This window comes from Paludifilum halophilum, assembly GCF_002245355.1.
GTDB classification, from domain to species: Bacteria; Bacillota; Bacilli; order Thermoactinomycetales; family DSM-45169; genus Paludifilum; species Paludifilum halophilum.
Window position 1 is genome coordinate 285,948 of record NZ_NOWF01000002.1, and the last position, 115,343, is coordinate 401,290.

Annotated in this window: 89 protein-coding genes and 3 pseudogenes (1 of these 92 only partly in view); 34 read left to right on the plus strand and 58 right to left on the minus strand. The window is 52.1% G+C overall.

Translation table 11 applies throughout. The features are described 5' to 3' along the window. Positions 1 to 134: 134 nt before the first annotated feature. Entirely contained in the window at positions 135 to 1,895 is a 1,761-nt protein-coding gene (gene nagZ / locus CHM34_RS04345; RefSeq protein WP_094263358.1) for a beta-N-acetylhexosaminidase, read from the minus strand. Positions 1,896 to 2,079: 184 nt separating this feature from the next. Between nagZ and CHM34_RS04350 the strand changes: the two genes are divergently transcribed. Both CHM34_RS04350 and CHM34_RS04355 read left to right on the plus strand, forming a co-directional pair. Further along, entirely contained in the window at positions 2,080 to 3,162 is a 1,083-nt protein-coding gene (locus tag CHM34_RS04350; RefSeq protein WP_094263359.1) for an isocitrate/isopropylmalate family dehydrogenase, read from the plus strand. A gap of 174 nt (positions 3,163 to 3,336) precedes the next feature. Next, positions 3,337 to 4,026: a hypothetical protein gene (locus CHM34_RS04355; protein ID WP_094263360.1), complete on the plus strand. Its 690-nt coding sequence runs from the start codon at positions 3,337 to 3,339 to the stop codon at positions 4,024 to 4,026. An 85-nt stretch (positions 4,027 to 4,111) separates the two neighbouring features. Here CHM34_RS04355 and CHM34_RS04360 read toward each other — a convergent pair whose 3' ends face one another. Beyond that, positions 4,112 to 5,134, minus strand: a complete 1,023-nt coding sequence (locus CHM34_RS04360; protein ID WP_094263528.1) for a YeiH family protein — start codon at positions 5,132 to 5,134, stop codon at positions 4,112 to 4,114. A gap of 115 nt (positions 5,135 to 5,249) precedes the next feature. Between CHM34_RS04360 and CHM34_RS04365 the strand changes: the two genes are divergently transcribed. Further along, positions 5,250 to 6,140, plus strand: coding sequence for a LysR family transcriptional regulator (locus CHM34_RS04365; protein WP_094263361.1), 891 nt, complete (start codon positions 5,250 to 5,252; stop codon positions 6,138 to 6,140). A gap of 169 nt (positions 6,141 to 6,309) precedes the next feature. After that, positions 6,310 to 6,666, plus strand: a complete 357-nt coding sequence (locus CHM34_RS04370) for a hypothetical protein (RefSeq protein WP_094263362.1) — start codon at positions 6,310 to 6,312, stop codon at positions 6,664 to 6,666. Between the two features lie 109 nt (positions 6,667 to 6,775). On the opposite strand, the gene CHM34_RS04375 is transcribed toward CHM34_RS04370, so the two are convergent. After that, the gene (locus tag CHM34_RS04375; RefSeq protein ID WP_094263363.1) at positions 6,776 to 7,066 is read right to left on the minus strand and encodes a hypothetical protein; all 291 of its coding nucleotides are present in this window, start codon (positions 7,064 to 7,066) and stop codon (positions 6,776 to 6,778) included. A 233-nt stretch (positions 7,067 to 7,299) separates the two neighbouring features. Here CHM34_RS04375 and CHM34_RS04380 point away from each other — a divergent pair, with 233 nt between their 5' ends. Together CHM34_RS04380 and sugE are read left to right on the plus strand one after the other, a co-directional pair. Continuing rightward, positions 7,300 to 7,839: a TetR/AcrR family transcriptional regulator gene (locus CHM34_RS04380; RefSeq protein WP_094263364.1), complete on the plus strand. Its 540-nt coding sequence runs from the start codon at positions 7,300 to 7,302 to the stop codon at positions 7,837 to 7,839. A 16-nt stretch (positions 7,840 to 7,855) separates the two neighbouring features. Beyond that, positions 7,856 to 8,179, plus strand: coding sequence for a quaternary ammonium compound efflux SMR transporter SugE (sugE, locus tag CHM34_RS04385; protein ID WP_094263365.1), 324 nt, complete (start codon positions 7,856 to 7,858; stop codon positions 8,177 to 8,179). Between the two features lie 86 nt (positions 8,180 to 8,265). Here the strand turns inward: sugE and CHM34_RS04390 are convergent, their stop codons facing one another. Next, positions 8,266 to 8,562 (minus strand): hypothetical protein, encoded by a 297-nt coding sequence (locus CHM34_RS04390; protein WP_094263366.1) that lies wholly within the window; start codon positions 8,560 to 8,562, stop codon positions 8,266 to 8,268. Between the two features lie 225 nt (positions 8,563 to 8,787). On the opposite strand from CHM34_RS04390, the gene CHM34_RS19225 reads away from it, so the two are divergent. After that, the gene (locus CHM34_RS19225) at positions 8,788 to 8,925 is read left to right on the plus strand and encodes a hypothetical protein (protein ID WP_169713585.1); all 138 of its coding nucleotides are present in this window, start codon (positions 8,788 to 8,790) and stop codon (positions 8,923 to 8,925) included. Positions 8,926 to 9,213: 288 nt separating this feature from the next. Here CHM34_RS19225 and CHM34_RS04395 read toward each other — a convergent pair whose 3' ends face one another. From CHM34_RS04395 to CHM34_RS19945, 4 genes are all read right to left on the minus strand, one after another. Beyond that, a complete protein-coding gene (locus CHM34_RS04395; protein WP_094263367.1) occupies positions 9,214 to 10,638 on the minus strand; it encodes a dihydrolipoyl dehydrogenase family protein in 1,425 nt (474 codons plus the stop codon). Between the two features lie 79 nt (positions 10,639 to 10,717). After that, the gene (ytxJ, locus tag CHM34_RS04400) at positions 10,718 to 11,095 is read right to left on the minus strand and encodes a bacillithiol system redox-active protein YtxJ (protein WP_240511864.1); all 378 of its coding nucleotides are present in this window, start codon (positions 11,093 to 11,095) and stop codon (positions 10,718 to 10,720) included. A 70-nt stretch (positions 11,096 to 11,165) separates the two neighbouring features. Beyond that, positions 11,166 to 11,618: a hypothetical protein gene (locus CHM34_RS04405; protein ID WP_094263368.1), complete on the minus strand. Its 453-nt coding sequence runs from the start codon at positions 11,616 to 11,618 to the stop codon at positions 11,166 to 11,168. Positions 11,619 to 11,665: 47 nt separating this feature from the next. Further along, entirely contained in the window at positions 11,666 to 12,265 is a 600-nt protein-coding gene (locus tag CHM34_RS19945) for a hypothetical protein (RefSeq protein WP_094263369.1), read from the minus strand. A gap of 223 nt (positions 12,266 to 12,488) precedes the next feature. On the opposite strand from CHM34_RS19945, the gene CHM34_RS04415 reads away from it, so the two are divergent. Beyond that, positions 12,489 to 13,511, plus strand: coding sequence for an acyltransferase family protein (locus tag CHM34_RS04415; RefSeq protein WP_094263370.1), 1,023 nt, complete (start codon positions 12,489 to 12,491; stop codon positions 13,509 to 13,511). Positions 13,512 to 14,163: 652 nt separating this feature from the next. Here the strand turns inward: CHM34_RS04415 and CHM34_RS04425 are convergent. The 19 genes and pseudogenes from CHM34_RS04425 to CHM34_RS20115 all read right to left on the minus strand — a co-directional run bounded on the left by CHM34_RS04425 (position 14,164) and on the right by CHM34_RS20115 (position 32,481). Next, positions 14,164 to 14,871: a tetratricopeptide repeat protein gene (locus CHM34_RS04425; protein ID WP_094263372.1), complete on the minus strand. Its 708-nt coding sequence runs from the start codon at positions 14,869 to 14,871 to the stop codon at positions 14,164 to 14,166. A gap of 174 nt (positions 14,872 to 15,045) precedes the next feature. Further along, positions 15,046 to 15,558, minus strand: coding sequence for a DUF3907 family protein (locus CHM34_RS04430; protein ID WP_094263373.1), 513 nt, complete (start codon positions 15,556 to 15,558; stop codon positions 15,046 to 15,048). Between the two features lie 234 nt (positions 15,559 to 15,792). Then, complete coding sequence (locus CHM34_RS04435; RefSeq protein WP_094263374.1) at positions 15,793 to 17,421, minus strand: hypothetical protein; 1,629 nt, start codon at positions 17,419 to 17,421, stop codon at positions 15,793 to 15,795. A gap of 222 nt (positions 17,422 to 17,643) precedes the next feature. After that, positions 17,644 to 17,826 carry a hypothetical protein gene (locus CHM34_RS04440; protein WP_094263375.1) on the minus strand — a complete coding sequence of 61 codons (183 nt, stop codon included), beginning with the start codon at positions 17,824 to 17,826 and terminating at the stop codon, positions 17,644 to 17,646. A gap of 150 nt (positions 17,827 to 17,976) precedes the next feature. Further along, positions 17,977 to 18,426, minus strand: coding sequence for a CoA-binding protein (locus CHM34_RS04445; RefSeq protein WP_094263376.1), 450 nt, complete (start codon positions 18,424 to 18,426; stop codon positions 17,977 to 17,979). Positions 18,427 to 18,711: 285 nt separating this feature from the next. Beyond that, positions 18,712 to 20,316 carry an FMN-binding glutamate synthase family protein gene (locus CHM34_RS04450; protein ID WP_240511865.1) on the minus strand — a complete coding sequence of 535 codons (1,605 nt, stop codon included), beginning with the start codon at positions 20,314 to 20,316 and terminating at the stop codon, positions 18,712 to 18,714. Positions 20,317 to 20,442: 126 nt separating this feature from the next. Next, positions 20,443 to 21,465, minus strand: a complete 1,023-nt coding sequence (locus tag CHM34_RS04455; RefSeq protein ID WP_094263378.1) for an NADH:flavin oxidoreductase/NADH oxidase — start codon at positions 21,463 to 21,465, stop codon at positions 20,443 to 20,445. Between the two features lie 209 nt (positions 21,466 to 21,674). Next, the gene (locus tag CHM34_RS04460; protein ID WP_094263379.1) at positions 21,675 to 22,568 is read right to left on the minus strand and encodes an ROK family protein; all 894 of its coding nucleotides are present in this window, start codon (positions 22,566 to 22,568) and stop codon (positions 21,675 to 21,677) included. A gap of 29 nt (positions 22,569 to 22,597) precedes the next feature. Further along, positions 22,598 to 23,311, minus strand: a complete 714-nt coding sequence (locus tag CHM34_RS04465) for a GntR family transcriptional regulator (RefSeq protein ID WP_094263530.1) — start codon at positions 23,309 to 23,311, stop codon at positions 22,598 to 22,600. Between the two features lie 284 nt (positions 23,312 to 23,595). After that, positions 23,596 to 24,999 carry a glycoside hydrolase family 1 protein gene (locus CHM34_RS04470; RefSeq protein WP_094263380.1) on the minus strand — a complete coding sequence of 468 codons (1,404 nt, stop codon included), beginning with the start codon at positions 24,997 to 24,999 and terminating at the stop codon, positions 23,596 to 23,598. 13 nt (positions 25,000 to 25,012) lie between these two features. Further along, positions 25,013 to 26,347, minus strand: a complete 1,335-nt coding sequence (celB, locus tag CHM34_RS04475; RefSeq protein WP_094263531.1) for a PTS cellobiose transporter subunit IIC — start codon at positions 26,345 to 26,347, stop codon at positions 25,013 to 25,015. A 14-nt stretch (positions 26,348 to 26,361) separates the two neighbouring features. Continuing rightward, the gene (locus CHM34_RS04480) at positions 26,362 to 26,694 is read right to left on the minus strand and encodes a PTS sugar transporter subunit IIA (protein ID WP_094263381.1); all 333 of its coding nucleotides are present in this window, start codon (positions 26,692 to 26,694) and stop codon (positions 26,362 to 26,364) included. After that, entirely contained in the window at positions 26,694 to 27,005 is a 312-nt protein-coding gene (locus CHM34_RS04485; RefSeq protein ID WP_094263382.1) for a PTS sugar transporter subunit IIB, read from the minus strand. The genes CHM34_RS04480 and CHM34_RS04485 overlap by 1 nt, the downstream gene beginning before the upstream one ends. A gap of 240 nt (positions 27,006 to 27,245) precedes the next feature. Then, the gene (locus CHM34_RS04490) at positions 27,246 to 27,920 is read right to left on the minus strand and encodes a serine/threonine-protein kinase (RefSeq protein ID WP_094263383.1); all 675 of its coding nucleotides are present in this window, start codon (positions 27,918 to 27,920) and stop codon (positions 27,246 to 27,248) included. A 430-nt stretch (positions 27,921 to 28,350) separates the two neighbouring features. Then, positions 28,351 to 28,856: pseudogene (locus CHM34_RS04495) on the minus strand (RNA-guided endonuclease TnpB family protein); the annotation flags it as partial. A gap of 206 nt (positions 28,857 to 29,062) precedes the next feature. After that, on the minus strand, positions 29,063 to 29,707 hold the full coding sequence (locus CHM34_RS04500) for an ABC transporter ATP-binding protein (protein ID WP_094263384.1): 645 nt from the start codon (positions 29,705 to 29,707) through the stop codon (positions 29,063 to 29,065). Positions 29,708 to 29,710: 3 nt separating this feature from the next. Continuing rightward, complete coding sequence (locus tag CHM34_RS04505) at positions 29,711 to 30,355, minus strand: DUF1430 domain-containing protein (RefSeq protein ID WP_094263385.1); 645 nt, start codon at positions 30,353 to 30,355, stop codon at positions 29,711 to 29,713. Between the two features lie 12 nt (positions 30,356 to 30,367). Next, positions 30,368 to 31,978 carry a bacteriocin-associated integral membrane family protein gene (locus CHM34_RS04510; protein ID WP_094263386.1) on the minus strand — a complete coding sequence of 537 codons (1,611 nt, stop codon included), beginning with the start codon at positions 31,976 to 31,978 and terminating at the stop codon, positions 30,368 to 30,370. Between the two features lie 140 nt (positions 31,979 to 32,118). Then, positions 32,119 to 32,481 carry a lactococcin 972 family bacteriocin gene (locus CHM34_RS20115; protein ID WP_369126361.1) on the minus strand — a complete coding sequence of 121 codons (363 nt, stop codon included), beginning with the start codon at positions 32,479 to 32,481 and terminating at the stop codon, positions 32,119 to 32,121. A 559-nt stretch (positions 32,482 to 33,040) separates the two neighbouring features. Between CHM34_RS20115 and CHM34_RS04520 the strand changes: the two genes are divergently transcribed. The 3 genes from CHM34_RS04520 to CHM34_RS04530 all read left to right on the plus strand — a co-directional run bounded on the left by CHM34_RS04520 (position 33,041) and on the right by CHM34_RS04530 (position 37,596). Then, entirely contained in the window at positions 33,041 to 33,367 is a 327-nt protein-coding gene (locus CHM34_RS04520) for a phasin family protein (RefSeq protein ID WP_240511885.1), read from the plus strand. A gap of 43 nt (positions 33,368 to 33,410) precedes the next feature. Beyond that, positions 33,411 to 35,081: an ABC1 kinase family protein gene (locus CHM34_RS04525; RefSeq protein WP_094263389.1), complete on the plus strand. Its 1,671-nt coding sequence runs from the start codon at positions 33,411 to 33,413 to the stop codon at positions 35,079 to 35,081. Positions 35,082 to 35,496: 415 nt separating this feature from the next. Beyond that, positions 35,497 to 37,596 (plus strand): endolytic transglycosylase MltG, encoded by a 2,100-nt coding sequence (locus tag CHM34_RS04530; protein ID WP_276207680.1) that lies wholly within the window; start codon positions 35,497 to 35,499, stop codon positions 37,594 to 37,596. 67 nt (positions 37,597 to 37,663) lie between these two features. Here the strand turns inward: CHM34_RS04530 and phnC are convergent, their stop codons facing one another. The 4 genes from phnC to CHM34_RS04550 form a co-directional block, all read right to left on the minus strand. Further along, positions 37,664 to 38,407 carry a phosphonate ABC transporter ATP-binding protein gene (gene phnC / locus CHM34_RS04535; protein WP_094263391.1) on the minus strand — a complete coding sequence of 248 codons (744 nt, stop codon included), beginning with the start codon at positions 38,405 to 38,407 and terminating at the stop codon, positions 37,664 to 37,666. Positions 38,408 to 38,421: 14 nt separating this feature from the next. Continuing rightward, entirely contained in the window at positions 38,422 to 39,153 is a 732-nt protein-coding gene (phnE, locus tag CHM34_RS04540) for a phosphonate ABC transporter, permease protein PhnE (protein WP_206093746.1), read from the minus strand. Positions 39,154 to 39,200: 47 nt separating this feature from the next. Beyond that, a complete protein-coding gene (phnD, locus tag CHM34_RS04545) occupies positions 39,201 to 40,103 on the minus strand; it encodes a phosphate/phosphite/phosphonate ABC transporter substrate-binding protein (RefSeq protein ID WP_240511866.1) in 903 nt (300 codons plus the stop codon). Between the two features lie 133 nt (positions 40,104 to 40,236). Further along, a complete protein-coding gene (locus CHM34_RS04550; protein WP_169713586.1) occupies positions 40,237 to 41,217 on the minus strand; it encodes an alpha/beta hydrolase family protein in 981 nt (326 codons plus the stop codon). A 459-nt stretch (positions 41,218 to 41,676) separates the two neighbouring features. Between CHM34_RS04550 and CHM34_RS04555 the strand changes: the two genes are divergently transcribed. The 3 genes from CHM34_RS04555 to CHM34_RS04565 all read left to right on the plus strand — a co-directional run bounded on the left by CHM34_RS04555 (position 41,677) and on the right by CHM34_RS04565 (position 44,006). Next, positions 41,677 to 41,871: a hypothetical protein gene (locus tag CHM34_RS04555; protein WP_094263393.1), complete on the plus strand. Its 195-nt coding sequence runs from the start codon at positions 41,677 to 41,679 to the stop codon at positions 41,869 to 41,871. A 135-nt stretch (positions 41,872 to 42,006) separates the two neighbouring features. Beyond that, positions 42,007 to 42,726: a DUF3153 domain-containing protein gene (locus tag CHM34_RS04560; protein ID WP_094263394.1), complete on the plus strand. Its 720-nt coding sequence runs from the start codon at positions 42,007 to 42,009 to the stop codon at positions 42,724 to 42,726. A gap of 266 nt (positions 42,727 to 42,992) precedes the next feature. Then, complete coding sequence (locus CHM34_RS04565; protein ID WP_169713587.1) at positions 42,993 to 44,006, plus strand: LCP family protein; 1,014 nt, start codon at positions 42,993 to 42,995, stop codon at positions 44,004 to 44,006. Positions 44,007 to 44,073: 67 nt separating this feature from the next. On the opposite strand, the gene CHM34_RS04570 is transcribed toward CHM34_RS04565, so the two are convergent. After that, the gene (locus CHM34_RS04570) at positions 44,074 to 45,000 is read right to left on the minus strand and encodes an SPL family radical SAM protein (protein WP_094263396.1); all 927 of its coding nucleotides are present in this window, start codon (positions 44,998 to 45,000) and stop codon (positions 44,074 to 44,076) included. A gap of 148 nt (positions 45,001 to 45,148) precedes the next feature. Between CHM34_RS04570 and CHM34_RS04575 the strand changes: the two genes are divergently transcribed. From CHM34_RS04575 to CHM34_RS04590, 4 genes are all read left to right on the plus strand, one after another. Next, positions 45,149 to 46,471 carry an MFS transporter gene (locus tag CHM34_RS04575; protein WP_094263397.1) on the plus strand — a complete coding sequence of 441 codons (1,323 nt, stop codon included), beginning with the start codon at positions 45,149 to 45,151 and terminating at the stop codon, positions 46,469 to 46,471. 167 nt (positions 46,472 to 46,638) lie between these two features. Continuing rightward, entirely contained in the window at positions 46,639 to 48,051 is a 1,413-nt protein-coding gene (gene leuC, locus CHM34_RS04580; protein WP_094263398.1) for a 3-isopropylmalate dehydratase large subunit, read from the plus strand. A gap of 13 nt (positions 48,052 to 48,064) precedes the next feature. Continuing rightward, positions 48,065 to 48,679, plus strand: coding sequence for a 3-isopropylmalate dehydratase small subunit (leuD, locus tag CHM34_RS04585; RefSeq protein WP_094263399.1), 615 nt, complete (start codon positions 48,065 to 48,067; stop codon positions 48,677 to 48,679). A gap of 208 nt (positions 48,680 to 48,887) precedes the next feature. Then, positions 48,888 to 49,748 (plus strand): dimethylarginine dimethylaminohydrolase family protein, encoded by an 861-nt coding sequence (locus tag CHM34_RS04590; RefSeq protein WP_094263534.1) that lies wholly within the window; start codon positions 48,888 to 48,890, stop codon positions 49,746 to 49,748. Positions 49,749 to 49,909: 161 nt separating this feature from the next. Here the strand turns inward: CHM34_RS04590 and putP are convergent, their stop codons facing one another. After that, positions 49,910 to 51,409, minus strand: coding sequence for a sodium/proline symporter PutP (gene putP, locus CHM34_RS04595; protein WP_094263400.1), 1,500 nt, complete (start codon positions 51,407 to 51,409; stop codon positions 49,910 to 49,912). A 127-nt stretch (positions 51,410 to 51,536) separates the two neighbouring features. Further along, complete coding sequence (locus tag CHM34_RS04600) at positions 51,537 to 51,740, minus strand: YqgQ family protein (RefSeq protein WP_094263535.1); 204 nt, start codon at positions 51,738 to 51,740, stop codon at positions 51,537 to 51,539. Between the two features lie 87 nt (positions 51,741 to 51,827). Between CHM34_RS04600 and CHM34_RS04605 the strand changes: the two genes are divergently transcribed. Further along, entirely contained in the window at positions 51,828 to 52,217 is a 390-nt protein-coding gene (locus tag CHM34_RS04605; protein WP_094263401.1) for a hypothetical protein, read from the plus strand. Between the two features lie 44 nt (positions 52,218 to 52,261). On the opposite strand, the gene CHM34_RS04610 is transcribed toward CHM34_RS04605, so the two are convergent. Beyond that, on the minus strand, positions 52,262 to 52,831 hold the full coding sequence (locus CHM34_RS04610) for a biotin transporter BioY (protein WP_094263402.1): 570 nt from the start codon (positions 52,829 to 52,831) through the stop codon (positions 52,262 to 52,264). Between the two features lie 102 nt (positions 52,832 to 52,933). Then, positions 52,934 to 53,815 carry a polyamine aminopropyltransferase gene (gene speE, locus CHM34_RS04615; RefSeq protein WP_094263403.1) on the minus strand — a complete coding sequence of 294 codons (882 nt, stop codon included), beginning with the start codon at positions 53,813 to 53,815 and terminating at the stop codon, positions 52,934 to 52,936. Positions 53,816 to 53,953: 138 nt separating this feature from the next. On the opposite strand from speE, the gene CHM34_RS04620 reads away from it, so the two are divergent. The 6 genes and pseudogenes from CHM34_RS04620 to CHM34_RS04645 all read left to right on the plus strand — a co-directional run bounded on the left by CHM34_RS04620 (position 53,954) and on the right by CHM34_RS04645 (position 61,319). Continuing rightward, positions 53,954 to 54,673, plus strand: coding sequence for a S1C family serine protease (locus tag CHM34_RS04620; protein ID WP_094263404.1), 720 nt, complete (start codon positions 53,954 to 53,956; stop codon positions 54,671 to 54,673). A gap of 461 nt (positions 54,674 to 55,134) precedes the next feature. Next, on the plus strand, positions 55,135 to 56,022 hold the full coding sequence (locus tag CHM34_RS04625) for a DUF1002 domain-containing protein (RefSeq protein WP_094263405.1): 888 nt from the start codon (positions 55,135 to 55,137) through the stop codon (positions 56,020 to 56,022). 184 nt (positions 56,023 to 56,206) lie between these two features. After that, positions 56,207 to 57,577, plus strand: a complete 1,371-nt coding sequence (locus CHM34_RS04630; protein ID WP_094263406.1) for an APC family permease — start codon at positions 56,207 to 56,209, stop codon at positions 57,575 to 57,577. A 341-nt stretch (positions 57,578 to 57,918) separates the two neighbouring features. Then, a complete protein-coding gene (aguA, locus tag CHM34_RS04635; RefSeq protein WP_094263536.1) occupies positions 57,919 to 59,016 on the plus strand; it encodes an agmatine deiminase in 1,098 nt (365 codons plus the stop codon). An 88-nt stretch (positions 59,017 to 59,104) separates the two neighbouring features. Then, positions 59,105 to 59,910, plus strand: a pseudogene (locus CHM34_RS04640) (carbon-nitrogen hydrolase). A gap of 65 nt (positions 59,911 to 59,975) precedes the next feature. Then, complete coding sequence (locus tag CHM34_RS04645; protein ID WP_240511867.1) at positions 59,976 to 61,319, plus strand: APC family permease; 1,344 nt, start codon at positions 59,976 to 59,978, stop codon at positions 61,317 to 61,319. Between the two features lie 100 nt (positions 61,320 to 61,419). Here CHM34_RS04645 and CHM34_RS04650 read toward each other — a convergent pair whose 3' ends face one another. From CHM34_RS04650 to CHM34_RS04675, 6 genes are all read right to left on the minus strand, one after another. Continuing rightward, on the minus strand, positions 61,420 to 63,543 hold the full coding sequence (locus CHM34_RS04650; RefSeq protein ID WP_094263537.1) for a sigma 54-interacting transcriptional regulator: 2,124 nt from the start codon (positions 63,541 to 63,543) through the stop codon (positions 61,420 to 61,422). A 146-nt stretch (positions 63,544 to 63,689) separates the two neighbouring features. After that, positions 63,690 to 63,938 (minus strand): biotin/lipoyl attachment domain-containing protein, encoded by a 249-nt coding sequence (locus CHM34_RS04655; RefSeq protein WP_094263408.1) that lies wholly within the window; start codon positions 63,936 to 63,938, stop codon positions 63,690 to 63,692. A gap of 18 nt (positions 63,939 to 63,956) precedes the next feature. Next, entirely contained in the window at positions 63,957 to 65,327 is a 1,371-nt protein-coding gene (locus tag CHM34_RS04660) for a putrescine aminotransferase (RefSeq protein ID WP_094263409.1), read from the minus strand. A 34-nt stretch (positions 65,328 to 65,361) separates the two neighbouring features. Next, positions 65,362 to 66,837 carry an aldehyde dehydrogenase family protein gene (locus tag CHM34_RS04665; RefSeq protein WP_094263410.1) on the minus strand — a complete coding sequence of 492 codons (1,476 nt, stop codon included), beginning with the start codon at positions 66,835 to 66,837 and terminating at the stop codon, positions 65,362 to 65,364. A gap of 528 nt (positions 66,838 to 67,365) precedes the next feature. Beyond that, positions 67,366 to 67,650 carry an SAV0927 family protein gene (locus CHM34_RS04670; RefSeq protein ID WP_169713588.1) on the minus strand — a complete coding sequence of 95 codons (285 nt, stop codon included), beginning with the start codon at positions 67,648 to 67,650 and terminating at the stop codon, positions 67,366 to 67,368. A gap of 217 nt (positions 67,651 to 67,867) precedes the next feature. Then, positions 67,868 to 69,112: a Glu/Leu/Phe/Val family dehydrogenase gene (locus CHM34_RS04675; protein WP_240511887.1), complete on the minus strand. Its 1,245-nt coding sequence runs from the start codon at positions 69,110 to 69,112 to the stop codon at positions 67,868 to 67,870. Positions 69,113 to 69,328: 216 nt separating this feature from the next. On the opposite strand from CHM34_RS04675, the gene CHM34_RS04680 reads away from it, so the two are divergent. The 6 genes from CHM34_RS04680 (at position 69,329) to nfi (ending at position 76,424) form a co-directional block, all read left to right on the plus strand. Further along, positions 69,329 to 70,090, plus strand: coding sequence for a DeoR/GlpR family DNA-binding transcription regulator (locus tag CHM34_RS04680; RefSeq protein WP_094263412.1), 762 nt, complete (start codon positions 69,329 to 69,331; stop codon positions 70,088 to 70,090). 15 nt (positions 70,091 to 70,105) lie between these two features. Continuing rightward, entirely contained in the window at positions 70,106 to 71,080 is a 975-nt protein-coding gene (gene pfkB / locus CHM34_RS04685) for a 1-phosphofructokinase (protein ID WP_094263413.1), read from the plus strand. Next, on the plus strand, positions 71,077 to 72,477 hold the full coding sequence (locus CHM34_RS04690; protein ID WP_094263414.1) for a PTS fructose transporter subunit IIC: 1,401 nt from the start codon (positions 71,077 to 71,079) through the stop codon (positions 72,475 to 72,477). The genes pfkB and CHM34_RS04690 overlap by 4 nt, the downstream gene beginning before the upstream one ends. Before the next feature lie 287 nt (positions 72,478 to 72,764). Further along, positions 72,765 to 74,201, plus strand: a complete 1,437-nt coding sequence (locus CHM34_RS04695; protein ID WP_094263415.1) for an NAD-dependent succinate-semialdehyde dehydrogenase — start codon at positions 72,765 to 72,767, stop codon at positions 74,199 to 74,201. Positions 74,202 to 74,243: 42 nt separating this feature from the next. Continuing rightward, positions 74,244 to 75,596, plus strand: coding sequence for a 4-aminobutyrate--2-oxoglutarate transaminase (gabT, locus tag CHM34_RS04700; protein WP_094263416.1), 1,353 nt, complete (start codon positions 74,244 to 74,246; stop codon positions 75,594 to 75,596). A 144-nt stretch (positions 75,597 to 75,740) separates the two neighbouring features. Continuing rightward, positions 75,741 to 76,424, plus strand: a complete 684-nt coding sequence (gene nfi / locus CHM34_RS04705) for a deoxyribonuclease V (RefSeq protein ID WP_094263417.1) — start codon at positions 75,741 to 75,743, stop codon at positions 76,422 to 76,424. Between the two features lie 111 nt (positions 76,425 to 76,535). Here the strand turns inward: nfi and CHM34_RS04710 are convergent, their stop codons facing one another. The 4 genes and pseudogenes from CHM34_RS04710 to CHM34_RS20330 form a co-directional block, all read right to left on the minus strand. Then, positions 76,536 to 77,621 carry an NAD(P)H-dependent flavin oxidoreductase gene (locus CHM34_RS04710; protein ID WP_094263418.1) on the minus strand — a complete coding sequence of 362 codons (1,086 nt, stop codon included), beginning with the start codon at positions 77,619 to 77,621 and terminating at the stop codon, positions 76,536 to 76,538. A 216-nt stretch (positions 77,622 to 77,837) separates the two neighbouring features. Further along, positions 77,838 to 78,071, minus strand: a pseudogene (tnpA, locus tag CHM34_RS04715) (IS200/IS605 family transposase); the annotation flags it as partial. A gap of 226 nt (positions 78,072 to 78,297) precedes the next feature. Then, the gene (locus tag CHM34_RS04720; RefSeq protein ID WP_094263419.1) at positions 78,298 to 78,747 is read right to left on the minus strand and encodes an SMI1/KNR4 family protein; all 450 of its coding nucleotides are present in this window, start codon (positions 78,745 to 78,747) and stop codon (positions 78,298 to 78,300) included. A gap of 142 nt (positions 78,748 to 78,889) precedes the next feature. Continuing rightward, positions 78,890 to 80,578, minus strand: coding sequence for a golvesin C-terminal-like domain-containing protein (locus tag CHM34_RS20330; RefSeq protein WP_240511869.1), 1,689 nt, complete (start codon positions 80,576 to 80,578; stop codon positions 78,890 to 78,892). Positions 80,579 to 80,611: 33 nt separating this feature from the next. On the opposite strand from CHM34_RS20330, the gene CHM34_RS20335 reads away from it, so the two are divergent. Further along, on the plus strand, positions 80,612 to 80,881 hold the full coding sequence (locus tag CHM34_RS20335) for a hypothetical protein (RefSeq protein WP_240511870.1): 270 nt from the start codon (positions 80,612 to 80,614) through the stop codon (positions 80,879 to 80,881). 88 nt (positions 80,882 to 80,969) lie between these two features. Here CHM34_RS20335 and CHM34_RS04735 read toward each other — a convergent pair whose 3' ends face one another. The 4 genes from CHM34_RS04735 to CHM34_RS04745 all read right to left on the minus strand — a co-directional run bounded on the left by CHM34_RS04735 (position 80,970) and on the right by CHM34_RS04745 (position 85,526). Further along, positions 80,970 to 82,103: a hypothetical protein gene (locus tag CHM34_RS04735; protein WP_169713589.1), complete on the minus strand. Its 1,134-nt coding sequence runs from the start codon at positions 82,101 to 82,103 to the stop codon at positions 80,970 to 80,972. Continuing rightward, on the minus strand, positions 82,072 to 84,330 hold the full coding sequence (locus CHM34_RS04740) for a DNRLRE domain-containing protein (protein ID WP_094263423.1): 2,259 nt from the start codon (positions 84,328 to 84,330) through the stop codon (positions 82,072 to 82,074). The genes CHM34_RS04735 and CHM34_RS04740 overlap by 32 nt, the downstream gene beginning before the upstream one ends. After that, positions 84,320 to 84,481 (minus strand): hypothetical protein, encoded by a 162-nt coding sequence (locus CHM34_RS19230; RefSeq protein ID WP_169713590.1) that lies wholly within the window; start codon positions 84,479 to 84,481, stop codon positions 84,320 to 84,322. The genes CHM34_RS04740 and CHM34_RS19230 overlap by 11 nt, the downstream gene beginning before the upstream one ends. Before the next feature lie 139 nt (positions 84,482 to 84,620). After that, on the minus strand, positions 84,621 to 85,526 hold the full coding sequence (locus tag CHM34_RS04745; protein WP_094263424.1) for a hypothetical protein: 906 nt from the start codon (positions 85,524 to 85,526) through the stop codon (positions 84,621 to 84,623). A 501-nt stretch (positions 85,527 to 86,027) separates the two neighbouring features. On the opposite strand from CHM34_RS04745, the gene CHM34_RS04750 reads away from it, so the two are divergent. Then, a complete protein-coding gene (locus CHM34_RS04750; RefSeq protein ID WP_240511871.1) occupies positions 86,028 to 87,146 on the plus strand; it encodes a mandelate racemase/muconate lactonizing enzyme family protein in 1,119 nt (372 codons plus the stop codon). Between the two features lie 35 nt (positions 87,147 to 87,181). Here the strand turns inward: CHM34_RS04750 and CHM34_RS04755 are convergent, their stop codons facing one another. Continuing rightward, positions 87,182 to 88,813: a thiamine pyrophosphate-binding protein gene (locus CHM34_RS04755; RefSeq protein ID WP_169713591.1), complete on the minus strand. Its 1,632-nt coding sequence runs from the start codon at positions 88,811 to 88,813 to the stop codon at positions 87,182 to 87,184. A 119-nt stretch (positions 88,814 to 88,932) separates the two neighbouring features. After that, positions 88,933 to 89,802, minus strand: a complete 870-nt coding sequence (gene purU, locus CHM34_RS04760) for a formyltetrahydrofolate deformylase (protein WP_094263427.1) — start codon at positions 89,800 to 89,802, stop codon at positions 88,933 to 88,935. 720 nt (positions 89,803 to 90,522) lie between these two features. Here purU and CHM34_RS04770 point away from each other — a divergent pair. Continuing rightward, entirely contained in the window at positions 90,523 to 91,887 is a 1,365-nt protein-coding gene (locus CHM34_RS04770; RefSeq protein WP_094263429.1) for an NCS2 family permease, read from the plus strand. Here CHM34_RS04770 and CHM34_RS04775 read toward each other — a convergent pair. The 6 genes from CHM34_RS04775 to CHM34_RS04800 all read right to left on the minus strand — a co-directional run. Next, the gene (locus CHM34_RS04775; RefSeq protein WP_094263430.1) at positions 91,865 to 92,866 is read right to left on the minus strand and encodes a phosphotransferase enzyme family protein; all 1,002 of its coding nucleotides are present in this window, start codon (positions 92,864 to 92,866) and stop codon (positions 91,865 to 91,867) included. The two genes, CHM34_RS04770 and CHM34_RS04775, sit on opposite strands and share 23 nt — an antisense overlap. 213 nt (positions 92,867 to 93,079) lie before the next feature. Further along, the gene (locus tag CHM34_RS04780; RefSeq protein WP_439116312.1) at positions 93,080 to 99,553 is read right to left on the minus strand and encodes an HAD-IIIC family phosphatase; all 6,474 of its coding nucleotides are present in this window, start codon (positions 99,551 to 99,553) and stop codon (positions 93,080 to 93,082) included. Further along, a complete protein-coding gene (locus CHM34_RS04785) occupies positions 99,550 to 107,211 on the minus strand; it encodes a type I polyketide synthase (RefSeq protein WP_094263431.1) in 7,662 nt (2,553 codons plus the stop codon). The genes CHM34_RS04780 and CHM34_RS04785 overlap by 4 nt, the downstream gene beginning before the upstream one ends. A 21-nt stretch (positions 107,212 to 107,232) precedes the next feature. Continuing rightward, entirely contained in the window at positions 107,233 to 111,882 is a 4,650-nt protein-coding gene (locus tag CHM34_RS04790) for a type I polyketide synthase (protein ID WP_094263432.1), read from the minus strand. After that, positions 111,872 to 114,619 carry a non-ribosomal peptide synthetase gene (locus tag CHM34_RS04795; RefSeq protein WP_094263433.1) on the minus strand — a complete coding sequence of 916 codons (2,748 nt, stop codon included), beginning with the start codon at positions 114,617 to 114,619 and terminating at the stop codon, positions 111,872 to 111,874. The genes CHM34_RS04790 and CHM34_RS04795 overlap by 11 nt, the downstream gene beginning before the upstream one ends. 26 nt (positions 114,620 to 114,645) lie before the next feature. Continuing rightward, positions 114,646 to 115,343, minus strand: partial view of a hybrid non-ribosomal peptide synthetase/type I polyketide synthase gene (locus CHM34_RS04800; protein ID WP_094263434.1) — the end only. It continues 8,449 nt past the right edge of the window; only the last 698 of its 9,147 coding nucleotides appear in the window; its start codon lies off the right edge, out of view — the gene reads right to left on this strand; its stop codon occupies positions 114,646 to 114,648.

Here is a 115,343-nt window from a genome sequence, read left to right on the forward strand (position 1 = left end):
CAAAGGCACTCCGTGTGAAACCCCACCCTCCCGAACAGGGGACTTTTTCACCATGCTTCTAGCTCTTTCTATACAAAAAAACCGGAACCTTTTTTTATTACCCGATCAAATACCATCCAATCGCTGAAGGGGGATCACGGTTGCGTCCTCCCGTGACCCGCGGGGTACATTCCGGGGATTTCCACCGGGAGCTTCCCTGTGATCGGAATCTCGCCTGTGATCCCTTTCACGGCGGCCCGAAGAGCAACAGGGTTGGAACTGTATAGGGCCAGATACGTACTCACTCGGGGAAAGGATAAAAGATCATAGGGGGTATCCAACCCGAGGACAATCACGGGTTTTCCCGTCGCCTCCAGCTCTTGAACCAAGTCAGCCTGGGACGGATGTTTCCCGGCTTGGCTCGTCCCAATCACGATCGCATCCGCCCGGGCCGCCTCCCTGGACAGTCGGCGAATCACAGATGAGTCGGGATCCGGATCGATCGACCGGGTAACCGGACGGAACCCCCGGGAGGCGAAAGCTTTTCCTAAAACATCCGCGTGGTTAGGGGAGAGGGCCAGCACCCGGGGGGTCTTTTTCGGGTTCAGCGGCAGATGATCGGAGTGATCCCGGACCTGTGTCAACGCGGCCTCCGCAATTCGGAGCGCCTGTCGCTGATGTTCTTCGGTACCTACCCCATCATCCACCTGTGATATCTCTACCTTTGGCTGGTGCAAAACAGCACGCTCCCCCAGCTTTTCTGTCTTTAATTTTAAAATGCGGCGCAGGGATCGGTCAATCCGATCTTCAGAAATATCTCCTTTTTTCACCGCTTTTTTCACGGATCGAATCGACTGTCGTTGACGAGTGAGGTCGTGGGAGACCAAAATCATGTCTGCTCCCGCTTTGACAGCGCGGACAGCGGCTTCATCCGCCCCGAAGTTCTCCACAATCGCCCCCATCTCCATATCGTCGGTGATAATCACACCGTGATAACCCATTTTTTCCCGCAATAACCCCGTTAATACCTTCTTCGACAGGGTTCCGGGAAGGCCCGGCGTGTCATCGATCGCCGGAAATGTGATGTGGGCGGACATGACGGCATCCACCCCCTGTTCGATGGCCTTTTGAAAAGGCACCAGTTCTACCTTTTCCAACCGCTTCAAAGAGTGGGGGACCGTCGGTACATCGATATGAGAATCCGTCGTCGTGTCCCCGTGGCCCGGAAAATGCTTTACCGCCGTTAAGACGCCCCCTTGTCGGTACCCCTTCAGGTTGGCGGTCGCCATCCTGGCGGCCAGAACGGGATCCCCGGCAAAGGAGCGTACTCCGATAATGGGGTTTTTCGCGTTGTTGTTCACGTCCAACACCGGTGCCAGATTCATGTTAATGCCCATCGCCCGCAGTTCCTCTCCGGTTATGCGGCCTGCCCGATAGGCTAAAGAAGAATCCCTGGTCGCCCCGATCGCCATGTTTCCGGGGAAAACCGTCACCCCTTCCCTCATCCGGACAATCTTTCCCCCTTCCTGATCCATGGAGATCAATAAAGGGATTCCCGGGGAGGAAGTCAGGGATAACTGCTGCAATCTCCGGGTCAACCCCGCTACTTGCCAAGGATTTTCCACATTGCGGTCGAATAGGATGATGCCTCCGACATGTTCTTCCAAAATCAGTTTTTGAACTTGCTCGTTCACTTCCCTCGCCGGTTGATCTCCATTTTGAAAACCGACCATAAACATCTGACCTATTTTTTCATCCAGTGTCATTTGGGCGATTTTTTTCTCCACCCAGCCGCTTTTGTCGGGATCAGGTTGGTTCCAGACAGCAGCGGTCATCGGGATGGAGGAGGGCAACAAAAGCAAAAGAGAGCATATCAGAGCAAAAAAAATACCGCTTCTGACGGGATAGCCCTGCAAAAACAACACTCCTTTTCCGCTTCGGAAGGGAAGTCATTGTTCTATTATATCCCTCCGGCTCCCCGAGAAAAAGAAGAGAGTGAGAGATTATCATTCCGATCGGTTTTCCGAATCTTCAGCGGTGTGGTAGAAGCCCGGAACTCCCGGTATAATGATGTAGGAATCGACTTGCGAGGTGATCATCTTGGATGATAAAAAAAGTATCGTCGTGTTGGAAGGCGACCAAACCGGCCAAGAGTTGCTGGAAGAAGCGCTTCGCGTGCTCGCGGCGGATGTGATCGGTTTTGACATTGAACTTCGATCCTTTGATCTCAGCCTTGAAAACCGGCGGAAAACGAATAACGAGGTGGTCTTTGAGGCCGCCCGGGCGATGAAAGAATCGGGATACGGGCTGAAGGCGGCCACCATCACTCCCGAAGAAAAAGGGGATGTGGGCAGCCCCAACGCCATTCTGCGGAAGGAGATTGACGGAAAGGTGATCGTCCGTACCGGCCGGCGCATCCCGGGAGTCAACCCCATCGCCGGAGCCTTCGCCCCGATCTCCGTGATCCGGATGGCGGTGGGTGATGCCTATGGCGCCAAAGAATGGCGGGAAGGAGACGGTGTGGAAGAAGTAGCATACCGGACGGAAACCATCGACCGGAAAACCTGCCGCGCTGTAGCCGAGTACGCCTTCCGCCACGCCAAGCGGACCAAAGGAAAAGTCTTCGGCGGACCCAAGTATACGGTCAGCCCCATCTATGAAGGGATGCTGAAGGAAGAAATGGATGCAGCCAGTCAACGTCACCCGGAAGTCCCCTACGATCCGCAACTGATCGACGCCACTTACGCCCTGCTGTTGAATAACCCCGGTGACCCCATGGTCATCCCCGCCCTCAACCGGGACGGAGATTGCCTGAGCGATATGGTCTTGCAATTGTTCGGTTCCATCGCCGGTGCCGAATCCATCCTGATGGGTGTGGACAACGAATTCAACCCGCAAGTGGTGATGGCGGAAGCCCCCCACGGTACGGCCCCCACCCTCCGCGGCAAAAATATCGCCAACCCGATGGCGATGATCCTGGCCACCGCTTCCCTGTTGACCCACTTGGATGATGAACGGGCGTCCGCGGCCTCCCGGGCGATTTATGAAGCGACAATTGAAACGGTTCGGGAAGGGCACCGTACGGCTGATTTGGGCGGAAGTGCGACAACATCGGAGTTTACCGATGAAGTGATCAACAAGGTGAAAACAAAGTTGGAAGTATGGACCAGTCTCCGGATGTAATCCCGCTGAAAGAATGCATCCATAGGGTCTGAAACGTTTTCCTCCCGGACACATCATGCCCGTGGAGACGCCCGTCGTTTTTTTGCGGCGGGCTCTTTATTTCAAGGGGAAATCGGGTGAGGTATAATCGATTTATTGTCACCTTTCATAGAATAGGAGGTTGAACCAAACACCGTGAGGATACCGATCCGAAAAATCATCTACCGGGCTCCCGAAGGGATACTGCTCGCCGGGATCACCGGTCTGGGCTATTTTTCCTCGTATTTGAGCGACCTCGGCTACAAATTACACTTTCAAATTCCGTCCATGTTCGTGGAAGTCCACACCAATTCCGTCATTCTGTCCGCCTGTATCATCATCCTGACTCTGTTGATCGCCTATCTGTCCGAGGTCATCAATGGACTGAACCGATACGGGAGGATTTTGTTTTCCTTGTTGATCCCCGCCTCCATCGCCGTCATCATCGGGATGAAGGTGGGTTTCCGGATCGAAGGAGATCTTTGGAAATGGATTCTTCTCTATCTATTACACTGTGTGGTGTTCTATCTCTTTTTTTATTCCGCCGAGAAACGCCATCCGGCTATGCTGATCACCTCTGTATCCATCCTGATTGCATTGATTATTTCGATCGCCACTTGGAGCGGATTCATTATTGCCAAATCTCAAAACTATTTTCTGGTATCGGAAACCCCTTCTCCCATGGTGGTTGTCGATGTCTACGATGATTCACTGATCGTAGCCCCGCTGGACATGGAAAAGAACCGGATTGAGCCGGAATACCGGTTTATCCACTTGGAATCGGATATCAACGAAAAGATGAAGTTCAAAATGAGAGACGTCGGACCGCTTACAGTAGCTGACTAGCAACACTGTTTGATTTTTGACGGAAAGGACCCTAAAGAAGCCCTATCGATCGGGATCATCGATGGGGCTTTTTATAGGCAGAGCTTCACCAATCAACCAGCCAACCCGATACCAGTGACAGAAATACGGAAGCGATCAACATGGCGATCAGAGGCTTCAGCGCTTTCTGTTTCAGACTCCGAAAATGAATGTTCAAGCCTAATCCCACCATGGCACTGGCGAGGAGGAAAGAACCCAACGCGCTCAATCCCTCTGTCACTTCCTGAGGAACAGGAAGATAAGAACCGATGAGACAAGTACCGACAAAACCGGCCAGGAACCAGGGAAAAGGGACTTTCCCCCCTCGATCGCCTCCTCTCTTCCGCTTGATCCAGAAGATCAGAACCAAACACAATGGAATGAGTAGGAAAACCCGTCCCAGTTTGGTCAACAGAGACACCGCCAGGGCATCTGTCCCCGCCGGAGCGGCAGCAGCGGCCACATGGGCCATCTCGTGCAGACTCAACCCCGACCAGATCCCGTACTGAGATGCACTGAAGGGTAAAAACGGGCGCAGCAATGTATAAAGAAGAGTAAACACCGTACCCGCCAGAGCGATGATTCCCACCCCGGTTGCCGTATCCTCCTCCTTGGACCCGATGATCGGGGAAACGGCGGCAATCGCCGCCGCTCCGCACACTCCGGTTCCCACCCCCAGTAAAAAGGAAAGATCCCGATCCGCGCCCATCAGGCGAGCGAGAACAAGAACCGCCATCAGGGCCAGAAGAATGGAAACGGCATCTTTCCACAACAAGGTAAAACCCTCACCCAAAATCTGTTCCATATTCAACTGGAACCCGAACAAGATGATCGCCAGGCGGAGAATCTTTTGAGAAGAAAACTGAATTCCTTCCCGGATGCGTTCGGGATAACCCGACCAATGCCGATAAACAACTGCCAGGAGGATCGCCGGGATCATCGTTCCCAACCGATTCACCACCGGCAGCATCGAAAGCAGATAACCCGCCCCTGCCACGACCATCGTAAATAGAATCCCTCCCGCAAAAGAGAGGGTCCGACGCAGACGCCTCTCCGGAAGTGGACCTTTCAACATACCGGGCTCTTTCATTTTCCACTCAACTCCCTCTCCCCCCACCTTACCCCTTTTCCTTTCATAAGTGAAATTAATTCTTATTATGATTATAATAAGAAGAAGCTATCATAAAGGGTTAGGGTGAGGAAAGATGGACCGTTCGTTATCGGTCTTCATGACCGTAGTCAAAACCCGGAATTTTTCCCGAGCGGCGGAAGAATTGCACCTGACGCAACCCGGAGTCAGTCTTCATATTCAGTCCCTAGAGAAAAAATACGAAACCCGGCTGTTGGATCGAAGCAGTAAGTCCGTCCGTCTGACTCCCTCCGGGGAAATTCTCTATCGACACGGCAAGGAGATTTTAAACCAATACGCCAGGGTGAAACGACTGATCGCCGATTTAACCCAATCCGCCAGCGGTACACTGTCCATCGGAGCCAGCTTCACTTTCGGGGAATATGTCCTTCCCCGGATCATCGCCGGTTTCTGGGCCACGTATCCCCGGATCACCCCGACCATTACCATCGAGAATACCAAGGAAGTAGGGGAACAGGTCGTCCGCCGGGAACTGGACCTGGGAGTCGTTGAAGGGCGATTGACCCACCCCGACCTGGTCATTCAACCGGTCGCCACCGATGAACTGGTTTTAGTCCTCCCATCCGGCCACCGACTGGCGAACGCCGAAGAAGTGAGTATGGAGCAACTGCGAAAGGAACACTGGATCCTGCGGGAGATCGGCTCTGGTACCCGCTCTGCCGCCGACCGCCTGTTTCAATCCCTGCACTTCACCCCCGCCTCTGTCATGGAGTTTGGCAGTACACAAGTGATCAAAGAATCGGTAGAAACAGGGTTAGGCATCACTCTGTTATCGAAGTGGGCCATCCGCAAAGAAGTATCCTTGGGGACCCTGCGCCCCCTCCGGGTGCAGAATTACCCGATCCGGCGGAAGTTTTATTCTTTGACTCATGCCTCGTCCTTTCATACGAAGGCCATGGATCTTTTTTCTACTTATCTCGAGCAACAATTGAACCGGCATTCATGAAAAAAGCAAAAGGGCCGCTAAACCCTCAATCCTCCGAAAACTCGCTGCAAAGTCATTTTTGGTGGACAGACCGTCCCGGTTTTGAAAAGATAGTTTTAAACAAGCGACGATCCGGTCGGGGGTGTGGGTTCATCCATACACCTGATCGGTATAGGAAAGGAGGAAATCCATGACTGACCGGGATGATCCCTGGATGACCCTGGAACTCCAGGGGGACTACGGCCACTTAGTGTACATTCATCGCGAAACGAAACGAAATGATCACCCCTTGCGGGCCAAGATAAAAAGGGAGTCCCTATTTCACTGGAAAATCTATATCGAAGGGGAGTTGTACATCAACGGCAGTCAAGTGCGGGGCTGGATCCTGCAAGAGGTTCAGTATCTCAAGTCCCGGGCCATCCAAAAAGCGAAAGCCTTACTCGAAGCGAGTCGAAATCAGGAAGCTACACTGTCCCATCCCAAACCCCCGAACGGCAGCTATCCTTTGGTGAAAAACAGACTTTGGGGGGAAGAGGGGGAACCATAAAACACGAGTGACTGTGGAGGTCCCGGCCGCAGGTAAAGAACGGACCGAGAAGGGGACCGCGTAAAAAAAGCCGGGGGATTTCTCCCCGGCCTATGTAATTACGGATCATTTAGGTTTGTACGGCGGCCTGCTCTTCCTCCAGACCGTTTTCAATCCCGATCACCACTTCATCGACAGTCATCTGATCTTCCAGATAAAGCTGAATCAGTTCATAGACCACATCGGTCTGTTTTTCCGGATATTCCACAGCTTCCAGCATCTCGTTCAGCGGATCAAAGGTGCGGGATAAAATCTGTACACTTCCGGAGTTAAGCACCTCTTCCAGCTGGGTCGTTTTCTGGTAAACTTCTTTGATCATGGTAAGAATAATGGCCATCATCTTTTTTTTCTGAGCATCCATGTTCCTTCCCACCTTCTTTGATGATTTTCAGAGGCCCGAGGGCCTCTCCAAAAAACGCCAGCGGATGGATCATAAAATATATACCAAGCAGGCGTATACAGGAAACTCAAATGTAATTATTATTTTATACGACTCATCCCAAAATTGCAGGGGTGTTTTTTATTTTTGTTGATAATTGTACCGTCCAGACGGTATAGTCAGGGGAGAATGTTTCTTGAATAAGGAGGAAATCTATGACTCCGTCACCTTTATCCACTCGAGAAAAGCTGGTCCAATCAGCCAACCGGCTGGTACTGGAACAAGGAGTTGAGCAACTGACTCTGGATGCGGTTGCCCGCAATGCCGGCGTCAGTAAAGGGGGGCTCCTCTATCACTTTCCGTCCAAAGAAGCCCTGATCTCAGGGATGATGGACCACTTGTTAGAGCGATACACGGAGTATCTGCATCAAGGATCCAAAGAGGATCCGGAACCGGGAAGCTGGCTTAGGGCCTTTATCCGAGCGTCGGATCTCGACGAACGGCAACGAGAAAAAAGCGCCGGCCTGTTGGCTGCCGTTACCACCAATCCCGAACTGCTCACCCCTCTTCGCACCCGTTACCGGGAATGGCAACAGATGATCGAAGATGACGGAGTGGACCCGGCCCTGGCCAATCTGGTCCGATTAGCCGCCGACGGACTTTTTTTCTGCGACCTCCTCGGACTGGCTCCTTTGGAAGGAGAACTCCGAGAACAAGTGGTGGAGAAGATGATCGACCTCACTCAAACACCCTAGAAAGGAGAGTCTTCACATGGCTTGGATTTTCCTGATCATCGGCGCCTTTTTTGAAACAGGATGGGCTGTCGGACTTAAATACACCGAAGGATTTTCACGGCTTTGGCCCAGTGTATTCACAGTGATCGCCATGGCCCTCAGCTTTCACTTCCTGTCCCAAGCGATGAAAACACTGCCTGTCGGAACAGCTTATGCCGTTTGGACCGGATTGGGAGCCGTGGGTACGGCGGTGCTCGGGATGGTTCTCTTCGGCGAGTCGCGGGAATGGCTCCGCATCCTGTGTCTGTTGCTTATTTTCACCGGCGTCATCGGATTAAAATTCATTACTCCCCAAACGTAACCGACGAAAATAAGCGCCCATCCATCCGCAGTTACCGGAAAGAAGGGCGCTTGTTTTTCCAACCCGGTAAACCGGGCTTTGATTTTTTACCTCTTCCTTCTCTTGCCTCGGGGCTGTACGGGTTTCTTGCCCTGCAGCATATCCATTCCCATCTGCGGATTGCGCTGAACGGAATCGGCAAAGTCTTTCAATTCCTGCTTGCCCACATCAGCTTGGGTCACTTTCATTAAATATTCCAGGACAGCGCCCATTCCTCCCCGTTCGTTGGCTTTTGTGGCACCGGACAGAATTTGGTTGAGCTGTTGTTCCGATAATACCCGTTGTCCCAGGACATTGTTGATCAGTTGCGTCATTTCCTTTGTTGAAAGGCCTTTCCCCGCCATGCTTATCCCCCCATGTTTGGACTTTCCCTTCACCTTATGAAGGGAACGACCGGAGGGGGCAGGCCGATGCCCCGATCACCGCGTAATTTGGGCGTGATATTCGCTCGATCCGTTCCTGGACTGGGCTCTTCTCTCAGTCAATGGAACAGGCCACCGAATATCTTAAATCATGAACCGATTGCGGGTTCATCAGGTTCCCGCCGGTTCGGGAGGGGGAACACCATCATGTACAGCCCGTACTACAGGCGGAATCGCAAGGGTTATCCGTGGCCCGGTGAAAAGGAAGCCCTGCATCGACTTCTGCTGTTTCTATTGATTATCCCCACTATTTTTTGGTTTGCCGGAGCGCTGGACGATTATTAGGGTCTTCCGGCTTCCTCCTGTTTTCCCGCCAGACACGCACTCCACCAGTGACCATTTTCCCCGGATGGGATATCCGCCTGTACACATTCACCCCCCGGCGCATATTTTATAGCATCAACAAGAGGAAGGAGGAGTTGGAATGACCGGCTCTTACTACGGATTCGGCTTGCGCCGTCTTTTAATCTTCCTGTTGGTGATCGCCACGATCTTCGCTGTCCTCGGTATCTGGTATTAAACGAAACACTTTCCTCCCCCCGTCCAGGGGGATCTTTTGTATGATCGTCCCTTTTACCGTAACCGACGGATCAGCCATCGCGAAAGTCTGGACAACCCCTTCGACGAGGATAAAGTTTCCCTCCGATGCAAATCCGCCAACCTCTGTAACGCTCCAGCGCGAGTCGGATAGGGGTGAACCGTCCGGGAGATATCCCCGAATTTGTGGCCGTGGCGTTTGGCGAAAACCGCTTCCTGCATCCAATCTCCAGCGTCAGGTCCCACAGCATGGGCTCCCAGGATTTTTCCCCGGCGATCCGTGATGACTTTCACCAATCCCTCCGTCTCCCGGTCCGTAACAAACCGGTCCACCTGATTCAGACGAGTCTTGAAAACACGGATCTCCCCCGCCTTTTCCCGGGCTTCTTCTTCCGTCCAACCCAGGTGAAACACTTCCGGGTCGGTAAATAGAACCCGGGGCAGATCGGTATCATCCACTTGACCCCGCAATCCGAGCAAAGCGTTATAAACAGCGGCTTTCCCCTCCGTTTGCGCCGCGTGAGTAAAGGGGGCCCCACCGTTAACATCTCCGATAGCAAATATGTGGGGAACAGAAGTTTGTAAACGGGGATTGACGGAAATAACCCCGTCTTCTGTACGGAGACCGGCACGATCCAATTGCAGGCGATCCGTATTGGGTTTTCTCTCCGCCGCCGCTAAAATTCCATCCACAGTAAGGGAAAAGGTTTTTTCTCCCTGTTTTACCACCGCACGCTTTTTTTCTTCCTCCGCCTGTACTTCAACAACCCGGGCACCGGTGATCATCCGAATCCCTTCCCGTTTTAGCGCCCGTCGAATAAAGGGGATCAGTTCCGAATCTTCCTGGCTCAAAATCTCCGGTTCCGTCTCCACCACAGTCACCCGGCTGCCCAACCGGGCAAAGGCCTGAGCCAATTCCAAATCGATCGGACTCCCGCCAATCACCAGCAGGGAATCCGGCAACTCCTCCAACTGCCATGCCGTCTCGACGGTGAGAAAGTTCTCCTCGGTTAAACCGGTAACCGGGGGAACGACAGGATAGGAGCCTGTCGCGATGACGATCCGTTTACCATGGATCACTTCAATCCCCCCGACACGAATCTCATGAGGGGATTGAAAATGCCCCGCCCCGTGATACACATCCACTCCCAGCTCCCGAAATCGGTCCGGATCATTCTGCAGAGACATTCCCCGGATGGACCGGTTGATCCGGTTTTGAACGGATTCCCACCGCAACTTCCCGGTTGTCTTATTACCCAATTCCTCAGCTTTTCGGGAAGCGTCAAGGATTTTGGCAGATCGCATCAACGATTTGGAAGGCAGACACCCCGACCAAAGACCATCCCCGCCCAATTTTCCTTTTTCGATCAAAGCGGTTTTCGCTCCCAGCCCGGCCGCTTCCGCCGCGGCGACTAAGCCGCCAGAACCGCCGCCGATCACGATCATATCGTATTTTCTCATGATGGACTCCTCCCAATCTCCTATTTACGGCTCCATCACGGATCAACCAAAAAAAGCAACCCTGCGGGAATCGGGTTGCTCAACGAAGGTGACTGGCGAGAACCTCCTCCAAGGCTTCCTTCTTGATATGCCAGTGAGAAGTGTGCCAAACCGGCTTTCCATTCTTCAGCAGGATCGTTTGAGGGGATTGATGTTTTACTCCGAGATCTTCCGCGATCCGGTCAGACACCTCCCTGGATTCCAACACTTTGACAATCACATAATCCATGTCGGAGCGGGGTTGATCCTCTGTGTATTTTTTACATTCCTCCCAGGCATCGGCACTCACCGGACAGCGCGTACTGTGTTTCATCACCAGCACCGGTCGCTCCTCTGATTGTTGAAACGCCTGATTCCACTCGTTGAAGGTCGTTATTTCATTCCACTGGGCCAAACGAACTCCCACTCCTTTATCCAAAACTCTTTTCTTCTCATCATACCTTATTTCATAAAAGGTTTCACCCGGTGAACATAAAAAGAAAACCCGTTCAGGCTTCTCCTGAGTTTCGGGATTCCAATTGATGAATTCGCGCGTTTCGGTTTTTATTACTTAATAAATGGACCAGAAGCTGATATTCCTCCATCAGCAGTTGTTCAAAAAATTTCATTTCCTCCCGCAGTTTTCGATTCTCTTTAAGGAGACGATCCAACTGATCATGGTTGGTGCGGGTAATCTGCTCCAGTTCATCCATCCGGTTTCTGATCGATTGCGGCTCCTTCTCCATCTCCGCCCCTTTTTTATGTCGAGGGGATCCAGACGATTCCACATCCCGCACCCGCTTCACTATTTTCTTCCACCTCGCATAGCAGGCGTTTTCACTGCGGTTCAACTTTTCCGCCACCATTTCAAAGGTCTGCTTTCGCGTCATCCCGATTTTTCTGCAATTCGTCACCCATTGCAACAGAGACCGGTCTTCGTCGGCACTCCAGGAACGGGGCAAACGAGTGCACCTCTTTTCTGTTTACATTCCCATCCGTATTCCATACATTATGACCCCGTTTCCCAATCCGTATCCACGCTTGACCCGCGCACCTCTTCCTCGGGCGGATGATTCACCTCGATCTCCACTTCGGTTGGTCCGTTGGCTTCTGGTTCTTCTTGACGGATAAGTGCCCCGGCGGACTGCAATAATTTCAACAAATGGGCGTACCGGTCTTTAATATCATTCTGAAAGCTATGATAAGCCTCCCACTCCTCCTTGAGTCTCCGATTCTCCTCGGCTACCCCTCGCAACTGACGCTCTTTCTTTTTCAACTGCCTTTCCAACCGTTGAATCGCTTCCCGGTCCGCCCGGTATTCACGATCGAAGGCCCGGAGTTGCCGAATCAGATTTTTTAAGGAAAAAGCAGTAGCTTTCTTTTTTTTAAGATGGCTGGCCACCCGTTGCTTCTTCGCCTGATTGAAAGCCTCAGCCTGCTTTTTTCTTACGACGGCATTCCAGCGAAATCCGCAGGCACCGGGCGTTCGCCCGATTTTTCGGGCCACTCGTTCAAAAGCGTCCAGCTGATTTCCGCCTTCGCGAATCGATTGTAAAACCTGTTCTGCCAAAAAACGGTCCTCTTCTTCCGTCCAACTGCGCCCTTTCATTTTAAACCCTCCTTCTCCATCGATTCTATGGGTATATTATGCGGTGCCCAAAAATCAGTGTTTCCTTCGTTTGCTTCCGTTCAATGAAAGGTATTTTCTCAAAAGATGTAGAATTTTTCACGATAAACACAACCTGTTTTACCGGCGGGAAAAACGTGTTGTAATATGGAATAAGAACAAGAGGCGTTTAAAACGTATCCTCGCTGTGACAGGAGGTTGATTGATGAAAGACGGAATGAAGCAGAGAGATTATTATTTTGATAATGTCAAATTTATTCTTATTCTTTTAGTGGTAGTCAGTCATGCTATCCGACCCATGCTCAATGAAAGCGACTTACTGAAAACGCTTTATTTAACGATGTTTTCATTTCATATGCCCTTGTTCATCTTGATTGCGGGGTACTTTGCAAAGAACTTCCGCAAACCGGAGCAAAACAAAAAAATCCTTGTCACGATTTTTATTCCCTACGTCATCTTTCAAACGCTCTACCTGGTCTTCGACTACGTACTCTACCGACCGTCCGAATGGAACGGGTCCATCTTTGACCCCTACTGGATTATGTGGTTTTTACTCAGCCTCTTTTTGTGGCGACTGATATTACCGTATTTTATTCAGTTGAAACACCCGCTCATCCTTTCTGTCATTTTAGCGATCCTGATCGGGTATGTCAGTGATGCCGACGATTTCCTCAGCTTATCCAGGACTGTTGCTTTTTTCCCCTTCTTTCTGGCCGGATTTTATTTGAAACGACATCATTTCGAGAAGCTGTTTTCCCCATGGAAGCGGGTGACGGCCGTCTTGGGATTGATCGGGATCACCGCTTTTCTCTATTATCTGGAATTTCATTCTCCTCTCGGTCTGAGTATCCGTAAATGGTTGTACTTCGTATTTCCTTACGAAGAAGTGGGGCACGGGGAATGGTATGCGGGAGTCCATCGCCTTTTCTTTTACGGTTTGGCGGTTCTCTCATCCATCTTCGTTTTGACACTCATTCCCCAACGAAAGAGCATCATCAGCCGATGGGGAGCCCGTTCTCTTTATGTTTATGTGTGGCACGGATTTTTCATCGAAATCTACAAGGCCTTGGATCTGAAGGATATACTGCCTTCCCCTTACCAGCACGTGGTGATTATGGCAGGGGCCGTCCTGCTGACTTGTTTCCTAGCCTCCAATTTCGTACAAAAAATCACCCGGCCCCTTGTCCAGCCCAGGCTGGAATGGCTGTTTCAAAAAAACAACCGCTAGGGCGTGTCTGGTAAATCGTCGAAAGGAGCTGGGCACCGATTTCCAGCGTAGCGACGTTTGCATCCAAAGGGCACAAGTCTCGCCTCGGTCGCTCCGCTCCCGGGTCTCGCTATGCCCGACAACCTAGCGGAGTTTTCGAAGGACCGAACCAGCGGCCACTTTGCTCTTCCTTTGGCCGCTGATTCGGTCCGGAGAAAATGGAGCCGACCGTTTTGCATCCGCGGGAGGGGAACCTGGCGCGGAGTCGGAAAGCGGCCCCCGCACCCAGTTGTCGTTAATGATCAGATACACCCCAGCGAGGTGCCCGAAGATCCGGCAATCATTCACCGGGCAGACCGGAAAGCGGAGAAAGTTTGAGTAGAAAAAACGGCGGGGAAATGTCCCTGCCGTTTCTATAAAAAATGAAAAACCATCAGCTTCCGGTTTTAAAGTTTAGGAATTGGGATGATCAGGAATCGGGGATTTAAAGACAAGAAAAAGACCAGGATAGGACCTGGCCACATGAAAGAGGGTCAAGATTAAGGAGTTAAGAAGCGTGGTAGCATAAGCAAGGAGGTCAACCTCGCTTACAAATCTCATCATACCATAATGTTCGAAATTTGTCGATATGTGCTTATTATTTTTTTCGAACATTTGCGATAGTCCTTTGTGCTTAGGACCACACTTTCCTGAAATAGCGTTTTAAGCCTCGCTCGCCCTTCCTCTGCGCTTTTAACGCCCTCCGGAACTGAGTGCGGACTTGACGGTCCCCGGAATCGGACACCAGCTTTCGGCGCAGCCGTCTCGCTTCTTCACCCAATTCGCCGAGCTTCATCAGAACTTTCGCATATACTTCATAGTAGTCCTTATTGTCCGAAGGAAAACGCGCCGCGATTTTTAAATGAAGCAGTGCCTGCTGTTTGCGATCGGTTTGCGCGTACACTTCCGCCAACAATGCATGGGCAAAGGCGTCCCGGGGATTTTTCTCCAGCCCGCTGAGAAGGTGAGTTTCCGCTTCACCGAAAGCCTCCCGGCTGAGAAGCAAAAAACGTCCATATTCCCGGTAAGCCTGGCTGAAGTCCGGATGATAGTCCAATACTTTCTCATAGACGGCCCGGGACTCGTCTCCACGGTCCAAACGTTCCAGGATCCGGGCGTTCAACAGCATCCCCTGAGCGTGGAAAGGCTCGTCCCCCAATAATTCCTCCACTGCGGCCAACGCTTCCGAATACTTTCGTTTCGCGTATTTCAGATGAGCGCGCTCGTATACCTGCGAGCGATCCGGATTCGCATCGGCGTACTCCCGGGATTCTCCCGTATCCACCGTTCCGTCGATGGGACGGATGGGTTCCGCCTCTGTCGCCGCACCCGGTCCAGTCATCTAGATTCCCCCTTCTCCCTTTGACTCAAAAGGATTCCCGTCTCTCAACGCTTCAGGGTCTTTCAATCAACGATTCGATTTTATCGCATTCGACAATTTTTGTCACGTTTTTTCGACAAAATCGGCATTTCACCACAAAAATAGGCCGATTCCGCCTCTTTTGTTTCTATTTCATTAGAACGTCAGGTGCTGTTTCTTCATTTGCACCCGGTTCATGGTATCTGTCTCGTAGTAATCCAATTCATCCCTCAGTATTTCAAAGATCTTGGAAAGAGTAAATGTAACTTTTTTCATCGACTCCGGAGGCCTCCGACGGAACCGGATCGGATCATGGTTGGTATAGGAGTAACGGCTGTCCTCTTCGTACACTTCGTTTCGAGGGTAGTAAAAATTGTGGATACAAGTGTGAACCACTTCATTCAAAACACGTTCCGCAAAATCCTCGCTGAATGTTGCCCGCCTCAAAACCAAGCTGACCTTTTCATAACCCAGTTCGCAGGATACCAATAGATAGCGCAGATCGGACAGGAATTCTTTTAAATAATCTTCCGCATCTTTCCCCTCCGGACTCTCCTCCACCAACTTCCGGATGTCCGTATGGTTCAGAAAATGCTCTACCAGACCATGAACCTCCGACAGCTTATCCCGGGTCAATTGACACAGCTCTTTTGTTTGCTCCGCAGGCATGCCGATCAGGTACCCCCTTGAAAGTTTACAACCTGAACACGTAACAGTATAGCACGTTTTCCCCATTCTCGACGAACCGGCCAAACGCGTACATGTCAGAGAAGTTCGCCCCAGAGGACTCTATCCTCCCCCTAGCTGAACCAGTCTTGCGTATGATGCTGTTTCTCCAAAATGCCAAAAAACCCGGCTACCATCAACCGGCAGCCGGGACATAAAGGCGTGCTTTTTCAATTTTCATGAGCGAGCGGCCTCGGGAACTTCCAGCCTTACTCGACGACTGTAGTGGTTATTCCCACGGCTTCCGCCGCAGGATTTACGGCGTCGATCCGTAAAAGGGGAAGTGACCACCCTGCCGATCCGTGCAAAACCACCGGATATGCCCCCTGAAAAAGGATTTCGTCCCCCTGATGACGGTACTTGCGGGATGCCATGAAAGATCCAGGACTGAACCGTTTTTCCGGCTCCAAGTTGAAAACCGTTGACAAATAACCGGCTGAAAGAGGCCCCATCGCTCTGTTTCCAGATATCCAGCCGGCACAGGTATTGATCCAGAAGAAAGATATACCTGATCCTGCCGCTGTGAATAACCTTATCCACAGGATCCACGACCCGGCCGTCCACCCGGATCCGCCTCTTACCCGAAAACCAAAGCCGCTGTTCCAACCGTACCGTATGCAGGGTGCCTCCCAGTTCAAACATCCACTCTGTTTCTTTTCCATCCAATTTCAGAGGCAATAAATGTTCACCGGTATCTACACAGATTCCATCCAGAAACAACCGGAAACGATACTCATCATCGTCCCTCTCTGAAAAAAACACCGCACCATTGCGGTTCCCGACTTTAAAGAAGTGACAACGGTTGCCGGATCTCCTCCACACGGGATGGTGAGCCAACTTCACCCCGTCCACCGTGATCATCTCTGAATAACCGGTCCGTTCGGCTGTCACCCGGTGGGAACCATCCCCTAAGTCGACCAGCCACGTTTTTCTCCGATCGGAAATATCATCACCGGCAGGGAACAACACGGTTTCCCCGGTCAAGGCGGATACCCCGTCGACCACCAGATCATATCGGTATTGTATCATGGCCTTCTTCTCGATATCTACCGCACAACAATGATCCCCAATCGAAAAAGTGTAACGAGTACTCCGTTTGTCCAAGCGAAGGCCGATACGGAGGAAAATATTTCCGTCCACTCTGACCTGAGTCTGATTCCACAAGCTTTGATGTTTCAATTCGATGGTATGAACTCCATTTTCCAGAGACAAAAACCATATCTTTTGACGGCACTCGATCGGTGTGGGTTCAAAAAAGACAGGGAGGCCGGTTTCCCAAGAAAATCCGTCCACTGATAAATCGTAGGTAAAAGTCTCCTTCTCTTCCCGGTGCAGGTGTATTCCGATGCGATGCTTTTTCCACAAAACCAGATGATTGCTGTTTCTCTCGTCATAGACATAGCTTTCCTCCACAAGACGCCCGTTCCACCGAATGCAGCGCTTACCGTACGGTTCATGCTGAAATGTCAATATATGAATTCCGCCGTCCAGACAAAACTCCCAACTCTTTGTCATTCCCGCCGACGGGGAAGAGCGGTGGAAAGGAAGGTCTTTGCCGTCCACCACAGAGACACCGTTCAGGGAAAAATCATAGCAATAGCCGCTAACACTGCTTTCATAAAAAATATGAAGTCCGCAGCGGTGTCCTTTAATAAAAAAGATATGGTGGGAATTACGGTCGTCGTTGAGAACCCACTCCTCCACCAACCGACGGTCTACCCATATGGTTCCCCCATTCGGCTCATGTTCCATCTCCACGACATGATGCATTCCTTCAATCTGAACTGCCCAGCTTCTTCTTTCCATGGATCCGCTCCCAAAAAAGGCTGTATATTATTATTCGTAAACTCATATTTTTTTGTGTCCTTTTCAATAGTTTTAAATCAACTTGCGGTTTAAGACCCTGTGCCCATGGATGGAATTCGTGGACTCCAACGGGACCACGGGTATTTTTTTGCATCAAAAATAAAAACCCTTCACCCCATTTGGGTGAAGGGTCGTGCCCAAACCGGCAACCCATATGACAGCTCACTGATAAGGAGCCCGATTATGGTGTTGAATCGTCTGCTCGATAATCTCACTGAGGTCTTCCCGGTTCAACTTCCCCAGATCGGTAACGATCACTTCGGATTCAAGCTCTTCTTCCCGGAGTAGCTCATATAATTCAGGTGAAAAAGTCAAAATCAGTGTGGAGAGCTTCATGGTTTCCACAGCGATCACCTCTGCTTCGAGAGAATGTGACCCCTCGATTATATTATGTTTCTACACGACCCCGGATTGTCAATGCTCAACCATCTATTTTTGCAGGGAGGAGAGGAGCCTTATTTTGGCGGCCCCTCTGTCATTTTAACATCCCCATGCTTACTTACGGCCTTCCTTACCGAGCAAAACAGCGTGATCCACCTTGATGCACCGGTCCATCACCACTGTCAATCCCGCTTGGGAGGCAATTGAAGCCGCTTCCTCGTTGATAACTCCCTGCTGAAACCAAATCGCTTTAGCTCCCGCCCGAACGGCGTCCTCCGCCACCGGGACACAATGTTCACTCCGCCGAAAAACATCCACGATATCGATCGGTTCTCCAATCTCCTCCACAGATGCGTAGGGTGTTTCCCCCAGAACAGGCCCCTTCAGAGTCGGGTTGACGGGAAAAATTCGATATCCCGCTTCTTGAAGGGCTTTTCCGATCATGTGGCTGGTTCGGAAAGGCTTGTCGGACAGACCGACAACGGCGATATGGTTCGCTTCCTTCAACAATTGTTTGATCTGTTCACGATCCGGGTTCCGATGCAAAACGATCACTCCTTCCATCATTCGCTTCTCTTCCAGAGACACCGCTGAATCATCGGCACAAAGGATACGGCTCCGGAAAATCCGTCCTCTTTCACATCGAACCGGATTTCCATCCGTTTACTATTTCCAAAAAACGAGATCTGTTGAATAATGAAAGAAGATAAAGATGATGTTCTATACCTTTTTATAGATTCTGATGATACTGTCCGCCGTTCCGTTCCTTCTCCTCTCTTGGTCGAACATTCTACGGTCTGCCGATGGAACGGCGGTTTTTTTTTGGAAAGACCTGCGATCGGAGTGTTCCTAAGCCGGGAGTCCCGGATGTTCCTTCCGTGTTGATTTCTGTCCGTCTTCCAATTCCCAAACGGCGCCCCGTTCATCCTTGTAGACGACATGGTGACGGTCCAACTCCACCGGCGACTTGGTTCCGGCGGCGGCGGCCACCCGGAAGAGGCCTTTCCGGAGAGAGAGAACATAGTTAGCGACCCGGTACTTTTTCTCTTCCACCACCAGGCCCCGCTGTAATTTGGAATCCGTGGTGGCTACACCGACCGGGCAATCATTCGTGTGACATTTCAAAGCTTGGATACAACCGACACTGATCATCATGCCCCGGGCGATATTGACCAGATCCGCCCCCATCCCCAGAGCAATGGAAATCTGGTCCGGTGTGATCAACTTTCCAGAGGCGATCAGTTTGACCCGGTTCCGGACCCCATGGTTTCTTAAGGCGGTGTCCGTGATCATTAAAGCCGACTTATTGGGTAAGCCCACACTGTCCGCCAAATCTTGGAAGGAAGCGCCGGTTCCTCCTTCCCCGCCATCCACTGTGATAAAATCCGGTCCTGCTCCCGTTTTTTTCATATGGGCGGCCAGTTGATTCGCTGCTTCCGGTCCGCCAACGACGATTTTGATCCCCACCGGTTTTCCGGTGCAACGACGGATCTTTTCCAAGAAAGAAAAGAGAGTGGGCAAATCGTCAAACTCCCTGAATCGGTTAGGGCTGTCCACGGATTCAAAGGGTGGGATCTTCCGGATTTCAGCGATCTCCGGATTAATTTTGCTCCCGTCCACGTGTCCTCCGCGAAGTTTCGCTCCCTGTCCCAGTTTGAGCTCAATCGCTTTGACCGGGTCCATCTGCCCTTTCCGCCTCAACTCCTCCCAATCCAGGCGTCCTTCACGGTCCCGTACTCCGAACAGCCCGGGACCGATCTGCATAACCAGATCCACATCCCCTTTTAAATGGTAGGGGGAAAGACCGCCTTCCCCTGTGTTCATCCAACTCCCCCGAGCCATTCCCAACCCCTCCGACAGAGCGGTGATCGCTTGTTCGCCCAGAGAACCGTAACTCATCGCCGACATACCGACCAACCCTTTCACAACAAAGGGGTGATCACATCCTTCACCGATGACGACAGCATCCGAATCGGCGAGCAAATACGGAGATTGATCCGAATCCACCCGCTCTTCTTTCCGGTAAAACAATCCGTCGTGCTGCAAATCATATTTTTTTGTCTTCACCCGGGGTTTGTGGTCGATCCGCATCTCTTCTTCCTGCTTGGGAAACAGGGCATTTTGAATGTAGTACCCCGGCTGATCGAAGTCCCGCTCCGAGCCGAATCCGATCAAGTCCTGAAGGTATTTTCCCCGCTTGACGATCGACTCGTAATCATTGCGGGAAAAAGGCTTTCCTTCCCGATCGTTGTGAAAAAGATATTGACGCAGTTCCGGACCGATCTTTTCCAGAAAATAACGGACTTTGCCCAACACGGGGTAATTGCGTAACACCGAATGCTCTTTTTGTTTGCGGTCATAAAAGAACAGATAAGTGAACACCAATCCTGGTACCAACAGAATCAGAATAAGAAGAAAATCAATCCCAAACCAATTGTCCAAAAACGCCCTCAATTTCCAAGACTCCCTTCCCATCCATAAAAATATGACCGTTCTCTCTTTTCCCTTCTGACCCGGGGAGAAAACGGCATTTAAAAAAGCCGAACCACTATTGGGTTCGGCTCCGTCAAGCACCTTTATCTAAAACGCTCGTTGATACGCCTGCGGGAGTGTATTTTCCTTGGCGAGGGCCAAAGCGGCTTCATTGGCCCAGTAGGGGTTGCGCAACATCCCCCGCCCGACGGCGGCTACATCTGCCCATTCATTTTGAAGAACCATCTCCGCCACCTTGGGGTCATCCAGACGTCCGACGGCGATGACAGGGACGCCGACCGCTTCCCGGACGGTCGCGGCGTAAGGTACCTGGTACCCCGGAGAGGAGGCCCGTACAGGCGGCGGTGCCGCCGGAGATTCCCCGCCGGAGCTGATATCAAAAGCGTCCACTCCCAGGCGATGAAAGAGATGACACCGTTCAACGGTATCCTCCAGACCGTAACCGTTCTCGGCAAACTCCACGGCGGAAAGACGCATCAACAACGGCATCTCCCTCGGAATCCGTTTCCGCACCGCCCGGATCACTTCGGAGGCAAACCGTTCAGGCTCTCCATATTCGTCCTTACGCTGATTGGAAATCCGGGAGATAAACTGGTGAATCAGATACCCGTGGGCGCCGTGAATCTCCACGGTGTCGGCTCCTGCACGAACCGCCCGCTCCGCCCCGTCAGCGAACCGTTCGATCATCTCCTCCACTTCCCCTTTGCTCATCTCGTCGGGGACTCTCCACCCCTCCTTAAATGGAACAGCGGAGGGAGCCACAGGAGACAAGCTTTCCGATTCCGCCTTTCGCCCCGCGTGGGCGATCTGGACCCCCACCTTGGCTCCATATGTGTGACAGGCATCGATGATCCGCCGAAAAGCGGGTATATGGTCATCGGACCAGATTCCCAGGTCTTTGTCGGTGATCCGACCGTCGGGATCAACATCCGTCATTTCCATCATAATCAGGCCCGTCCCTCCGACGGCCCGGGAGACATAATGGACGAAATGCCAGTCCTCCGGCTTTCCGTCCCTTCCTGTTACGCTATATTGACACATGGGTGACATCATGACCCGGTTTTTCAACTCCAGCCCTTTAAGCTGAAACGGATCAAACAAGCCCGGCATCGCATATCCACTCCTATCCTTTTTTCTAATCCAATGGCATGGGCATGAACCCTTTCTTCTTTTTCCCACCTGTTCTCCATATCAAACCGGTCGACCCCCAAACAAAATCCCCCCCTTGCATCTATGACAGGAGGGATTTGACCGTTGTCCGTGACACTCATATAGTCTTCCATAAACCAAGCTCTCCGCGCAGGAGGCACCGGATATCTTCAATCTCCCCGTCCTTTCGCTTCTTGACGGGCTTGATCAGCAAGAACAAGAGCTCCCTTGACACCGGCATCATCCCCCAGTTGAGGCGGTACGATATAGTCGTCCATTCGGCTGGACAGTTGTGGAAAGTCGATATAGTCGTTCAATAACTCTTTTAAATATTGGCGTATATGTACCCAGATGAGCTCCTGCTTCATCACGCCTCCACCGAGAATCACTTTTTGCGGAGAAAGAATGAGGATATATTGCATCAGGGCTTGAGCGATGTAATAACCTTCCAGCTTCCAAACTTCCTCCCTTTCTTTTAAAAGAACTCCTTTTTCTCCCCAGCGGTCTTCAATCGCAGGGCCCGAAGCCAAACCTTCAAGGCAGTCCTGATGATAGGGACATCTTCCTGGATATTCATCATTCGGGTGGCGCCGCACAAGAATATGCCCCATTTCAGGATGAGAAAGTCCGTGAAGGAGCTTTTCGTGGATCACAGCACCGGCTCCAATACCGGTTCCGACCGTTATATACAAACAACTGTCCAAACCTTGGGCCGCACCAAAAGCGGCCTCTCCCAGTGCCGCGGCATTCACGTCCGTTTGAAAACCGACGGGTACACGGAACCGATCATGAATCCTTTGCATCAAAGGAACGTTTCGCCATGCCGTCTTTGGAGTCGTCGTCAACATCCCGTATGTCGGGCTCTTCGGATGGACATCCGCTGGACCAAAAGATCCGATTCCAATGGCATCCAGCTCAAATCCCTCAAAAAAGCGAATCACCCTTGCTAAGGTTTCCTCCGGAATCGTTGTGGGGATTTGCGTCCTTTTAATCGCATTCTTCTTTTCATCTCCTACAGCACAAACAAACTTGGTGCCACCCGCCTCGATTCCTCCGAAAAGCATCCCTTGTTCCCCCAGATCTGAAAAAGTCGTTACTGTCGAACATCAACGGTTGTCACTACAAACTTATCGTAGCGGTGTCTTGCAAAGGAATACTCAAAGGGATTTCCCGTATTTAAAAAGCCCACCAGCTCTACTTCGAGAATCGGATCATCCGGTTGGCAATCCAGATACTCTTGGTCCAATTCATTCGGCTTACAAGCTCTTATCTTCCGATGAGAACCGCCGATGGTCAAGCCCAAGGTTTGGGTGATATGGTTATAAATCGAGGCATGTAAAACCTTTTCATTGATCCCGGGAACCAATTGAGTGGACATATAAGTTCGTTCGATTACATAGGGTTCATCCTCCACCTTTCTTAAACGGATAATATGATAGACCGGAGTATCGGCATCAATCGCCAGATGGGTCATCACTTCCTCTGATGGAAATTGAACCTCAAATCGGATGACCGTACTGCTTACCTTCTTGTCTTTTAATAGATTCGTCAATCCGACCGTCTCTTTACTGACTACGTTGACCCGACTATCCTGAATGGCTGATTTTATAATAAAGGTTCCATGTCCCCGCTTCCGATAGAGCATGCCCTCGGATACCAAAAGATCGAGTGCTTTCTTCATGGTCATCCGACTGCATTTAAATTCTTCCGCCAGCGATAATTCATCCGGAATCGGCTGTTCCATCGAGTAAAATCCATTTTTTATTCTTTTTCTCATCTCTTCGGAAATGACTTCATACTTGCTCATGACAGCAAAACACCTCATTGTATACAGTTCCCTGGAAGTGTTGTGATGGATGCATTCTTTGATGAGTCGGGGTTGGGTTTCCACACTCTGTGTCGTTGTTCCGATGAGCCAGAGGTACTCTGTGGAACCCAACCCTCCTGTTCACAACTTCTAGTGCCCCTTCAGGCAACCTTGATCTGTTTGATCCCTTGCTGGGGGTGGTCGGGCTGGCAGGCCGTCTCCGATCTCTTGCAAAAAACGCATACGCCGGCCTACCCCTCCCAACTTGATTCCCAGATAGGGCACTAGAACCCGTTCTGTTCGGAAACTCTTTTCATCCATTGGCCGCTTTTTTTAATGGAGCGCTCTCCGTCTTTTTCAAGATGGACCGATACCAACCCATATCGGTTTTTATAAGCATTGCACCATGACCAATTATCCATAAACGTCCACAAGTGGTAACCTTTGACGTTACATCCTTCTTGGATCGCTTGATGAACCCATTTTAGATGTTCTTGGATAAATTCAATCCGATAGTCATCCTGAATGATACCGTTTTCATCCCTAAAACGTTCTTCATCTTCAACCCCCATCCCATTTTCAGAGATAAAACACTCGATATTGTCATAGTTTTCTTTCAGATTAATAAGTATATCATAGATTCCTTTTTCATAGATTTCCCAACCTCTGTAGCGGTTCATTTTTCGACCGGGCATTTCATAACTGTCAAAAAAGCGGTCCGGCATAAAGGGGGCTTCCGGATTGGGCAGATGTTCCTTCGCTTTCACCCGTCTGGGCTGATAGTAGTTGACTCCGAGTAAGTCGATCGTATGCTGTCTGATCGTATCCAAGTCTTTCTTTTCCATTTTCGGCATGTAGCCTTCTTCTTTCAAAATGTCCACCAATTCTGTCGGGAATTCACCTTTGATGGAGGGATCCAGAAAAGAACGGTTAAAGAAGGTATCGGCTATTTTGGACGCTTTGAGGTCCGCAGGATGTCGGCTTCTCGGATAAGAAGGTGTCAGGCTGATAATAATCCCGATTTTTCCGTCCTGCTGTTGCTCCCTGTACGCTTGAATGGCTTTTGCACTCGCCAGAATCGTATGATAACCAACCTGAACGGCTTTTTGAAAATCCACTTCATTGGGATAATGAAAATCGTACAGGTAACCTCCTTCCACCGGAACAACCGGTTCGTTATGGGTAAACCACTTTTTCACACGGTCTCCAAATAACCGAAAGCAAGTCGCGGCATAGTCGACATACGCATCCACCACTTCCCTGCTGGTCCAGCCGCCGATCTTCTGCATCTCCAACGGCATATCGAAATGATAAAGATTGACGAAAGGCTCGATTCCCGCAGATAATAATTCATCAATGACTCGATTATAAAAGTAAACCGCTTTCTGATTGACTTCTCCACGGCCAGCCGGAATCATTCTCGACCAGGAAATCGACAACCGGAAAGAATTATGCCCGATTTCCTTCATCCGTTGAATATCTTCTTGATACCGATCGTAAAATCGGGATGTTGTTCCGGGTCCTACCCCGTTAAAGAAACGGTTCGGTTCTGTTTGATACCAGTGATCCCAAATGTTTTTGCCTTTACCGTCTTTATCGGCGGCACCTTCGATTTGTGTCGCCGAAGTCGCCGATCCCCACCAAAAATCTTTCGGAAAACGATACCGGATGTTTTCAGTCGTTTGCATATCGCATTCTCCTTTATAACGCTTGTTCTTTCGAGGAATGATCGGTTTGCGCCTTTGTCTCCGTGTTTTCCGTTTGCCTCTCCTTTTTGACGTTCATACGATCCATTACCTGCAAAAACGGCATCCAAATGATCAATACAATCCCCATATTCACCAGTTGCAACACTCCGCCCGCCAACGAGTTTGTCGCCAAGATGCCATTGATAAAGACCGGCACCGTCCACGGCACGGCTACCCCGGTGGGAGGAGGGACGATACCCGTAGACATGGCGAAGTAGGTGACTAATGTGACGATCATGGGAGCCAGAATCCACGGAATAACAATCACCGGATTCATCACAACCGGCAAACCAAAGATGATCGGTTCATTGACATTGAACAGACCCGGCCCGAGACTCAGCTTTCCCACCTGTTTCATTTGCTTGCTCTTCATAAACAACAGGATAGCGATCACCACAGCCAGCGTCATACCGGATCCGCCCATCCCCACCGTATAAATTTCCATGAATTGTTTGCTGATGATGTTGGGGACTTCCCCAGTTTCCGTATACGAGGTCAAATTTTCAACCATTAAGGTATTCCAGATAGGATCCATGATCGAATTGACGATGATCTGGCCGTGTAAACCAAAAAACCATAACAGCTGTACGAAAAAGACCGCAATCACTGTCGGAATAATACCGCTGCCCAGGTTGACCAAGGGAGCCTGCACGGCATTGAAAATCAAGTCGTGTAAATTGGTATTCAATCCTTGCGTCACGCCAATATTGACTATTAGGAATATTGACAAGGTAAAGACGGCCGGAATTAATGCGGCGAATGATTTGGCGACAGCAGGAGGTACACTCGCCGGCATCTTGATAGTCCATTTCTTCTGTACAAAAAACCGATAAATCTCCCCTGCGAAAAAGCCCGTGATCATTCCCAAAAACATCCCTTTGGCTCCCAGCCGGTCGAGGGGAATCACGTCTGTAACAGGTTCGGCCCCTTCCGGTGTCAAGATGAAGGGGGTAAGGATCAAAAAGGATGCTAAGGCGATCACCCCTCCGAATACCGCCTCCACATCATAACTTCTCGAAAGATAATAACCGATGCCGAATACGACAAATACGGTCATGATCGATATGGTTGCTTGAGAGGCGGGACCCAGGGCGGACTGCAATGTACCCAATGCTGAATCGCTCATGATTTTTTCAAGAAACGGAAGATTGGCCAGCACTACAGCGACGGATCCGAAAATGGTAAGGGGAAAAGCCAACATAAAAGCGTCGCGTAAAACTTGCAAATAACGGTTGTTATTCAATTTACCGGCGATGGGGACAAGGATTTTATTTAACCGGTCAAACAAATAAAACCCTCCTTTCAATCATCCCTCTTTTTGAAAATTTCCAGCATTTCTCGGACAAGCTCTTTCATCGTGACCGTTGACATGAGGTGATCTTCCGCGTGCATCAGGAGCAATGAAATATCCGTTTTTTCACCTGAGGCTTCCTTTTGCACCATTTGAAAATGGATGTCATGAGCCCCTTGCAAGTCTTCTTCCGCTTTCGCCAACAGGTTTTCCGATTCGGCTGTGTTCCCCTCGCGATATTCCCGCAGAGATTGGATGATTTTACTTCGGGCATTTCCGCTGTGACTGATTAACTGAAAATTGATCTGCTCAGTCGTCAAGTTTTCAAGCTTTAATTTCTCCATCATTGTTCCCCCATCAAGTTTAATGCCTGTTCATAAGCTTTTTTTCCATCTGCCATACCATAGGCCACCGTGTCAATGACATCAACAGGAACCCCGTATTTTTCTCCCTCTCCCTGCAGTTCCTTTTTTAAAAAGCTCATTTGCGGTCCGATTAAAACAACATCCGCATTCTCCATTTCTTTTTTCGCCCGATCCTGTCCAACCGCCCAAATTTCCGCCTCATCGCCGATTGATTTTGCATGTTCAGACATCTTGGTTACCAACAAACTGGTGGACATCCCTGAACTACAAGCCAACAAGATTTTCTTCATCCTGATCAAACTCCTTACGTTTAGGATTGTATAGCGCTTACATTTGTCATTATAGTGAACTCACCCGAAAATGTCTATACATTTATAAAATAAAATATAGTCAAATTGTGATGAGGAGGAGGAAAACCCGGCGCAGAGGCGGTAATCGGCCCCCCGCACCCGGTTAGCTAATCAATCGCTTGTTAATCCGACAGGCCCCAGATCATCTCTCCATTTGATCAACAAAAAAGAGAAACGCCTTCAGCGTTTCCCTCGAACCAACAACTGTATAAATTGGCGCCCGAACTCCGCGATGGAGAAGTCACCGTTCACTTGATCGTAGTATGTTTTTTTCACCAGCTCAATCAGCCAGACCGGGATTTTCTTCCCTTCGATCAGGGGATAAAAGCTTTCGAAGGCCTGGACCAAGTGATCCCATCGACCGTCGTCTCCTGGTTTCAGATATTCCGACACATCCAACAGCTTGGCGTGCCCCTCTTGCAAGAGCACATTTTTCAGATGGATATCCCTCGGGTTGAGCCCGACGCTTCGCACGTAGTTCCGGGCCTCTTCCACTTCATCCACGACCTTCGCTGGAATACGGATTCCCTGAACGATACATTCGTAAAGGGTCACTCCCGGTTCATGACTCAATACTAAAAACCCCTCATCCATCCCGTGACAAACCGGAAAATAAGGGGATTCCCCCAACCGTCGGTATACTTCGAATTCGTTTTTCCGGGCCTCTTCCCGGCCATCCGCATAGACTTTAAACACGATATCCGGATAGGAGGGATGGCGCACGACCACTGCATCCGTACCGGTTCCGACCTGCTCCAATGCCTCCGGGATCCAATCCACAGTGACCGGCTCGTTTCCCGGATTGGAACGGATTTCAATCTGTTTTAACAGCGGCTTGATCGGGTTCCAAAACATCGGGTGCCCCCTGTTCATATAAAAAAGACCTTCACCCGGGCAAAGGCCTGACTCGACGCTCGTCAAAACCTCTACGGCATCCATCATCCGTCAAGTATAGTCGGTTCAATTCCTTTCCAATATACTTTTCGCAACCGGGGTTGTCAATGAACAAGGATTGGCACCCGTTGTTGCAACTTCGGGTCGTTTTCAAAAAGGGCAAACGGTTACCCCGGCCTGTTTGGGCAATGTTGAACCAAGTCCCTCAAGCGTAGACGATGGTTGGCTGAGTCTTATTAAAAAGAGATGATTGTAAGAAGGATTACTATCAGGGACACCGAAGTTATACTTTCTAAAAAGAAGGGGGTTCAATCCATTGTTGACCACTCCCCATGCCTAAAGGCAGGGGATTCTTGGGTAATCTCCCGCAACCGGGAGAAATGGACCAAGCTCAAACCGTGAGCCCCACGGCGATGACCCTTAAACCTTCTTGCAGAATGTTTTTGGCGGCGTTGATGTCCCGATCGTGATGAGCACCACATTCTGGGCATGTCCAATATCTCAGGTTCAGATTTTTACGTCTCTGTTTCTATTCCCGCAGCAGGAACAGAGTTGGCTGGAAGGAAAAGTTCTACCGACTTTGACAAGGGTTCTTCCAAACCATTTAGCCTTATACTCCAACATGGCGGCAAACTCAGACCATGACGCATCGGTGATGGATTTTGCCAACTTGTGGTTCTTTACCAGGCTTTTGACTTGCAAGTCTTCCAAACAGATCCCTTGGTTTTCGTGAATCAGTTTGGTGGACAGCTTATGTAGAAAGTCACGCCTTGCGTTGGCGATCTTTTCATGAATCTTTGCCACCTTGACTCTGGCTTTGTGCCAATTGGAACCGCCTTTTTGACGGCGGGACAGGATTCTTTGCCAGTGAGCTAATTTCTTTTCGTATTTTCTGAAAGGAATTGCAGTCGTACACGACATTTCGATTACTTTGAACCGCTCTTAAATTCATCACCTATTGCCAATTTTACAACAAACATTAGATAGATTCAAGATATCTAGTTAAACAGGCGCAAAAAAAGAGAGCAAAAGATGGTCAGGCTTGCGAGAGGGGGAAAACCAACCCCCTCCCTCGCCTGACGCTCGCTCTCATCGTTTTCAAATCACGATAAACGGATGGTTCGATGACAGGCTTCGGCGACGAATGGATCGTGAGTCACAATAATGATGGATTTGTTTTCCTCATTCAGACCTCTCAAGATCTTCAGTATTTCATTTCTGTTGTCATCATCCAAAGAGCCGGTGGGTTCATCTGCAAGAATCAAGTCACAGGGTTTTAACAGGATTCTGGCGATGGCCACCCGCTGTTGCTCTCCGCCGGAGAGTTCATGGACCTTCTGTTTGAGAGAAATGTGATTGAGACCGACTTTTTGCAAGGCTTCTGTTTTCAACAACTGTTTTTCTTTCTTTGATTTCTTGGCATAAATCAAGGGGATTTCCAAATTCTCATGAACCGTGGCATTATCAATCAGTGCATAGTTCTGAAACAAATACGAGAGTCTGGTGCGCAAGATCCGATTGGCTTTTCTGGAATGACTCCGGGGGCTTTCCTCGCCGAACAGTTTGACCATTCCTTCATCCGGGTTTTCCAGCATGCCCATGATGTTGAGAATGGTGGTTTTACCAGAGCCGCTCTGGCCGGTAATCGCCACCATCTCGCCTTCATAGACGGTGAGATTCATCTTGTCCAACACAACATGATTACCGTATCGTTTTGATACGTCTTCAAGCTCACAGATCGGTTGCATCTTTTATTCTCCTCCCTTAATTACCTGGATCTTATTGCGACGCTCAATGACAATAAGTGCGATAACAGTAGCGAGGATTTCGATCCCAATCAGACTGAGGACGATCATCCAAAAATGGGAATCGGTAATTCCGTTTATCAACTGGAAGCGGGGATTCTCTGCCTGATCCGCCATAAAACTGAGCATGATGAACGTGATCGAGGTGACGGCCCACCAGCCGAAAACCGACCGGTACGTCTTAAAGAAGCCAATGCCGAATAAGCGGTTTACCACCAACCGTTTTTGGTGTTTATGGAAAAAGATCAGCAGGTTTTGCACGATCAGAAAGAAGAAAACACTAACGATTCCCAGCATAGATAGTAGCTCGGTACGGATCTCCTCGGACAAATGATCCAGCTCCTGAGATACGTACTGATGAAAAGAGACGATGTCGACTAGATTATCCAATTTTAGCCGCTTTAGTTCCGGCTCCAACTTTTCGTAAGTGCGTTCCGGATCTTGGTCGATCAGTTTAATCTTTAACGGATCAGTCAGTCCACCACCCTTTGTCCCACTCCTAAATACGAACAGATGGTTCTGCTCTGTTTTGACATGGATGATAGGGTCGAGAATCCGATTCTGTTCCGCCGGAAAGACATCGGGATTCATGCTGAATATGGACTAACCCTCCGCCAACCAGATGATCTTCACCTCTTGCCCTTCGTCAGCTGTGAGGTAAAAATCTCTCCTTCCTTTATCTCGTTCAAATAAATCACGGATTGCTTCTTCGCGATCCCGATATTGTTCAGGAACGAGCACCACCCAATCGGTGGCCTCTTCGGATATTTGAACCGGATTGCCGTCCTGATCATACACCGGAAAGGCTTTAAGGTAATTAGGATTTACCATGATGGAGAGGATCCCATTATCATTGGGGTCCGATAAAAGGGCTTCCTCTTCATATTCGCCTGCATCGATATATACAGACCCGAGGGCATTCAAAAAAGGATAAAGTTTATAGAGGGCTTGATCGATTCTAGGATCTTCTGCTGCCAATTCTTGAACGGTATAGGCGGCGGTATGGCCCCTGTAAGCCTCGAGGACTCCGTAGTCTTCCATCCGCCTCCAATGATCCAGCTGTCCCTGTTGGGCATCCATCCGCTCCTGCTGGGTGCGTAAATCGGTAACCAGTGAATAGGTTTCTAAACCGATTAAAACCAAAACCATAGCACAGATCACTTTCAGTACCATGTTAAGCACAAAAATGCTCCGGGTATCTTTTCGGTTTTTCAAGGTTTGGCTCACTTTGATGGTAGAAATGTACCCATAACAGAATAGGGACAGGATCATTAAGAGGAGATAGGCTTGCCCCAGTTGAAGCAAGGCCTGAAATACGAAGGTCGTCGGCTTATACAATCCCAACGCGAACAACACACTTCCCAAGGTCGTAACCCCAACCACCACACTGATCAACCGGCCGACGACCATCCACCATAAGCGCAGGTTGGATACCCCATGCATTTTGAGAATGCCGACTCGCTTGGCTGAATTGAAGATATAGTAAATTAACAAAAGGAGTGTCACCGCGAATAGGATGTACTGTTCGTATCGTTGAGAAGATAGATCCTTTAAAGCAAAAAAACCTTCTCTCGGTTCCGTGAATGCCTCAGGGGGTTGGAAATCTGACGGTGTATAAGAATGAGCCTTCTCTCCATCCCGGTTACGCAGGTGCATATTGATCTTATCGCTTAATGTCTCTAAAAAGAGCTGCAACTGTTTCTTATCTTTTACTTCCGCAAAATAGCGCCCATCGACGGGGAGGTAGTCGTAAGAAGACCGCAACGGTTGGATCGTAATCAGCTGCTTCGGGTCAAAATAGCGAATTCGACCAACTTGGTTCTTATTCTTCGTTTGAATAGAAGAAAGGTACCGTCGGCTGTCTTGGGTCTCCTCCGCTTGCAGAGTCCGACCACTCGCCAATTCGATAGAATCGTAAAAATGCGTTTCACTGGTCAGTAGGAGATACTTAATCATCTCAATCTGCTCATCGGGTCGATAATAGCGCCCTCCCCGAAAAAGATTGACCTCAGTTTCCTTGGCTGTTTTCTCCAAGAGGGGATATATTTCCTCCGGATCGGCTAATCCTTCATCTTCGGGGATAACGAAGGGGGTGGCAAACTCCCTTTCCAGAGTACCTAATTTTTCGATCTCATCATTTTTGATCTGCTGATAAGCGATCGAAAGGGAGAACGCACAGCTTATCAGCAAGGCGATGAAGACGATTTTCTTCAAGGGTCACCGGCTCCTTTGTCGTAACTTTCAACCGTATCAGCTGCAGCGAAAGAGAAAAAAGGACAGGATCATGGTGAACGGATCGAACTCGCTCACCATGATCCTGTGCTGAATTTGTTTTCAGTCAATATTCCCCTCATTTAATGTGGATTTGAACAGCTCGTATTCCAATAAGCGTACCCTGTGTCACTCGTTTTAGCGGTTTGGCTAGCTTTAGATTCCTTATCTGCATATCTACAATCCCGATCAGGCGTCCTTGATCCGAGCTGAGCGGAGGATCCGTGAACTTCGTCAGGGTGCCAATAGTTGGACCATACAGTTTTATATTGACTTCGCCATCCTGACCTTTCTGTCCCATATGACCATGTCCCACCACCCACCTTTTTGCTTCCAAACGCAGTAACTTTATCACTCGTCAATTCCACACCACCACTGGCCGCATCTGCCGAAGGAGCAGCCACGAATGCCAAAGCACAGACAGAGGTTACTGCTACACCAAGCATTTTGACTAAATACTTCTTCAAAACTGATAACTCCCAATATATGTTTCTATATACATTGTTATACTATAATGCCTATCGTCTATTTGTCAATAATTTCACCATTTTAAAAGGAGTATGACAAATAAAATATAAATCGACACAAAAAGGCTTTTTGTCTAGATTTCAAGCCAATGTTTTAAAAACATTCCCTTCATCCTGTTCGAACTGTTAGCTTTCCGGTAAACATCGGGGCACTGGGAATATCATTCTATCCGGTGCTGAAGACGAGCTGTTTCTCATCGAGACTGACAGCACAAGTCTCGATAGCATAAGTTCGAAAAAACTGTTCCGCGTCGGGCTTTGGAAATCGGATCAAGGTTTTATCCCCTGGTTTTTACGTCTTACAAGGCTTGTCTGAAGCTTTCCTCCTACTTTTTCGTCTAGATTGACTCAAACTCCTTTTTCCGGGCCTTGTTCCCGATTAACCTTTTCCTTTTCAGGGAATAAAATTGGGAGTACCGTCATGGGTTCCCTATCACCGAAAGTTCCAGACATCAAAGGAGGCTCTCACGTGAAGGATATGATGCGGAAAGGTCTTGCAGCCGGATTCGGATTAGCCGTGATCAGCAAAGAGCGTGCCGAAAAAGTCGTTCAAGATTTGGTCCGACGCGGTGAACTCGCCCCGTCGGCATCCAAGGAGTTACTCGATCAGTTGATCACCCGAGGGGAAAAGGAACAGCAAGAGTGGGATACATGGATTCGGGAACATATTAAAAAAGGGCTGAATGAAATGGAAATCGCCACCCGGGAGGATATCCGCCGGTTGGAACAACACATCCGAATATTGGAGAGCCGACTGTCCCAGCAGTCCGAGTGGAAAGAAGACGGGACCGAACCCGAGGCTTGACCCGCTTCAGGCCTCTTTTTTTTGGATGAAGGAGTGGTGATCGATGTTCGGCAGGAAAATGCGAAATCTCAACCGCTACCGTGAAATCGCCTTGACCCTCACCCGGCACGGATTTGGTTATATCCTGGACGAGATGGGCATCTTCACCTATCTGTCCATACCAAAAAAGGAATCAAAGCCTCTTCACCGTGACCCCGCCACACGGGGGCGGCATATCCGTCAGACACTGGAAGAGTTGGGCCCGACGTTTATCAAATTGGGACAAGTAGCCAGTACTCGTACGGATTTACTTCCGGAAGATATCATTCGCGAACTGGAAAAACTGCACGATGATGTTCGCCCGTTACCCTTTGAAGAGATCCGGACGATCCTGGAACAGGAGTTGGGGGAGATTTCCGATCACTTTGCCGAAATAGAAGAAACCGCGATCGCCGCCGCTTCCATCGGACAGGTCCATCGGGCCATTCTTTACAACGGCGATACCGTGGCCGTCAAGGTGCAACGCCCCCGGATCTCAACCATCATCGAAACCGACCTGAGCATCCTGCGCGATATCGCAGCGCTGGCCGAGCAGCGGGTCGAATGGGCGGAACAGCACCAAGTCAGCGAGGTTGTGGAAGAACTGGCCCGGTCGGTTCAGGAAGAACTGGATTACACGTCGGAGGCCCGGCACGCCGACAAGATCCGAAAGCAATTCACCGAGGAGAAACACCTCTATATCCCTCCGATCTATTGGAACCTGACCACAAGTCGAGTACTGACGATGGAGTACATACACGGAATCAAGTTAACACGGTTGGAATCTCTGGACCAAATGGGCTTCGATCGAAAAATCCTGGCGGAACGGTTGATCAGGGCCCTTTTTCACCAAATTTTGATCGAAGGATTTTTCCACGGCGATCCTCACCCCGGCAATATCTTTGCTCAACCCGGCAACCGGCTCGCTTTTATCGATTTCGGAATGGTGGGGCGGCTCACCCCTGAGATGCAGGATCATTTCGCCTCCATGGTGATCGCCATGATGCGGCGTGACACGGACGGGGTGGTTCAGGCGGTTCTGAAAATGGGACTGGTCCCCGATGATGTGGATATCGGGCAACTCTGGCTGGATACCGATGAGCTGACGGACAAGTATTACGACATCGCCCTCTCCGAGGTCAGCCTGGGCGAAGTCGTCAACGACCTCTTCGACGTCGCCTACCGGCATCGGGTGCGGATTCCTTCGGATCTGACACTGCTCGGTAAAACCATGATCACGCTGGAAAGTATCGTTAAAAAATTGGACCCCGAGATCCATGTGACCCAGATCACCCAGCCCTTTGGGGAACAACTGTTGAAAAGGCGGTACAATCCCCGCAGAATGGCGACCAGTGCTTGGAAAAACCTCCTTGACTACGGGGAAACCCTGATGGAATTGCCCAAACAGCTCAAAGAGCTGTCAGAAAGCATCAAACGGGGGCGTATCCAGGTGGATGTCGGTGTTCCCCGCCTCAATCTCTTCCTGCGAAAATTGGACCAGATTGTCAACCGGCTGTCCTACAGCATCGTCCTGCTTTCTTTCAGCATTATCATGTGCGGGCTGATCATCGGCTCTTCCCTGACCCGGCAACAAACGCTTCTTTGGAAAGTCCCCGCTATCGAAATCGGATTCGTGATCGCTTTGTTCATGCTTTTATGGCTGATCTACTCCATCTATAAATCAGGAAGGTTATAACCCAAAAAGACGATGCCCCGCTGTCATTCAGCGAAGGCATCGTCTTTTATAATAAAACATTCTTTTCTTACTAAATATGTATCCATTTACTAAATTATTGATTTCAGAATAAATCCACTTAAAAAGAGAGCGTCTTTCCTCCTCTGCCTATCCCCCTGTCATATAAGCATTTTAATCGGATGGAACTAATACTTCCTCCCTAAGAAACCAACTTTAAGTCTATTGAATCAACCCGAGTTATTTTTTAAATTAAAGATACATTTTATAATTGAATACTTCTTCATGGTCGGATCGTAACGGAAGCTTTGGATAGGAGGGCGGTATCATAGAACCCGCTCAACAAGCACCCGCTTCAACCCTGTCAAGAACTGAGCGCTACAAACGGCAACGGTATCATCCGCTGGTTTGGTTTCTGCTGTTCGGAACAGCCTTCACCCGTACCGCCTCCTTTATGAGCCTGCCCTTTCTCTCTATCTACCTTTCCCAACACACGGATCTCAACCCGTTTGAAATCGGATGGGTATTGGGCATGAGCGGACTGGGTGCTGCTTTTGGGGGGTTTGCCGGCGGTTATCTATCCGACCTTTTCGGCCGCCGCATGATCCTGCTTCTTGCGGCGGGAACCTGGACAGGAGTCTTTTTCTCCTTTTTCTTCGCTGATACTTTTATTCAACTCAGCCTGTTAAACCTGGCGAACGGAATGTGCCGTTCCTTTTTTGAACCCACCTCCCAAGCCTTGATGGCGGATCTGACTCCGGAATCCAAACGCCTGAAAATTTTCGGCTACCAATACACCGCCCTCAACGTCGGAATGGTCTTGGGGCCTCTTTTGGGAGCCTACCTCTTTCAGGCAGTGGGAATCCGTACCTTTTTATTCACCGGGATCGCTTATGCGATCTATTTCTTACTGCTCATGCAAAAGCTGTCACGGCACCGAGTCCGGATTCAGGAAGTGAAACCGGCGGAGAGGGTCCGCTTTATAAATTGTATCAAGGTTATCCGAAAAGATGCAGCACTAGGCTATTTCGTACTAGCGGAAACGCTCTTTTTCATTGTTTACTCTCAAATCGAAACCAACCTGCCTATTCACCTGACGGACGATCTCGGAAACAGCGCATTGTATCCGATCCTGCTGACCATTAACGCTCTGGTCGTCATTTTGTTGCAAAGCGTCGCTTCCGGTTGGGCACAACACAAAAATATTCTCAGCAGTCTCTCTTTAGGATGTCTACTGTTTTCCACCGGATTTTCAGCGTACGCTATCGGGGGATCCGCCCCGGTCTACATCTCCGGAATGGTCTTGATCACACTCGGCGAAATTCTGATTTATCCCGTTTCCAGCCTTTTTATCGACCGCTTGGCCGATGAACGGCTTCGGGGAACCTATTATGGGACTTATAATTTTGCACAAATCGGTTTATTCCTGGGGCCGACATTAGGCGGCTGGATCCTGAAAACGGTCGACGGGAGTTGGATGTGGTGGATGATGGTGTTTATCTCTCTCCACATGATTTGGTTTTATGCTTTCGGCTATCGCGTATACGCCAAAAAATCCGGCTTCTCCATCGTCGCCGTCATTCGCCGCGTACTCATCGATCTCCATCTGATCCGTCTGATTAAGTTTTCATTAAAGATCGTCCCACTGATTTCTTTGCTCTCATTATCTTCTTTCCTGTTGTTTCATAATGCCGATGATTCCCTGCGTTCACCGAAACGGACCGACATGGTGGAAGTCCGGATCCCGGAGGATGCTTCCCTGCGGCAAATCGCCGACGAATTGGAACAAAAGGGAATCATACGGGACGGAAAATGGTTTCCGATCTATGCGATCAGCAACAAAACCTTGAAAGACCTCGTCATCCAACCCGGAGTTTATCAGATCTCCCCGAAGGCGGATTTGGAGGATGTGATGAAGATCATGTCCCGCGGGACTTTCACGGTGGAAATCCCGCCAGGAACAACGGTACACGAGATTGCAAACTCACTGGATTATCTGGGAGTCGAGCGTGATCGGTTTTTAAAGGCGGTCAAAGCCGAAAGTTATGATTTCTCCTTTTTGGAGGAGCTGCCGGATCAGGAGCGACCTTACCGGTTGGAAGGCTATTTGATGCCGGGACAATATGAATTTCGCAAAGGCGTGACAGAAAAAGAGATTGTCACTTCCATGCTGATGCGGTTTGACCGCTTGGCGACAAAAAACATCCGAAGCGAATTGAATCAAAAGGGATGGACCGTCGATGAATGGGTGACTGTGGCCTCTTTAGCGGAAGAACGTCCTCAAAGGCAAAGCCCATCCGATGCCGCCCAGGAAATCTACCGGAGGCTGCAACAAGGATATGTATTGGAGAATGCTCTCTCTTACCCCTACAGTGAAATCGCCGCATACAACACCCATCATCGAAGAGGGTTGCCGCCGGGCCCCATCAACAACCCCGGGAAAATAGCGCTGAAAGCCAGCCTGGACCAGATTCCATCCAATAAAGCCCCCGAAAGACAACAGCCGCCCGGTCGCTGACGAATGCCCCGTCAAGAACAGCTGAAGATAGCCTTCTAACTCATAAAGCCCCGGAAATCCGGGGCTTTTACTCTTCCATCCGATAGATGCGTTCTACCGCTTTTTCGTCCAATTCCTCCGGTCGGCCGTCAAAAACCATGCTGCCGGCACTCATGCCGATCACCCGGGTAGCGACACGGCGAGCCAATTCCACATCGTGAAGGTTCATCACCGTCGTCATCCCCTCCTGATCATGAATCCCCTTTAATAGATCCAGAATCGAACGGGAAGTAACCGGGTCCAGACTGGCGACAGGCTCATCTCCCAGTAAGAGCTTCGGTCGCTGCATCAAAACCCGGGCAACAGCCACCCGTTGTTGCTGGCCTCCGGAAAGACCATCCGCCCGACGCCGGGCCAGATGGCCGATACCGACACGTTCCAAAGCCTGTTTTCCCTTTTTTTCCGCCTCCGGTGGAAAAATACCGGTTAAACTTCGCCACAGAGGAAATTCGTAAAACCGGCCGACCATGACATTGGTCAAGACATCGAGACGGGAGATCAGATTGAAGTGCTGAAAAATCATGCCCATCTCCGATCGAATGCGCAAAAGTTCCCCGCCACTGGCGGCAGTGACGTTATGCCCATTCCAGTAGACTTCTCCGGAGGTGGGGCGGACCAGATGATTGGCACAGCGAATCAAGGTGGACTTCCCGGCGCCGCTCCGACCCAGCACGACGACAAACTCCCCGTCTCTCACTGAGAGCGTTACCTCCTGCAAGGCAGGGGCGGCCCCCCGTTGGTAGATTTTACTTACCTGATCCCATTTCAGCATAACCAACCACCTGATCAGATGACCTTGGCCCGAAAATAGGCTCCGGCATAGTCCAGCACCCAGATCAGCACCATGATCATCAAAATGTCGACCGCCATCGCGGAATACTCAAAGGTTTTAAAGTGGAGAAACAGCACATCCCCGATGCCGCCGGCCCCGATGGCACCGAATAGCAGGGAGGAGCGCACCCCCACTTCAAACCGATAAAAATAGTGGGATAAGAGATTCGGGAAAATCTGGGGGAGGATCCCATAGAGAGAAACCAGCAACCGCCTCGCACCGGTGGAAGCTACCGCCTCCTGGGGACCGGGATCCGCCGCTTCCACCAACTCCGCCAACAGCTTTCCCAGTACGGCGGTATTATGAAGGAAGAGGGCTACAATCACGGTTAAGGGCTCCAATCCGAAGGTGGGGACGAAAATCAGGGCCAACACCAACTCCGGAACCGACCGCAAAAAGGTTAGCAATGTGCGGACACCCGTATAGACGCTCCGATGGGTTGTTGTATTTCTGGCCCCTAAAAAAGCGAGGGGGAGGGCGAGCACCAAGGCGGAAATCGTCCCCAAAAAGGCGATCTCGACAGTGAGTAGGGTTTCTTTCAGGGAGTGGGTTACCATGGAAAAATCCAACGGCCAAAGTCTCTCCAAAAAATCAAAGGAATTTCCGATATCGCTGATATCGGATAAATTCAACTCCGCATCCCAAACACTGAAAGCCGTAGCGGCGATTACCACCGCAGCGGCCAAAAACCCTCCTCTTTTCATGTGGGGCATGATCCATCACCCATCCTCGTTCAATTGGAGTCCAACTGGAGACGGCCCGCTTCTTTCGCCGCTTGGCGGATCGCTTCATAATCCGCATTTTCCGCTTTTGTGAAGCCATTGGCACCGAACACGCTCAAAATCTCAGGGTCTTTGATCGAGAGAAAAGCTTTACGCAGCTTTTTCACCGTCTGATCGTCAATATCCCGGCGAACCGCCCAAGGATATTGAAAAAGGCGATCCGACTTCCAAATCACTTTCACCTTGGAATCGTCCACTTTTCCATCCTCGACCAACTGTTCATAAATGGCACTGTCGATAGCACCTGCATCGTATTTTTTGTTTTGGATGGAAAGGGCCGTGATATCGTGGGAACCGGTATAGGTCACCCCTTTGAACCGATGATGCTCCTGATCCTGGAACACCCCTTCCTTCTTCAGGGCAATCCCGGGAATCAAAGAGCCGGAAGTGGAATTGATATCCCCGAAGGCGAAATCCACCTTCCCGCTGTTTTTCGCCAAATCGTCTATGGAGTCAAGGGGAGAATCCTCCGGTACAATGATATACGAATGGTAATATGGCTTCCCGTCGATCAGCTGTGTCACCACCGCCTTGATTCCCGTTTCCTCACGGGCCTGGACAAAGGTGAGAGGGCCGAAGAAGGCCATATCCATTTTTTTGTACTTCATCGCCTCTACGACTCCCTGGTAGTCGGAGTAAATCTTGATCGCTACCGGGCGATTTAATTCGTCGGAGAGTTTTTTTTCCAGCTTGTCCATCGCTTTTTTCATATTGCCTTTGTTTTGGGCGGGGATCACACCCACCTGGAACGGATCCTCTTCCTGTCCTCCGCTGCAGCCCGCTCCGATCAGAAGCAGTCCGAAAACGAGCAACAAGGTTAAATACGAATTTCTTCGGTACCTTCGATGAATCAATGGGGCCACGCCTTTCCTTCATAACTAGATCAGACCGATGGATCAACCCTATTTTAGATCAAAAATCGGGTTTTCCACCAACAAGCTTCCATCAACAAAGCCGAACAGCACCGGGGCTGTTCGGCTTTATCAACTACTCCAAATACTGATCAAACCACTTGAAAATTTCCCGGTCCCGCTTTTCGGGTTGATTGGTTACATAATGATTGCCGCCGGGAATGAGTACCAGCCGATGTTCATAACCGAGCTGTTTCAACCTTTCCGCCAACCGTCTCGATTGACTGGGATTCACTGTGGGATCCTCCAAACCGTGCACTAAAAGAATGGGAACCCGGAGGTCATCCGGCCACTCCACCGCGGAGCGGGTTTTGTACTGATCCTCATTCAGCAGCGGGTCTCCGACCATTTTGGATAGTGGGGAACGAAACACATTTTTCTCTTCATAAAGCTGCTTCAGATCGGAAACTCCTCCGACAATGGCCGCCGCACGGATATCCACACCCTCCCGAATCGCTCGGTAGGTCATCATTCCGCCGCGGGAATAGCCGAGCATCACCTTATTATCCGGGTCGGCATAAGAAAGGCTGTCCGCCAGGGGGATCAAGTTGAGCACATCCCGGACATCTTTCCCGGCAATTCCTTTTTGCCCTTCACTGCCGTCATTGCCCCGGTACTGGGAAGCCAGAACCACGTAATGCCTGGAGGCCAGTTTGGTAAAGTACTCTAAATGATCCTCCTCAATTTTACTGCTCTCCAAAATTCCTCCCCGATTGTAAATGATGACGGGGAGTTTTTCTTCAATCTTTTTCGGTTTGCACAGAAAGCCGACGACGTGAAGTCCCTCGCTCATATATTGGATCCGGTATAATTCCACTTGATCCGAATAAGGAGAATCCACCTGGAGCAACTTTTTGGACACGATCTTTCCATCCGTGTTCTGATAGGGATCCTTTTGATTCTGATCGGATTCAGCAGTTTGATGATCGATCTCCATCTTTTTGCGGTCCCCGACTTCCTCACCGCGAACAGAATCCCCCTCTGCGAGGGTGACATAAACCGAAACCGTCGCCAATACCACGAAAACCAACGACGCGATTAAAATCCGTTTCCACAACTTACAATCGCCTCTCTCTTCCCCCACCGCACGGGTATCTTCTCTGAAGGAAGTAAAGTCTGTCCGCTCCGAATCAAAGTCAAGGGCAAATCCTTTCGAAAACGACCCCGGTCTCGCGATGGCAGAATACGACTCCCTTATAACCATCAGTTACTGGATCATCAATTGCCCCGTCTTCTTCGGACATCTTCGTTCATGGACAACCAGAAACCGACCGTTTTCGTGTTCCTTCGACCAAGATGGATACCATATTAATTAATGGTAAACCTTGACCTTCAAAAAAACAACCGACCCTCTGATATAAAAAATGTAGTCCCATTGTATTATTCGAAAAAGATTCCGAAAGCCCCCCACTTTTTCATTTCCATTCCGACATTTTTTAAGTTACGCTAGGAAAGAAGCCGATCAATAAAAGTCCTCACATTTCTTCACCGTTCATAGATCAAGGAGGGGTATAGAATGAATCAAAAGGAATTACACCGAAAAGTGAGTCGTCTGAAGGAGCTGATCGATCAGGGGCACATCCGATTTGAACGGCCTTCAGCCATTACTGAGTCCTTCGCCAAAATCCGCTACCGTAAAAACGGCCAAGTGGATCCGGATTCCGTCGACGAAAATGTTCACGCTCTGCTGACGGTGGTGGAAAGATACTGATGAAGACCTAACAGGTCTCCTCATTTATACTTATTTTTTGAAATTCTCTTCCTTTCCGCGGCACCATCTTATATTCTACTATCAAAAGAAACGATACCGGGTTTAAATCTCGTTGATGGTTGGAGGAGTCCACCGATGATGAAACACCATCACACGTTTTTCCATATCACATGGCTTGCCCTCTGTATGATCCTTCTGGGAGGGTGTGTCAACGCAGATATGCATGTCACCGTTAACATGGACGGCTCCGGAAGCTACCGGATTCAAGTGTTAAGTTCCCCTCTCGTGGAAAAAGAGTTGCAACCGGTCCGGGAAAAGCTGGAACAAAACGGGTACCAGGTCGAGGAACTCAAAAAAGGAAAACAAACGGGCTGGGTGGCGGAAAAACAAGTGGATAACGTTGCAGAAGAGCCGCCGAATCAGCTGATGGAGGATTTCTCTCCCGAAGGAAAATCGGCAAGCCTTCTTCCTTTTATGGAAGATATGGAAAAAGGCCCGGTAAAAGTAAACGCCGAACTCTTCCGCTATGTCATCCGGTTTCAAGATGATCTCGATCTGAGAGCCATGGCATCAGAAAATCCCGTTGAAAAAGCCTTTCTCAATGAAATGAACCTTCGTTTCAAGCTGACTCTTCCCTTGGAACCGAAGGATCACAACGCGGATTCCGTCTCGGAAGACGGCAAAACACTGACATGGAATCTGGCTCCCGGAGAAAAAAATCCGGTATTAGTAGAGGTGGAATTTCCCAATCCCATCGGCTGGATTCTCGTTGCAGCCGGAACCTTTCTCTTGGTCGTGTTGTTTGTCATCTTCTGGGTGCTTCGACGCAAGCGGCGATCAAAATCAAAGCGATAACACCGCGCTCTATTCCTCGTCCGTACGGGCCTTTACAGGGAGGCCGCAAAATTGACGCTTTTACAGTTAAGAGATATGATTTTAAAAAACATTGATGGTAAAGCGGGGTATGACCGATCGAGCAATCACGTGTCAACCGTGTAAAGAAGAAGAAAAAGAAAAAGTGGGTTTTTCGAGCACTCCTGCTGGGATTGCTTGCTGTCTTTATCGTATCCGGCTTTCTTTTTTGGCAAGTATGGGATACCCTCGCCGGGTCCTATGACCCGTTGAACCGTGAAAAATCGAAGAAACGGGAAGAAAAGGTGACCCTTGAGGACCCCTTCACTGTTCTACTGATCGGGACGGACGTCAAAAAAGCCTCTAACGAGAACTGGCGCCCGGACGTGCTGATGGTCGCCGCTGTCAATCCGAAGAAAAAATCGATCAAGATGATCAGCATCCCCCGGGATACTTATACGGAAATCGCCAACGCCAACGGCGCGAAAAACAAGATTAATTCCTCAGCTTATTATGGTAAAAAGGCCGGGGTCGGTCCGGTGACCAATACGGTGGAGACCGTGGAGGAACTATTTAATATCCCGATCGACCATTATGCCAAAATCAACTTTTCCGGATTTATCGAAATCGTAGACGCCTTGGGCGGAGTGGAAGTCAATTCGAAGTTTCCCTTTACAATGCGTCTTTTCAATAAGATGCAGCACTACGAAAAAGGAACGCTACAACTAGACGGCGAAAGGGCCCTGGGATATGTACGGATGAGGAAACAAGATCCCCGGGGCGATCTCGGGCGGAACGAACGACAGCGGGAAGTACTTCAGGAACTAGTCGGCAAGATGGTCAGCATCAAATCCGTCACCAAGATCGACGATATCCTGAAATCCGTCGGTGACAATGTCACTTATTCCATCAAATTGAACGAGTTGCCCGCTCTACAAAGCACCTACCGGGAGATTCCCAAGGACCACATCGATACCATCCAACTTCAGGGGCAAAACAGCAACGATAACCCCAAAGGAATCTGGTATTACCACATCACCGATCAGGAACGACTGCGGGTCAGCCATATCCTGCAAAAACAACTGGATCTTCCGTTGGAAACACTGGAAGGGGAGGAATTCCAAGGAACTTCCCCGGCGGAGGAAAACAGTGAATCCTCCGATCAACAGGAGGGCCCGGGCACACCCGGCGAAGAAAACCCCTCCGGCGGAGCCAACGGAACCCAGCCCGACCAAGGTCAAGAAACGCCTCCCTCCAATGGCATCAACAATGTCGGCCAGTAACGTCAAATCAAAAAGCCTTCGCAGGGCCTCGGCTTCATCCGGCACCCCGCGAAGGCTTTTTTTCGCATTAGAATAAACTCAACTGAACCGGGGATTCGCGAACAGAGGATTCACTCTTCGCCGGCTGGATTTCCATCCTCGTTTCTTGGGGAGAAAGGCCCACTTCCTCGATATATTGGCGGACCCGCTCCAACAAGGGAATCCGGTATTCTTCCGGAGTCACTGTTTTCTCCCCGTAAAGGCGGACCAAACGGGGGTACTGGGCGGGAAAAGACGGCTGCATCTGACGGAAAAACCAACTTTTGACCTCGGGTTTCAACCGGAGCACCGAGGGCACCAAAAACAAAGCTCCGCTCTCTGCCGCCGCCTGTGCCAATTCACGCAACTGCTCGTCTGTATCCGTGATATATGGAATAATCGGGGCCAGAAAAACCCCCGCCGGTACACCGGCCTCGTTGAGCCGTCGAACCGTTTTGAACCGCTGTTTGGGATGGGGAGAGGAAGGCTCTGTTTTTCTCCATATGTCCTCGTCCAAGGTACTCACGCTTACACTGACCGCATTCACTTTCATTTGGGTCAGGATGTCCAAATCCCGCAGGATGAGGGGGGAACGGGTGGTGATACTGCAAGGAACCCCGAACTCTTCAAGCACTTCCAGGATGGACCGAGTCACCTTCAACTTCCCTTCCAACTGCTGGTAAGGATCCGTCGCTGTCCCGACAACCACACCGCCTCCCTTCCATTTGCCCCGCTTCAGCTCGGCACGAAGAACCTCTGCCGCCTCCCGTTTGACAAAAATATTGTTGCGAAAGCTGTCATCCGTGTGAAAGCCCAAGTACGTATGGGTCTGGCGAGCATAGCAGAAATGACAACCATGGCCGCAGCCCCGGTAGGGATTGATCGACCAGTCAAAAGGCATCCGTGCCTCCTTCACCCGGTTGAGTACCGACTTGGGACGTGCCGGAAACCAGCGGTCCGGCAGTTCACCGTTCATCCGCCTCACCCCCAATCAGAACATTTGTTCTATCTTAACATGAAACGTACCTTCCGTCGAATGATCATCCTTATTCGGGATATCGTTTGCAAAACGTTGTTTTTTATGTAGTATGAAAAGACAGATATTTTTTTAGGGAGGATCTCTTATGGCAAACGTAAATCCTTCCCCTCGAATCCGGGACCCCAAACCTTGGCAAAAGACGCCGGTTCGCGTCCTGGCGGCCAGTTTAGCCGGGACCGCCATCGAATGGTATGACTTCTTTTTATACGGGATCGCCGCTTCCCTCGTCTTCGGAACATTGTTTTTCCCGCCGGATATGGACCCTTTCATCGGATTACTGCTGGCCTATGCCACCTTCGGCATCCCTTTTTTCATCCGACCCCTGGGCGGGCTCATTTTCAGTCACATCGGGGATCGAATCGGTCGTAAAAAGACGCTCGTCCTCACGATTATGCTGATGGGGATCGCTACTGTCCTGATCGGCCTTCTGCCCGGTTACGCCTCCATCGGAATCGCCGCCCCCATCCTGCTCACCCTGCTGCGGATCATCCAGGGCATCGGGATCGGCGGAGAATGGGGCGGTGCTCTCCTCCTCGCCGTCGAATATTCCTCCACTCAACGTCGGGGATTCTTTGGCAGCGTCCCTCAGATCGGGGTCCCGATCGGCCTGCTGTTGGGAACCCTGGTCATGTCCGTCACCACCCTGCTCCCGGAAAAAGCTTTCCTCGCCTGGGGCTGGCGCATCCCCTTCATTTTGAGCGCTGTTCTGGTCATCGTCGGTCTGTGGATTCGCAAGGGGATCGATGAGACACCCGCCTTCCAAAAAGCGCGGGAAAAGGGCCACATCGCCAAAGTCCCTCTGCTGGACACCTTTCGCTACCATTGGAAAGCGGTATTGACCGCCGTCGGTATGAAAGTGGTGGAAACCGGCCCTTTTTACATCTTTTCGACTTATATCATTTCCTATGCCACCACTCATCAGGAGTACTCCGACAGCACCGTACTGAACGCGATCACCCTCGGCACTTTGGTATGCAGCCTGTTGATTCCCTGGATGGGCCACCTGTCCGACCGGTTCGGGCGAAAACCGGTTTATATCACCGGGACGTTCGGCATCATCCTGATCGCCTTCCCTTATTTCTATCTCATCTCTCTACAATCCCCTCTGATGCTCACCTTGGCGACTGTAGCGGCTCTGGGGATCATCTGGGCCGCCGTCACCGCTGTATTGGGCACCTTGTATTCGGAAGCTTTCAGTACCCAGGTCCGTTATACCGGGGTGACCGTCGGCTACCAACTCGGCGCCGCCCTCGCCGGAGGAACCGCCCCCATGATCGCCGCCGCCCTGGTCCAGCAGTACGGAGGCTCCTGGATTCCCCTGGCTGTTTACCTGATCGTCACCGCTCTTCTCTCCCTGGCGGCCATCTCCGCCGTACGGGAAACCAAGGGAAGCAAACTGCCGGATTAAGTCCGTCATTTATCATTCAGCGGAAGAAGGATCTCCATCTCACCGAATATTCCATCAAATGATACAGCTCTTGCCTGATTCGAAAATTTTGCTACAATGGGAACAATATATCTTTTTAGGCTGGCTGTGGGCCACTGCCGATCATTTCAAACGACGAGGTGAGAAGAGTGAAACCGCGTACCCTGTTTGAAAAAGTGTGGGACCGACACGTCATCCACCAGGAAGAAGGAAAGCCCGCGATTCTGTATATCGATCTTCACCTGATTCACGAAGTGACCTCGCCTCAGGCGTTTGAAGGGCTAAGGTTGGAGGGGCGCCGTGTCCGCCGTCCGGACTTGACGATCGCAACCATGGATCACAATGTACCCACCACCGACCGGAGCCTGCCGATCACCGACTCCATCGCCGTTAAACAGATGGAAACACTGGCCGAAAACTGCCGGGAGTTCGGGGTCCGGTTATACGATTTGGATCATCCGCAACAGGGGATCGTCCATGTGATCGGACCGGAGCTGGGCTTGACTCTCCCGGGAAAAACCATCGTCTGCGGGGACAGCCATACCTCCACCCACGGAGCCTTTGGCTGTCTGGCCTTCGGAATCGGCACATCGGAAGTGGAGCATGTTTTGGCAACCCAATGTCTGCAACAGCTGAAACCGAAAACGATGGAGGTCCATATCAACGGAGCGCTCTCTCCCGGTGTGACCGCCAAGGACATCATCCTGGCCATTATCGCCGAGATCGGCACGGACGGCGCTACAGGCTGCGTCATCGAGTACACCGGGGAAGCGATCCGCAACCTGTCGATGGAGGAACGAATGACCGTCTGCAACATGTCCATCGAAGCCGGTGCCCGAGCGGGAATGATCGCACCGGACGAAACCACCTTCTCCTATCTCCAGGGCCGTCCCTACGCCCCCGAGGGAGATACCTTGGAAAAAGCCAAGCGGGAATGGGAACAATTGCACACCGACAAAGGAGCCGTCTATGACTACCGCGTGGAACTGGACGCTTCCAAGATCGCTCCGCAGGTTACCTGGGGCACCAGTCCAGGGATGGGTGTGCGTGTCACCGATACCGTCCCCGATCCCGCCACTTTTTCCACACCCACCGAACAGCAATCCGTCCGTCGAGCCCTGGACTATATGGGATTAACTCCGGGTACCCCCATCACCTCCATCGAAGTGGATCGCGTGTTTATCGGTTCCTGTACCAATTCACGGCTGGAGGACCTGCGGGCAGCGGCTCGAGTGGTCAAAAACCGGCAAGTCTCCTCCCGGGTTCAAGCCATGGTTGTCCCCGGTTCGCAACAGGTCAAAGAGAAAGCGGAACAGGAAGGGTTGGACCGGATTTTCACCGAGGCCGGCTTCGAATGGAGAGAATCCGGTTGCAGCATGTGCCTGGGGATGAATCCCGACACTTTGGATGCAAAAGAGCGCTGTGCCTCCACTTCCAACCGCAATTTCGAAGGACGCCAGGGGCGGGGCGGACGCACCCATCTCGTCAGCCCGATGATGGCCGCCGCCGCCGCGATCGAAGGACATTTCGTCGATATCCGAAATTGGAAATATCAAGACTGAGGAGGGTTTATCCATGCAACCTCTCAACCAGCATCGCGGAGGGGTCATCCCCCTCGATCGAGCCAATGTGGATACCGATCAGATCATTCCCAAACAGTTCCTGAAGCGAACGGAACGGACCGGTTTCGGTCAATTTCTCTTTTATAACTGGCGCTTCGACACCGACGGAAAACCGGAGCCCGGGTTTGTCCTGAACCGGGAGCCCTACACCGGAGGCAGTATTCTGCTGACCCGTAACAACTTCGGCTGCGGTTCTTCCCGGGAGCACGCCCCCTGGGCCTTGCTGGACTACGGAATCCGCGTAGTGATCGCCCCCTCTTTCGCCGATATCTTTTATAACAACTGCTTTAAAAACGGAATTCTTCCACTGATCCTTCCTGAAGAAACAGTGGAACACTTGTTTCAACGAGTCGACTCGGACATCACTCAAAAACTCACGGTCGATCTGGAAACCTGCCAAATCCATGATGAGCAAGATTTCACCGCCTCCTTCGAAGTGGAACCTTACCGACGCTATTGCCTGTTAAACGGCCTGGATGACATCGCCATCACCCTGCAGCAGGAAGATCGGATCCGGGACTATGAATCCCGGTACCCCGATTACTACCTGTTGACAAATCCGGTTTGACTGGAAAGAAAGAAACCCGCGCCATAAACGGCGCGGGTTTCTTTCTGTGCTATGAGGAGAAGCAAGGGTGGCCGCTAAACGGTTTGGAGGGTATAGTTTGACAATCACTATAGCATCTTAAACCCTACAGGCTTGATCAAAGGAGGTCACCCCTATGCCGGAAGACACCGAAGGAATCCATCCCGCAGGAATGGAAGACATCGGAGAGATGGATCCCGCCATCCTGGAAAACATGCAGCCCTCCATTGCTTGCTGGAACGAATACGATACCCTGCGGCACGTCGTACTCTGTCCACCCCGCTATATGAAGATTTCCCGGATCATCAATGAAGTTCAAGAAAAATATGCGGAAGAAAACATCGATACGGACCTCGCCGAAAAACAGCACCGAGCCCTGATCAATACCCTGAAACCCTTCGGAATCGACATCATTTTACTGGAACCCCATCGCCGTTTTTCAGATCAGGTATTTACCCGGGACATCGCCTTCACCCTGGGGTCCCGCCTTTTTCTGGCCAATATGGAGGAAGAGATTCGCCGGGAAGAGGAAGAAATCCTGGAACGGTGGCTCACCGAACAGCGGATTCCCCATCACAGGCTCTCAGCCGGAAGTATCGAGGGCGGGGACGTTTTGATCGACCGGGATACGATCTGGGTCGGGGACAGCGGCCGTACTTCCCACCAGGCGATTGACGAACTGCGCCGGGAGATGCCTCAACTGAAAGTCGTCAGCCTTCCCTTTCCTCCGGATTACTTGCATTTGGACTGCATTTTCAACATCTTATCGCCCACGGAAGCTCTGATCTATCCCGAGGCGTTTTCAGCGGAGGATTTAAAACTTCTTTCCACTCGGTATGATCTGATCGAGGTGAGTGCAGAGGAACAATTCACCCTGGGTACCAATGTCCTCTCCATCGGCAACCGCACGGTCCTCAGCCTTCCGGTCAATCCCCGGGTCAATCAGTCCATGCGCCAAAGAGATTTTACCGTCATTGAAGTGGATCTGTCCGAAATCATCAAATCGGGGGGATCCTTTCGCTGTTGCACCATGCCCCTTGTCCGATCCTGACCGCCTTTGGCTTCGCTTTCGGCCCCGCGGGACCGAAAGCGAAGCGACCTTGTACGGGAATGAGTGCAAAAGGATCTTCGACGACCGACCACCCTCCCCCCACTGCTTCCTAGATGGGGGGCTGCAAAATGAAGCCGCCGGGATGATCGGCGGCTTTTGCTTTACTGTTTGGAAGGAGAGATGACGGCATCAAACTCCTCCTGAATCTTCTCGGAGGGAGGCGGTGTCAGCTTGCTGACCACGATAATAGCCAACACACTTAACAGGAAGGCCGGCAACAACTCGTAAAGACTGGAGACGGCGGGCCCAAACCATTCATTCGGCTGGACCGCGTTCGTCCACAAGAGAATCGTAACCGCCCCGGTGATCAGTCCGGCGAAAGCTCCGTAAAGGTTCATCCGTTTCCAATACAGAGAGAGTAAGACCACCGGCCCGAAGGTCCCTCCCAGACCGGCCCAGGCATAACTGACCAAGTCCAATACATTTTTCTCCTGGGAGAAAGAGAGATAAATGGCTATCAATGCCGTAATCAAGACACCGAAACGTCCCACCCAGATCAGTTCCTTCTCCGAAGCGCCCCGGCGGAAAAAGCGTTTGTAGAAATCCTCCGCCACCGCCGTCGACGTCACCAGGAGAAAAGAGTCCACCGTACTCATGATAGCGGCCATAATCGCCGCCAGCAACAGACCGGCGATAACGGGATGAAAGAGCAGATTGGCCAATCCGATAAAGATCTGCTCCGGATCAACCACGGAAAGCAATCCTCTCTCCGATGCACCAAAACCGACAAATCCCGACAGGATCGCTCCATACAGGGTGAGAACCACCCAGATCACAGCGATCATGGTGGACTTGGACAACATTTTGGGGTCTTTGATCGCCATGAACCGGGACAGAATATGGGGCTGTCCGAAATATCCGAAACCCCAGGCCAGATTCCCTGCGATAAAAGAGAGAATGACCGCAGTACCGGTTTGATCTCCGGAAAGACCCACATGCATCGGACTGACCTCTCGAATCGTATTCACGGTTTCCGTAAACCCGCCCATGGTGAGAATCGCGGCCACCGGCAGTACCATCAAGGCGACAAACATTAACAGCCCTTGAAATAAATCCGTCCAGGAGACGGCAAAAAAGCCCCCGAGAAAGGTATACCCGACAATAATAACCGCACCGATCAGAACAGCAAGGGTGTAATCCAGACCGAAAGCCGCTTCGAACAGTTTTCCGCCGCCGACCAGTCCCGATGCCGTGTAATAAAGAAAGAAGACGAATATCAACAAGGCCGACAACAATCGGAGCAATCGGGAAGGATCACGAAACCGAAATTCAAAGTAGTCCGGCAAAGTAAGCGCATTCAATTGTTGTGTGTACAACCGGAGGCGCCGTGCTGTATACATCCAGTTAAGCAAAGTCCCCGTCGCCAAACCCATCGCCAGCCAGATAGAACCCATCCCGATGGAAAAAGCCAATCCGGGCAGACCCAACAGCAACCAGCCGCTCATATCACTGGCCTGGGCACTGATCGCTGTGACCCAGCTGCCCATCCTGCGACCGCCCAGCACATAATCGGAAAACGTATGAGTCATCCGGTATGTAATCAATCCGACCGTCAGCATCCCGATTAAATATAAAGTAAAGGTAATCACAGAAGCGCTCAATCAGACCACCGTCCTTTTTGGCGAAAATAATGCACAATTGCGATGATGATCAGACTCGTCATCGGAACGATCAACCAAAACCATGTCGAAAGCGGCATAGGCCCACCCCCTTATCCGCCGTGTATGCTCAGGACCGGATTTCCTTTTTCTCCCGACTTAGAATTCTTCGAGCCGTCAAATGAGTTTCCCTGTCGATCATTCCCGCTCGGTACAGCTCTTCCACTTCGTCCTCCATCATTTCCAAGTCCCCCAAGCGATCTCCCGTATAGATCACCGTTCCGAACCGGTTCAACAGGCGGTGGATCCCCGTCATTCCCCGCAAGACTTCCATCCCCCGGCCTCCTTCTTTTTCCATCCTTAAAATAAGCCTTTGTTCTATGATAAAATGAACATAACTATACAATAAAGGGGGTGAATCATGCCCGATTCCGATTTTATCCAAGTCAAACAAATGCATGGCGAACTACTGGTATCCCAAAAGCGGCAACAACTGGGATGCACCTTGACCACCAAGGAACTGATCTTCCAAAAACCTCATGCCTCTTATCAGATTTTCCTTTCCGATATACTGGGGATCATTCCATTCCAACTGAAAAAACCGGCTCCAGCACCGGAAGTGCTGGGAGAATCCGGGGTCTCCCCTCACTTTTCCACCCAATATCACCGGATTTCCGCCCTCCGGATGTTCGTGATCAACCGTAGCGGCGGGTTTGAAAAGGGAGTGACGGATATCCTCGTCCCCCTCAACGAACGCTTTATCCAGCATATCCAACGTTGCACCGACTTTATTCCGATTCCCACCCAATAAAAAAACCACCGGACCGACGGTGGTTTTTTTACTTCGAAATCCTTTTATTCGGTGGCGGACGGAGAGGAAGCGGGATGGATCATCGGATAGGATTTGTACAGGCTTAAAGCGACTGTGGAGGCGACAAAGGTTTTGATCAAATCCCCTGGGATAAACGGGAGAACACCGGTGACGAGAGCCGCCCCCCAATCGGTTCCCATCCCGAGACACAACCAGAGAACGCCGCAGACATACATCAGGATGACTCCAAAAAAATGGTACAGGGATAGACTCCAAAAGGTGAGACGCGGCGCTTTTCGTTCTGTCATCCAGCCGACCAGGTAAACGACCAGAGGCCAGCTCCAGATGTATCCGGCAGTGGGTCCAAACAACACCCCCAGCCCTCCCTTTCCTCCGGACAAAATCGGGGCGCCAAAGGCGGCCAACAGGATAAAGACCAGCATACTCGTCAATCCCAGACGCCGACCCAAAACCGACCCCGCCAGCAACACCACCAGGGGTTGCAAGGTGATCGGGATCGGAAGGGGAATGGCGATCTGACCGGCAATCGCCAACAAGGCCACAAACATAGCGGCCAACATCATATGGCGAAGGTTCAGGCCCTTTTTGGACACGACAACCACCTCTGTTCTTCGCTTTCGTTACCGTGTCCAGCATAAAGAATCCGGTTGATGTTTGTCAACATATTTTCATTTTTGGTTGACGAATAAAAGAAGTTACCGGTCGGTGAACAACTCCTTGACGTAGACAGGCAACCGAAAGCAACCTTGGTACACGTCCCGGTCGATATACCGGTTGGCCCCGGCCTGGAGACGCTCAGGCCCTTGTTCCAAGGGATCATAAGTTTTGGAAGCCAGAGTAAAGCTCCACACTCCCCCGGGATAGGTGGGGATTGCCGCCAGATACGTCCGTACGACGGGAAACAGCTCTTTTAACGTACGGTGAACTCTTTTCAGCACATGGGGATGAAAAACGGGAGATTCACTCTGACAAACCATGATTCCGTCCGACGCCAAAGCACGGTACACATCTTGATAGAAAGGCTTTTCAAAGAGAGCGGCGGCCGGCCCCACCGGATCGGAGGAATCGACGACAATCACGTCATCGGTCCCCTGACGATTGCGGATAAAAGCGGTGCCGTCCTCATAGTGAAAACGGATCCGGGAATCCGGTTCTCCGTGTCCCGCAATCTCCGGCAAATACTGGAGGCTGGCCTCAACCACTTTCGGATCGATTTCCACCATGTCCACACTTTGGACCGTGGGATATTTCACGGCTTCCCTCGCCGCTCCGCAATCCCCTCCTCCGATGATACAAACGCGTTCGGGTTCGGGATGGACAGCCAGGGGAACATGGGTGATCATTTCATTGTAAATAAAGGCATCCTTTTCTGTTGTCTGGACAATCCCATCCAGCACCAGCGCCCGCCCGAAACCTACCGTCTCCACCACAGAGACTTCCTGAAAAGAGGACAACTCCCGGTAAAGCACTTTTTTTACCTTCCAGCTGGCACGGAAGCCGAAGGCATCCTCCGGATCGGACAACCAGGATTCTCCGTCCCAAGTAAACATCCCTTGACCGGTTGACTGATTTTCCATAACGTTCCTCCCCGTTTTTTCCCCTATTTTAACACAGAGAGTCGATCCTCCGAAAAGGCCCCCGCCCGCACCGCTCCCCCGGACACCCATACAATAAAAGTAACAGCAGGTAAACCCCTCGAAAGGGGGCCAAACACCATGAATATCAAACGCTCTTCCAGACGGGAAAGCCTCTCTCTGTCTTCGCAACATCCGTCCAACGGATTTGTCCGGGTGATCCGCAGTGTCCGGCCCGGCATCGTCTCCATCGTTACCGAGGAAAGGACGGCTACCTCCTCCGGGAACTGGATGGAAAGGCTTCTTTCCGATCTGCACCCGCCTCGGGAAAACTCATCGGTGCGCCGATTCGGCTCCGGATTCGTTATCTCTTCCCGGGGATTGATCCTGACCAACGAACACGTCATCCGCAACTCCGGACCTGTTCGCGTACAACTCCACGAAGGAAAACGGCTATACCCCTCCCGGACGGTGTGGACCGATCCCCGCAAAGATCTGGCCATCCTGCAGATCCGACCTCCCCGCCTCTTAAAACCCCTGCGCCTGGGCTCCTCCGGCAGACTGGAAGTCGGGGAATGGGTGGTGGCCGTCGGCAATCCCCTCGGCCTCGACCAAACCGTCACCGTCGGCATCATCTCCGGCAAAGACCGCCCCCTCGAGGTGGGAAACCGGTTCTACAGCCATGTGATCCAGACCGACGCCGCGATCAATCCCGGCAACAGCGGCGGACCCCTGATCAACATCCTGGGAGAAGTGGTGGGCATCAATACACTGGTCGCCTATCCCTCCCAGAGTATCAGCTTTGCCATCCCCATCGATGAAGTGAAACCCTTGATTCGCTCCTACCTCGAAGGAGGATGAGCCGCTCCCGCAGGGAGCGTTTTTTTTCACAATACAACCCCATCCCCATCCATCCCGCCCCCTTTTCCAACCAGGACGTGCGGGATTTTAAGGTGTGGTTGCCTTTCACTAATCCAAAAAAGAAAACAACATAGAACTGGCTACGGATAGCTTTTAGAATGATAACCGCACCACACCTTTAATCATTTATCTATGTCCCAGCGAATCGCTCGATCTGACGCGGAAAGGCCGGCAAATGGAGTCTTTTTCAAAGACTATCAACCAGTCGATTGGTGAGAAGCTGTTTGCAATGGAACTTAAAATATCCATACGAATGATTCCCATTCCGTCACTCTACCTGTAAAATAGAAAGGGCAGAAACGGATAGGAAAATCCATTCATTTCCGGAGATGATCCGGATCCGTGAGAAACTTCCCGGATACCAGCCTCGTTATCGGAAAAGGAAAAAGGGGGTTTTCTGAATGAGTATGAAAAAATGGAGCTTATTCGCTCTCATCGGGATTCTGCTGTTCGCGGCCGTCGCACCGCAAGGGGCTTCCGCCGATGCGGTATCCGGCGAGACGGTTGTTACTCTGGGGGCGGATCTGACCCCGGATCAACGGGAGTCGATCCTGCAGGAGATGAACGTGGACTCCAACGTCGAAACCATCAATGTAAGCATCGCCGACATCCGTGAATACCTTCACGGTAAAAAGTCGGGAAACGCACCCGCTTCCGGGGACAACAAAGCCTACTCCTCCGCCCGAATCACGCTGACGGAATCGGGAAACGGCATCCAGGTACAAGCGACCAACGTGACCCGGGTCACTGAGCAAATGTATGCCAACGCTCTGCTCACAGCCGGTGTCAAGGATGCTCAGGTGTATGTCACTTCCCCGAAGCCGGTCACCGGTACGGCCGCCCTGACCGGAATCATGATGGCTTTCGAAAAAGCCTCCGACCAGAGCATCAGCCAGGAACAGAGGGAAGTGGCCAATGAGGAAATGGCCCGCACCTCTGAACTGGGCCAAAAAATCGGTGACCAAGAGAAAGCCGCTGATTTCATGACCCAAGTCAAGGATGAAATCGCCAAAAAACAACCTGAGAACAAAGAAGAAGTCCGCGAGATCGTCATCAATGTCGCCGGGGATCTGAACATCAACTTGAACAACCAGGACACCCAAAACATCACCAACGTCATGTATAAGTTCTCCCAGCTCAACATTGATTGGGGTTCCTTCGGCGATCAGCTCAACAGGCTGAAAGAAGACCTGAACAAGGCGTTTGACACCGAACAAGCCCAAGGTTTTTTCGATAAGTTTTTCGCTTGGTTGAGCGATTTCTTCAGTTCCATATTTTCTACGAACTGACGTTAGGAACCATGAACGGTTCCGGTCGATGACTTCCCCCGCAGAGCCCATGCGAGCGCTCTGCGGGATTTTTTGTTCGCTGTGTCGGTCCGGAATGGGTGAATCGGACTTTTATAAACCTCCTTCTAAATAGGCATAATAATTGCTTGAATAATCCCAACAGAATGACGAAGGGGGTATAGCCGTGAATGAAACGGGAAAACTGAAAGGTTCATTAAAATTGTGGCAAGTGGTCATTCTCGGATTAGGGTATTTGACACCCATGACCGTCTATGACAGCTTCGGGATCGTTTCCGGCGACACCGGAGGCTTTGTTCCCACAGCCTATATTCTGGCGCTGATCGCCATGTTGTTCACTGCCTACAGCTACGGAAAAATGGTACAAGTCATCCCCGATTCCGGGTCCGCTTACACCTACACGCAAAAGACGATCAGCCCGCATCTCGGATTTCTCGTTGGCTGGTCCTCTCTGCTCGACTACATCTTTTTGCCGATGGTTAACGCTCTGCTGACCAAAATCTATTTAGCCGCTATCTTTCCCGGGGTGCCGACCTGGCTCTGGGTGATCCTATTCGTCGCCGGCGTCACTACGATCAACTTGCTTAATGTAACAAAAGTGGCCAATTTTAATACCATCTTTGTCCTGTTTCAGATTTTAGTCATGGTCTTCTTCGTTCTCCTGGCCGCCCGAGATTTGACACATGGAACGGGTTACGGCGAAGTCTTCACCATTCAACCCTTCTTTTCCCCGGATATGAAATTTTCCTCTCTGGTTGCAGGTGCTACCGTTCTCTGTTTTTCTTTTCTCGGCTTTGATGCGATCACAACTCTATCGGAAGAAACCAGGGAAGCCAAAAAAAATATTCCCCGGGGAATTTTCCTGACCGCTCTCCTCGGCGGAATGATATTTATCACGGTCTCTTATTTTACTCAGGCCCTTTTCCCGGACTTATCCCCATTCCATAACCCGGAGGCTCCTTCACCCGAAATCGCCCTCTATACAGGGGGTAAACTGTTTCAATCGATCTTTCTCGCCGGTACCTTTATGGGCACCATCGCCTCCGGAATCGCTTCCCATACCAGTGTATCACGCCTCTTGTACGCGATGGGACGGGATGGTGTCTTACCCAAAAGACAGTTCAGCTATGTCCATCCCAAGTGGGGATCCCCCGCCTTTAACGTGATATTGGTCGGTGCAATCTCCCTCGTCGCTATTTTTATCAACTTGGAAATCGCCTTTGCGTTAATTAACTTTGGTGCACTGATCGCTTTTTCATTCGTTCACCTGTCCGTAATCGCCCATTATGCTGTTCGACATCGAATGCATCAAACGATCCGAGGGTTTTTCCAATATGTTTTGATTCCTCTGATCGGTGCCTTCTTTATTACCGTATTGTGGTTCAACCTAAAGGCCAGTGCACTGATGATCGGCCTGACCTGGTCAGCCATCGGTATCATCTACCTCCTGTATCTGACCCGTATGTTTCGGACACCTCCGCCTCAATATTCCCTTGATAAAAGCACCGACGAGATCAAAAACGAAGGTTTGATCTGAAACGGTTCCCATAAAAACCTGTACAGCCGATGGGGGTATAGCCGGGCTATACCCCCAAACTATTGTTCGGTCTATGCATTTTCGGGTAATGACATGCGTATTTGCATACAACCGACAGCGATCGGATGGATGAAGTTGATTGGGAAGATCGCAAACGTTATATAGGAAAATAAAAGAGGCTTGAGCGCCGCCCCGTAGTGTTTATGATAGGGGAAGAAATACTTCTACTAAAAAAGAGAAAAAGAGAAGCGGGCTTTTCAAAATGGAATCATTTTTGCATGATCTATGGATGGAAACGCAAAAATGATATCGCCGATTTTCACTGTCACGGAGGTGCGGAAATGTCAAAAACGATGAACGGGACACCCAAGAAAGACGGCTACCGGATGCCCGGGGAGTTTGAACCTCACCAGGGGACCTGGATGCTCTGGCCGGAGAGGACCGATACCTGGAGACTCGGAGCAAAACCGGCTCAAAAAGCATTCACCGATGTAGCCATCGCCATTTCAAAATTTGAACCGGTTACATTATGCGTTTCCGCCGTCCAATATGAACACGTTCGGGAAATTCTTCCCGAGACGATCCGGGTGGTCGAAATCTCATCCAATGATGCTTGGATGAGAGATATCGGACCCACCTTCGTCAAAAACGATCAGGGAGACATTCGCGGAATCGACTGGGCTTTCAACGCCTGGGGGGGTTTGGAGAAAGGACTTTATTTCCCGTGGCACATGGACACTTACGTAAAACAAAAAGTGATGGAAATCGAGGGAATCCACCGCTACGATGCCCGGGATTTTATTCTGGAAGGCGGATCGATTACCGTCGACGGAGAGGGAACAGTGATTACGACGGAACAATGCCTTCTCAATCCTAATCGGAACCCTCATCTTTCCAAAGAGGAAATCGAGCAAAAATTAAAAGACTATCTAAATGTAAAAACCGTCATTTGGTTGAAAGACGGAATGTTGAACGACGAGACGGATGGGCATGTGGACGAATTGGTTTTTTTCGTTCGCCCCGGAGTGGTGGCCATGAGTTGGACCGACGATGAAAACGACCCGCAGTATCGAGTCTTAAACAATGCGTATCAACGGTTGAAAAACGCCGTCGACGCCAAGGGAAGGCCGTTGGAGATCCACAAAGTTCAGATTCCAACGCAAATCGAAGTAACCCCTACAGACAGCGACGGGATCGATATCGCACACGGCAGTTACGGACGGACTCCCGGAATGAAACTGGCCAGCACGTATGTCAACTGTTATCTGTGCAATGGAGGCGTTATCATCCCTGCATTTGATGATCCGTGTGATCAGCCGGTTCGGGAACAGATGCAATCGCTCTTTCCCGACAGGGAAGTCGTTCAGGTCCATACCCGGGAAATCGCTCTGGGCGGGGGCAATATCCATTGCATCACTCAACAACAACCGCAACCTTAAATGAATGGAAAGGATGAAAACCATGAACAAAGGAAAAATAAACATCGCATGCATCCAGCACAGCTGTTCCAAGGACCGTGAAGCCAACATGGACAAAGCGGTAAAAATGATACGAAAAGCGGCAAAACAAGGAGCACAAGTAATTTGTACGCAGGAGTTGTTCAGCGGAATCTATTTTCCGCAAACGATGGATGCGAAAAAATATGAATGGGCCGAACCCATTCCCGGTCCGATCACAAAACGGATGCAGAGCCTCGCCAAGAACTCGGTGTAGTCCTCATCCCTTCCTTATATGAATATGCCATGGACGGCCTTTATTTTAATACGATCGTCGTTTTTGACGCCGACGGCACCAACCTCGGAAAATATCGCAAGCATCATATTCCGGAGGGTCCGCAGTATATCGAAAAATACTATTTTACAGAGGGAGACACCGGCTATCCTGTTTTTGAAACCCAATTCGGTACCATCGGCGTGCTGATTTGTTGGGATGAGTGGTTCCCGGAACCTTCACGGATTCTGGCTTTGAAAGGGGCTGATGTGGTTTTTTACCCTTCCGCGATCGGTTCAGAACCGGATCACCCGGAACTGGATACATCCCAATCATGGATGAATGCCATTCGTGCCCACGGTATTCACAACAATATGTTTATTGCCGCCGTCAACCGGGTCGGTCGTGAGGAAAGCGATGAAGGCCACATGGAATTTTACGGACGCAGTTTTATCAGTGACCCTTGGGGCACCGTCATCAAAGAAGCGGAAACGAAAGAAGACGAAATCATTATGGCGGAAATCGACTTGTCAGAAATCAAAAAAGCGCGCAATATTCTCCAATTCCATCGGGACCGGAGGCCGGACAGCTACGGTGAACTCATGAAACGGGTCCTGCGATAGCCGTCGGGAAATCCGAGATGCGATCTCTCTTCATCGCTTTCCAATCAAGGGGGGGGGCTACGGTCGTGGAACAAGCTCACAGCCAACTGGAACGCTCGTTAAAGCGAAAACATATTGTTTTCCTCGGGTTGGCTTACATGTCACCGTTCGCGGTCTTCGATACTTTCGGCATCGTTTCCGAAGCTACACAGGGGCATGTTCCTGTGTCTTATCTGTTGATTACTGCTGCCATCCTGTTTACAGCCTTCAGTTACGGTAAAATGGTGAAGGTGTATCCTGCAGCCGGATCTGCGTACACCTACACGAGACAAACGATGCATTCGGGTCTCGGTTTTCTCGTAGGTTGGGCCTCTTTGCTCGACTATCTTTTTCTGCCGATGATTAACGCATTACTCGCCCATATTTATCTTTCTTCGGGATTTCCGAATGTTCCCGGTTGGATCTGGGTCGTCGGACTGATTGTATTCATCACGATGATGAATATCCTGGGTGTGAAAATAGCGGTTTCCGCTAATATACTCATGGTCCTGTTTCAATTATTGGTTGCCGTCATCTTTGTCCTTTTAACCGTACGAGCCGTCGTTTCCGGTGAAACCGGCGAATTTTCCTTCACTCCCTTTTATTCGGACTCCCTGTCAGTATCTGCAGTATTTAGCGGTGCGTCGATTCTGGCCTTGTCTTTTCTCGGCTTTGATGCAGTCACCACTCTTTCAGAGGAAGCCGTCGAACCGAAGAAAAGCGTTCCGGCGGGGATCCTCCTGATCGCGATCATCGGGGGAGTCTTTTTTACAACGGTTACGTATGCCATGCAATCATTAATTCCGGATGTATCACGATTAGAAAATATTTCGGGAGCATCGCCGGAGATCGCCCTGTTGATCGGCGGGAACCTTTTTCAGTCCGTTTTCTTAAGCGGGGCCCTTGTATCCGTGGTCGCCTCCGGTTTGGCCGCACAAACCAGTGCATCCCGTCTTTTGTACGCAATGGGACGGGATCGTGTGATACCTCAACGGTGGTTTGGGTCTATACATCCCCGGTTAAAGACACCCATTTTCAATATTGTTTTTTTGGGTGTGTTGGCACTCTCGGCTTTATTCCTCGACTTGACAACGGCGACTTCCTTTATCAATTTCGGAGCCTTTACAGCTTTCTCTTTTGTGAACCTGTCCGTAATCGTCCATTATTTCAGAAAAGAACGAACGAACTCCCTTTTATCCGTATGGAGTTCCATCGGATCTCCGCTGATCGGTTTAGCATTTAATGTCTACCTGTGGTATAGCTTGGATTTCAAGGCCATGATGCTCGGCTTGATTTGGGTGGGAATCGGATTCGCTTATCTTTTATATCTCACCCGATTTTTCCGCCAACAACCGCCCCAATTTCAATTTGAAGAAACCGCGGGTGGTTAAATATCGGTAATACAATCCCTAATCGAATAGATTGAAACACCAACCGGCTCCCTGACTTACAGGGAGCCGGTTTCGATGGGGATCCGAAAGAACCCGATCATCAGAAGCGGGCACCCTCTTCCTTTCGGGCAGCCTCTTTCTGGAGAATTTTTTGATATTTACGGCTGACCGAAGATTGGCTGACCCCCAGCATCTTCGCCGCCCGGGTCGTCGTCTTGTACCGTTCCATCGCCAGCAGGATCAATTGTTCTTCCACTTCATTCAATGTCTCCTGCAGAGGCATGACATTGGTAATCATCGGCTTTCGCTTCACTGACGGCTTTTTCCATTGCAGAAGGTGAAAGATGTGATCCGCCGCAATCATTTCCTTATCGGTCGTAACGGCGGCTCGTTCAATCACATTTTGCAGTTCTCTCACATTTCCCGGCCACGGATAGGCTTCCAGCAAATTCAGAGCATCGGGAGCCAATTGAATATGACATTCATACTGCTGATTCCAATTTTGAAGGAAATGGTAGGCGAGAGGCGGGACGTCTTCCGGTCGTTCACGCAACGGCGGCACATGGAGCGGGATGACACTCAACCGATAAAAGAGGTCCTCCCGGAAATCCCCTTCCTCCACCATCTGTTCCAAGTTGCGGTTGGTCGCCGCCACGATCTGCACGTCCACGGGGATCGATCGGATCCCGCCGACCGGGGTGACCTCCCGCTCTTGCAAGACTCTCAGCAGCTTTACTTGCAGTGATAAAGGCAACTCTCCGATTTCATCCAAAAAGAGAACCCCCTGATCCGCTTGCCGGAAGTAACCGGTCTTCCCCTTCGGATCAGCACCGGTGAAGGCCCCCTTTTCATACCCGAACAACTCGCTTTCCAGCAGGTTTTCGGGGATGGCTCCGCAGTTGATCTTGAGAAAAGGTTTTTGCGACCGGGGTCCCAACCGGTGAATCGCTTTGGCAAACACTTCTTTTCCGACCCCGGATTCCCCGGTCAACAGCACCGTTGAAGAATATTGGGCCACTTTTTCAATATCTCTCATGATCCGCTCAATCTTGGGACTGCAGTAGATCATGTTGCGGCTGAGGCTCTCCTTCGTCTTAAGGTGGTTCAACTCCTTTTTATACTGCTCGGACAGCCGCTTCATCTCCTTCAGCTCGTTGCGGAGTTGGCTGGTTTCGGTGATATCCCGGGAGGCGATCACAATCCGGTCCAGCTCCCCGTTCTCATCAAAAACGGGATTTCCGACAGCCAATACTTTTCGGCCGCGTCGCGTCTCCTGAACCACGGAAACCTTTCTCTTCCTCTCCAATACCATGCGGGCAACGGAAGGTTTAAAAAGACCCTGCTTCTCCAGTTCGACCAGGTTTTTTCCGATCAACCGGTTCAAATCCCCCTCCCAGAAACCGGAGATCCGGCTTTCATTGACCCGGAGCAGTTCCCCTTCGGGGTTGACAACCAGGATCTCATCGTAAACGGTTGACAGAATCGCCCTCAGATCTTTATTCAGATTCTTCACCGTATCCAGTTCCATCGCCATCTGTTCCAGCATGGGCAGATCCTGTACGACGATGATCAGACCCTTCACTTCCTGGTCTTCGTCCAGAATGGGACTGTAATCCGCCAGAATGCCCACGCTCGGCGTCACATGCAATTGGTTGAGGACGGTTTCTCCAGTCGAAAAGACCCGTTCGATGGTTTCCGTTTCGAAAATATCCCCGGCCTGCCGGTTTTTCACTTCACCCTTCTCCCGTTTGATCATGCGCAGGCCCGCATCGTTGTAATGAATAATCTCTCCCTTTTGGTTGACCACGAAAATTCCCATCGGAATCGAGGAAAGGATCGTCCGGAATACATGGTTGGATTCGTCCTGCCGCAACAATTCCAGCAGGATATCGTCCCGGCGCAGATAACCGCAGGTTTTTCCCGCATTATCCCGGATCAAAACCACATCCTCCCCCATCAGCTGAAACCAGTCGGGAACCTCTTGATCACCGGTGACAGAATAGACGGAGTCAAGGGGAATCATAGCGGCGAAAAGGTCTGAGGAGGCGCCTTCTTCTTTGATGTCCTTCGCCCGTATATAACCGAGCAACTCCTTGTCATCCCGAATAAACAGAAACCGCTCTTTGTGCCGTTGCAGCACATTAATCACTTCAGCGTCCGTTGCGTCGGAGTCGACTGTATGAATGGGACGAATATTTCCTTTCGTAAATATCACTGAAATCAGACCTCCCATCAAATTCGAAAAAAAGGAGGAAATCGTTTTCACCCATTCACTCTATCGGAAGGGTTCATTCAACGTCAACGACCTTTCGATTCACAAATAAAGGCAGAGGAGGCGCCTGTCCCTCCTCTGCCGTCGGATCGATCCGTCTATTCGTTTTCCGCGGCGGTCAGGTCCTCCTCCGAATAGGCGAGCACCATCCCTGTGAATACTTCATCTCCCGGTCTTACCTCATAGGAGGTGATTGTACCGGAGTAATCCACCGTCACTTTCCTCAACTCCCCGTCGGTTGTCCGGATCAAAAACAGCGAATCCTTCGGCTGAAAGACGGAAGTGTGACAGAGGATTTTCTCGATGATACCGCAACAGGGACTGACAATCGGGCTTTGGATCACCATTTTTCCATCCACCCGCGGTCAGTTGGCGGTGACCGGTTTTCCGACCTCGCTCAACACGCGGGCGAATGTATGGCAAACCTTGTCACACTGCTCCTTTTCAATCGTGAGCGGCGGTTCGATACGGATCGTTTTTGCGTTAATCAATGTTCCCGCAACCAGGACACCGTTATCAAAGAACCCCTTGGACACTTCAAAACCGATCTCGTCATTGACGAACTCGATCCCGATAAGAAGGCCTTTGCCCCGGATTTCCAGGACTTTATCTTCATGCCCTTTCATCGCTTCCTGTAAGCCCTTCAGCATATACTCACCCATCGATTCCGCCCGCGCCGGCAATTCTTCTTCGATCAGGACATTGATATTGGCCAGAGCGGCGGCACAAGCCAAAGGGTTGCCGCCAAAGGTGGTCGTGTGCAGAAACGGGTTTTCAAACCAGGAGGAGAAAACCTCTTCTGTGGCGACAGTGGCGCTGGCCGGCATAATACCTCCTCCGAAAGCCTTTCCGAGACACAGGATATCCGGTACGACACCATAGTGGTCCGCACAGAACATCTTACCGGTCCGCCCCATCCCCGTCTGCACTTCATCAAAGATTAACAGGGCTCCATAATCGTCACAGAGCTGGCGCACCTGGCTCAGATAGTCATCGGAAGGAATGATGACGCCGCCTTCCCCTTGGATCGGCTCCATAATGACAGCGGCCACATCTTCGCCCACCATCCGACAGGTGTGCATCGTTTTGTAGAGCATGTCGATATCATTGTGAGGCACGTGCCTGAAACCGTGAACCAGGGGCAGGAAGGGCTTGCGGAACTCACCCTTCGCTGTTCCCGACAGGGAGCCCAGACTCTTGCCGTGGAATGCCCGGGTTGCCGCGATAAAAGTATTTCGGCCGTTCTTCTGATGGTAAATCTTGGCCAGCTTCAGCGCCGCTTCAATCGATTCCGTCCCGCTGTTACCGAAGTAGGCATATTTCAAAGCTCCGGGAGTGAGATCAGCCAACACCTTGGCCAGCATGGCGCGCAGTGGATCCAAGAGATCCTGGCTGTGCAGGGCCTGTCGATCCATTTGATTCTTCACCGCTTGCACCACTTTCGGGTGACGGTGCCCTACGTTATAGATCCCGAATCCGCCCAGACAGTCAATATATTCTTTGCCGTTCACATCGACAAAGCAGTTGGGGCCGGAGTCCTTCCACTCCACCGAAGCGTATTGCATGTCTTTGGTTACCGATTTGCGATAATCCAGAAAACCGGAATTGACATGATCCCGGAATCCGTTCACGGTCTCTGTGGTAATCCACTGAGCCTCTTCCTCTGTTATATCCGATTGACTGATCAGATCCAGCACTTTTGACGTATAATCATGAATTTGCTGATACTTGCTCATACATATGGCCTCCTGTATTTCGATCGCTGAAAGATTATCCCTGATACCATCCCAGAGGTTCCACTTGCAGGTTGACGTTGATCTGTTTGACCTCGGTGTACTCGTTGTAACCGAAAGTTCCCAATTCACGTCCGATTCCGCTCTGTTTGTAACCGCCCCAGGGAGCTTCGTTATAAGTCGGGTGATAACAGTTGATCCAGGTAATCCCGGCCCGCAGTTTGCGGATCACCCGCTGTGCCTTGGCACCGTCCTCGGTAAAGACACTGCCGGCGAGTCCGTAAATCGTATCATTGGCCAGCCGGATCGCCTCTTCCTCATCCTTGAATGTCTGTACCGCCAGCACAGGGCCGAAGATCTCTTCCTGAACAATCCGCATATCCGGCTTGGTATCGACAAAAATCGTCGGTTCCACGAAGTATCCCTGATCCAATCCGTTGGACTGCAGGCGCTTCCCGCCGCAGGCGAGCCGGGCCCCTTCCTCTTGGCCGATGCGGATATAATCGAGCACTTTGTTCATGTGGGCTTCAGAGACCAGCGGCCCCATTTCGGTCCCCGGGTCCAGCCCGGGACCCACTTTGATTTTCTTCGCCCGTTCTACCAATCGGTCCATGAATTTGTCGTAGATGCTCTCTTCCAGGAGCAAGCGGGACCCGGCGGAGCAAATCTGTCCCTGGCCGGCGAAAATACCGAATAAGGCGTAATCGACAGCCGTTTCGAAATCGGCGTCGGAGAAAACGATATTCGGCGATTTCCCGCCCAGTTCCAGGGAAACTTTTTTCAGGTTCCCGATCGAAGCTTCCATGATCTTTCGCCCGGTCACCGTCCCGCCGGTGAAGGCAACCTTATCCACATCGTGGTTGGAAGCCATTTCGTTTCCGACGGTAGGCCCGGGGCCCAACACCAGATTCGTGACTCCTTTGGGAAAGCCCGCCTCTTCGAAGATTTCAAACAACTTCACTGCAGAGAGGGGAGTTAGTTCCGAAGGTTTGAAAACGACCGTGTTCCCTGCCGCCAGTGCCGGAGCCAGCTTCCAAGCGGCCATCATCAGCGGATAGTTCCAGGGAATGATCTGGCTGCATACCCCCACCGGCTCCCGTACAACCATCGACTGCATCGGATCGGAGACTTCATAGGTTTGGCCGTGAGGTTTAGTCGCCAACCCGGCATAATACCGGAAACAACTGATCGTATCCGCCACATCGTCCTCTGTTTCCCTGAGCGGTTTGCCGTTGTCCATCGTATCCAGCCTGGCAAACTCCTCTGCCCGCTCCTCGAGGCGATCCGCCACTCTGTACAGAAGACGCGCCCGGTCCGCCGCTGGTGTATCCCACCAACCGTCTTCATAAAAGGCTCTTTTGGCCGCGGCCACCGCTGTTTTCACATCTTCCGCGGTGCCTTCCGTTACCGTTCCGATCCCTTTCCCGTCTGCGGGATTGATGATTTCCCGTGTTTCTCCGGAGGCGGTAGCAACCCATTGACCATCGATGAACATCTTGCATGCTTGTGCCATTCTGTCATCCTCCTCTCACTTTTTTCACCCTTTTAATTTAAAAGCAAATCGCATGCCAACGACTTCCCCTCACCCTGATCGGTTCCTAGAAGCGTTGTGATTTTAGCACATCCTTGGTGGGTCGGGGTGGGGTTCCACACTCCGTTTCGTTGTTCTGACGAGCCAAAGGCACTCCGTGTGGAACCCCACCCTCCCGAAAACGGACTTTTTTCACAACGCTTCTAGGGCGTGTCTGATCATTAACGATCACTGGGTACGGGAGCCGATTTCCGACTTCGCGCCGGGTTTCCCTCCCGCGGATGTGAAGACGTCCGCTCCGTTTTCTACGGACCGAACCAGCGGCCAAAGGAAAGGCATGTGTGGCCGCTAAACGGTTCGGTCCTCCGAAAACTCCGCTAGGTTGTCGGGGCAAACGTCGCTACGCTGGAAATCGGCGTCCAGCTACTTTCGACGATTGACCAGACGGGCCCTAACCCTTCACTGTTATGCAAATGTGAATAGATCCATTCATATTTGAATAGACCGACATCAAGCCTCTGGAACCAGGGGTTGATAGGATAATGCGTTTTGAAAAAAGGTGCGAAGAATCCCCACATCCTTCGAAAAAATGCGAATCCGGGAAGCCCATTCATTCCCCATCTCCAAATCTTCGCAGGACAACAGCCACATGTTTCCAGTCTGCAAACAAGTAACCATGCTTTTCCCTTGAAATTGTTCCGTATACATAATGGAAAAATCATATCGCTGATCATCGGTGATCAAACAGATGTGTCGGGCGTGAACCTTCTCCGCTTCGTCGTACAAAATCTCCATCTGTCTCCTCCTTTCTCCGCATGAATGATAAAACACGAGCATCCCGATACAGTGAATCCATCAGTTTGCGAATTTGTCCGGGTCCATGCACAAAGAGATCTCAGTACCTTCCAAAACCTTCCGCTCACGTTCAGTCAACCATCGGTCGGCTATATCCTCAAAATCAATAAAAATCAATCGATCCATACTCATCTCCCCGTTGCGGTTTCCTCTTAACTCATAACCAACCACGAAAGCGGACGGCTTCGGCCATTTTTTGAATGCCCACCACATAAGCCGCCAAACGCATATCCATTTTTCTCAGGACATGCATGTGATGAACCCTTTCAAAGGCGTCGACGAGTACCTCCCTCAATTTTCGGTCGACATCCTCTTTCGACCAGTAATAACCCTGATTGTTTTGCACCCATTCGAAATAAGAAACCGTCACTCCGCCTGCACTGGCTAATACATCGGGGACCAATAAAATCCCCCGATCGGTGAGAATCCGGGTACCTTCCAATGTCGTGGGTCCATTCGCCGCCTCAACCACGATCGGAGCGCGAATGTTGCGGGCATTGGAAGCGGTGATCTGATTCTCGATCGCAGCCGGAACCAGAATATCGCAGGGTTGCTCCAATAATTCCGCATTGGTAATCGTGTCTTCAAACCGTTGGGTGACGGTTCCGAAGGAGTCCCGACGATCCAGCAAGTCATGGATATCCAGCCCGTCGGGGTCATACAGCGCTCCATACGCGTCGGAGATTCCAACCACTTTGGCCCCGCCGTCGTACATCAATTTGGCCAAGCAGCTTCCGGCATTCCCGAACCCTTGAATGATCACCCGGGCATTCGACATGGAAAGACCTTTCTGTCTGGCCGCCTCTTGAATACATATCCCCACTCCTTTGGCGGTTGCTGTTTCTCGGCCGTGGGAACCGCCGAGGACCAAGGGTTTACCCGTAATAAATCCCGGCGACTCAAACTCGCGGATCTCGCTGTACTCATCCATCATCCAGGACATGATCTGTGAATTGGTGAATACATCCGGAGCGGGAATATCCTTAGCCGGACCGACAATCTGACTGATGGCCCGAACATACCCTCGGCTCAACCGTTCCAACTCATTTAAGGACATGGTTCGGGGATCACAAATGATCCCCCCCTTTCCCCCGCCATAGGGGAGATTGGCAATTCCGCTTTTGATACTCATCCAGATCGACAACGCCTTCACTTCATCTTCCGTTACATCGGGATGAAAACGAACACCGCCCTTGGTCGGACCGACGGAATCATTGTGTTGCGACCGATACCCGGTAAACACTTCCACCGACCCGTTATCCATCCGGACCGGAATGCGAACCGTCAACGTCCGTAACGGTTCTTTCAGCAATTCATGAAATGACTCCGGGTAACCCAACCGATCCAACGCCTCTTGAATCACCATCTGGGTGGACCGCAAAGGATTCAGTTCATCGTCCATCCCCTCGATCGGAACACCATCATGGGATTTGTCTTTAATTGCCGCCATTGGAGACACCTCACCCTGGGATTGGATCATACACCCCTTTCTTGGAGCAATTTCTGTGCCAATCATCCTTCCCCCTCAGACAGCTTAGCAGCACATACCAACAAAATATTCTTGAAAAAATCGAACACAATCATATATAATCAAAAACAAAAGAAAAGGAGCAGTTCGATGTTTACGGAAGAAAGGCAGCAACAGATTTTGAAATACGTCAACAAACACCGACGGGCATCCGTCTCGGAGCTTAGTGAAACCTTCAGGGTTTCCGTAGCAACCGTTCGCCGGGACCTGAAAGAGTTGGAAGAAGCGGACCGGTTACATCGCACCCATGGAGGCGCGATCACCCGGGAAAAGGTGGGGATGGAGCCGAGCTTTCACGAGAAAAAGGATCGATTCGCCGAGGAAAAACGGCGGATTGCGGAAAAAGCAGTAACCTTGATTCGGGAAAAGGAGACCGTTCTCCTGGATTCCGGGACCACGACACTCCAATTGGCCCGGCTGTTGAAGCGGGATTCCCGGTTGACGGTCGTGACCAATTCCCATCAAATTCTTCAGGAGTTACAATTCACAGAACCCCTGGAACTGATCAGCACGGGGGGGACGGTGAGGAGGGAAACCCTGTCCCTGGTCGGTCCTGCTGCGGAACGGGTTCTGGAGATGATGAAAGTGGACAAATTGTTTCTGGGAGCCAACGGGCTGCATCCCGAGGAGGGAGTCACCACACCTCACTTATTGGAGGCCCAGGTCAAACAAGCCATGATCCGGTCGGCAAAAGAGGTCGTCCTTCTTTGCGATCACAGCAAAATACACCAAACCGCTTTCGCCAAAGTATGTCCCCTGTCTTCCATCGATATCCTGATCACAGACAAGGGCATTTCCTCGGACGTGTTGGAGCGCGTGCGAAAGAAAGGCGTCAACGTTATTCTGTCCTGAAAGGTAGGCATTCCCATGCGACGTATCGTCACCGTCACATTAAATCCTGCAATCGACAAAACCATCCGTCTTCCCCATTTTGCTCCGGGGCGAGTAAACCGCGTCACCGAGACTCGGTCCGACCCGGGCGGAAAAGGTATCAACGTAGCCCGGGTGCTCAAACAATGGGGAGAAAACCCCTTGGCCCTTGGATGGGTGGGAGGACATCGGGGACAATCCCTTCTGGAACGGCTGGACACCCGGGGCATCGATCACCAGTTCGCCAAAGTGAAAGGAGAGACTCGTACCAATCTGAAAATGGTCGAGGAAGATACCGGAAGGGTGACGGATCTGAACGAACCAGGCTTCCGGGTTTTTGATGAGGATGTGGAACACTTGTTGGAAATATATGAAGCGGCCCTTCGGGAAGCGGAAGTGATCGTGCTGGCGGGAAGTCTTCCGCCGGGGGCACCATCCGATTTCTACGGCACCTTGATCAACCGGGCGAGGAAACAAAACGTCAAGGTATTTCTCGATGCCGACGGATCCCCGCTGAAGGAGGGAATCGCCCGCATCCCCTATGCAGTCAAGCCCAACCTGGCGGAATTGGAACGATGTCTGGGACGTCGTCTCCCGCAGGATGCCGACCGAGTCGCAGCGGGTAAAGAACTGCTGGACCGGGGAATCCATCTCGTCGCCCTCTCCCAGGGAGCCGAAGGAGCGTGGTTTTTCACGGAAAAAGAGGCCATTCGAGCGATCCCTCCCGATGTGTCCGTCTCCAATCCCGTCGGAGCGGGAGACACCATGGTGGCAGCCTTGGCGGTGGGAGCATGCCGGGGCTGGTCCCTGAATGAAACCATCCGATTCTCCATCGCAGCGGGTTCTGTAACCGCATCCAAAGAGGGAACCCAATTCAGCACGGATGATGAAGCAAGGTCACTAGCCGATCACGTGAACCTTTCATCCCGAACGCTCGAACAGGATCATGAATCAAAGGAGAGATTATCTTGAAACAATTGATAGCGGTTACGGGATGTCCGACCGGCATCGCGCACACGTATATGGCGGCGGAATCCCTGCAAAAAGCGGCAAAGGAAAAAGGAATCGAGATCAAGGTGGAGACCCGGGGAGCCACTGGAGTGGAAAACCGGCTAACGGACGAAGAGATCCGAACGGCCCATGCGGTCATCCTCTCCTCCGACGTAGATGCAGAAGAAGCCCGCTTTCAAGGAAAACCCATTGTGAAAGCCGCTCTAAGCGAATCGATCAAAAACGGAGGTGAAGTGATCGAACAGGCACTGGCTCAAGAGACATCGACCGAGGACGAAGAAGCGGTGCCATCGGTGCAAACGGAACCGTCGGAAGGACGACGAACCGGTCCCTACAAGCACTTGATGAACGGGGTATCCTTCATGATTCCCCTGGTGGTGGCGGGAGGACTGATTATCGCTTTATCCTTTACCTTCGGCATTCACGCGGCGGAACAGGAAGGATCGCTTGCGGCCAACCTGATGAAAATCGGTGCGGAAAGCGCCTTCGCTCTGATGGTGCCCGTACTGGCGGGTTTTATCGCTTATTCGATCGCTGACAAAGCGGGATTGGCGCCGGGCTTGGTCGGAGGTATGTTGGCCTCCAGTACCGGAGCCGGATTTCTCGGCGGGATCGCGGCGGGATTCCTCGCCGGGTATCTGGCCCAGAGCATGAAATCATTCATCCGGTTGCCCAAAACCCTGGAAGGTTTGAAACCCGTCTTGATCATTCCCTTTTTTGCTACACTCGTGGTAGGACTGTTAATGATTTACGTGATCGGTACTCCGGTAAAGATCCTGATGGACGTATTGACAGCCTGGCTTCAGTCACTGGGAACGACCAATGCTGCGTTGATGGGTTTACTGCTCGGAGCGATGATGGCTTTTGACGTGGGCGGGCCTGTCAATAAAGCCGCTTATACCTTTAGTGTGGGCCTGTTGGGTAGTGATATCTACGGCCCGATGGCGGCGGTGATGGCCGCCGGCATGACACCACCGTTGGGACTGTGGCTGGCTACGTTGGTAACGCGGCAAAAGTTTACCCGGGAGGAACGGGAAGCGGGGAAAGCCGCCGGCATTCTCGGCCTCTCCTTTGTCACAGAAGGAGCGATTCCCTTCGCCGCGGCGGATCCCTTTCGGGTGATCCCTTCCCTCGTTGCCGGATCGGCTGTTACAGGCGCTCTGGCAATGGGGATGGAAAGCACTTTGCGTGCGCCCCACGGCGGAGTTTTCGTCCTGCCGATCCCTCATGCGGTGGGAAATGTGAGCGCTTTCCTCCTTTCCATCGCCGCCGGAATGATCGTAACCGCTGTTCTCGTCGTTCTGCTCAAGAAAAACAGAACGACATCGAAAAAAACGGAACAAATAGAAACAGGATGAGCGGCTTGCGGATGAAGGAAATTCCGAAAGCCGGACACTTGGGCCTTATCCCGGCACATTGTAAAATGGAATGAGAATCACCTTTCTGCCATTCGCCGGAAAGGTTGCGGCGATGAATGTATGCGTTTTTGCATACCGCCTATTCCATTCCGGGCAAAACGAGACGTCATCGCCCATACTGCGGGACTCAAAGAGCTGTCACAGTTGGCATCCATTTTGCTTATTTATTGACATGTCCCCTCCGGGGGGGATGAATGGCAACGGTGAACATGGGAAGGAGGATGAATGTGAAGCGATATCCATTGTACATCGATGGAAAATGGACCGAGTCCAAAAACGGCTCCACTTTTGAGGTCTTGAACCCCGCAACGGGAGAAGTAGTGGGCGAGACGGCGGACGCATCCGAAGAAGACGTCAAAGAAGCCGTCGAAGCCGCTCACCGGGCTTTTCCGGAATGGTCCGCCCGTCCGGCGAAGGAACGGGCCGAGGTCCTGCACCGCGTCTATGAATCCATGCTGAAACACCGGGATGAGCTGGCGGAATGCATGACCCTGGAACAGGGAAAGCCCTTGGCGGAGGCCCGGGGAGAAGTTCAGTACGCGGCGGATTTTATCGAGTGGTATGCGGAAGAGGCCAAACGGGTGTATGGGGAAACCATACCCGCATCCGCCTCCCATAAGCGGATTTGGGTGCTGAAACAGCCGGTGGGCGTGGTGGCGGCGATCACTCCGTGGAACTTTCCCGCAGCGATGATCACGAGAAAAGTAGCCCCGGCGCTGGCCGCCGGTTGTACAGTCGTAGTAAAGCCGGCGGCACAGACACCGCTCACGGCGGGAATGCTGATGGAACTGTTTGAAGAGGCGGGACTGCCGGCCGGAACATTCAACCTGATCACCGGTACCCGTCCGAAGGAGATCGGCGACGCCCTGTTGGGAGATACCCGGGTGCAAAAGCTCACCTTCACCGGGTCCACGGAAGTAGGCAAGCTCCTGATGAAACAAGCGGCGGACACTGTGAAGCGCGTCAGCCTGGAGCTGGGCGGTCACGCTCCCTTCCTGATCTTTGAGGATGCGGACCTGGAAACCGCCGCTCGGGAAGTGGCGGCCAGCAAATTCCGGAATGCCGGGCAGACCTGCGTCTGCACCAACCGGATTTACGTGCATGAACGGATCCGGGAACCCTTCGCCAAACAGCTGGCCGATCACGTCCGTCAGTTGAAAGTAGGCAACGGCATGGAAGAGGGAGTTGAGATCGGCCCTCTCATCGACGATCGGGCTTTGGAAAAAGTGGAACACCACGTCCGGGACGCAGTAGAGAAAGGGGCACAAGTGGTTACCGGAGGAAAACGCCTGGACTTGCCGGGGGGTTGCTATTACGAACCCACGGTGTTGACGGGAGCTACAGAGGATATGTTGGTACAGCAGGAGGAAACCTTCGGTCCGGTCGCTCCGATCCAATCCTTCCAAACGGAGAAAGAGGCGCTTCACAAAGCCAATTCCACCCCCTACGGGCTGGCCGCGTATCTCTACACCCGGGATTTGTCCCGGGCGATCCGGGTATCGGAAGGGTTGGAATACGGAATTGTCGGCGTCAACGACGGAAAGCCCTCTGCGGCTCAGGCACCCTTTGGCGGATTCAAGGAAAGCGGCCTGGGACGGGAAGGCGGAAAATACGGAATCGAGGAGTTCTTGGAGACGAAGTACGTTTCAGTCGCCTTAACCTGATCCGTTCATTCTTCGACCTTTTGACAACCAAGGAGGATCAAAATGACCCAAACGAACCGACACTCCATCCACCTTCAGACCTCGATTCCGGGACCGATTTCCCAAGGGTTGTTGGAGAAAAGGGAGGCCAACGTTCCGCGAGGCCCCTTCAACACCGTACCCGCCTTCGCCGCCAAGGGGGAAGGAGCGCTGCTGACGGATGTGGACGGCAATACTTTTATCGACTTCGCCGGAGCCATCGGCAGCCTGAATGCGGGTCACCGTCCACCCCAAGTGGTAGAGGCGCTGAAAGAACAACTGGACCGCTACATCCACCCCTGTTTTCATGTCATGATGTACGAACCCTATGTAGAGCTGGCGGAAAAACTGAACCAAATCACGCCCGGATCTCACCCCAAAAAGACCTTTTTCCTGAACAGCGGTGCCGAAGCGGTGGAAAATGCGGTCAAAATCGCCCGCAAATATACCGGTCGGAAAGCGATCGTCTCCTTTGAACGGGGATTTCACGGGCGAACCCTCTTAACCATGTCTCTGACCAGCAAGGTGAAACCCTATAAATTCGGTTTCGGTCCCTTTGCCCCAGACACTTACAAACTGCCTTATCCCTACTATTACCGTTCTCCGGGAGGTCTTTCCCCGGAAGAGACGGATCAGGCCTACCTGAAAGAAATCGAAGCGTTTTTCCTCAGCGAGGCTCCGGCGGAAGAAATCGCCGCCGTGATCATGGAACCGGTTCAAGGGGAAGGCGGGTTTGTCATCCCTTCTCCAATGTTTGTCCGGGGATTAAAACGGATCTGTAAAAAGCACGGCATCCTGTTCATCGCCGACGAGGTTCAGACCGGGTTCGGCCGTACCGGAAAGATGTTTGGCATGGAACACTTTGATGTCACCCCTGACCTGATGACCCTTTCCAAATCGATTGCCGCAGGACTGCCAATCAGCGCTGTCACGGGACGGGCGGAAATTATGGACGCCCCTGAACCCGGGCAGATCGGGGGGACATACGGCGGAAGTCCCCTCGGTTGTGTAGCCGCTTTGAAAGTGATCGAAGTCATGGAAGAAGAAAAATTACCCGATCGGGCCCGGGAGATCGGGGAAAAAGTGGTGTCCCGTTTCCGGCGGTGGCAGGAAAAACATCCGCAAATCGGCGGGGTACGGGGAATGGGAGCCATGTGTGCCTTTGAATGGGTCAAAGGCCCGAACCAAGAGCCGGACAAAGAACTCGCCGGCCGCTTTCTTCGGGAATGCAACCGCCGCGGAGTCATTCTCATGGGGGCCGGCCTGTATGGCAACGTCATCCGGTTGTTGAGTCCATTGGTCATTCAAGACGAACAGCTGGAAGAAGGATTAAATGTCATGGAAGAAGTCTTGGAGGAACTTCTGGAAGAAAAATAGACCCTAACCTTTTCCCGAAACTGATCTCGACCAAAAAAACATCCGCCCTGCCATCGGGCAGGGCGGATGTTATATCACGGGGATCCCCAAGGTTGCGGGTTTTTCCCCTTCCATTTCCATAAAAGCATTACAGGAGGCTCAGTGATGGAACCTGTCATAACCCATCCGTGGGATATCCGTGAAGCGGATGCATGGAAACTGCAACAACACTTGGCATCGAAAGTGATCAGGCATGATCCAGGGAACCATGAGATTCAATACATCGCCGGTGTCGATGTCGCTTACGATAATCATTCCGATCAACCATTGGCTGCCGCTGTCGTGTTGGATGCCGACTCATTCGGTGTCGTTGAAACTGCAGTGTCTGAAGGAATACCATCATTTCCTTATATCCCCGGCCTTTTTTCCTTCAGAGAACTACCGCCGATCATTCAAGCTTTAAAAAAGTTAACCCTTTCGCCGGATTTAATCGTTTGCGACGGGCACGGGGTTGCACACCCCCGACGACTGGGCCTGGCCAGCCATCTGGGAGTGTTGTTTGAAGTACCCACGATTGGCTGCGGAAAAACCAGATTGGTTGGAGAAGCGGTAGAACCGGGGATCCACAGAGGCGACTCTTCCCCTCTCGTGGATCAAAGGGAAGTGATCGGTCACGTTTTGCGGACGCAGGATCACACCAAACCAGTTTTCGTCTCGATCGGCCATCGCATTTCGCTACCAACCGCTTGTGACTGGATTTTAAAGCTCTCTCCCCGTTATCGTTTACCGGAAACAACACGGCAAGCCGATCAGTTGGTCCGTAAGGCTTCAGCTGCCCGATTTCGTTAAAGATGTGGAGCCGAGTATCCGATGGACGCCATTCGGGACTTGATCCCGGCTCACCGGTTGATGGATTCGCGGCCGGCCCGTTTCCATCAATCTCTCGATTATATGATAGGCTTACCCTCCACTGTTGGAAAGTTTCTCAATCAATCGATCCACTTGTTGAACCAGATCTTCCATAAACTTGTCAGCCGACTCTAAACGGGCGAGAGAGGCGGCCTGTCCTCCCCATAAGGACATGTACTCCGTATTTCCTTGTTTGGAGGCATGCTTTCGCATCTTTTTGGTTAAAGCATTCTGGACCGGATACGGGGGAATGGAATCGGGGTAGTGTTCCATCTCTTGAATAAACCGATTTTTGATTCCGCGAGCCGGACGCCCGGAAAAAGCGGTGGTGATCACGGCACTTTCATCATGGCTCTGAATCAGTGCCTGTTTGTGCTTTTCATGAGCACGGCTTTCCCGAGCCGTCAAGAAAGCGGACCCCATCTGAACCCCTGCCGCTCCGAGGGACAGACTCGCCAAAATACCTCTGCCGTCCATGATTCCCCCGGAAGCGATCACAGGAATATTCACGCGATCCACCATTTGCGGTACAAGGGCCATGGTTCCGATCGACGGAAAATCGGAGGAGGATTGAAACGTTCCCCGATGCCCACCGGCTTCACCCCCTTGGGCGACGATTGCATCCACCCCGTTTTCCTCCAGCTCAATGGCTTCTCTTACAGTAGTGGCTGTTCCGATCACAACCGTCTGATTGGCGTGCATTTTCTGGATGACCGTTGAATCGGGAATGCCGAAGGTGAAACTAAAGACGGGAACTTTTTCTTCCAGGACGACCTGGACTTGATCTTCAAAGCTGAAAGAAGATCCGCCTGTTTCCTCTTCCGCCAGAGCTTCCACAACCTCCTCAAATTTTCTTAAGTGTTTTTTCATCCGCTGTTCGATGGAAGCATCCGGATGGCAGAGCGTAGGAACCATTAAATTCACCGCAAATGGCCGTTCGGTTTGTTGGCGAATTTCCCGTATCGCATCACGCATGGCATCCGGCGAGAGATAACCGGCCCCCAGTGTCCCCAACCCGCCTCGATTCGAGACGGTCGCCACCAACTCCGGACTGGTCACACCTCCCGCCATTCCGGCTTGAATAATCGGATAAGCGATCTTCAATTTTTCAGTGAGTGTCGTCTGCTGCCAAGCCATGAGGCCCCCTCCTGTTCTTGCGCTGAATGCGCTGGACATGTTGAATGCTGATGAAAGCCATTCCCATTGACCACTCCCCACGCCTAAAGGCAGGGGATTCTTGGGTAATCTCCCGCAACCGGGAGAAATGGACCAAGCTCAAACCGTGAGCCCCACGGCGATGGCTCTTCAACCTTCTTGCAGAATGTTTTTGGCGGCGTTGATGTCCCGATCGTGATGAACACCACATAATTGAGGGTCACATTGTATGAATAAATGCACATGATCGGGCATGATTTCCATACGGGAAATCGTCACTTCCAGCTCTCTTGCTTTTTCTACGAACAGCTCTTTCAGCCGATCACTTACAGGCGAAACCAGCACTTTTCGTCGATACTTGGGACAAAAAACAACATGATACTTGCAATCGTACACGACATTTCGATTACTTTGAACCGTTCTCAAATTCATCACCTATTGCCAATTTTACAACGAACATTAGATAAATTCAAAATATCTAGTTAAACAGGCACAAAAAAAGAGAGCAAAAAGAGGAAAACCAACCCCCTCCCTCGCCTGACGCTCGCTCTCATCCCCATAGCTGAAGCTAGGGGTTTTCTCGCTCGCAAAGATATAATAGCTTTGGTTAGAAACTTGAATACAGAATCTTTTTCTCAAACCATAAAATAAACCTCTATCACATATTTTCTATAGAATCTGTGAAACTCTCTATGATATATTCATAAAAATTTTCATACTTCATAATTCCTGTTCCCCCTAATTGATCCCAGTCAACGACGGGACATTCACCATCTTGAAGTTTATCTGTTACCAAACAATAAACCCATTCCCCGGCATCCTCTATTACAACATATGATTTAGGCAAATTAAATTGCCTATAAAATAACGTCTCTTCAGTCACTGAATGGTTCCCATTCCTTTCAACTCCAAATACTTCAATACCAATCCCGCCTTTACCATATTGTTCAACAAACCATTTATAACTCTCGGGAAGTTCAACACCTAATTCGTGTTCAATCTCAGCGATTTTTTCTTTGTTCACGCTCTCTGCAAAGCTATCTTTACTCGAATGTTCTTTTATCATTTCCACTATCTTCTTTTGTAATTCCTCATATTTCTTATTCATTTAATATACCTCCCACAGTAATTTTAAATTGTTTTGGATGTGCCGTCCTTTTTCTCCTCCACCTTTTTCACCTGGTTCAGTCCGGTGTAGGTGACGGCGTAGGTGTCCACCTTCGCTCCGGAGCTGTTGTCGGTCATCTTTGTCAGGTTGCCGTTGGCATCGTAGGTGTAGGTAAAGTCTTTGGCTTCGTTGTCCGTCTCCCGCTGTTGTCCCGCACCAGTTTCACCGCGTCGGCGACCACGATCCTGTCGGCGTCGTCGGTCAGGGTGACTTGGTGGGTGTTCCCGGCTTGGAAGGCATAGGTGCCGAGCTTTTTCCACTCTGTCTCGGAGCCGGAGGCCGTGTTTTGGTTGACTTCCACCGTGTCCGTGCCGCCGTCATACTCGACGGTGTAGGGGGCGTTGGTGGCCCGGTCCTTGTATTTCTGGTAGCTGACCCAGACTTCGTAGTCCCCGTCTTTCGGGATGTTCAGCTTCCAGGTGAAGAAGTGATCGTCGGCGTCGGAGTCCGGGTAGCCGGAGTCTTGGTAGTCGTACTGGTAGCTGTATCCCTGATGCCCGTCGACATTGCTGGAGGTTTTCCAATCTCCGGAAAACTCCACATTTGGGGTATCCGAGTTGTCCACCAACACGACATCTTTGCCCACGGGCACACCGTCGTCGGACTTGGCCTTCCGTTTCCCGTCCGGGTAGTAGGACCAGCCCATGGTGCGGCTGTTGGAACCGCCGGCACTGGTCAGGGTCCGGCTGGTCTGCAGGCCCAGTTCATTGTAGCCGTAGCTGGTCTGGATATTCCAGGGATCGGTGCTGGACTGGACCCAACCGTTGTCGAAGTACTCGTAGGTGGTCTCATTGCGCAAGGCGTTCCCGTCGGGATCGGTCTGCCCGTCGGAGGGCGGTGCGCTCACTTGGACCCGGTTGCCCACTTCGTCGTAGGTGTAGGTCATCTTGTGCGGTTGGTTGTACCGCGAGTCGCTACTGGCCGGGTCGTAGGGGAAGATTTTCTCCTTCACCCGGTTCAGGGCGTCGTACTTTGTCTCATGGACGTAGTCCCCTTCCGTAGAGGTCTCCACGCCCCGGGGGGTGATCACGTGGGTCCGGTTGCCCACTTCGTCGTAGGCGTACTGGGTGACCCGGTCCACCCCGTCTTTGTGGGGAGCTTTCACTTCCTCCACCAGGCCCCGCTCATCATAGGTGACGGTGGTGGTGTGGCCTTCCTTGTCGGTGACAGCGGTCTTGTTGCCGTCGAGGTCATACTGGTATTGGGTACTGTGTCCCTCGGCGTCCGTCTCCTTCGTCACCTGGTGATTAAGATTGTAGGCGATCTTCGTCGTGTAGTCGGTTGTATCGGTGGTTTTGTTTTTCTTCGGATCGACCACAGTGACGACATTGCCGACGTTATCGTATTCGTAGGTGATCTTGTCACCGTCAGCGTTGGTGACCGAGGTCATCTGGTAGATCTTGTCGTACCCGTAGGTGGTGACAAAATCCTCCGGGTTGTCCGGAGTGAGATTCCCCTTGGGCTCGGTCTGCTTCAACAGGTTTCCGACCAAATCGTACTCGTAAGTGGTCTTCCGCTCCGGCCCGTCGGCGGTATCCTCAGGCTCCGTGGTGGAAGCCATCTGATCGGCTTTGTCGTAGCTGTAAGTGGTCACGGCGCCGTTGGAGGCCGTCTCTTCGGTCACGTTGTCGTTTTTGTCGTAAACCGGAGCCGGCGTGGTGATAAACTCACCCTGGTCCTGGTCTTTGGGCACCTGGGATTCCAGCGGGCGACCGAAGACGTCATAGGTATAAGTGCTCTTCTTTCCCTTCGCGTCGGTAATGGAGAGCACATTCCCCCGCGCATCGTAGGCGGTAGTGGTGTCATGGCCCAGAGGATCGGTTGTCGTCTCCGGATACCCCGCCGGGTGGTAGTCGCTGTAGCTGGTCTTGTTGCCGTTGGCATCGGTGGCCGTCAGCAACTGCCCGGCGTTGTCGTAGGTGTACTTTGTCGTGTAGTCTCCGTCCACCGTGGTGGTAGCGTTGCCCATCGGATCGGTGACAGCGGTCAGGTTCCCTTCCGCGTCATAGTCGAAAGTGTACTCCCGCCCCTCCGGGGTCACCTTCTTGGTGAGATCGGCCACGTACCCTTTTAAATCCGTCTGGTAGTACAGCTTAGTGGCGGCGGTGTCGTTAGCGTTGGCTTCGGCATCCTTCACCGTGAGCGGATAACCGGTTTTCTCATCATACGTCCAGGTGGTGACCTGCCTCGTTGTCCTCTTCCAGGCGAATCACGTTATTGTCCTGATCCCAGGAAAGCTGGGTCACTTCCCCTTTCGCATTGGTCGTTTTGACCGGACGACCGAAACCGTCCATCACATATTGCGTATCGTTCCCCTTGGCATCCGTCACCGTGGATTGGATGTTGGAACCGCCGGTGCCGTCGGGGTCTACATAATCGAAGGCGGTCTCCCCGCCTTCCCGGTCGGTCAGCGTACGGAGCCTCCACTTATTGAGCTGGTCGGTGTCGGAATCCGACGGCATGTAGTAGTCGAGGTTCGTCGCATTCCCCCGGGGATCGGTGATCTTCACCAATTTGGTGTTCTTGTTGGTGTTGGTGGCATCATAGGTGAAGCCGAAGGTTTTGGCTTCGTCGGTACCGGCCCCGTCCACCATCTCCCGCATCAGACCCTTGTCACTGTAGGTGAAGGTGATTGTCCGGCCGGAAATGTCGGTGATCGACTTCACTTTGTCGATGATCTTGGGGTTGTTCAGTTTGGTGTCCTCGGTTTTGGTGTCTCCGTCAAAGTAGGTATAGTCTTCCCCTTTTTGATAATACTCCAGCGTCAAGGTTTGCCGGCGGGTGGGATCGGTGATGTATTTCAGGAACTTGGTTGGTTTGTTGTTGGATTTCTTCTCCTCGTAAGTGAAGAGCAGTTCATTCCCGTTTTTGTCCACAATCGCCGACAGGAACCCTTCCCCGTCGAAGAAGAACTGAGTACGGTCGGGGCGGGTCATCACCCACTGGCGTTCCTCTTTGGAGCCGTCCTTCTGCAGATAAAAGTGGACACCGGCAGGCCGTTTGTAATACCAGGTGCTTTCATCCGTCTTGTCCGGCTGCTTTAACTCAAAGGTGTGACTAGTGCCGTCCCCGTCGGTCAGGGTAACTTCCGTCGGCCAATCCTTCCCCTTGGGATGCAGGTCCAGCGGCGTTCCCAGACGCATCAGACTGGTGGCGGACAGCGACCAGCCGTAACCCATGGACGAATCCGAAGTGTCCAGGCTGTTGTAAGTCATCCGCAGGAAGGTGGCCAGTCCCCGGCTCGGGTTGGAGAAAGGGTTGTAGTTAAATACTGTGTTTCCGGCGTACTGGTTCACCATCGCCTTCGAGCCGGAACCGGTGTTTTTCCCGGATATATTGGTAGAACTTCTCCATCCCCAGCTCGTTGGAGGTGGGATCTTCCACCATCACCTTCTGGTCCAGGGTGGTGATGTCTTCGTCATTCTTGGAAAGCCATGTCCCGTCGGTTTGATTCCGGAGATCCCACTGCAGAACAAAGGCTTCCCGCTTGTTCCCCTCATCACTGTGGATCGGAGTTTTCACCTTGGCTTGGACGGTAACGGCTTCCCCCGGAGAAACATCTTCAGGGAGAGCGGTTTCCAACCGGTTGCCGGAGGTGGTCTTATCCGTCCCGTCCGGCAAGGCCCAGTGATAGGACAGCACATAGTCAGCGGCGGGCCAGGTCTTATCCGTCGTGTTGGTGACCGTCACCTCAACCGTATATTCGTCTCCCGAGATCATGCGGGAGGGGGTTTTCGGCGCGTAATAAGTGTTGGCCGCCGTCTCCTCGGTATAGGTGACCGTCAACTTGGGGCGCAGATTTTCCTCTTCCGCTTCACTGCTCAAAAAGAGGACGCGTTCCCCGTCGCCGGCCTCATCCTGCCGCTTGACCAGGAATCCGTGGTTGGACGCGGGATCGTTGACCCACTGCTGGACGATGTCTCCGGCGTTCCAACGGTGCCACTTGGGGTCATTGGAGATGGAGGGGACATCGTCGGAAGCGGTGTCGTTATAGTCTCCGCCAGCCTCGGTCCAGCTGGTGGAGGCATCCGCTTGATTCCAGGTAGCGCTCGTCTCGTCGAAGTCCCGACTCAAGGCGTGGAGGTCGTAGATTCCGCCGCTGCCGCGGGCTTCCGACGTCCACAGATTGAGCTCGGCATCGAGGATGTTGGCTCCGGAGGGGAGCGATGACAGGTCGCTGAACTTTAACAGCGCCCGGGCATTCCCGTAGGTGGAGCTGTTATTGCCCACCTCCAGCCACGGTTCCCCGGCCAGCACATCGTGGTTGGTATCCGGCTGTCCGCTGGACAGGGTGGTATCCGCCGCATCTCCCTGGAAGATCTGTACCACCCGACCGGCTTTGGGAAGGCGGACGAGCCGGGTCGGAGACGGGATGATCGAGCCGTCTTCGGTTTTAACCGCCACCATGTAGTAATAGGCGTTCCCGAAGGGTTCGTCACTGTCGGCGGGTGTCGGCTCCGCCGTTGTATCGGTGTACTGGGTCGTTCCCTTGTCCACAGGGGCGACCAGAGTAGAGGCCGACGGCTGGAAATGCTGGTTGACGCTCCGGTGAACCTGGTACTCGACAATGTTGTCCGAGTCGGAGTCCGCATTCGGATCCTGGTACGCCGACCAGTTCAGCTCGGCACCGGTGGCATGGATCTTGGTCGGCTTGTCCAACTCAACGCCGGGCTTCCCGTAGGTGAGAAACAGCTTGGGCCGGTTGGCGGATTCGCCGTTATAGGCGTATTCGCTGGCCTCATATCGGGGACCGCCCTGTCCCAGGGATTCATCCGAAGCCTTCAGCATGAAGCCATAGTTGGGTTGACTGCCGTCGATCCAACTCTGAACCGTACTCCGGACACTGAAGGTGTGCCAGGTGTTTTGCTCATTCGCTTTTTTGGTGCCCCGGGCGAATCGGGTCCAGCGGACAGCATCGGCGATCACCGCTTGATCGCTGACATCTCCCAGGACCACTTGATGGGCGGTGCCGGCACGGAAGAAAAGGGTGTCCAGTGTCTCCCATTGACTTCTTTCACTCCCGGCACTCTGGTCCACCGTGTAGGTCTCCTTCCCGCCGTCGTAATGGACGGTATAGGGAGCATCCGTCGCCCGGTCGGAAGCCTGCACATAGTGTGCGTCCACCCGGTAGTAGCCGTCCTCCGTCAGGCGGGGGATCCAAGTATAAGTATCTCCGGTAGCACTATCGTTGTTATATTGATAATCATCGCCCACTGCGTATTGCGTAAGCGTACTGGTCGATTGCGGCCATTTCGCCTCATCGTTGGGGCACGTTTTGGGATAATCAGGGGTGTCGCAGTTTGCCGATTCATTATCCACGATCACCCGGTTGTATCCCATCTCCGCGTAGTCGCCGTGAGCCGAGTCCCAGGTTACGGTGCTTTCATCCCAGGGGGCCGTCACCCGGCGCGCCTCGATGTTCACATCGTTGCTGTTGGTCGTGAACGCCTGGTCATAGTATGTCTTCAGCTGGGCCGAATCCAGCTCAACGTTATCCGGAATCCCCGACAGGTCAAACTTCAACAGACTCCGGGTATATGTAGGAGTCCGTCGTCCCGACAGAGAGTTTCCAGGTATCGTTAAAGTTCCGGTCCGACGACCCGCTGCTGTTGATGATCATCGCATCCTGTGCGTCGGTGGGAGTCGGCTCCAGCTTGATCGTCGGGTCGATCACCACCGGGTACTTCCGTTTGTCGCTTTTCAGCTATTTGTCGTCGGCTTTCACCGTGATTTCAATGTGAGAACCTTTCTGTTTGACCGACTGGGTGACTTTGTCACTCCACACTTTTCCGTAAGGAGAGGAGGAATCGTCCTTATCGTCCAATCATGAACGGTTTCGGAATGATGAAGACGGGATCTCCTTCCCCGCTCTTCCGGTAAAAGGCGATGGAGCCGTCTTTCCGCTTTTTCGCTTTGACACCGCCCATTTTGACGGTAAAGGTGTAGGCGGCGTCTTTCGGCGCCTTCTCCAGAACGATCTTCTCTTTTAAGGCATCGGAGGTCACCTGGTAAACCAGGTCCGCCTCGCCAAAGACGTCGGGGTAGGTGACCGTGTCCTCCTTCACTTCCGGTGAAAGGGATTTTCCTTTTCCTTTGACCCCCAGCGTCAGTTGCCGCTTATTCCGTTTGAACCGGACCAGCTTGTCCGATTTCTTTCCGAAGAAACTTTGAAAGGTGTTTTTCTCGTTACCATAACTGAACCCGGGTTGATCGGCGCTTTGAATCCGGGTATCGATTTTATGCCAGTTCCCTTTCTGATCTTTATAGTGGATGGGGGAACCGGCGATTTCCGCTTGGACGCGTCCATCTTCAAGTTTGTAAAACTTGGCGCGGGCCGTCCTTTTTTTCTTTAATTCCTTCACCCGCTTCGGCTTCGCCATCTTCTCCCCTTTCGGGGCTTTTTCTTTTCGGGGGAGTATATCCGTGGCCTGAGCGGTTCCATTTTCATTTTCATCGTCGCCAATCCCCAGATATTCCCCCATCTCTTCCCAGAATCCCTTCTTTTCGTCCTCCTGGGCCGGTTGCCGTTGGGGCTCGTCCGGGGTTAAAAATCCGACGATTTTGTCCATGATTCCGGGTTTGTTAGCCTCTGCCACAGGTGTGCCGCTCCAGGCGCGAATCGCATCAGCGGCCAAAACCGGCGCCGGATGAAGGCTGCCGAATAAGAAAACAAATAAAAAGAGTAAGATTAGCAATCGTTTCCCTATTCCGATTTTCATTCACCTGTCTCCTTTCTTCCAGTACCGCTTCAGGCCACTTGGTTCTGTCTTTCCGGAAAAATAAACCGTTATGGGTTGATCAACAGCACCCCTCAGATTCTGTCTCCCCTCCTTCATTTTTGTAAAAAATAAAAACTGGCACCCCCCATACATTTAGCATATCATTCCAACCCCTTAATTAGACTTTTTGTACTATGCTAAATATAATATATATTAATTTTCTTTAAATAGATGATTATACCTTTATTTTTATACGGTGTCTTGGGAGGATAGGAAAAGATTTCGTTATGGTATACGAGGGGAATTCCGCTATTTTTCATCAATCATTGTATAAACGGTCCAGCAAATCTTGCCCCGGCTCTGCAAACCCGGCGACCGACTCCGGTTGGCTCGCCGGGTTTGTTCTGTCCGAAAGATTAGTCCGGGGACGATTAGGAGAAACTCCTAGGAAGAGCTGGCCGGTCCCATACCGGCCTCGGGTTCACAAAGGGAGTGACGATGGTGGAGATTGAATCGGTGGAAACTTATCCCCTTTATGTTCCTCTTCAGGAGCCTTACGGGGATGCCAACGGATACAAATCCTACCGAAGCTGTTATCTGTTTCGCATCCGGACACGCTCCGGTGTGGAGGGATGGGGGGAATGCGCCGACTGGCTGCCCCTTCTGGAAAAAGGGTTTCAGGAGCGGATCATTCCTTTTTTGATCGGAAAAAAAAGCACTGACCGCCTGCAACTGGTGGCGGCAGTGCAAAAGTGGCATCCCCGGGCGGCGGCGGGGGTGAGTATGGCGCTGACGGAAATCGCAGCGAAACAGGCCGGGCTGTCCGTTTGCGACCTCTGGGGAGGGGCGAGGAGAAAGGAAGTCCCGGTTTATGCCTCCTTTCAGTCCTATACGGATCGACCGGATTGGATGCACCATTCGCGGAAGAGAGTGGAGCAGGCGTTGATCGACGGTTTCTCCCGGGTGAAGGTGAAAATCGGGGGCAAACCCTTCCGGGAGGACTGGGAGCATATCGCCGCCCTTCGGGAGATGGCAGGGGATCAAGCTCAGTTGGCAGTGGACGCCAATCAGAGCTACGATACAGCGACAGCCCTTCGCTGGAATCGAATGTTTGCAGAAGAGGACGCTTGGCTCTGGTTTGAAGAACCGATTCCGATGGATCACGTTTCCGAATACCGCATCCTTCGCTCCCGGTGTCTCATCCCGGTGGCGGGAGGCGAAAACATTGAAGAACCGAAGGCGTTTCTCCCCCTACTGCAGAACGGGGGAATTGATCTTCTTCAGCCGGATCCGACCCATGTCGGCGGGATTGACGCCCTTCGGGACACCCTGCAGCTGGCCCGTCACTTCGGGTTGCGCGCCAGCCCCCACACCTTCGATGGAGCCTTGTCCCGCTTATACGCCTTGTTTGCCCAAAGCTGTCTCTCCGAATGGAGCAAGATGGAAGGAGAAAACATCGAACCGGTGGAATGGGACGCGATGGAAAACCCCTTTACGGACCTGTTCCCTCTTCGCCCGGTGAAAGGAACGGTCTCCCTGCCGACGGGAGCGGGGATCGGTGTGGAGCCCGATCCGGAACGGCTGAAGGCTTATCGCTGGGACGGGATGAGCGGCCCGTAACAACCGGAAACCCCCGCCTTCCCGGCGGGGGTTTCTTATCCCTTTAAAATCTTTGTATGGGGGAAAATCGGTCCGGTACAATGAATGTCCACAACGGAAGTCTGGTCAGAGGCGAGGGCTTGGGGGAGGGCGGTCTGGAGTTCCTCCGGCTGTTCCACCCGATATCCCTCCGCTCCGCAGGCTCTCGCCAGAGCGGCATAATCCGGGTTGGGAACCCGGGAGCCGAGAGTATTCAACCCTTCGACGATCATGCGGCCGGTTTCCATGAAATACGCCTCGTTGTTAAGAATGATCAGGGTCAGCGGAAGACGGTAGGTGACCGCTGTCACCAGATCGATGATCGAGTGGGCAACCCCTCCGTCTCCGGCGATACTGACGACTTGTCGGTTCGGGTTAGCCAGTTGGGCGGCGATTCCCGCCGGCAGACTGAAACCGAGGGTGCGCCAAGTCCCTGAGATGAGAAGTTCCTGATTCCGAAATTGAAAAATGCGTTCCAACCACAATGTATGATCCCCGACATCCACCGCCATAATCGCATCGGGATCGATCCACCGGTTCAGTTCCGCGATTGCCCGGGCCGGAGAGAGCGGTTCGGTCTGATCCTCGATTTCCGACCGGATCCGTGCATTCCAGGAAGCTTTCTTCTCCTGGATTTCATCGAAATAGGACGGATGGGTTTTCGGCTGAACCGAGGCGACCAACTGGGGAAGGACGGCGGACATATCGCCGACCAACCAGTCGGTGGCCGGATGACTGCGCCCGATGTTTTCGGAAACGGCGTCGATTTGGATAATCGGGATCGACGGGGGGACGTAATCTTTCGGCCACCAGGTAGCGCCGAGGATGATACACAGATCCGCCTGATGCAACAATTCCCGGGAAGGTTCAGTTCCGGCCTGGCCGAGTCCTCCGACAAACAGCGGATGATCGTTGGGAACGGAGCTTTTGGCCGGCATGGTCACCATGATCGGCGCCCGGATTTTTTCCGCCAACTGGAGCGCCTCCGCTCCGGTTGGCTTGATCCCCCGCCCGGCGAGTATGATCGGCCGTTGGGCCTGATCGATCCGGGCCGCCACCCGGTTGACATCTTCCGGGGGTGGAGCTGGGACCGGAGGTGTCGGCGGCAACGGGTAAAACGCCTCACTGACCGGTAGCCGCCAAACCTCTTTCGGAATGGATAGATGGGCGACACCACCCCGTTCCAGCGCCGTTTTGACAGCGATGTTCAATAATTGGGGAAAAGACTGGCTTTCCGGGACCAGCGTGGAGTAGTAGGCGAGCGGTTGCATCAGCAATTGCTGGTCGATATCCTGGACCGACCCCGTCCCGATGTGTGTCCGTTGCACTTGCCCCGTAACCGCCAAAACAGGCGCCCGATCCTGCCAGGCATCAGCCAATCCATTGAGCAACAGAGCGATGCCGGGGCCGGAGGTGGCGGTGCAGACGGCCAACTTGCCCGTCAATTTCGCTTCTGCGGCGGCCATCAGAGCGGCATCCGTCTCATGGCGACAAGCGATATACTTGATTTGATCCTGATTGCCCAACTCATCGAGCAGATATAGGTTGCCATCTCCGATCACACCGTAGATTCTCTCGCAACCCCATCGCAAAAGCTGTTGGATGAGATGTTGGGCCACATTGCGCGGGTCGCTTCTTTGGCGAATCATCCCGATCATTCCTCACAAATCAATGGTCCCTTTTAATATCAAAGACGAAAAGGGTTTTTATACCCTCCGGCTGATCATCCAAAGAAACCAAGGACAAGGAGATCATTTGAAAGGGACCATCAACTGCCAAAAACCACCGTTTTATTCCCGTTGAGAAACACTTGGTCGTTCAAATGCCATTGAATCGCCCGGGCCAGTACTATGCGCTCAATGTCGCGGCCGATCCGTTTCAGATCCTGCACATGGGCCCGGTGATCCACTCTTTGGATATCCTGCTCGATGATCGGCCCTTCGTCCAATTCTTCGGTAACGTAGTGAGCGGTGGCCCCGATCAGCTTAACCCCTCGGTCAAAGGCCTGTTGATAAGGTTTCCCCCCGATAAAAGCCGGGAGAAAGGAATGGTGGATATTGATCATTCGATTCCTGTAACGTTCGATCATGCGGGAAGGCATGATTTGCATATAGCGTGCCAAAATGACCGTATCGACCTTCCCTTCCAACAGGTCGAGATGGATCTGTTCCGCTTCCAAACGGGTCTCCTTGGTTACCGGTACATGATGAAACGGAATGTCAAAAGGCTCCACAATCGATTTCAGATCCGGATGATTGCTGACGACCATGGCGATATCGGCGGGAAGTTCACCGATGCGCCAACGGATCAATAAATCCTGAAGACAGTGATCTTCCTTCGAGACGAAAATCGCCAGTTTTTTCCGTTCACCGGCATCTCGGATCCCCCAGTTCATCGAAAAACGCTCGGCAACCGGGCGGAAGCTTTCCGTCAACTCCGGCAAGCGACGGGCAAGGTCCGCTAATTCAAATTCCACCCGCATAAACAGCGTTCCGCCATGGGAATCGGTGGAAAACTGATCCGATTGCGTGATATTGGCTTGTTGTTGAAACAAAAATTGGGTGACAGCGGCATTGACACCCGGTTGATCGGTACAAGTCACGATCAAGATTCCTTTATTGGAGTGAGCTTGGTTCATCGCTTCTTTTCACCTCGGTCAATGTTCTCATTCTGTCGATCAGGCGACATCGGTATTCGGGAGACGATTTCCGTCTTCACGCCTCTCCCCAGCGCTTTACAGAAAAAGCCGCAGAAACGGAAGGAAAAATCCCTTCCACTTCCACGGCGTCTGAATCTCCGTCAAGCAGAGTTGAAACGACCGTAAACATTCCTGTATGGGCCGGTGAATCAAAGGTTCAAACCCGCCCACAACGATGAGATTAAAGGATATCCGCTCTGATAAATACTGAAAGCAGTTGACATCCATTCCCAGATCCAGTGGCCTTTGCACTCCGGAAAAGCGCCATTCCTGCTTCGGTTGCTCCGCTTCCGGGTCTCAGTGTGCCTTTGAAGCAGCCAAGATCGGTTTTTAACCGCGCTGGATGTGATAACAATCTATATCGTAGCCTTCATCCCCCCGGTTCGTCAAGTTCTCACCGGCGAAAGAATGAAGAAAACACAGGTTGTCCCGGATGGACATCATTTCTAATTGACATTTCAAAATTATTAATATATAGTTAAACCAAATCCGGAAAGTACTAGGATGAGAAAGTGTCAAAAACGCTTTCTTCTTCCACCCCTATTTCCAACCGGCCGCTCAGGACTCTGTTTCACGGAGGTTGAGAAGCCACAGATGCGAAAGGTATGGCCTTCGTATCTGTGGCTTCTCGTTTATTTATGACCAAAGGGGGTTATCGGGATGGAAAAGCCGCCAATTGTCCCGCAGTCCGAGCAGGGGCACAAAGAGAATCTGCTGGAACGAATATTCAAACTCTCGGAACGGAATACGGATGTCAAAACGGAAGTGATCGCCGGTCTCACGTCCTTCATGGCACTCAGCTATATCGTTCTCGTCATCCCCTTCATTCTTTCCGAGGCAGGCATTCCTCAGGATGCCGCGGTGGCCGCCGTCATCTTCTCCACCGTTTTCTGTACCCTGATGTTTTCCCTGTGGGCCAATTTTCCCATCACGGTCGGACCCGGAATGGGATTGATCTCTTTTTTCACTTACACGGTCGTGCTGGGGAAAGGGTTGAGCTGGCAAACCGCCCTCGGTGCTGTATTTATATCCGGGGTCGTCTTTTTTATCCTGACAATCACGGGTATTCGCAGAAAGTTATTCGATGTCGTTCCCCCAACCCTCCGTTCGGCCATCGGAGTCGGTATCGGGATCTTTGTCGCCTTTACCGGTTTGAAGAATGCCGGCATTATCATTCCCAGTGAAACCACCTATGTCACATTGGGGCCGATGACCGAGCCGGAGTCGATCCTGGGGATGGCGGGTCTGATTCTGGCCTCCATTTTAATGGTGAAAAAAGTGCGGGGAGCCATGGTGATCAGCATTCTCCTGATAACCGTGTTCGCCATGGGGATCGGAACGACTCCCGCTCCCCAAGGTCTCAACGATATCGTGACTTTGTCCGTCCCCGACATCTCCGCCACTTTTCTGCAGATGGACCTGCTGGGAGCATTGAAGTACGGTATCATCTCCATTATCTTTTCCTTTACCATTGTGGAACTGTTCGACAATCTGGCCACTTTGCTCGGACTCTCCAAGAAAGCGGGTCTGATGGATGAAAAAGGAAAAATCCCCAACCTGAATCAAGCCCTGAAAGCTGATTCGTTGGGGACCATGGCAAGCGCCTGCTTCGGAGCCACCGCTCTCAACACTTACATCGAAAACGCAACGGGAATCGCCGAAGGCGGACGGACCGGATTGACCGCTCTGGTCACTTCGGGACTGCTTCTGCTCTGTCTGTTCCTGGTTCCCCTGGTTTCCCTCATTCCTTCCGAGGCGACAGCTCCCGTTCTGATTCTGGTAGGAGCGCTGATGATGAGTGAGATCCAACACGTTTCCTTCGATGATTTTACAGAAACGGTACCGGCCTTTCTCACCATCATCATGATGCCGTTAACCTTCAGCATTGCGGAAGGATTGGCCTTTGGTTTCATCTCCTACACGCTCTTGAAACTGTTGACCGGAAAGGCCAAGGGGATGCACTGGGCCATGTATCCGATCAGCGCCGCCTTCATCATTAATTTCATCTTTCACGGATCGTTGTAAAATCGAGCCGGACAACCGGGGTTTCGATCTCGATGTCGTGACGGTATTGGCGCAACATCTCCGCTTCTTCCTCTTTCAAAGCATTCAAATCCATAAACTGGTGAAACAAGCCATAGATCAACATATGGCGCAGACGGAGAAAATCGGGGATATGTCGATACCACCACGGATCCAGATCATTTTCCCGCCGGTAGCCGATCATAAAATGGGTGAAAAAGCGGCGCACAAATTCCGCCTTATCCTTATAAGGAACCGTCGGAAACCATTGCACATTGTAAATGATGATCGCGATATCGTTCATAAACCAGTTGTACCCGATATCATCGAAATCAAAAGCGGTGATTTGCCCTTCGTGCCAGTGGAGGTTCCCTTGGTGCAAATCCGTGTGAACCAGGCCATAGGAGTCCCTGCTTTTGGGTAGTTGATGGATGCGTTCCATCAACTGATCCGCCTTTTCAAACACCCGTGTTTGATCCGAGGGAACATATTTCCGCAGGTTTAATTGATCTTCTTCATACCATTCCTGACGCTTATACGCCGGATGGCTCAATCGATACTCCTTGGTCAGGGCATGCATCCGTCCGACATACTCGCCCCAAGTTTGAAAGAAAGTTTCGTTCCAATCCTCTTCCCCGACGGTTTTACCCGGGGCCTTTTCATAGGCCACCGCCAAAAAATGGCCTTGATCTGCCGGAATGGATTCAACCAGGTTCCCCTTGGCGGAAGGAACGGCCCGTGAAACACTCAAACCGCGATCGGCCAGATAATTCAACCATTCCAATTCCCCCATGATATAGTCCGGGTGACGGCGGATCGTATGGGTGATCCTTAAAATGTAGGGGCGGTGATCTTTTTTAAATTCGTAAACGTAATTTTCCGCGTCTTTCAGGAAATGTACCTGATCTCTGGGAATCCCGTACCTCTCAGCCGTTTCGGTCAAGATTCTCTCGTTGAATAGATCCCGAATTTCCTGTTTCAATGAAATACCACCCTTCATGTATTCGGCAACGGGATGGACGTTTCCCGTTGCCGTATTTCGGTTGTTGTTTCCATCCGTCGGTAAACATTTTATGGTCGATCGATTACTCGAATCATTGGTGAGCGAGCATCCAGTTCACCCTTCCGTTTCATGGTTGGGAAGAATCCTTTCTCCGAATACATACTCTTCGGCGAAAGGATGGCCGAACCCTTTTTAATGGAGATGTTCCGACAAGAGCAACGCCATTTGACGGATCGTTTGAGCCCTTTTGACATCCAGATTTTCCACGGCCAGACCCCGGGACTCCAGTTCCACTTCCAGCTTGATCGCTAATAACGAGTTCCCGCCCAGTTCAAAGAAATTATCGTGGATGCCCACCTGCTGAAGCTGAAGGATCTCTTTCCAGATTTCGACAAGAACTTCTTCCAGTTCATTGGTGGGGGGATCGATTTCCGAAATCATCGGTGCGGTCTCTCCGCGAACCGGCAAAGCAAGTAATTTCTCCGCTGTATTCTTTTCCAAAGGCAAAAGGTAGGGCCGGTGCAGAAGGTGATCCTGAAGCCATACGTCCCAGCGGCGAATATCTGAATCGGCAGGCGCTCCAGCCGCCGGCCCCGAAGTTGACGGAGCGTTTCTTTCCTCCCTCTCCCCACGGCTCACTGTCTCCCGGGCTGTAGCCGACAACGGTGTGTCATAGGAGCAAGTGATAAAGTCGATTTTCTCCGGAATCTGTTGTAAAGACAGACGGAAGTCGATATAACCCTGCCCCTCGTCCGTTTTTTCCCACCGGGTGCGTTCAAGAAATTGACGGAAGGGTTGATTTTTATCCGTAGCGATCCACCGGGCCCGAAGTTCAGTGATCGCCTGTTTTTCGCCATAGTGGCGCAAACCGGCCAAAACAGCATCTTCGACCCCCTTGCCCAGTACGCGGCAACTCAGCAGGAACGTGTCCATCTGCAGCGTATCCGCCTCCTGCCGGGCGAAAACCGTACCGACCACTCCGTATTCCCCGAAACGGTCGGCCGCTTCAATGGCCCAACCCTTCGTCTCCGGCGACTCTATCCAACGTTTCACTTCCCTTTCGTCCCGTCGAATCGAGCTGAGGTTAAACTGATTGGTCCGCTGGGTCATCTGGGCAATGCGCGGCCATTGCTCCGGTTGGATCGGGTACATACTCATTTTCAAGTCGAGACCCCGCAAAAACTCTTGCAAAGACAGACTTTCCCGCTGTGCTTGTTGCCGGCGTCGATCGGTGAGATATCGTTCGGTACGGTGACGATCCTCCGATGTCACCCGGAGGCGGTCAAACGCCCAGACATGTCGCAGAAACATCGGAATTTGCACGGGATCCTCCGGCAATTGTAAGCTGAGCACTTCCGGACAGCGATGAATCATCTCCAGACATTCCGTCGGATTGTCATCCAGCAGGATAAAACTGTCCAGTCCCAGGTTGAGTTCCTCCGCCAACTCTTGCATATTGGCCGATTTGGGGTCCCAATTGATCCGCCAGCCGGCCAGATGTTCCTTTTTCAGAACCATCTGCGGGTTCTGTTCAAACACTTCCCAGACATCCGCCTCATTGTTTTTGCTGCAAAGGACGAGCAACATCCCTTCTCGCTGTTTTTGCAACAGGAATCTTTGCAACTCGAGGAACGGCTGCTCCACTTTGACTCCCAGCGGACCCTCTTCACCGACGATGCCCCGCCACAGCGTATGGTCGCAGTCGAGGGCAATCACTTTAAACGGGGCCGGCTTCAAAGAAATGATGTGACGTGCCACCGTCGTTCCCATCGCTGCATAGAACGAATCCGTAAACGGCAGATGACCCGCCTGATCGGTTCCCGGATGGAAGATATCCGTGATTTGATACAGGTCCTTTAAGTCCGTCAAGTCAACCACATGGACGTTTTCCTTCTCCTTGAGGATCTCTTTCCACCGCCGGGTCATGAAATCCAGATGTTCCTTCACGGACGGGCTCAGAGAAAGGTGTGTGGATACAGGAAAGACGGCGACAAAGTAAGGTACGGTTGGATCCTTACGTTCCAGGATATCGACCAGTTCTTTGAAGTTCCGCTCCAGTTTCCGACATTGTACCTGTTCCTCCGAGGAATCGTCCCGCAACCAATCTTCAAAACGCACCATCAATAGATTGGCCCCCCGGTTCGTGGACAGCAGGCTGGAAGGGTCCAGCAGCTCCTGGAATACCTGATTGTAGGGAGCGAACCGAACATCGATTTCCCAGCCGAACCGGCGCCCCCACCAAATCAGATGATCCGCCAGCGGGTCCGCAGTAAAGGTGGAACTGACAGCCAGCGTCAAGGTCTCCCTCTGTTGCGGCGGATCGTCCACTTCCCGCTTGGCCGCCATTTCTTCTTCCTCCTCCGCCGTCAACAGGGGAATGTCCTTCAATTTTCGCTCCGGATCGTCAACCACTTCCTCGACAAGCTGGAGGAAATGGCGGGCCATCCGCTCCATCGTCCCGGATCGAAACAGGGATTTGTTGTACTGCAGAACACATTTGAGTTCGCCGGTGACCTCTTTGACCACATCCAGCTTAAAATCGAGCTTGGAAATGCCCTTGGCGAATTCGTAAGTGTCAAAATCTAAACCATCAACCTCCAGGACCGTATCGGGATCATATTCATTGTGGTAAATCAACATGGTATCAAACAACGGATTTCGGTTGGCCGGCAACTTGGAACGCAGTTTTTCAACCAACTTGTCATAGGGATAATCTTGATTTTCATACGCTTCGATCAACACTTGGTTGGTCCGGTCCAAAAACTCTGGGAATGTTCGGTCCGGATCCACCTGCAAGCGAATGGGCAAAAAGTTGGTAAACATCCCGATAATATTCTCAACATCGGCATGGCGTCTACCGGCGACCAAAGAACCGATGACCAGATCTTCTCGACCGGTATAGCGGCTTAACAACAGTGTATACAGATTGAACATCAGGACGTTCATCGTAAGATTGTGTTGTTTTCCGATCTCCTCCAGCGTCTCGACCTGTTTTCGGGGGATCGAAAACTTGACCGTCTCACCCAGGAACGTCTGATGATCCTCGCGCTTATAATCGAGAGGCATGGGAAATGAAGGCGGGTCTCCGGAAAACCGATCCAGCCAATAGGCTTCCTGTCTTTGCATAATCTCCGACTGGAAGAGGCGGCGCTGCCATTCGGCATAATCCTTGTACTGGATCCGTAACTCCGGCAGGTCCGCCCCTTTATAAAGCTCCGAAAACTCCCTGATAAATACATTCATCGAAGTGCCGTCAGAGATAATGTTGTGCATATCCACCAGCAAGGCGTATTTCTCTTCGGCCATTTGAACGAACATGACACGGATCAGAGGAGCTTTTTGCAAATCGAAGGGCCGGATAAACCCGCGGATGATCTCATCGAGTTCTTCTTTGTCCGCTTCCATACATTCAATGGAAAAATCAAATGCATCGTGAACGATCTGCACCGGCTCCCCATCGATAAAGTCGAAGGAGGTGCGCAGCGATTCATGACGCCGGATCAATCGGCGGAAGGCTTCTTCAAACCGCTTGATGTCCGGACGACCGGTAACGAGCAACACCATCGGCATATTGTAGGTGGTGACATCACCGATCTGTTGATGGATGATATAGGTGCGCCGTTGTCCGGAGGAAACCGGATAATACGGCCTTTTCTCCACCGGTTCGATCTCCAGATAGCTCTTTTCATCCAGTCCTTCGATGTGTTGGGCCAGCGATTGGATCGTTGGATGATTAAAAATATCGGACAAGGTGATTTCCACGTTCAGCTCTTTATGGATCTGACTGATCAGGGTCGTCGCTTTCAAAGAATGGCCGCCGATTTCGAAAAAGTGATCCTTCAGTCCGATTCCGCGTATGCCAAAGAGTTCCTCCCAAATTTCCACCAGCTTCTTCTCCACCGGGTTGGCAGTCACAGCCGGTTCAGCATCCTCGGTAACAGCCGTGGCCGTCTGCTCTGCCGCCTTTTGCCACTCCACTTGACGGTTCTCATAGGGAGACGAAGAACGTTCCTCAATCCAATAACGCCGGCGATCAAAAGGATAAGTCGGCAAAGATACCCGTTGACGTTGTTCATCCCCGTAAAACCCGTTCCAGTCGATGGAAACTCCGTTCAGCCACAGGCGGCCGAGCTTAAGCATGAGATGGTAATGATCCGGAACATTTTCCCGCGGATGGCGAACCAGATGGACCACCGCCGAAGTGCCGGCCTGTTCCCCTGTACTCCGCACAAACGTACTCAACGTATTTCCCGGTCCGACTTCGATAAAGAAGGGATCGACATCATCCATCAATGTATGGAGACCGTCCATAAATCGAACCGGTTCTCGCAGTTGTTTCGCCCAATATCGGGGATCGACCGCTTCCTCATCGCGGATCCAGGTCCCACTTACATTGGAAATATAGGGGGTTTCGGGGCGGTTCAACTTCAGCTCGGCCACTGCCGCCTCCCATCGATCCAGAACCGGTTCCATCATCGAAGAATGGAACGCATGGGAGGTATGCAACAGTCGGTATTCCCGTCCTTCTTCAGACAACTGCTGAGCCAATTCCCGAATGGCCGGATCCGGACCCGACACCACACAGAGGGTAGGAGCATTGACTGCGGCAAGGGAGAGATCCTCATGCAGATAAGGCTTCAGCTCCTCTTCATCCAGGGAGACACTGAGCATGGAACCCGCCGGCATCTCCTGCATCAACTTCCCTCGCAGTTTTACCAGTGAAAGGGCATCCTCCAGCGACAGCACGCCTGACAGACAGGCCGCCACAAATTCTCCGATGCTGTGGCCGATCATCGCTTTCGGCCGGATCCCCCATTGCATCAACATGTTAGCCAGGGCGTATTCAAAGATGAACAAGACCGGTTGCGCTATATCGGTACGCTGAATGTCGGAAACCGCTTCTCCGGGTTCTTTCGGATAAAGCACCTTTTTCAAATCTTCGCCTGCAACATTTCCCGCCATTTCCAGGCAACGATCCACTTCCTGCCGGAAAATCGGTTCCGACCGGTACAGATCCAAGCCCATGCGGACATACTGAGATCCTTGACCGGAAAACATGAACACCGCCGGCCGGCGGTCCGTATCGGATACACCGGTTCGTTCCCCTTCGGAATCGACCGAACGCAAGAGATCCAAAGCATGGGGGGTATCTCTGCATACGATCATTCGCTTGTGAGGGAAATGCTCGCGTCCCACTTGCAATGTATAAGCAACATCAGCCAGACGGGTATCGGGATGGCTTTCCAGATAATGACGCAGGTTGTCCGTTGTTTGGGTGAGAGCCGTCGGCGTTTTGGCCGACAGCAATAACAGCTTCCAGTCCCGTTCCTCCGGGGATGAAGCGGCCGTCGGTGACTCTTCCAGAATGATATGGGCATTGGTACCGCCGATCCCGAATGAGCTGACCCCTGCACGCAAGGGATACGCCTCACTGTGCCAAGGGGTGAGTTCTTGATTGACGACAAACGGACTGTTTTCAAAATCAATTTTGGGATTGGGCCTTTGATAATGTAAGGTCGGCGGCAATAATCGGTGTTTCATTGCCAGCACGGTTTTTATGAAACCGGCAATCCCTGCCGCATTGTTCAAATGGCCGACGTTAGACTTGACGGAACCGATCCGGCAAAACCCGCGCCGATCGGTTTGAAACGCCTCCTTCAAAGCCTGGATCTCAATCGGATCGCCCAAGGTCGTACCTGTACCATGGGCCTCGATGTAAGAGATACTGTCCGGCTCCACCTCGGCCACATGGATGGCCGATCGGACCGCCGCGATCTGCCCCTTGGTACTCGGAGCCGTATAACCGACTTTTCGATTTCCGTCATTGTTGATGGCCGAACCTCTGATCACAGCATCGATATGATCCCCGTCCTCCAACGCGTCTTCAAGCGTCTTCAGTGCGACGATGCCGGCCCCATCCCCGAATACGGTTCCGGCGGCATCGGCGTCAAATACACGGCAGTGGCCGTCGGGGGAATTGATCATTCCCTCCTGGTACAGATAACCCGACTTTTTCGGGAGATTGATCGAGACGCCTCCTGCAAGAGCCATGCTGCATTCGCCGCTTAACAGGGCCTGTACCGCGAGGTGAATGGCAACGAGAGATGTGGAACACCCCGTCTGTACCGTGAAGCTCGGGCCCTTCAGATTGAGGTTATAGGATACCAATGTGCTGAAATAGTCGCGTAAATTGAGAACCGCAGCCTCCAATGTGTCGGAATCCCCGGATTGATTCTGTTGGAGAGCACGCATGATCCACTGGGAATTGAAAGCGGCCCCGGCATACAGTCCGATCATCCCTTTATAGGATTGGGGACTGTAACCGGCATCTTCAAGAGCTTCCCAGGTGCATTCATGCAAAAGGCGAAACTGGGGATCCATCATGATGGCTTCTTGAGGAGTGTAGTCAAAGAACGCCGCATCAAAAGTCTCTACATCCTCGAGCGCTCCCTTAGCTTTGACATAGCGGGAATGAGCCAGCCGTTCCTCGCTGATTCCCGCTTCTCTCAGTTCATCGTCGGTGAAGAATGAAATAGACTCCACACCGTTGACCAGATTGTCCCAGAACTCCGTTACACTTTTGGCGCCCGGAAACCGACCCGACATCCCGATGACCGCGATTTCGGATCCTGTGTATGTCTCCTCGGTTTTTTTCAAAGCCTTCACACTCCCTTCAACCTCTTTTTGCGCTGATTGCGCAGGCGTTTTTTACCTTTACTCATCATCTCGTACATTTCCGATTCTTCTTCCGAATCTGGATCCTCCTCATCCTCTCCTTGACTTAAATGTTCCGCTAAAGACAGGATTGTCGGGTAAGTGAACAGGGTGACCACCGCCACATTCGTTCCCAGCTTTTCATTCAAGCGGTTGGTGACATGGATAATGTCCAATGAACTCGCTCCGAGCTCAAAGAAATTATCATGAATCCCTACCTGGTCCATCCCCAGGAACTGACTCCAAATTTCCGCCAACGTCTTTTCCATTTGGTTTCGGGGTTCGACATAAGGGTGAGACAAATCCGGCCTTGCATTGGAAGAGGTGCTTCGCGACGGATCGCCGCCTTCCGCCCGGTCTCTGTTCATGGTGATCCATTGGTCGATCCTCGCCTGCAGATCACCGGTGGAGACGACCAGCTGATGAAATCCATCGGCGGCCAACACGTACTCAAACAGCTCCTCTCCCTCTTCCGGCTGGATCGCCAATTCCGCCAGGGACTCCCCGAGGGTTGAAGTGTGTTCTCCCCAAAACTGCCACGCATCCCAGTTCACGCCGATCCAAGGCACCCGCTCCTGTTGGTTGTGCCGTTTCACAAAGGCATCCATATAGAGATTGGCCGCGGAATAGGCGGAAAAGCCGAGTCCGCCAAGTAAAGAGGCCACCGAGGAGAACAACAGGCAAAAGTCGAGATCTTTCCCTTGTAAAACGCGTTGTAACACATGAAGACCGTATATTTTGGATTGAAATTGGTCTTCCTCCATGTTCTTCGGAATCTCTTCAATCGCCCGGAAAGAGGTACTTCCCGGCAGGCCCGCCGCGTGGAAGACACCGTGAATGCGGCCATAGCGCCGTTCCGCTTCGGCAACGACTTCTCTCATTCTCTTTTCATCAGAGACATCCGCCTGCATCACGCTGACTTCTGCCCCCATGCTTTCCAACCGCTGTACTTTGCGAATTTTTCGGGAGGTTTCCTCATCCTCTCCGTGCCGGTCGATCCAGTCCTCCCATTCCTCCCGGTTCGGAACGGAACTGCGGCCGGTCAGCACCAGTTTGACCCGTCCCTTTTTCGCCAGCAGTTGGGACAATATATGACCGATACTGCCGAGACCGCCTGTAATCAGATAAACGCCCTCCGGCCGAATCTGTCCCGGCAAAGCTTCGGCTTTCTGCAATTCCACCGGTTTAAACCGCTGTACCCAACGATGGCGGTGACGGTAGGCGATGATGCGATCGGTGGAAGGATGCTTCAGTTCAGCCAGTAATTGTCCGAGTAACTCCTCCTCTCGCCAGGAACCGGCAGATGGAAGATCGATGTCGATACTCCAGCATTGGATATGGCTGTACTCCTGCGGAATCACTTTACAAGGACCGAGTACCGTCGCTTTCTCGGCACAAATCGTTTCAGCGCCTGTCACTTCCTGCATTTGATTCGTAAGGACAAAGATCTTGCATTCATCCGTCACCTGCTGACGGGTGACGGCTTGGGCAAGAAAGACTAAGCTGTAATAACCCCGCTGTTGCCACCGGTTGATATCACGGTTTTCGTCCGATCCGGACTCCCGGGAGACACCCCATAGGTGCAGGATGCGGGAAGGAACAACCCCTTGTGTCCGCAATGCTTGGCACAAGGTTTCATACTGGGTTCCATCAGCGGGATCCAACTCAAAATCATGTTCCGACCGCTGAGCAAATGCCGGACCGACATGGACTGTGATCACCTGTTTTCCTTCCCGTCTCAAGCGTTCCACCAGCTCCGCGCCGATTCGGCTCCGGTCATCCAACACCATCCATGCGCCATCCTCGGTCTGTTGCATCTCCCCGGTTGGGGGCAACAACGTCCGGTCCCAGGAGGGAATGTAAAACCATTCATTCATCGGTTTCTTTCGGTCCAAAGCGGAGCGGTTTCCGGCCCATCCGTCAACTCCGTCCGGTTGCTCGTCGATCCAATAACGTTGGCGTTCAAAGGGATACGTCGGCAGGGTGACAAGATTTCTCTGTTCGTTTCGATAAAAACCGTTCCAATCGATCTCGCAGCCTGCCAACCAGAGACGCCCGAGCTTTTGCAGCAGGTGAAAGCTGTCGGAAACCTTTTCCCGCGGGTGACGAACGAGATTGACAATCACATGGTCCGGTTGTTTCCCGGCATGCTTGCGCGCAAAGGTGGAAAGCGTGTTTCCGGGTCCCACTTCCACCAAAACGGCGTTTTCATCCCGCAACACCGGATCCAACCCGTCCGCGAACCGGACGGTTCCCCGCAAATGCCGGGCCCAATAATCCGGATCCGTCACCTCTTCCGCCGTGATCCACGTCCCGGTCATGTTGGAGACAAAGGGAATCCGGGGCGCGTCACGGGGGATTTCTCCGACAGCCTGTTTAAATCGGTCCAGGATCGGAGCCATCATATGGGAATGGAAGGCATGGGACGTATGCAAAGGACGGGACTGAATCCCTTCCCGGGACAGTTTTTCGGCCAGAGAAGCGATAGCCGCATCGGGGCCGGACACTGTACAGAGCCCCGGAGCATTGACAGCCGCCAAGGAGGTTTCTCTTCCCAGATATGGCCGCAGATTTTCTTCCGCCAGCGGTACGCTGAGCATACTGCCCGACGGCATCTCCTGCATCCATCGGCCGCGTAAAACGACCAGCCGAAGGGCATCTTCGAGGGAAAACACTCCCGCCAGGCACGCCGCCACATATTCACCGATACTGTGGCCGATCATCGAGTCCGGTCGGATGCCCCAGGAAATCAACAGTCGGGCAAGGGCGTATTCAAAGGCGAACAAGGCCGGCTGTGCCATCTCCGTCCGATTCAACCTTTCCGCCACGGTTTGGCGGTCCCCACCCGCCGCCGGATACATAATTTCCTGCAAATCAGTGTGAAACAGACGTTGAACAATGGCAAAACAGCGATCCATTTCCTGCCGGAAGACTTCTTCCGTTTCGTACAATTCCCGTCCCATATCAAGATATTGGGAGCCCTGTCCGGAAAACAGAAAGGTGACCGGTCGGCTCTGTTCTTTGACCCAAGCGGTCATGACCCGGTCTCCGGCCGGATCCTCCGGAATCTTGGTCCCTTCATCGTCTTGGGAAGCCATCCACACTCTGCGGTACGGAAAGGGTTTGCGCCCGACTTGCAGTGTATAGGCGACATCCGCCAAAGGAACAGCGGGGTTTTCTTTGAAATATTCCATGAGCTGTTCGGTCCTGCTCTCAAGGGCCGTCTCCGTCTTTGCCGAGAGAAACAGCAGCTGATGGTGACGGCTCTCCCCGCTTGACGGCAATGAAGGAGCTTCCTCCAACACCACATGGGCATTGGTGCCTCCGATCCCGAAGGAACTGACTCCGGCCCTTCTGGGTGATCCGTCGCTTTCCCACGGTGTCAATTCCGTATTGACGATAAATGGACTGTTGGCAAAGTCAATCTTGGGGTTCGCCTTTTTATAATGCAGACTAGGCGGAATTTGACGATGTTTCATCGCCAACACCGTTTTGATCAATCCCGCGATCCCGGCGGCACTGTTCAGATGCCCGACATTGGTTTTCACCGACCCGATTCGGCAAAATCCGGTTTTATCGGTGCCAAAAGCCTGTTTCAAAGCCTCGATCTCGATCGGGTCCCCCATTTCCGTTCCTGTTCCGTGGGCTTCGAGGTAAGTGATCGTCTCCGGGGAAAAACCCGCCATCTTGTAGGCGTCGCGGATCACTTCCGCCTGCCCTTGAACGCTGGGTGCCGTAAAGCCGACTTTGCGGTTCCCGTCGTTATTGAGCCCAAACCCTTTGATCACGGAATGAATGCAATCTCTGTCCGCGATGGCGTCTTCCAACCGTTTCAGGACCACGACACCGACACCGTCGCCAAATACTGTCCCCGCGGCTTCCTCGTCAAAGGCGCGGCAATGGCCGTCCGGAGAGTTGATCATGCCATCCTGGTATAAGTAGCCCGCTTTTTGCGGGAGGCTGACAGTCGCCCCTCCCGTCAATGCGACATCACAGGCTCCCGTCAACAACCCTTGACAGGCCATGACCATATTGACCAGCGAAGTGGAACAGGCCGTCTGCATCGTCACACCCGGTCCCTTTAAATTCAGTTTATAAGCCATATACGTACTGAAAAATTCCCGGTCGTTCAGAAGCATCGACCCGAATTGTTCCGTACCGTTTAGCGAGGCAAACCGGGTAATCCACGGTAAATTGGGAGTTGTCCCGGCATACACCCCGATCTGGCCCGGACTGCGGTCCGGATCACAGCCGGCGTTCTCCAAAGCTTCCCAGGCACATTCCTGGAACATCCTGAACTGCGGGTCCATCATTTCCGCTTCCCGGGGGGAACAATCAAAAAAGTTGGCGTCAAATAAATCGATCTCTTCCAGGATTCCTTTTGCTTTTACATAGTTCGGGTTTTCAATCAAGGCGGGATCGATCCCCGATTCCCGCAACTCTTCATCGCTGAAGAAGGAGATGGATTCCACACCCTGACTCAGGTTTCTCCAATATTCATCCAGATTCTTGGCTCCCGGAAAACGTCCGGACATCCCCACCACGGCGATTTCCGATCCATCCCGTCGACCTGTCGATGTTCCGCCCGCTTCAGAGGACCGGGATGAACGTTTGACTTGAACCCGTTCCGGTTGGTTCACCGGCTGTTCCCGGTGAAAATGTTCGGCCAAAGCATGGATGGTGGTATATTCGTACAGGGTAACGGTGGAAATTTCCCGACCGAACACGCCGCTCAATTTCGAAGCCAACTGTGTGATGTCCAGAGAACTGGCTCCCAGCTCAAAGAAATTTTCATTCTTGCCGACCTGATCAAATCCGAAATGGCCCTTTACCACTTCGGTGATCGTGTTTTCCATATCCGACAGCGATGAGGGAACCTCCCTCGGCTTCCTGCGTTCCCGGGCTGGAGTGCGGGATACGGCCTCCGTATCAGGCGACTCCCCTTCGGGCGCTTTTCCCTCCAGAGGAAAACGGCGTTTTTCAAAAGGATAGGTCGGCAGCGGAATGCGGGATCGTTTTTCTCCATCGTGCAGGGCGGTAAAATCCAAAGAAACTCCCGCCGACCAAAGCTGTCCCACCCGGTTGAGGAGATACCGAAAGTCCGGTTGTGTTTCCCGGGGATGTCGGACCATGTTGAACGCCGGTTGATCCGGTTTTCTGGCGGGATGCCTGCGAACCAAACCGCTGAGCGTGTTCCCCGGACCGACCTCGACAAAGACGGTGTTTGACTTTTGCAACAAGGCGTCCAGGCCGTCATCAAAACGAACGGTATGGCGCAGGTGTTTTGCCCAGTAATCCGGATCGGTCGCCTCTTCCCCGGTAATCCAGGTCCCTGTCACGTTGGAGATATAGGGAATGGACGGTTTCTCCCGTTTCAGACGTCCCACTTCCTCAGCCAATCGCTCCGACACGTCATCCATCATATCGGAATGAAAAGCATGGGAGGTACGCAGTTTCCGTGTCTGGTGCCCTTCCTCTTCCAATCGCCGGGCTAGTCCGTCAATCGCTTCATGGGTCCCGGATACGACACATTGGGCTTTTCCGTTGACTGCCGCCAGTGATAGACCGTCACACAGGTATGGACGCAGGTCTTTCTCTGAAAGAGGCACACCCAGCATGGCCCCCGCAGGTCTGGACTGCATGAGCTTTCCCCGCAGAACAACCAGACGGAGACTATCCTCCAGGGAAAAGACACCCGCCAGGCAAGCGGCCACATATTCCCCGATGCTGTGACCGATCATCGCATCCGGTCGGATTCCCCACGATTTCAGCAATTGGGCCAAAGCATACTCAAAGATGAACAATAGCGGTTGTGTGATATCCGTGCGGTATATCGCCTCAGCCTGCTCTGGTCCGGTATCCTCGGGATCGAGGAAACTTTTCAAATCCAAGGCCACGGACGGCTGGACCTGATCGATACAGCGGTCCACCTCTCGGCGGAAAACGGGTTCCTCCCGGTACAAACCGAGTCCCATCCGGATATACGGACTCCCCTGACCCGAAAACATGAAGACCACGTTTTTAGCATCCTGCCCCATCCCGTGGGCCTGGGTGATTTCGGAAACCGGTCCGGAAAGCCGTTGGGCCAACTCCGGAGCATCTGCACAGACCCAAGCGCGGCGGTACTTGAAATGTTTGCGCCCCATTTGCAGAGTGAAGGCGAGATCCGCCAACGAAACATCCGGGTGATCCTGTATAAATTGATGCAAATCGCCGGCCGCCCGTTCCAACGCCGCTTCCGTCTTCGCGGACAGCGGAATCAGCTGCGGTCGGGTTCCTCCCGCATCAGAGGTTTTTCGCACCGGCGACTCCTCCATCACGATGTGGGCATTGGTTCCACCCAGCCCAAAGGAGCTCACCCCCGCCCTCAACGGATAAGGATCGTTCCTCCACGGTTTTAACTCGGTATTGACATAAAACGGACTGTTGGCAAAATCGATTTTCGGATTGGGGTTATGAAAATGGAGACTGGGCGGAATCTGCTGATGCTTCAGAGCCAATACCGTTTTAATGAATCCGGCTACTCCCGCCGCTGCATCCAGATGCCCGATGTTGCTTTTGACCGATCCGATCGGGCAATACCCTTTTCGATCGGTATCAAAGGCGAGTTGCAAGGCCTCGACCTCAATCGGATCACCCAGCACTGTTCCCGTTCCATGGGCTTCAATGTAGTTGATACTTTCCGGTTCGACCTCCGCCATCTGATGGGCGGCCCGGATCACGTCCGTCTGTCCACCGGTACTGGGAGCCGTATAACCCACCTTGCGGTTCCCGTCATTGTTCATCGCCGAACCCTTGATCACCGCATGAATCGTGTCACCGTCTTCGACAGCGTCCTTCAGACGCTTAAGAACAACCATACCGACCCCTTCACCGAAAACCGTACCCCCGGCCTGTTCGTCAAAGGCCCGACAATGCCCGTCCGGGGAGTGGATCATTCCTTCCTGGTAGAGATAGCCTGATCGATGGGGAAGGGTCACCGAGACCCCGCCCGCCAGGGCCAGGTCGCATTCCCCGCCGAGTAATCCCTGGCAGGCCAAGTGAATGGCCACCAGAGAGGTGGAGCAGGCCGTTTGTACGGAAACGCTGGGCCCCTTGAGATTCAGCTTGTAGGAAAGGCGAGTGGCAAAGGACGGGTCATTCAAGTGCATCACTTGAAACTGGTCGGCCGGATTATGCGAAGGGGAAAGATTTTGCGACATCCAGTACAAATTATTGGACGCTCCGGCATACAACCCGACCAGCCCTGTACAGGTTTCGGGATTATAACCGGCATGCTCCATCGCTTCCCAGGTACATTCATGCAACAGGCGATACTGAGGATCCAAGAGGGCCGCTTCCCTCGGTGTATAGTCAAAAAAATCGGCATCAAAGGATTCGACATCCTCCAACATGGCTTTTGCCCGAACATATTGCGGATGTCGCAGCAGTTCCGGATCCACTCCGGCTTCGGCCAACTCTTCTTCCGTAAAAAAAGTGGTGGATTCCACGCCGTTTTTTAAGTTATGCCAGAACTCGTCGATATTGGCCGCACCTGGAAACCGTCCGGTCATCCCGATCACGGCTACTTCCAAACCGGTTTCCGCAAATTCGCTGTTGTTTCCGTCCATGAATCGTCCCCTCCATTCCCTCTATCCTCTTCTTCTCAGTCGCTGTTTGCGCCGATTCTTCCCTTCATCGATGATCTCGGATCGTTCCTGCTTTTGAACGCCCTCCTGCTGTCCGGTTTCCTTCGGAAGAAGCGCTTGAGCCAATGAATGGATCGTCGGGTGGGTGAACATCATCACCGTCGGAACCTCCCGGTTCAACGCCTTTTTGATTTTTGCGTTCAATTGCAATAAGTCCAACGAGGTAGCACCCATTTCAAAGAAATTATCGTGGACTCCCACATGATCCATCCCGAAATAGTCCTTCCAAATAGCCGCCAACGACTGTTCCAGGTCCCCTTTTTCCATATCGGTTTCACCAGGAGCCGGCTCGATGGTCTCGTCTCTTTTTTCCGGATCCGTATCCAAAAGCCCCGTCGGGGTTTGAACTTGTAAACGTTCCGCCAAATCATGGGTGGACACCATCACCTGGGCTTGATCCCCCTGCAGGGCGCGTTCAAATACCTCAACGCCTTGGGAAGGCGACAAACTCCGTTCCGTCTCTTCCTGGATCCGGGATGGATCATCCGTCAACAGTGCACTGGCCAACTCTTTTTCCGATGCCGCCGCCATCCCTACTTCCCGCCAGCGATCCCAATTGATCGAAACCGTGTGCCCCCATCCGTTGGCACACCGGTAATGGGCATAGGCATCGAGGAAGGTGTTGGACGCAACGTATCCCACTTGACCGATGGCTCCCAGTACGGATACCAAGGAAGAATAGAGTACAAAGAAGTCCAATCGAATGCCTTCCAATACCCGTTCCAAGACCAGGGTTCCTTTGACTTTGGAAGAGAGGACGCTTTTTTCCAGCTCGCCGCTCCTCCGTTGAATGACAGCTCCATCCGGCACCCCCGCCGCATGGATCACACCGTGGATCGCTCCAAAGTGATCGACAGCTTGGGCAACGGCCGCTTTCATCTGCTCTTCATCGCTGACATCGGCGCTCAAGATCAAGGGGCGGACACCGTGTTGTTCAATGGCCATCAGTTGTTGGATCTTTTGCGATACGGGATCATCATCCCCCCGCTCCTGAAGATACGCTGACCATTCATGACGGGCCGGGAAGGCGGTGCGCCCGATCAGAACCGGCTGCGCACGGACCTCTTTCGCTAAATATTCCGCCAGTGTCAATCCCATCCCGCCCAGACCGCCTGTGATCAGGTAAACTCCCTCTTGACGCAACGGCCGCTCACCCGGTTTCGCTCTCCCCGGAGCGACAGGCTTGACCGTGTGCACCCAGCGGCGTTGTCCCCGGTAGGCGATCACTTCCTCGGCGGTTTCAGTCTGAAGCTCAGCGAGCAGTCGCTGGATCAGGCGATCTTGCTGTCCATTCCCCGGTTCAGGCCATGCCAGATCGAGACTGGTACACCGAATATGACCGTATTCCTGCGGAATGACCCGACAAGCACCGAGAACGGTGGCCATCACCGGATTCAGCCGTTCCTCCCCCGTCACCTCTTGCATTCGGTCCGTCACGACAGTCAAACGGATGGGGTGATCCGGGAAATCTCCGCAGGCTCGGGCCAGTGATAACATACTGCTGTAGCCGCGTTCCAGCAGGGGATCGAGCGTGTCCGGATCCATCCTGCGATCCTCACCCATCCCCCACAGATGAATGACCCGGTCCGGCAGTCCGCCTTTTTCCCGCAGAGACTCCAGCAACTGTCGAAAGTGGTCGTCATTCACCGGATTGAGGACATAAGAACGGTTGCCGCTCAAGGCGAAGTCCGTTCCGATCCGGGCGGTGACAACCTGATGCCCCGACTGTTCCAAACGATGTTGCAACTCCTCCCCCCGTCCATGCTCATCCAATAAAAGAAGGTACCGGAAACGATTCTGCACATCGGGCCGGGGCCATTCAGTACGCTCCCAGGAAGGGACATAAAACCAACCATCGGGATCCGCTTTTTTCCGGCCGTTCACGGAGGAAGAAGCGACCGTCCGGGAAGCCACCTCCGCTTTCATTCGGTCAAGCGGGACCGTTTCCATCCCATACGGTTGTCTTTCAAAGGGATAAGTCGGGAGAGAGAGTCGATTGCGCCGTTCACGGTCATGAAGGCTTTTCCAGTCGATCTCCACTCCGGTGAGCCAGAGACGTCCCACACGTTGCAACAAATAGCGGCTGTCCCGCTCCTGTTCGCGGGGATGACGAACCAGGTTGAGTACGGTCTGCTCCTTCCGGTGAGCCTCATGCTTCCGGACGAACATACTCAGGGCATTGCCGGGACCCGCTTCAAGAAAAACCGCATGCTCTTCCGAGCAAAGCCGGTCCAAACCCTTTGCGAACCGAACCGTTTGCCGCAACTGTTTCGCCCAGTAAGCGGGGTCCGTCGCTTCCTCCGGGCGAATCCAGGTGCCGGACAGATTGGATATATAGGGAATGCGCGGCGGATTCAGACGAACCCGGCTCACAGCGTCCTGGAAGTCCTTCAGAATCGGGTCCATCATACGGGAATGGAAGGCATGGGAGGTATGCAGTTTTCCGACGGAAATCCCCTTTGCCTCCAATCGCTGTGCCAAAGCATTGATTTCAGCCTTTGTTCCGGAGACGACGCAAAGCTGGGAACTGTTGACCGCCGCCAACTCCAGTCCTTCCGACAGCTCCGCCGCCAACTCCTCTTCCCGCATCGGCACACTCAACATCGCACCTTCCGGCATGCTCTGCATGTATTTTCCCCGCAAAGCCACCAGCGCCAGAGCATCTTCCAGGGTGAAAACACCGGCCAGACAGGCGGCGACATATTCGCCGATGCTGTGCCCGATCATTCGCTCGACAGGGATTCCCCACTTCATCAACAGCTTGGCGAGGGCATACTCAAAGATAAACAGCAGGGGCTGGGCCACAGCGGTCTGTTTGATGCGCTCCGCCGCTTCCCCGTCTGCTTGTTCCGGATAGAGAACCTCCGACAAATCCACGCCGATCAGGGGCTTTACGATAGCAAAGCAACGATCCATCTCTTCCCGGAAGTCCGGTTCGCGTTCATACAGATCCCGCCCCATGTTTACATACTGGGAGCCTTGTCCCGGAAACATCAACGTCACCGTCGGGGGGCTTCCCTCCGCCGACGCACTCTCCGGAAAGTCGGAGACAGAAGAGGACAGATGGTCCCATACCTCCTCCGCAGTGGAAGCGACAAACATCCTCCGGTGTTTAAAATGCTTGCGGCCGGTTTGCAGGGTGAACGCCAAATCCGCCAAGTTGGTCTCCGGGCGCTCCTGTAAAAAGAGGCGCATACGATCGGTCACCTGTTCCAACGCGGTCTCTGTTTGGGCGGAAAAGGGAAACAGCAAAGATTCCCGGGCAGGGGACGATCTTTCGGGTTCCGGAGCTTCTTCCAGAATGACATGGACATTGGTACCGCCAATCCCGAAGGAACTGACTCCCGCCCGCAGCGGATCAGAAGAGTGCTCCCACTTTTTCAAGGAATTATTGACATAAAAAGGACTTTCGGCAAAATCGATTTTCGGATTGGGTTGTTTAAAGTGAAGACTGGGAGGCAACTGCTTATGTTTCAGTGCCAAAACCGTCTTGATCAACCCAGCGATCCCGGCGGCCGCATCCAGATGTCCGATATTGGTTTTGACCGAGCCAATCCCGCAGTACTGACGCTTGTCCGTCTGAAAAGCCAGCTTCAGCGCTTCGATTTCCACAGGGTCTCCCAGGGAGGTTCCGGTTCCGTGTGTTTCCACATAGGAGATGCTTTCCGGCTCCACCCGGCTCATCCTCAACGCGGAACGGACCACTTCCGCCTCCCCCTCAATGCTGGGAGCGGTATAACCGATTTTTCTCGTCCCATCGTTGTTATAGGCTGATCCTTTAATGACGGCATAGATGTGATCCCGATCCGCCAAAGCCTGTTTCAGGGGTTTCAGCACCACCACACCGCATCCTTCACCGCCGACCGTTCCTTGGGCCTCGGCGTCAAAGGCCCGGCAACGACCGTCTGGCGATAGGATCATCCCTTCCTGATACAAGTAACCTTTCTTGTTCGGTACCGTCACAGTGACACCCCCGGCGACAGCAACCTTACAGTCGCCGGTCAACAAGGCTCGACAAGCGGCATGAACGGCAGAAAGCGACGTGGAGCAAGCGGTTTCCACCGTGACGCTGGGACCTTTGAGATTCAGCTTGTAAGAGGTTCGGGAATTCATGAAATCCTTGTCGGTGAGCTGCAGCGCGGCGAATTGCTCCGATGCGTTATCGGAACGCGCCAACATCGTCATCGCCTGCCAGTAAATATTGGAGGATGCACCTGCAAACAAACCGATGGGATCCGGATGGGTATCCGGAACATACCCCGCATCTTCCAATGCCCCCCAGACACACTCGTGGAAAAGGCGAATCTGCGGATCCATGACCTCGGCTTCCCGCCGGGTATAGCCAAAAAACGATGCATCAAAATGATCGTAATCATCGATGATCCCTTTAGCTTTGACATAGTCGGGGTGATCGATCAACTCCTGTTCGACACCTGCCGCCGCCAGTTCTTCATCGGTAAAATGAGTAATCGACTCCACACCGTTTTGAAGGTTTCTCCAAAACGTCTCAACATCCCGGGCACCGGGAAAACGCCCATCCAGGCCGATCACGGCGATCTCCAATCCGGTTCGCTTTCCTTTTTTATCGGTCATGATCCGAACCGCCCAACAATTGCATCGTTTCTTCCAGGGAATTCAGCGCATCCTCGGTTCTTTCATCCACTTGATCCAACTCCTTTTCCGCATCTCCGTCCCCCTGCAAATACTTGGCGATGGAAGAGATGGTTGTATAACGGAACAGGTGGACAACTGGAACTTCCCGGCCCATTTCTTCCTTCATCTTGTTGGCGAATTGAACCACTTTAAAGGAGCTGCCTCCCAGATCGAAAAAATGATCGTGAATGCCGATTTGATCCGGAGACAGGCCCAATACTTCCGACCAAAGTCCGACCAGGGTCTGTTCCACCTCGTTGCGCGGTGCCACATATCCGGAGCCGGCATGTACGCTTTTTTTCGGATCGGGTAGTGCTTGCCGGTCCAATTTTCCGCTGACGGTGAGGGGAATGTTGTCCAACTGTACAAAATAGGCGGGAATCATATAGTCCGGCAAATGCCAGCCCAGGAAGCCGCGTATCTCGTTTGTGTCGATCCCCCCGTCGGCCACGATATATGCGCATAAGTAGTTGTCTCCCTGTTCATCGGCTCGATCCACTACCACCACATCCCGAAAAGGTGAAGAGTCGGGGCGGTCGTCCATCTCATCCGTTCCCGCCCCGATCGACCCTTCCTCTGTCATCGGATACCGGAAGTTGCGCAAGGTATTTTCGATTTCCTCCAGCTCGATGCGGTGACCGCTGATCTGAACCTGCTGGTCCAATCGGCCCATATATTCGATCTGCCCATCCGCCGACCAGCGGGCAATATCACCGGTGCAATACAGACGCTCCCCCGGCAAAAACGGATTATCGACAAACTTCTCGGCCGTCAATTCCGGCCTTTTCAAATATCCCCGTGACACACCGTCACCGCTGATGCACAATTCGCCGGGAACGCCGATCGGCAACAGCTCACCATGTTCGCCGAGAATATAGATGGATTCGTTCGGCATCGGCCGACCGATCGGCACGGTCTGATATTTCTCACCCATCTCCGGATCGATGTCATACGAAGTGGATTGAACACAACACTCAGTAGGACCGTAAGCGTTGGTTATGGTGGGCTCGACCGGCTCAAACCGCTGACGGAACTTCTCGGCAACCTGTTGCGGCAGTGCCTCGCCGCCGACGAGGAAATGTTTGAGAGATCCGGTCTCCACTTTCTTCTCTCCCAAAGTCTCTAACAACAGGCGAAGGTGGGATGGAGTCCCATCGGAAATATGGATCTCGTTCTCTTTGTAAAAAGAGAGTAATCGTCTGCCGTCCACTTTCACTTCATCGGGAACGATGTGCAGCGTATGGCCCAACAAGAGTGCCGGGAACATTTGCTGAACCGATGCATCAAACACATGAGTGCTTAACATCGATACGTTTAGACCTTCGCCGTATCGCTTATAAACGCGTTCATACAACCCGTGAACCAGATTATGGACGTTGCGGTGCTCCACCATCACCCCTTTGGGTTTTCCGGTCGTCCCGGAAGTGTAGAGGACATAGGCGAGATCCTTCGCCGATGAGTGGAACGGTGGATTTTCTTGAATCGACGCATTCGGCAACTTTGCATCCAGACGGAGGGTTTCCCAATCCCCTTGGATCCTCGCCTCTGTCGCTGAATCGGTCAGACATAATAACGCTTCACTATCTTTTAGCATATAAGAGATCCGCTCTTCGGGATGTTTGGAATCCATCGGAAGGTAGGCTCCCCCCGCCTTCAAAATCCCCCATATACCGACGATGATTTCGGCGGAACGCTCCACCATCAACCCCACAACCTGATCGCGGCCCACCCCTTTGGCACGCAAGACGGAGGCCAACCGATCGGCCTTGGCGTTCAGTTCTCCGTAGGTGTAGCGGACATCCCCGCAAACCACTGCGTCCGCTCCCGGCTTCCCGGCGGCTTGTGCTTCAAACAGTTCCGGCAATGTCTTTTCCTTCGGGTAGGGCACGTCGGATGGGTTAAACTGATACGCGATTTTTCGCCGTTCAGCGTCGGAGAGTACCTGGAGAGCGGCAACCGGTTCATCGAGGTTATGCAAAGCCTGCTCGATGAGAAAGCGGTAGTGATCCGCCAACTGTTGCACCGTGGCCCGTTCAAAACAGGCAGGGTTCCACGTCAAAGCACCTTCCACGGAATCTTCTCTCCGCACCAATGAAAAGAGGAGGCTGGGACGGGCCGATTCGAGGTAATGTTCCTCTTGGAGATTTTCCAACAAAAGCGCGGTATCAAAAAGAGGGGATTCCTCCTCCGGCTTCGCTCGCCCCAACTGTTCCGCCAAAATCTCCATCGGATAGCTTTGATTCTCAACGGCCTCTTGGAAGGTTTGCCCCAATCGGGGCAGCAACTCCTTGAATGTCGTTGTCTCCCCGATCTCCGTACGTAACGGAAGGATCGTATTGATCAACCCCTCGCTCTGTTCCTGCCGCAAAATCGGTGTCCCCACGATCAGATCCGTATGGCGCGTGTATTTCTTCAGCAAGAGAAACACACCGGCCAACAGGACAAGATACAACCGCAAGTCGGACCCGTTGGCCAGCTTCAACAAGCCCGCTTGCGTCTCCCCGGAAAACCGGAGGGACAATGCCTCCCGTTCCGGGGCTTCGCCTCTCCCTTTTTTATCGTAGGGAATACGGCTCTTCCGCCATTCCCCGGACAACTTCTCCAACCAGTACTCCCGCTCTTTCTTTTTCTGGTCCGCCGCGATCCACAACTGATCCCGCGTAATTTCCCTCTGCATGTTGTCACATCCTCTTTTTCAACAGATCAAAACCCGAAATCGTTCAGGTCTTTCCATGTATGACCTGTCGGATCCACCAAGTCGTGAGACATGATGATATCCCCCAACTTGACATCTCTGTCCCGGATGACGGCTGTCACAATTTCTCTCAAATAGCCGACAAACCGTTCGATGGTCTCCCGTTTGAACAGCTTGGAACTGTATTCAAACGTAGAGATCAACTGACCATCTTTCTCCGAAGCCATCCACAAAAGGTCAAAACGCGAAACCGTGGTTTCATATTCATAAGCCCGCAAGGTCAACCCATCGATCTCCAACGTCGGCGAGTCCATATTCTGCAATGCAAAAGCGACATCGAAAATCGGGTTGCGGCTGACATCACGCTCCAGGGCCAGCTCTTGCACCAATTCTTCAAATTGATAATCCTGATTGGCAAAGGCTTGTAAGGAATGCTCCTTTACCTCCCGGAGAAATTGGCGAAAGGTCCTGTCACCGAAGGGCTGATTGCGCATCGCCAACATATTGACGAAAATACCGATGATCGGTTGCAAATCGGCATGTTGTCTTCCGGTAATCGGAACACCGACAATGATGTCCTCCTGCCCGCTCAATTTATAGAGCAAGGTGTTATAGACAGCCAGCAAGACCATGAACAAGGTCGCATCTTCTTCCGACGCCAACGTTTTTAAGGCCTGGGTTTCATCGGCGGAAATCGCAAAATCCA

Excerpts from the sequence above, each read along its gene's own strand:
- CHM34_RS04500 (WP_094263384.1), bottom strand. The coding sequence starts at position 29,707 with ATGCAACCGATCTGTGAGCTTGAAGACGTATCAAAACGATACGGTAAT.
- CHM34_RS04390 (WP_094263366.1), bottom strand. The coding sequence starts at position 8,562 with ATGGCGGGGAAAGGCCTTTCAACAAAGGAAATGACGCAACTGATCAAC.
- CHM34_RS04455 (WP_094263378.1), bottom strand. The coding sequence starts at position 21,465 with ATGCCGGGCTTGTTTGATCCGTTTCAGCTTAAAGGGCTGGAGTTGAAA.
- CHM34_RS04600 (WP_094263535.1), bottom strand. The coding sequence starts at position 51,740 with ATGGAAGTCTTGCGGGGAATGACGGGGATCCACCGCCTGTTGAACCGG.
- phnC (WP_094263391.1), bottom strand. The coding sequence starts at position 38,407 with ATGCTGAAATGGGATCAGGTAAGTAAAATCTACCAACGGGGGGCCGCC.
- CHM34_RS19945 (WP_094263369.1), bottom strand. The coding sequence starts at position 12,265 with ATGAAAGGGCGCAGTTGGACGGAAGAAGAGGACCGTTTTTTGGCAGAA.
- CHM34_RS04525 (WP_094263389.1), top strand. The coding sequence starts at position 33,411 with ATGTTCGGCAGGAAAATGCGAAATCTCAACCGCTACCGTGAAATCGCC.
- CHM34_RS04480 (WP_094263381.1), bottom strand. The coding sequence starts at position 26,694 with ATGGAGAAATTAAAGCTTGAAAACTTGACGACTGAGCAGATCAATTTT.
- aguA (WP_094263536.1), top strand. The coding sequence starts at position 57,919 with ATGTCAAAAACGATGAACGGGACACCCAAGAAAGACGGCTACCGGATG.
- CHM34_RS04375 (WP_094263363.1), bottom strand. The coding sequence starts at position 7,066 with ATGGATGCTCAGAAAAAAAAGATGATGGCCATTATTCTTACCATGATC.
- CHM34_RS04425 (WP_094263372.1), bottom strand. The coding sequence starts at position 14,871 with ATGACTGGACCGGGTGCGGCGACAGAGGCGGAACCCATCCGTCCCATC.
- CHM34_RS04435 (WP_094263374.1), bottom strand. The coding sequence starts at position 17,421 with ATGGAAAGAAGAAGCTGGGCAGTTCAGATTGAAGGAATGCATCATGTC.
- CHM34_RS04790 (WP_094263432.1), bottom strand. The coding sequence starts at position 111,882 with ATGACCGATAAAAAAGGAAAGCGAACCGGATTGGAGATCGCCGTGATC.
- CHM34_RS04560 (WP_094263394.1), top strand. The coding sequence starts at position 42,007 with ATGATGAAACACCATCACACGTTTTTCCATATCACATGGCTTGCCCTC.
- CHM34_RS04625 (WP_094263405.1), top strand. The coding sequence starts at position 55,135 with ATGAGTATGAAAAAATGGAGCTTATTCGCTCTCATCGGGATTCTGCTG.
- CHM34_RS04370 (WP_094263362.1), top strand. The coding sequence starts at position 6,310 with ATGACTGACCGGGATGATCCCTGGATGACCCTGGAACTCCAGGGGGAC.
- CHM34_RS04665 (WP_094263410.1), bottom strand. The coding sequence starts at position 66,837 with ATGGCACAAGCATGCAAGATGTTCATCGATGGTCAATGGGTTGCTACC.
- CHM34_RS04520 (WP_240511885.1), top strand. The coding sequence starts at position 33,041 with ATGATGCGGAAAGGTCTTGCAGCCGGATTCGGATTAGCCGTGATCAGC.
- CHM34_RS04380 (WP_094263364.1), top strand. The coding sequence starts at position 7,300 with ATGACTCCGTCACCTTTATCCACTCGAGAAAAGCTGGTCCAATCAGCC.
- CHM34_RS04470 (WP_094263380.1), bottom strand. The coding sequence starts at position 24,999 with ATGCAAACGACTGAAAACATCCGGTATCGTTTTCCGAAAGATTTTTGG.
- CHM34_RS04570 (WP_094263396.1), bottom strand. The coding sequence starts at position 45,000 with ATGAACGGTGAACTGCCGGACCGCTGGTTTCCGGCACGTCCCAAGTCG.
- CHM34_RS20335 (WP_240511870.1), top strand. The coding sequence starts at position 80,612 with ATGGCCCAGAGGATCGGTTGTCGTCTCCGGATACCCCGCCGGGTGGTA.
- CHM34_RS04485 (WP_094263382.1), bottom strand. The coding sequence starts at position 27,005 with ATGAAGAAAATCTTGTTGGCTTGTAGTTCAGGGATGTCCACCAGTTTG.
- CHM34_RS04590 (WP_094263534.1), top strand. The coding sequence starts at position 48,888 with ATGGATCCCGCCATCCTGGAAAACATGCAGCCCTCCATTGCTTGCTGG.
- CHM34_RS04430 (WP_094263373.1), bottom strand. The coding sequence starts at position 15,558 with ATGCCTGCGGAGCAAACAAAAGAGCTGTGTCAATTGACCCGGGATAAG.
- CHM34_RS04675 (WP_240511887.1), bottom strand. The coding sequence starts at position 69,112 with ATGGACGATGAACTGAATCCTTTGCGGTCCACCCAGATGGTGATTCAA.
- gabT (WP_094263416.1), top strand. The coding sequence starts at position 74,244 with ATGACCCAAACGAACCGACACTCCATCCACCTTCAGACCTCGATTCCG.
- CHM34_RS04415 (WP_094263370.1), top strand. The coding sequence starts at position 12,489 with ATGAAAGACGGAATGAAGCAGAGAGATTATTATTTTGATAATGTCAAA.
- pfkB (WP_094263413.1), top strand. The coding sequence starts at position 70,106 with ATGCGACGTATCGTCACCGTCACATTAAATCCTGCAATCGACAAAACC.
- CHM34_RS19225 (WP_169713585.1), top strand. The coding sequence starts at position 8,788 with ATGTACAGCCCGTACTACAGGCGGAATCGCAAGGGTTATCCGTGGCCC.
- CHM34_RS04555 (WP_094263393.1), top strand. The coding sequence starts at position 41,677 with ATGAATCAAAAGGAATTACACCGAAAAGTGAGTCGTCTGAAGGAGCTG.
- CHM34_RS04660 (WP_094263409.1), bottom strand. The coding sequence starts at position 65,327 with ATGAGCAAGTATCAGCAAATTCATGATTATACGTCAAAAGTGCTGGAT.
- CHM34_RS04445 (WP_094263376.1), bottom strand. The coding sequence starts at position 18,426 with ATGGAAGGAGTGATCGTTTTGCATCGGAACCCGGATCGTGAACAGATC.
- CHM34_RS04395 (WP_094263367.1), bottom strand. The coding sequence starts at position 10,638 with ATGAGAAAATACGATATGATCGTGATCGGCGGCGGTTCTGGCGGCTTA.
- CHM34_RS04465 (WP_094263530.1), bottom strand. The coding sequence starts at position 23,311 with ATGAGCAAGTATGAAGTCATTTCCGAAGAGATGAGAAAAAGAATAAAA.
- CHM34_RS20115 (WP_369126361.1), bottom strand. The coding sequence starts at position 32,481 with ATGCTTGGTGTAGCAGTAACCTCTGTCTGTGCTTTGGCATTCGTGGCT.
- CHM34_RS04755 (WP_169713591.1), bottom strand. The coding sequence starts at position 88,813 with ATGATTCGCCAAAGAAGCGACCCGCGCAATGTGGCCCAACATCTCATC.
- CHM34_RS04605 (WP_094263401.1), top strand. The coding sequence starts at position 51,828 with ATGCCCGATTCCGATTTTATCCAAGTCAAACAAATGCATGGCGAACTA.
- purU (WP_094263427.1), bottom strand. The coding sequence starts at position 89,802 with ATGAACCAAGCTCACTCCAATAAAGGAATCTTGATCGTGACTTGTACC.
- CHM34_RS04785 (WP_094263431.1), bottom strand. The coding sequence starts at position 107,211 with ATGGACGGAAACAACAGCGAATTTGCGGAAACCGGTTTGGAAGTAGCC.
- CHM34_RS04505 (WP_094263385.1), bottom strand. The coding sequence starts at position 30,355 with ATGAATCCCGATGTCTTTCCGGCGGAACAGAATCGGATTCTCGACCCT.
- nfi (WP_094263417.1), top strand. The coding sequence starts at position 75,741 with ATGGAACCTGTCATAACCCATCCGTGGGATATCCGTGAAGCGGATGCA.
- CHM34_RS04360 (WP_094263528.1), bottom strand. The coding sequence starts at position 5,134 with ATGAAAGAGCCCGGTATGTTGAAAGGTCCACTTCCGGAGAGGCGTCTG.
- CHM34_RS04670 (WP_169713588.1), bottom strand. The coding sequence starts at position 67,650 with ATGGAGATTTTGTACGACGAAGCGGAGAAGGTTCACGCCCGACACATC.
- speE (WP_094263403.1), bottom strand. The coding sequence starts at position 53,815 with ATGGAAAATCAGTCAACCGGTCAAGGGATGTTTACTTGGGACGGAGAA.
- CHM34_RS04745 (WP_094263424.1), bottom strand. The coding sequence starts at position 85,526 with ATGAAAATCGGAATAGGGAAACGATTGCTAATCTTACTCTTTTTATTT.
- CHM34_RS04620 (WP_094263404.1), top strand. The coding sequence starts at position 53,954 with ATGAATATCAAACGCTCTTCCAGACGGGAAAGCCTCTCTCTGTCTTCG.
- CHM34_RS04680 (WP_094263412.1), top strand. The coding sequence starts at position 69,329 with ATGTTTACGGAAGAAAGGCAGCAACAGATTTTGAAATACGTCAACAAA.
- CHM34_RS04460 (WP_094263379.1), bottom strand. The coding sequence starts at position 22,568 with ATGCTTTTCGGAGGAATCGAGGCGGGTGGCACCAAGTTTGTTTGTGCT.
- CHM34_RS04770 (WP_094263429.1), top strand. The coding sequence starts at position 90,523 with ATGGAAAAGCCGCCAATTGTCCCGCAGTCCGAGCAGGGGCACAAAGAG.
- CHM34_RS04365 (WP_094263361.1), top strand. The coding sequence starts at position 5,250 with ATGGACCGTTCGTTATCGGTCTTCATGACCGTAGTCAAAACCCGGAAT.
- sugE (WP_094263365.1), top strand. The coding sequence starts at position 7,856 with ATGGCTTGGATTTTCCTGATCATCGGCGCCTTTTTTGAAACAGGATGG.
- CHM34_RS04720 (WP_094263419.1), bottom strand. The coding sequence starts at position 78,747 with ATGAATAAGAAATATGAGGAATTACAAAAGAAGATAGTGGAAATGATA.
- CHM34_RS04490 (WP_094263383.1), bottom strand. The coding sequence starts at position 27,920 with ATGTTTTGGAACCCGATCAAGCCGCTGTTAAAACAGATTGAAATCCGT.
- CHM34_RS04655 (WP_094263408.1), bottom strand. The coding sequence starts at position 63,938 with ATGGTGATCCAAAGCCCGATTGTCAGTCCCTGTTGCGGTATCATCGAG.
- CHM34_RS04710 (WP_094263418.1), bottom strand. The coding sequence starts at position 77,621 with ATGGCTTGGCAGCAGACGACACTCACTGAAAAATTGAAGATCGCTTAT.
- leuD (WP_094263399.1), top strand. The coding sequence starts at position 48,065 with ATGCAACCTCTCAACCAGCATCGCGGAGGGGTCATCCCCCTCGATCGA.
- CHM34_RS04575 (WP_094263397.1), top strand. The coding sequence starts at position 45,149 with ATGGCAAACGTAAATCCTTCCCCTCGAATCCGGGACCCCAAACCTTGG.
- CHM34_RS04795 (WP_094263433.1), bottom strand. The coding sequence starts at position 114,619 with ATGCAGAGGGAAATTACGCGGGATCAGTTGTGGATCGCGGCGGACCAG.